Genomic DNA, 114524 nt, shown 5'->3' with positions numbered 1-114524 from the left:
CGGCGTGGCCGAGCTTGTCCGCCCAGCCCGCGTAGTAGAAGAAGTGCGCCGCGACCAGCGGGAGGTCGGCGTCGCGGGTCTCCCTGATCGGCTTGCCGTTGTCCAGCGTCTCCAGGACGGCGAACTCGCGCGAGCGCTCCTGGATGATCCGGGCGATGCGGAAGAGGTACTTGGCGCGCTCGGAACCCGGCAGCGCGGACCACGTCGCGAACGCCCTGCGCGCCGCGCCCACCGCGCGGTCGATGTCCTCGGCGCCCGCCCGGGCGACCTCGGACAGGACCTCCTCGGTGGAGGGGGAGACGGTCTTGAAGACCCTGCCGTCGGCGGCGTCGGTGAACTCGCCGTCGATGAAGAGGCCGTACGACGGGGCGATGTCGACGACCGACCGCGACTCGGGCGCGGGTGCGTACTCGAACGCCGAAAGCTTGTCCATGGTCATGGGTCTCAGTCCACCGTCACGTAGTCGGGGCCGGAGTAGCGGCCGGTCGCCAGCTTCTGGCGCTGCATCAGCAGGTCGTTGAGCAGGCTGGAGGCGCCGAACCGGAACCAGTGGTTGTCCAGCCAGTCCCGGCCCGCGGTCTCGTTGACGAGCACCAGGAACTTGACGGCGTCCTTGCTGGTGCGGATGCCGCCGGCGGGCTTCACGCCGACCTGGACGCCGGTCTGCGCCCGGAAGTCGCGGACGGCCTCCAGCATGAGCAGGGTGCTGGCCGGGGTCGCGTTGACGGCGACCTTTCCGGTCGACGTCTTGATGAAGTCGGCTCCGGCCATCATGCCGAGCCAGGAGGCGCGGCGGATGTTGTCGTACGTGGAGAGCTCACCGGTCTCGAAGATGACCTTCAGCCGGGCCGGCCCTGAGGCCTCCTTCACGGCGCGGATCTCCTCGAAGACCTTCAGGTAGCCGCCCGCGAGGAAGGCGCCGCGGTCGATCACCATGTCGATCTCGTCGGCCCCGGCCTCGACGGCGTCGCGGGTGTCCGCGAGCTTGACGTCCAGTGCGGCGCGGCCGGCGGGGAAGGCGGTGGCGACGGAGGCGACCTTCACATCCGTCCCGGCCAGCGCGGCCCTGGCGGTGGCTGCCATGTCGGGGTAGACGCAGACGGCGGCGGTCGCCGGCGTGGTGCGGTCGGTCGGATCGGGATGGACGGCCTTGGCGGCGAGCGCCCGGACCTTGCCCGGGGTGTCCGCGCCTTCCAGCGTCGTCAGGTCGATCATCGAAATGGCCAGGTCGATGGCGTACGCCTTGGCCGTCGCCTTGATCGAGCGGGTGCCGAGGGACGCGGCGCGCGCTTCCAGGCCGACAGGATCGACCCCGGGCAGCCCGTGCAGGAAGCGGCGCAGTGCACTGTCGGACGAGGTCGCGTCAGCGAATGCGGGTGCAGTGGTGGGCATGGTCACCAGACCAGCATATCTACGCGCGTAGCAACCTGTACAGGGGGCGCCGGGGACTCATCACCGGGCACCCCCGGCCCATGCGGCAGAATCGTGGGCATGGACAGCCCCCAGCAGCCGACCGCCGAGCCGGCGCACGCCGACCGCGTCTACCGTTCGCCCTCCGGCATCGCCGCCGGTGTGCTGCTGCTCGCACTCACCGGCTGGATCGGCGGTGACGCGCTCGTCCGCGGCGAGGGGCTGACGCCATGGGTCGCGCTCGCGGGGCTGCTGGTGCTGGTGCCCCTCATCGTCGCCTTCACCCTGCGGCCCGCGGTCTTCGCCGACGACGACCGGCTCCGCGTCAGGAACCCCTTCCGTACCATCGTCCTGCCCTGGCAGACGGTCGCGGACGTGCGCGCCGGGTACTCGAGCGAGGTCTTCACCGAGGACGGCGCCACGTACCAGCTGTGGGCCGTGCCGGTGTCCCTGCGGCAGCGCAAGGCGGCCGCCCGCAGGCGGTCGAGGGCCATCGCCGCGGGCGACCCCGCCGCCACCCGGCCGGGCGGCGGCGGGATCGCCCGCGGCACACCGCACCTGGCGTCGGGCGACCGGACGATCGCCGAACTCAGGGGACTTTCCGAGCAGTCCGGGCACCGGCCGACCGCCGCAGGCGAACCGCGGGTGCGCTGGGCGTACGAGATCGCCGGGCCGGTCCTGGTGGGAGCGGTCGCCCTGGTGGTCCTGCTCGCCGTCGGCTGAGTCTCCGACCGCCGGTGCCCCGCCGGTACGGCCGGGGGCCGGATCCCGGACACGGGGGCTGCTCCGGTGTCCGGCGGGCGCCACCGCCACCCTCGCCCCGGGGGTGCGGCGGGGCAGCCGGTAGGTCGGTTGCCGTAGGGAAATCACCCCCGGGAAGCCCCCGGTCCCGCCACCGCGCTCCCGGTCCCGCCTACCGCTCCCGGCATCGCCCACCGCTCCCGGTCTTGCTGCCCCGGTCCCGGGCTCGCCGTCGCCCCGCCCGGCCCCGCCCCCGGCACGCGGGCGCCGGACAGGCCCGATGAGCCGTCAGATCCCGGCGGCCTCCGCCAGATCCCGCTTGACGGCGGCCAGGACCTCGGCGGCACGGGCCCGGGCGGCGGGCAGCCCGCTCGCCCCGGAGACCGGCACCACGACCTCCAGATAGCACTTGAGCTTGGGCTCGGTGCCGCTGGGACGGACGACGACGCGGGCGTCGTACTCGCCCTCCAGGCAGTACCTGAGGCCGTCCGTGGGCGGGAGCGCCCCGGAGCCCTCCGAGAGGTCCTCCGCCGATGCCACACGCAGGCCCGCCAGTGCCGCGGGCGGCTTGTCCCGCAGGCGTCGCATGGCGTCCGCGATGACGCCCAGGTCCTCCACCCGGACCGACAGCTGGTCCGTGGCGTGCAGGCCGTGGGCGACGGCGAGGTCGTCCAGCAGGTCGGTGAGGGTGCGGCCGTCGGCCTTGAGTTCCGAGGCCAGTTCGGCGACCAGCAGCGCGGCGGTGATGCCGTCCTTGTCGCGTACGCCGTCCGGGTCGACGCAGTAGCCGAGGGCCTCCTCGTAGCCGTACCGCAGGCCCTCCGCCCGGGAGATCCACTTGAAGCCGGTCAGGGTCTCCTCGTAGCCGAGCCCCGCCGCCTCGGCGATCCGGCCGAGCAGCGACGAGGACACGATCGACGTGGCGAACGTGCCGCTCGCCCCCCTCGCCGGCGCGTCCGTCGGCACACTCCCGGAGGCGCTGCCCGACGCGTCCGCCGACACGCCCTTGCGGACGAGGTGGGCGCCGAGCAGTGCGCCGACCTCGTCACCGCGGAGCATGCGCCAGCCGCCGTCCGCGCTCTCGTCGGGGACCGCCACCGCGCAGCGGTCGGCGTCGGGGTCGTTGGCGATGACCAGGTCCGGACCTGTCTCGCGCGCCTTCGCGAACGCGAGGTCCATCGCGCCCGGCTCCTCCGGGTTGGGGAAGGCGACCGTGGGGAAGTCGGGGTCGGGCTCGGCCTGCTCGCCGACGAGCACGGGGGCGGGGAAGCCGGCCCGCTCCCAGGCCGCAAGCACCACGTCCGTGCCGACGCCGTGCAGGGCCGTGTGGACCACGCGGGCCGTCCGCGGCGAGTGCGGGCTGAGGACCGCGTCGGTGCGCTCCAGGTAGGACCGCAGCACCTCGTCTCCGAGCGTGTCCCAGCCGCTCTCGGGACGCGGCAGGTCGTGGATGCTGCCGACCGCCTCGATCTCCGCGGCGATCCCGGTGTCGGCCGGGGGCACGATCTGCGCGCCGTCGCCGAGGTAGACCTTGTAGCCGTTGTCACGCGGCGGGTTGTGGCTCGCGGTGACCTCGACACCGGCGACGGCACCCAGGTGCCGGATCGCGAACGCGAGCACGGGCGTGGGCAGCGGGCGCGGCAGCAGTGCGGCCCGCAGCCCGGCACCGGTCATCACGGCGGCGGTGTCACGGGCGAAGTCCGCCGACTTGCGGCGGGCGTCGTAGCCGATCACGACCAGACCGCCGGCGTGGCCCCGGGCCTTCAGATACGCGGCCAGACCGGCCGCCGCGCGGATCACGACGACGCGGTTCATCCGCATCGGCCCGGCCCCGAGTTCGCCGCGCAGTCCGGCCGTGCCGAACTGCAGCGTCCCGGCGAACCGGGCGCCCAGCTCCGCCGTGTCCCCCGCGTCGATGATCCGGGCCAGCTCGTCCCGGGTCCCGGCGTCGGGGTCCTCGGCCAGCCAGGCCCGGGCCTGCGCGATCAGGTCCTTCGCCACGGTGATGTCCCTCTCTCCAGTCGTGGTGGGCGGGGGCGGCGCCGGCGGTGTGTCCCGTGGCGCCCGCGCCCGCGTCTGCCCGTCCAGGGCGGCGGTGGCTTCTTCCGCTCCCTGCCCGCCACCTGGCCGGGGGCGCGGGGCCCGTGCCCCGCGCAGCTCCGGCGCCGGGGGCGACCCGTCAGATCCTGGCCAGTACCCGGGTCAGCAGCTCGCCCATCCGGGCCGCGGAGTCGCGTCCGGCCTGCAGGACCTCTTCGTGGTTGAGCGGCTCTCCCGAGAGTCCGGCCGCGAGGTTGGTGACCAGGGAGATCCCGAGCACCTCGGCACCGGCCTCGCGGGCCGCGATGGCCTCCAGCACGGTGGACATGCCCACGAGGTCGCCGCCCATGACACGGACCATGTTGATCTCGGCGGGAGTCTCGTAGTGCGGGCCGGGGAACTGGACGTAGACGCCCTCCTCCAGCGTCGGGTCCACCTCCTTGCACAGCGCCCGCAGCCTCGGCGAGTACAGGTCGGTCAGGTCCACGAAGTTGGCGCCGGCGATCGGCGAGGCGGCGGTGAGGTTGATGTGGTCGCCGATGAGGACCGGCTGACCCGGCCGCATGCCCTCGCGCAGACCGCCGCATCCGTTGGTCAGGACGACGGTCTTGCAGCCGGAGGCGACGGCGGTGCGCACACCGTGCGCCACGGCGGCGACGCCGCGGCCCTCGTAGTAGTGCGTACGGCCGAGGAAGACGAGCGTGCGCTTGTCGCCGATCCGGTACGAGCGGACCTTGCCGCCGTGGCCCTCGACCGCCGGGGGAGGGAAGCCGGGCAGCTCCGTGACCGGGAACTCCGCGTCTGGGGCACCGAGGGCGTCGACCGCGGGCGCCCAGCCCGAGCCCATCACCAGGGCGACGTCATGGGTCTCGGCGCCGGTCAGCTCTCGCAGGCGCGCGGCCGCGGCGTCGGCGGCGGCATGGGGGTCCGGGGTAAGGGAAACGTTCACGGGAAAAGCCTAGCCTGAGAACCCCTACGCGCGTAGATGAAGATGCTCACGACTCCGCAACCCTTTCCTCGTGGGAACACACAAGGGCTGCGCAGGGGCGCGCCGGGACGGCGGGACCGCCCGGAGTGGTCGGGAGTGCCCAGGGGGCGGGCGGTGGTCCGCGGGGAGTGCCCAGGGGGCGGGCGGTGGTCCGCGCCGCGCCGTCCGCCCGGCACGGGAGGCCTGCTCCGCGCCCGGAGCAGGCGACCCGGGCCCCGCGACCCGGCGGCCCGGCGGCCCGCTCGGGCGCGGGTCAGCACGGACGCTTGCGCAGCTCCATCACATAGTCGTGGGGGGCGCCCGCCGATTCGGCCGCGTCGGCGATCTCGCCGAGGTAGCGAGCGGAGGGCAGGCCGCCCTCGTACCCGTTCAGCACGTACACCCAGGCCGGCTCCTCGCCGTCCAGCGTGTGCACCCGCACGCGCATGCGCCGGTAGATGTCGAGTCCGACGCCCTCCCAGCGGTCCATCGAGTCCTCGTCGAGGGGGGCGATGTCGTACAGCGCGACGAAGACCTGCGAGCGCGGGGCCTCCACGATCGTGGGCAGCGCTCCCTCCCATCCCAGCTGCTCGCCACCGAAGGTCAGCCGCCAGCCGTTGAGCCAGCCGGTGCCGCGCAGCGGGGAATGCGGTGCGCGGCGGGTCATCAGCCGCGCGTCGAGGTTGCCGGCGTACGCGGCGTAGAGCGACATGGGATCGAGGGTACGGGAGGGGCAGCGGTGGCCGCCCGCCCTGATCGCCACCCTGATCCCCGTGGTGGTCCCCACCGTGCTTCCCGGGGACCGGGCAGCCGGCGGGTTGGGTCCGCGGGTGCGCAGGGGCCGGGGCGCGGGCGGGTCCGGGGCCGCGGCGGGTTCGCGGCGGGTTCGCGCCCGGGCCGGCCGCCGGGAGGGCGACCGGGGCGGCGCGCCGGGGGCGGGGCGTGATGGCCGGCGGGGGCGCAGGCGGGGGCGCAGGCCGCGGGGACGTCCCGGCCGGTGTGCGCGGGGCCCTCCGGCCGTTCCGGGTCCCGCCGCCGGGCCGCCCGGTGCGATCCCCGCCCCGGAGAGCCCCCGGTGTGCTCCGCCCCGGAGAGCCCCCGGGGCGAGGCGGGTTCCGGCGTGCGGGAGAATGGGTGGGACCGACACCCGGCAGAGCGAGAGCGCGAGGCGTAACCCCAGTGACCCGGATCGTGATCATCGGTGGCGGACCCGGCGGATACGAGGCGGCTCTGGTGGCCGCCCAGCTCGGTGCGGAGGTGATCGTCGTCGACTGCGACGGCCTCGGCGGAGCGTCCGTCCTCACCGACTGCGTGCCCTCCAAGACCCTGATCGCCACCGCCGAGGTGATGACCAACTTCGACTCCTCCCACGAGGAACTCGGCATCATCGTCGCGGACGACACCCCGCACATGGACCAGCCCGCCCGGATCGTGGGCGTCGACCTCGGCAAGGTCAACCGCCGGGTGAAGCGGCTGGCGCTCGCCCAGTCCCACGACATCACCGCCGCCGTGACCCGCGCGGGCGCGCGGGTCATGCGCGGCCGCGGCCGGCTGGAGGGCGGGCAGTCCCTCGACGGCTCCCGCAAGGTGGTCGTCACCGCGGCCGACGGCAGCGAGGAGACGCTCACCGCCGACGCCGTGCTGATCGCGACCGGCGGCCACCCGCGCGAGATCCCCGACGCCAGGCCCGACGGCGAGCGGATCCTCAACTGGACCCAGGTGTACGACCTGGACGAGCTGCCCGAAGAGCTGATCGTGGTCGGCTCGGGCGTGACGGGTGCCGAGTTCGCCGGCGCCTACCAGGCGCTCGGTTCCCGTGTCACGCTGGTCTCCTCACGCGACCGCGTGCTGCCGGGCGAGGACCCGGACGCCGCCGCGGTGCTCGAGGACGTCTTCCGGCGCCGCGGTATGAACGTCATGGCCCGCTCCCGCGCCCAGTCCGCCAAGCGGGTCGGCGACCGGGTCGAGGTGACGCTGGCCGACGGCCGGGTGATCACCGGCACCCACTGCCTGATGGCCGTCGGCGCCGTCCCCAACTCCGCGGGCATGGGCCTGGAGGAGGCCGGGGTCAGGCTCACCGAGTCCGGGCACATCTGGACCGACAAGGTCTCGCGGACGACCGCGCCCGGCGTGTACGCGGCGGGCGACGTCACCGGTGTCTTCGCGCTGGCGTCGGTGGCGGCGATGCAGGGCCGCATCGCCGTCTACCACTTCCTCGGCGACGCGGTGACCCCGCTCAACCTGAAGACGGTGTCGTCGAACGTGTTCACCGACCCGGAGATCGCCACCGTCGGCTACACCCAGGCGGACGTGGACGGCGGCGTCATCGACGCCAGGGCCGTCAAGCTGCCGCTGCTGCGTAACCCCCGCGCCAAGATGCAGGGCATCAGGGACGGCTTTGTGAAGATCTTCTGCCGGCCGGGCACCGGCATCGTGGTCGGCGGAGTGATCGTGGCCCCGAGAGCCTCGGAACTGATCCATCCCGTCTCGATCGCGGTCGACAACAACCTGACGGTGGAACAGATCGCAAACGCCTTCACCGTGTACCCGTCGCTGTCGGGCTCGATCGCGGAAGTCGCCCGGCAACTGCACACCCGGAAGGCGGCGGGCGAGGCGTAGGGCGCGGAACCCCGGGATCAACCCTGGGATCAACCCCGGCAAGCCGGGACGTTAGGGCGTGACGTCCATACCACTTCCGGTGCCCCGGTGACGGCAAATTCTCGTATTCGGAGCAAAGTGCTGAAAAGCATCGACGACTGGGGTTACTGTCAGTTTCGTGTTCGCTGCAGAACGTCGTCAATTGATCCTCGAAATGGTGCGCGCCAACGGAGCCGTTTCGCTCCGTGAGCTCGCCCGCGTCGTCCAGACCTCCGAAGTGACCGTACGGCGGGACGTGCGGGCCCTGGAGGCAGAAGGACTGCTCGACCGCCGGCACGGCGGTGCGGTGTTGCCGGGCGGATTCACGCGAGAATCCGGCTTCCCGCAGAAATCCCATCTCGCGACCGCGGAGAAGACGGCCATCGCCGATCTCGCCGCGGGCCTGGTCGAAGAAGGCGAGGCCATCGTGGTCGGCGCCGGCACGACCACACAGGAGCTGGCCCGCCGGCTCGCCCGGATTCCCGGGCTCACCGTGGTGACCAACTCCCTGCTGGTCGCGCAGGCGCTGGCGCATGCCAACCGGGTCGAGGTCGTGATGACCGGCGGCACGTTGCGCGGGTCGAACTACGCGCTGGTCGGCAGCGGAGCGGAGCAGTCCCTGCAGGGGCTGCGGGTCTCCCGTGCCTTCCTGTCGGGCAGCGGCCTGACAGCCGAGCGCGGGCTGTCGACCTCCAACATGCTCTCGGCGAGCGTGGACCGGGCACTGGTACAGGCGGCGTCGGAGGTCGTGGTGCTGGCCGATCACACCAAACTGGGCGCCGACACGATGTTCCAGACGGTGCCGACCGACGTGATCACCCGTCTGGTGACGGACGAGCCGCCCCCGCACGACGACCGGGCGGCCACGGAACTGCAGGCGCTCGCGGACCAGGGTGTCGAGGTCACCGTGGCGGGCGCGGCCGCCGAAGCAGCACCTCCGCGCCGTGAGGTGCCGCTGCCGGGCCAGCGCCGTACCACCCACCCGACGACCTCCCTCCGTTCGGCCGGGGCCCTCGCGGCGGAGCCCCCGGACCGGCGGGTGGCCGACCTGCGCCGCCGCTAGGCCGTGTGGCGAAGGCGGCTCCGTCCGCCCGCAGGGCGGGGCCCCGGCGTCCGGCGCCTCGCGATCCGCCGCACCGGACGCCGCTTCGCGCCGCTGCCGGCGGGCGGACCCTGCCCGACGCAACACGCCCCGGCCGCCGCCGGGCGCCGCCGGGCGCGGCGGGTCGGGCGGTCCCGGCGGTTCGGGGCCGGGTCACGGCTCCTCCGGTCCTTCCGGCCCCTCCCGCACGTCCGGCCCGCTGTGCCCGGCGGCACGCACCGGGCCCGTGACCCGGCCCGTGCGCGGTGAGCCCACCTGCACTTCTGCGGGGTGCGCGGTGCCGGGGATACCGTGGTTTCCGGGGGCTCACGGGGCGCGGAGTGGTTTCCTCCACCGGGGGAGCACACACGGCGGTCGCCGCCACCCGCTCTACGAGGCCCGCGCCTTCAGACCGCGCAGCGTCAGTGCCAGCAGACGGTCCGCGAGTTCCGGGTCGCAGGGGGCCTGTTCGGCTGCCAGGGCGATCGCGTTGGTGAGCTGGAGAAGGTCGCTGATGGACACGTCCTCCCGGACCGCACCGGCCGCCTGGGCGCGGGAGAGCAGCCGGGAGCCCGCCTCCCGGAGGGGCACGCTGCACTGGGAGAGCGCGGAACCGGTGTCGTGTGAGGCCGCCATGAGCGCCCTGGCCACCCCGCGATATTCACCCGCATGAGTGATGAGGGCGCGTAGCCACTCCACCAGGGCCCGGCACGGCCGATCCGCCGAGGCGAGTTCCGCGGACCGGGTGAGCAGTGACGCAAGCGCGTCCTGGAAGACCGCGTTCATCAGCGCGTGCCGGTTGGGGAAGTGGCGGTACAGCGTGCCGATGCCCACGCCGGCCCGCCTGGCGACGTCCTCCAGCGACGCGTCCGTGCCGTGCTCGGCGAACGCCCTGCGCGCCTCGGCAAGCAACCGCTCGTGGTTGCGGCGTGCGTCGGCCCGCATCGGGCGTACCGCGTCCGCCGCGTCGCCGGCCGCCGTACTTGTCGTCATGGCACCCAGCATGCCATCGGTGCGCGGGGGTGAAGCGCGCTCCGTCCGGTCTCTCCGGTCTCTCTGATCCCTCTGATCCCTCTGATCCCTCCGGTCATGGGACGCGGACAGGATGCCGACAAGACGCCGACAAGACGCCGACAAGACGCCGACAAGACGCCGACGGGACGCCGACGGGACGAGGACGGGACGAGGACGGGACGCCGATGGGACAAGGACGGGGCCCACCGGGTGGAATCCGGTGGGCCCCGTCCTCGGGCGGCTGGGCGGCCTGGTTCAGTCCTTGATCTCGCAGATCACCGCGCCGGACGTGATCGACGCGCCGACCTCGGCGCTGAGACCCTTCACGGTGCCGGAGCGGTGCGCGTTCAGCGGCTGCTCCATCTTCATCGCCTCGAGGACGACGACGAGGTCGCCCTCGTCGACCTGCTGGCCCTCCTCAACGGCGATCTTGACGATGGTGCCCTGCATCGGCGAGGCGAGGGTGTCGCCGGAGGCGGCCGGGCCTGACTTCCTGGCCGTGCGGCGCTTGGGGCGGGCACCGCCGGCCGCGGCGGTCCTGGCCAGCGTCATGCCGAGCGAGGACGGCAGCGAGACCTCGAGGCGCTTGCCGCCGACCTCGACGACGACGGTGTCGCGGCCCGGCTCCTCCTCGGCCTCCGTGTCGGCGGGGGCGGCGAAGGGCTTGATCTCATTGACGAACTCGGTCTCGATCCAGCGGGTGTGGACCGTGAACGGGGTGCCGTCCGCCGGGGCGAACGCCGGGTCGGTGACGACGGCGCGGTGGAACGGGATCGCGGTGGCCATGCCCTCGACCTGGAACTCGGCCAGGGCCCGTGCGGCGCGCTGCAGCGCCTGCTCACGGGTGGCGCCGGTGACGACGAGCTTTGCCAGCAGCGAGTCCCACGCGGGGCCGATCACGCTGCCGGACTCCACCCCGGCGTCCAGCCGGACACCCGGACCGGAGGGCGGGACGAAGGAGGTGACCGTGCCGGGCGCGGGAAGGAAGTTGCGGCCCGGGTCCTCTCCGTTGATGCGGAACTCGAAGGAGTGGCCCCGCCGCGGCGGGTCGTCGTAGCCCAGCTTCTCCCCGTCGGCGATGCGGAACATCTCCCGCACCAGGTCGATGCCGGTGACCTCCTCGGTGACCGGGTGCTCGACCTGGAGCCGGGTGTTGACCTCGAGGAAGGAGATCGTGCCGTCGTTGCCGACGAGGAACTCCACGGTGCCGGCGCCGACGTAGCCGGCCTCCTTGAGGATGGCCTTGGACGCGCGGTACAGCTGGGCGTTCTGCTCGTCGTCGAGGAACGGCGCGGGGGCCTCCTCCACCAGCTTCTGGTGCCGGCGCTGCAGCGAGCAGTCACGGGTCGAGACGACCACCACGTTGCCGTGCTGGTCGGCCAGGCACTGGGTCTCGACATGGCGCGGCTTGTCCAGATAGCGCTCGACGAAGCACTCGCCGCGCCCGAACGCGGCGACGGCCTCGCGGACCGCCGAGTCGTACAGCTCTGGGACCTCCTCCAGCGTGCGGGCGACCTTGAGGCCGCGCCCGCCGCCGCCGAAGGCGGCCTTGATCGCGATCGGGAGGCCGTGCTCCTCGGCGAAGGCGACGACCTCCTCCGCGCCGGACACCGGGTCCGAGGTGCCGGCCACCAGCGGGGCGCCGGCGCGCTGGGCGATATGACGGGCCGCCACCTTGTCGCCGAGGTCGCGGATCGCGGCGGGCGGGGGGCCGATCCAGGTCAGCCCGGCGTCGATGACCGCCTGGGCGAAGTCGGCGTTCTCGGAAAGGAAGCCGTATCCCGGGTGGACGGCATCCGCGCCCGAGTCCGCTGCGGCCCGGAGGACCTTGCCCATGTCCAGGTAGCTGGCGGCCGGGGTGTCACCGCCCAGGGCGAACGCTTCGTCGGCCGCGCGGACGTGCAGAGCGTCACGGTCCGGATCGGCGTAGACGGCTACGCTCGCGATCCCGGCGTCCCGGCATGCACGGGCAACGCGGACAGCGATCTCGCCTCGGTTGGCGATGAGCACCTTGCGCACGATGGCTCCCTCCTTGCTGTTGTCCGGGTGTAGACGTCCCGGTTTGCGGCTACGCCGCGGGCCGGTCCCCGCCCGGGCGTGCCGGTCGGAGCACTCGGCGGGTCACCGCGCCGAAGACCTCGCTGAAACACGCTGAGTTTAGGGACTGCCGACACGGCCTTTCGACCCGTTCCCGGTCGTGAGCTTCCCCACACGGAGGGTCATCCGGGGTGTGGTCGTGCCGTGTCTGCCCTTGTCGCACCACGGTACGTCGGATTTCTCCAGTGCAGAGTAGCCGTCACGTGTGGTCAAGGTCTCTGCCCCGGCGGCCAGCGGCTCTGCGCGTTTCTTTGTGGAGTCCCTACGAATGGCGGAACGGTTCTTTGCCTGGGCCCGGGCCCTTGTCCGCGGGTTTACCCGTTAGTAGCGTTCGCCGTGTCGTTCGTACCTGCAGGTAACCGAGGCTGGGAAGCCCAAGGGGGTGGGGGTGCCGTGGTGCTGCGCAGAACGGTGGCCGTGGTCGCCGCGATCGTGCTCTGCCTGGAAGCCGTCGGCACCGTGGTCCTCAGCGGCATCATGGCCACCTTCGTGAGCAGCCAGAACATGTCCCTGGACGGCCTCGATCCCGGTGCCATGGCCGCCGGTACCTGGGCGATGGGCGGGGTCTCCGGGCTCTTCCTCGCCGTCTGCGGCACCCTCTTCCTCGTCGCCGCGGTGCGTGACCGCGGCCCCGGCCGCTGGGGACGGGTGCTCCTGGTCGCCTGCGCGGTGGTGCACGGGGTGCTGGGCGCGCTGGCCGTGGGGCCGGCCGGCTGGTACGCGTTCGCGTTCCTGATGGCGGTGCTGGGGCTGGTCGTACTCGCCCTGCTGCAGTACGGCGGGACGGAGCCCGAGGTCCGCGGGGAAGGCACCCCGCCCGTCGGTGAGGGCCCTCCGGCCTCCCTGGACGAGGGGCCCGTCGTCGGCGACGGGCCGGCCCGAGCCTGACGGGGGGCTCGGCACGGGTGTACCGGGGCGCGTCCCGTGCCGCGCCCATCGCACGGCGGCCCCCCGCGGGCCGGTTGCTCGGGCAGGGCGGTTGCAGCGTCCCCGCTCGGCGGGTGCACCCGGCTCGGCGGTTGCACCCGGCTCGGCGGTTGCACCTTCCGTGCACGGGGACCGAACCGCGTGCGGAGACCGCGCCCGCATCACGCCCAGAGGTCGGTGATGCCCACTCCGAGATCCGCAAGCAGCCTGCGCAGCAGCGGCAACGACAGTCCGATCACATTGCCGTGGCTGCCCTCGATCGAGTCGACGAACGGGGCGGATCTGCCGTCCAGGGTGAACGCGCCCGCCACGTGCAGCGGTTCGCCGCTTGCGACGTACGCGGCGATCTCCGCGTCCGTGGGGTCGCCGAAGCGCACGGTGGTGGAGTCCGTGGCGGACACCCGGCGGCCGCTGGCGGTGTCGATGACGCAGTGGCCCGTCCGCAGCACGCCCGCACGGCCGCGCATGGACTTCCACCGGGCGGTGGCCTCCTCCTCGTCGGCCGGCTTGCCGAGGGCCTCGCCGTCGAGTTCGAGTACGGAGTCGCAGCCGATGACGAGCGCTCCGGCCGACTCGGGGCGGGCGGCGACCGCGTCCGCCTTGGCCTCGGCGAGGACGAGTGCCAGCGTGCCGGGGTCGGGGGCGGTCAGCGCCTCCTCGTCGACACCGCTGACGACGACCTCGGGAACGAGGCCGGCATCGCGCAGCAGCCCCAGGCGGGCGGGCGAAGCGGAGGCGAGGACGACGCGGCGGCGCTGATCGGTCATGCGGGCCATCGTAGGCGGCCGGGCGGCGCCCCCGGAGTCCGCTGCGGCAGCCGCCGGTCAGACAGACCGGACCGAGTCTCCGGCTCGGCGGCCATACAGCCGCCTGCACGGGGACGGCCGCCGGTGCGGCTGCGTCCGCCCGGACCCCGGCCTGCCCCGGCCGTCCCGCCAACCGCCCCCGTCGTTTGCCCGGTCCGCCGCCGCGTCCGTGGCCCGGGCCCCGGTGTCTGTGCCTGCCTGGGCCCCGTCGTCACGGTGTCTGTGCCTGCCCGGGCCCCGTCACGGTGTCTGTGCCTGCCCGGGCCCCGTCGTCACGGTGTCTGTGCCTGCCCGGGCCCCGTCGTCACGGTGTCTGTGCCTGCCCGGGCCCCGTCGTCACGGTGTCTGTGCCTGCCTGGGCCCCGTCACGGTGTCTGTGCCTGCCTGGGCCCCGTCCCGATGTCCGCGTTCGTCCGGGCCCCGTCACAGTGTCTGCGTCCGACCCGGCCGTCAGCGCAGCCCCACGGCGATCATCGCGACGACCATGGCGAGCGCCAGCAGGACGCCCGCGCGATGCATCATCGCCTGCATCTCGCGCATCTCCTGCGGAGGTTCGTTCTCCGGGTCGGACCACAGCATGGTTCCGATCGTGGTGGCGGGAGGCCCCGGGGCGCCTGAGTACGGATACTCAGGCGCCCCGGAGCCCATGGGCCGGTCACGGGTCGGCGGGGGCCGCCGCGCGCCCCCGTCCGAGTGCTCAGCCCGGCCAGAAGGTGCGCGTCCACGCCCGCGGCCCGGGCCGCAGCGCGCGGGCCCGGGCGATACGGGCGGGGTCCGACCACTCCTCGGGCGGCAGCGGCGCGCCGGACACGGCGGAGGCCGTCGCCGCGGCGCGGGCCTGGACCACCGCCAGGGCCGCGGCCAGCTCCTCCGGGGTGGGGTTTCCCCTCACGACCTTGATCATCTGTACTCCTCGGGGCCCTCGGGGTCTACAGGGGGATGTTGCCGTGCTTCTTCGGGGGCAGGTTCTCCCGCTTCGTCCGCAACTGGCGCAGGCCCTTCACGATCTGGGCGCGGGTGTCGGAGGGCATGATCACGGCGTCGATATAGCCGCGTTCGGCCGCGATGTACGGGTTGAGGAGGGTGTCCTCGTACGCCGTGACCAGCTCGGCCCGCAGCTCCTCCCGGGCCTCGGCGTCCTCGGCGGCGGCGAGGGTGCGGCGGTGCAGGATGTTCACCGCGCCCTGCGCGCCCATCACCGCGATCTGCGCGGTCGGCCAGGCCAGGTTCAGATCGGCGCCCAGGTGCTTGGAGCCCATGACGTCGTACGCGCCGCCGAAGGCCTTGCGCGTGATGACGGTGATGAGCGGGACGGTCGCCTCGGCGTAGGCGTAGATCAGCTTGGCGCCGCGCCGGATGATGCCGCCGTACTCCTGGTCGACGCCCGGCAGGAAGCCGGGCACGTCGACAAAGGTGATCACCGGGATGTTGAACGCGTCGCAGGTCCGGACGAAGCGCGCGGCCTTCTCGCTCGCGTCGATGTCGAGGCAGCCCGCGAACTGCATCGGCTGGTTGGCGACGATGCCGACCGGGAAGCCCTCCACCCGTCCGAAGCCGGTGATGATGTTCGGCGCGAACATCGCCTGGGTCTCCAGGAACTCCCCGTCGTCCAGTGCGTGCTCGATGATCGTGTGCATGTCGTACGGCTGGTTGGCGCTGTCCGGCATCAGCGTGTCCAGCTCCCGGTCCTCGGCGGTGAGGTCCGGGGAGGCGTCCTCGGGGTAGGACGGCGGCTCGGACAGGTTGTTCGACGGCAGGTACGACAGCAGCGACTTGACGTACTCGATCGCGTCCTTCTCGTCGCCGGCCATGTGGTGGGCGACACCGGACGTGGTGTTGTGGGTGCGGGCGCCGCCCAGCTCCTCGAAGCCCACGTCCTCGCCGGTGACCGTCTTGATGACGTCGGGGCCTGTGATGAACATGTGCGAGGTCTGGTCGACCATCACCGTGAAGTCGGTGATCGCGGGCGAGTACACCGCGCCGCCCGCGCAGGGCCCCACCACGAGGGAGATCTGCGGGATCACCCCGGACGCGTGGGTGTTGCGGCGGAAGATCTCGCCGTACATCCCCAGCGCGCTGACGCCCTCCTGGATACGCGCGCCACCGGAGTCGTTGATCCCGACGACCGGGCAGCCGGTCTTCAGCGCGAAGTCCATCACCTTGATGATCTTCTGGCCGAACACCTCGCCCAGTGCCCCGCCGAAGACCGTGAAGTCCTGCGAGAAGACGGCCACCGGCCGGCCGTCCACCGTGCCGTACCCGGTGACCACGCCGTCGCCGTAGGGGCGGGTCCTCTCCAGGCCGAAAGCGGTGGAGCGGTGCCGGGCGAGTTCGTCCAGTTCGACGAACGACCCCTCGTCGAGGAGCATGTCGATCCGCTCGCGGGCGGTCAGCTTGCCCTTGGCGTGCTGCTTCTCCACCGCGCGCTCGGAGCCCGCGTGCGTCGCCTCCTGGACACGACGCCGGTAATCCGCGAGCTTGCCAGCGGTGGTGTGGATGTCGATCTCTTGCTGCTCTGCCGACTCGGACATCGGGATGCGGCTCCCTGCCTGGTCACGGGGGTGTTGGCGGTGTAAAGAGCGGTCTGGCTACTGATTCGTAGCGTATCGGCGCGGATACCGTTCGGCAGTGCGGCGTTGGCCACACCCCGCAGTCCTTGCGCACCCGGCACGACACGGTCTCCCCGCGGTTCGCCCGGTGCGGACGGGACGGGTAAAGCTGTGCGGCATGAGGCCTCACGACACCCCAGACAGTCCCCTCGGCGATCACGGCAGTGCCGGCAGTGCTTCCGGCGATCGGGCCACTCCCGGTACTCCCGGTACTCCCGGTACTCCCGGCACTCCCCGTGGTCCCCGCAGCCCTCGGGGTCCCCTCGGCGATCACGCGAACCCGGGCGGTCCCTCCGGCGGGCGCTGGTCCGATCTCGACCGCCCGCCGCTGAACGCCGCCGCCCTGCGCCGCGCCTTGATCCGCCCCGGCGGGCTGTGGACCTCGCTCGACGTCGTCGACCGAGTCGGCTCCACCAACTCCGAGCTGGTGGAGCGGGCTCCGGGACTCGGCGAGGGGGCCGTGCTCGTCGCCGAGGAGCAGACGTCCGGCCGCGGCCGCCTCGACCGCAGCTGGACCGCCCCCCCGCGCTCCGGGCTCTTCCTCTCCGTCCTGCTGAAGCCCGGCGTACCCGTGGCCCGCTGGGGATGGCTGCCGCTGCTGACCGGTGTCGCAGCGGCGACCGGTCTGGCCAGGGCGGCCGGCGCCGACTTCGCGCTGAAGTGGCCGAACGACCTGATGGTGAAGGTCGGCGGGGAGGAGCGGAAGGCCGGGGGGATCCTCGCCGAGCGGGTGGGCAACGACGGCGTCGTCATCGGCGTCGGGGTCAACGTGACCCTGCGCGAGGACGAGCTCCCCGTCCCGCAGGCGGGCTCCCTGGCCCTCGCGAACGCCGTCTCCACCGACCGCGACCCCCTGCTGCGGGCGCTGCTGCGCTCCCTGGAGGACTGGTACGGCGTCTGGCGGGCGGCGAACGGCGACGCCCACGCCTCGCGGCTGCAGGAGACCTACGCGGCCGGCTGCTCGACCCTGGGCCTCACGGTCCGCGCCGAGCTCCCCGGCGACCGGAGCCTGGTCGGCGAGGCGGTCGCGATCGACGGCGACGGGCGGCTTGTGGTGACCACCCCCGACGGAAAGGACCACCCCATCGGGGCCGGGGACATCGTCCACCTGCGGCCGAACGGCCGGTGACCGGGGGTGCGGCCGCCCTGCGTGATCCACCGGACACCCCGGAGCAGCCGCGCCACCAGGACGTGAGCCAGGGCACACCTGCCGTATCGTTGAGGCCGCGCCGGGGTTCCCGCGGGTGCACGCGGACCGGCAGGCACGACAGATCGGCAGGGCAGTGCGCAGGGATCGGGCAGGAGGCGGCCGGTGACCGTCGACGACAGCGCCTCCGGCGCGGACGCCCCCGGCGGGGACTTCCCGGGCGGGAGCGCACGGGGGACGGAGCCCTCCGGCGGGGGCTCGCCCGACCGGGCTGACTTCCCCGCCCGGGCCGACTCCTCGGGCGGGGGCTCGTCCGCCCGGGCCGATTCCTCGGGCGGCGCCGACCCCTCGGGGGCTGACGCCTCCCCCTCCCCTTCCTCTGCTTCCTCTGCTTCCTCTGCTTCCACGCCCTCCTCTGGCGGCGGACCGGGCCGGAGGCAGACGTCCGACACCTACCCGACGCCGCACCACGAGGTGGACCACACAGCCGAACCGACCAAGGACCCGCTGGCCATCCGGCTGGAACAGCTGATTCTCGGCGCGGAGCGCCGCTACACCCCCTTCCAGGCGGCCCGCACCGCCGGGGTTTCGATGGACCTCGCGTCCCGCTTCTGGCGGGCCATGGGTTTCGCCGACATCGGCCAGACCAAGGCCCTGACCGAGGCCGATGTGCTGGCGCTGCGCCGTCTGGCCGGCCTGGTCGAGGCCGGGCTGCTGAGCGAGCCGATGGCGGTCCAGGTGGCGCGGTCCACCGGTCAGACCACCGCGCGGCTCGCCGAGTGGCAGATCGACTCCTTCCTGGAAGGCCTCACCGAGCCGCCCGAACCGGGCATGACCCGGACGGAGGTCACCTATCCCCTGGTCGAGCTGCTGCTGCCGGAGCTGGAGGAGTTCCTCGTCTATGTATGGCGCCGCCAGCTCGCGGCCGCCACCGGCAGGGTCGTGCAGGCCGCGGACGACGAGGAGATGGTCGACCGGCGGCTCGCGGTCGGCTTCGCCGATCTGGTCGGCTTCACCCGGCTGACCAGGCGCCTGGAGGAGGAGGAGCTGGGTGAGCTGGTGGAGGCGTTCGAGACCACCTGCGCCGACCTGGTCGCCGCGCACGGCGGACGGCTGATCAAGACCCTGGGCGACGAGGTGCTGTTCGCGGCGGACGACGCGGGAACGGCCGCGGAGATCGCGATGCGGCTGATCGAGACACTTGCGAACGACGAGACGATGCCCGCGCTGCGGGTCGGCATCTCCTTCGGGACGGTCACGACCCGGATGGGAGACGTGTTCGGTACGACGGTGAACCTGGCGAGCAGGCTGACCTCGATAGCACCGAAGGACGCCGTCCTGGTGGACGGGGCGTTCGCGAAGGAGCTGGCGCGCACCGGAGACGCGCCCGTGTCGGAGGCCGAGGCCGCGGAGGCGGCGGCCGCCGCCGAGAAGGAGGGCGAGGAGCCTCTGTCGTACCGCTTCGCACTGCAGCCCATGTGGCAGCGGCCGGTACGCGGGCTCGGCGTGGTGGAGCCCTGGCTGCTGACGCGCCGCCCGGCTTAGGATTCCCGCCGGTGAACCATCGTTGCCCGGGAGGTCGTCGGTCATGTCCGAGGTCAGGTCGCAGGTCGGGTCCGAGCACGTACCGGAGGCCGGTTCGCAGGCCGGTTCGCAGGCCGGGTCAGGCACGGCGTCGGAGGCCGGGTCCGGCACGGCGTCGGAGGCCGGCTCCGAGAGGGTGCGGGAAGCCGGGTCCGAGAGGGTGCAGGGGAGCCCGGCCGAGCAGCGCTTCGGGGAGTTCGTCGCGGTACGCCGCCATGAGACCGGGTACGTCGCCGAGCTGGTGCTCGACCGGCCCAAGGCCATGAACGCGGTCTCCACGGAGATGGCCCGCTCCCTCGCCGCCGCCTGCGCCACCCTGGCGGCGGACCGCTCGGTCAGGGTGACCGTGGTGACCTCGTCGAACGACCGGGCCTTCTGCGTCGGCGCCGACCTCAAGGAGCGCAACTCCTTCACGGACGCGGAACTGGTCCGGCAGCGGCCGACCGCCCGCGCCGCGTACACCGGGGTGCTGGAACTGCCGATGCCGACGATCGCCGCGGTGCACGGCTTCGCCCTCGGTGGCGGGTTCGAACTGGCGCTGTCCTGCGATGTGATCGTGGCCGATGCGACGGCCGTGGTCGGGTTGCCCGAGGTGTCCGTCGGCGTGATCCCGGGCGGCGGGGGTACGCAGCTGCTGCCGCGGCGCGTGGGGGCCGCACGGGCGGCCGAGCTGGTCTTCACGGCCCGGCGTGTGGCGGCCTCCGAGGCAAGGGAGTTGGGCCTGGTGGACGAACTCGCCGACGACGCGCGTCCCGCGGCCCTCGCCCTGGCCGCCCGGATGGCCGCGAACTCCCCGGTCGGCCTGCGGGCCGCGAAGCGGGCGCTGCGGCTCGGCCAGGGCCTGGACCTGCGGGCCGGGCTCGAGGTCGAGGACGCCGCCTGGCGCTCGGTGGCGTTCTCCGGGGACCGGGCGGAGGGCGTCGCGGCCTTCAACGAGAAGCGGAAGCCGGAGTGGCCCGGCGAGTGAAACGCCCGCGGAAATCCCTAAGCTGGGGTGATGGGTGAGGATGTCCGGCTGCGGGCCGTTGTGTCGCTCGCGCAGGCCATAGCGGCCGCACGTACACCGCGGGAGCTGTGGCGGGGCGCGGCGGAGGCCGCGTGCGACGCGCTGAGCGGGAGCTTCGGCGCGCTGTCCGTCTGGGAGCGGGACCGGGGCCGGCTGAAGGTGCTCGTGAACGCCGGGGCTCGCGCACCGGACGAAGAGGAGTTCCCCGACGGCGAGACGTATCCGGTGCACCGCTTCCCCGAGATCACCGAGTTCCTGCACGAGCAGTGGGCCGGGGGCGGGGCACCGCGCGCCTGGGTGGAGACGGCCGACGGCCCGGCGGAGGGCGAGCACGGCTACAGCCACCAGCGGGTCGACGCGCTACGGCGGCGCGGACGCGGCTGCTGCGTCGTCGCGCCGATCGTGCTGCACGGCCGGGCCTGGGGCGAGCTGTACGTGGCCCGGCCCGCGGATGAGCCCGTGTTCGACCGGGACGACGCCGACTTCGCGACCGTACTGGCCCAGGTCGTGGCAGCCGGAATCGCCCAGCAGGAGCGGCTCGAGGAGGTCCGCAGGCTCGCGTTCACCGATCCGCTGACCGGGCTCGCCAACCGGCGGGCCGTGGACGTCCGCCTCGACGAGGTGCTGGAGCGGCACCGGGCGGACGGCTCGGTGGTGTCCCTGGTGGTGTGCGACCTCAACGGCCTCAAGCGGGTCAACGACACCCACGGCCATGCGGCGGGGGACCGGCTGCTGGAGCGCTTCGGCTCGGTGCTGTCGCTGTGCGGCGCGATGCTGCCGGGGGCGCTGGCCGCCCGGCTCGGGGGCGACGAGTTCTGCCTGCTCACCGCGGGGCCGTCGGCCGACGACGTCGTCAAGGTCGCCGAGGAGCTCTGCGAGCGGGCGGGCGGGCTGAAGCTGGGGGAGGGGGTGGCCTGCGGTGTCGCTTCGACGGGCGATCCGATCGGCGCGGTGCGCTCCGCCCGCAGGCTGTTCCGGCTCGCGGATGCCGCGCAGTACCGCGCGAAGGCCGCCCGGGCGACGGGGCCGGTGGTCGCGGGACGGGACGACGCGGTCCTCCCGCTCGCGGACACCCCTCCGCCGTCACCGCAGGACCGCCGCCGCTTCCGCGACGCCCGCGGCTGAGCCGGTGCGGCGATCGTGCGGTGTGGCGATCGAGTGGTGCCGCGGCCTCCGCGCAGGTTCGCGGCGCTGTGGGTGCATCCCGGTGCAGGTGCAGGTGCAGGTGCAGGTGCAGGTGCCTGGGCCGGTCCTGGCCGCGTCGGCGTCGTCCCGCCGTCCGCTGTCCGCCGTGTGCCGTCTGCCGTCCGTCGCCTCCGTCCCTCGCGCCGCCCTCCCCTCCGTCCCCCGCCATCGCCTCGGGCATCGCCGTCGCCGTCGTCCGTCCGGCACTCCGCCGATCGCAGCCGTCCACCCCGTGACAGAGAGAGATTCAATCCGTAGGGTGCTGAATATGGATATGCACACTGTCGTGGTGGGGACGTCCGGGACCACCGCCGAAGACGTCATCGCCGTGGCCCGCGGCAACGCCCGGATCGAGCTCTCCGGTGAAGCGGTCTCCGCGCTCGCCGCAGCGCGCGCGATCGTGGACGCCCTCGCAGCGAAGCCCGAGCCGGTGTACGGGGTCTCGACCGGGTTCGGTGCCCTGGCGAGCCGGCACATCGGCCACGACCTGCGCACCCAGCTCCAGCGCAACATCGTCCGCTCGCACGCTGCCGGCATGGGCCCCCGGGTCGAGCGGGAGGTCGTCCGCGCGCTGATGTTCCTCCGGCTGAAGACGGTGGCCTCCGGACACACCGGCGTACGCCCCGAGGTCGCGCAGACCATGGCGGACGTCCTCAACGCCGGAATCACACCCGTCGTGCACGAATACGGCTCCCTCGGCTGCTCCGGAGACCTCGCGCCGCTGTCGCACTGCGCCCTGACGCTGATGGGGGAGGGCGACGCCGAAGGCCCCGACGGCACCCTCCGCCCCGCCGGCGAACTCCTCGCAGCCCACGGCATCAAGCCGGTCGAACTGCACGAGAAGGAGGGCCTCGCCCTCCTCAACGGCACCGACGGCATGCTCGGCATGCTGATCATGGCTCTCGACGACCTGCGCAGGCTCTACACCTCCGCCGACATCACCGCCGCCCTCACCCTGGAAGGGCTGCTCGGCACCGACACCGTGCTCGCACCCGACCTGCACGCCATCCGCCCCCACCCGGGACAGGCCGCCTCCGCCGCCAACATGCGCGCCGTCCTGCACGGCTCCGAGCTGACCGGCCACTACCAGGAGGAGGAGGCTCCCCGAGTCCAGGACGCGTACTCGGTGCGCTGCGCACCGCAGGTCGCCGGTGCCGGCCGGGACACCCTCGCCCACGCCGCACTCGTCGCCGAACGCGAACTCGCCGCCGCCATCGACAATCCGGTGGTGCTGCCCGGAGGCACCTCCGAGGCCGCAGGTTCCGAAGGGGGCAGGGTCGAGTCCAACGGCAACTTCCACGGCGCACCCGTCGCATACGTGCTCGACTTCCTCGCCATCGCCGCCGCCGACCTCGGCTCCATCGCCGAGCGCCGCACCGACCGGCTGCTTGACAAGAACCGCTCCCACGGCCTGCCGCCCTTCCTCGCCGACGACGCGGGCGTGGACTCCGGCCTGATGATCGCCCAGTACACGCAGGCGGCGCTCGTCAGCGAGATGAAGCGGCTCGCCGTACCGGCCTCCGCCGACTCCATCCCTTCCTCCGCCATGCAGGAAGACCATGTCTCCATGGGCTGGTCGGCTGCGCGCAAACTGCGTACCGCCGTCGACAACCTGGCCCGGATCATCGGCGTCGAGCTGTACGCGGCGACCCGCGCGATCGGCCTGCGCCGGGGGCTCACTCCCGCCCCCGCCTCCCGGGCGGCCATAGCGGCCCTGCGCGCGGCGGGCGCGGACGGCCCCGGACCGGACCGTTTCCTCGCTCCGGAACTGGCGGCCGCCGAGGCGTTCGTCCGGGACGGGCGGCTGATCGAGGCCGTACAGCCGGTGACCGGTCCGCTGGCGTAGGGCGAAACGCGCCACGGGATGTCCCCCGACCGGTCGCGCCCGTGTCGCCTCGCCGAGCCATGGTGTTCTGCCGCGTCCATGTCGCGCCGCTCGGCCGCGCCATGCGTGCCGTCCGGCCGTGCCGTCCGGCCCTGGGCCAGACCTCTCCGCCCGTCCATGCCGCCCGGCCGCGTTTCCGCGCTGATGATCCACCGCTGATCCGCTGGTGATCCACCGACGGACGGGGCCCGGCCGGCCGCGCGGGCGGGTGCGGGCGGTCTCACTCGGAGGGGCGCTCAGACCGGATGCGGGTGCCCACTGCCCTCTCGGCCCCCTCGGCCACCCGCCTGAGTGGGCGGGTGCCGCGGGCCTGTCCGTCCCGGGTGCTCAGCGCCGAGGCGAACCGGTGTCCCTGAGCCGTGTCGTGCGTGGGGCGGGCGGCCGCCGTGCGCACCGGAACCGGCCCGGGAGCGCCGGCCGGCGGTCGGCACCGGGCCGGCGAGACGCCGGGCACCGCACCGGAGCGGGGCGCGGCAGGCGCCCCGCCGGGTCCGGCGGTCGGTGGCCCGTGGTGTGCCGGGTCCGTCTCCACCGGCCTGTGCTCCGGCGGGTCCGTCTCCACCGGCCCGTACTCCGGCAGGCTCACTTCCACCGGCCTGTGCTCCGGCGGGTTCGTCTCCACCGGCCCGTACTCCGGCAGGCTCACCTCCACCCGCCCGGTGCCGGTCCTGCGGCGCTGCCCGACCCAGTCCTCCACCTGGCTGCGGCAGGCGAGGTCGAGGTGGGAGGCACCGCTGAGGTCCACATGGACACGGGGCTCGGCGGCCACCGACTCCAGGGCGTCGATCAGGCGGGGCAGCCGCAGGAAGGTCGCGTTGCCGCTCAGCGCCAGGCGGGTGACGCCGTCCGCGGAGGAGATCCGGATCGTCATCCGGGACATCCGTACGGCCGCCAGGACGATGGCGGCGGCCAGGCCCGCGAGCACGCCCTCCAGGAGGTTGGAGACGACGATCGCCACCGTGGTGATCACCATGACGACTCCCTCGCCGCGGTCGGTCCGCCACATCCGGGGGAAGGCCCCGGGGTCGAAGAGCTTCCAGCCGGCGTGGACGAGCACCCCGGCGAGCACCGCCACGGGGATGAGGCCCAGCAACCCGGGGAGCAGCAGCCCGAACGCCAGCAGCCAGCCGCCGTGCACCACCCGCGAGACCTTGGTCCTCGCGCCGGCCTGCACATTGGCCGAACTCCGGGCGATCACCGCGGTGATGGGCAGCGAGCCCAGCAGCCCGCACAGGGAGTTTCCGATGCCCTGCGAGACCAGCTCGGCGTTGTACCGGGTACGGGGACCGCTGTGCATCCGGTCGACGGCCGCCGCGCTGAACAGCGTCTCCGCCGAGGCGATGACGGCGAAGGTGACGGCGGTGGCGAGCACCCCGATGTCGAGGAGCCCGGCGAAGTCCCCCGGACCCGGAACCGTGACCGCGTCGCGCAGATCGCCGAAGGAGACGCGTTGGACGTCGAATCCCGGGAAGGCCGCCACGACCGTGCCGATCACCACCACGGCCAGCGGCGCGGGCACCTTGCCGACCGGGCCGGGGACCTTCCGCCAGGCGAAGCACAGGGCGACCGCGAGGACCCCGAGCAGGAGCGCGGCGCTGCGGTGCGGCTCGGCGAGCGTGCGGCCGAGGAGGTCGGGGAGGCCCGCGAGGTTCCCCAGGGCCGATCCGGTCTGCGCGGAGTCCGCCAGGGCGTATGTCTGACTCAGTATCAGCGGAAGGCCGATTCCGGCGAGCATGCCCTGGACGACGGCGAGCGAGATGGACTGGAAGGCACGTCCCATCCGCAGTGCCCCGAGCAGCACCTGGAGCAGGCCCGCGGCCAGGACGACCGGCCCCAGCAGGGCGATCCCGTGCTCGCCGACGAACTCCAGTACGAGGGCCGCGAGTCCGGCCGCCGGACCGCTGACCTGGATGCTGCTGCCGGGCAGGAGTCCGACGACCAGTCCGCCGACGATCCCGGAGACGATGCCCAGGGCCACGGGCACCCCTGAGGCCACCGCGATGCCGATGCACAGGGGCACGGCGACCAGGAAGACCACGAGCGAGGCGAGGAGGTCGGTACCGAGCGAGGACATGCCGCCGCCGGCCGGTGCGGAGGGCCGCGGGGCCCGGTACGCGTGGCGCGGCGGCTGTTTCCGTGAGAGGGAGAGCGTTGACACGATGGTCCTTTCGCGCGCACCGCTGGCCGGTGCGCGCCGGGAAGGGCGTGGGGGCGCGGTTTCAGCGGCGGCGGGGGTCGCCGAACACCGCGGTGATCTCCTTCACCTCGCCGGTGTCGACGCGGTAGTACCAGGCATGCAGTCCGAGGCGGCCCGCGGCGACCGCGCGCTCGATCTGCGGGTAGCCGCGCAGCGCCTCGACCTGGGCCGCGACATGGCACTGGACGTGGGCCTCCAGCTCGGCGTCGTCGGGTGCGGCGCCGCGCAGGGACGACAGCGCGGGGCGGGAGGATTCGAGCCAGGTGGCGACGCTGGGCAGTGTGCTCAGGTCCTCGCCCCTGGCCAGGGCGGCCACCGCGCCGCAGTGCGAGTGGCCGCAGACGATGACGTCGCGCACCCGCAGCACGTCGACCGCGTACTCGATGGTGGCGGCCTCCGCGCACCTCGCCTCGGCCGTGTAGGAGGGGACGACGTGGCCGGCGGTGCGCAGCTCGAAGAGTTCGCCCGGATGCGCGTCGGTGATGAGGCACGGCACCACGCGGGAGTCGGAGCAGGTGATGAACAGCGCGGCGGGAGCCTGGCCGGCGGCGAGACTGCGGTAGTAGCCCCGGTCGCGGACGATCCGCTGGCGGAAGGACCGGGCGCGTTCGAGCAGGTCGTTCACTGGTGGTTCTCCTGTGCGACGGGCGCCCCGGGCGGGCGCCGTTGGCGAGAAGCCTGCAAGGGAGGTATGAGCCGGGTGTGAGCCGGCGATGAGAGAGGCCTCACGGACGGCGTGGGAGCCGTCCCGGCGGAGTGCCAGCGGAGTGCGGCGGGCGTTGCCGGGCCGGAACCGGGCGCGGGTCGCCGGCGCGCCGGGCGTGGTGACCGGCGTCGTCACAGCCGTTTCCCGGGGGGCATTCCGTTCCGGATCATGGTCGCCGCGCAGCATCACCCGGTCCATCAGCACGGGGCCGCGGGCGGTGTCTCCCGTGGCCTCTCGTGTGCCCGCCGGGCCGGTGCCCGGGGGGTGGGCTCCCGTGCGCTTGGAGACCCCACGGGAGCCCACGGCGCCCTATGCGGGGTGCAGCGGCGTACGAGCAGGATGCCGCTGCCGTGCGGCAGAGGCACGTCGTTGGTCTGTCGGCACGGGCGGTGCAGGTCCTTGTTGAAGTTCCCCCGTGCTGGTGCTCCGGTGGCTCCGGGGCGAAGCACTGCGCATAGCCGACCGACTCGACCCCGACCCGCAGCGTTCGGCATGGGTACAACCGACCATGCGAGCGGCAACCGTGCCCGCCCCGGACTGCCCCACGGAACGCCGCGAGTGGGCTGCCGACCCGGACGAGCAACGGGAGGCGCGCGAGCACCCGCGAGTTCCTCCAGCGTCATCCAGGTGGCGTGGCCGTGGGGGTCGGCTCCGCAGGCGAGCTTGTAGCCGACCTGGTAGTAGCGCTGAGCCGCGCCTTCCTGGCCGAGGTCGTGGTGATTCCATCCTGTTGTCGCCGCAGAGACCGTGTCCCATGCAGGCCCTGTCGCTTTGGGAGGTGGCGGCCGCTCCGGCCCGCGTCTCGTAGAGACGGTCCATCGTGTCGCTTTCCATGGCAACGATCACCGTGTCAAGTGACGAAGGTCACTCTTGGCGGCCTGTCGCTGGGCGGGCTGGGAGGCCGCCCCCGAGCGCGTCGGGGGTCGCAGGCGCAGGGGCGACCGGTCTTGGGGTCAACGCAGTGCCTGGGCGACGCGCTGACGCAACCTCTCGCCGTGGAGGGCGCCGACCGTTCGCCAGGCAGCGTCGGAGACTTCTTCGGCCTGGAGTTCGCCAATGTCGGCGGTGGTGCGGAAGAGGAAGCGGAAGTCGAAGTGCTGGTGGGCGGGCTCACCCTTGGCGGGGTTGGCGTCGATGGGGTGGATGTCGACGTGAAGCGGAGTCTCACCGTGCGGGGTGACGACGTGGGGCGGGATGCCGGTCTCCTCTGCGAGTTCGCGCTCGGCGGCCTGCAGGAGCGTCTCGTCCGAGGGCTCCAGATGACCGCCGGGCAAAAGCCACTTCTGGGTCACGTTGTGGAGAATATGCAGGATGCGGCCGTCGGGGCCGACGAGGATCGCCCCTGCGGTGACGTGGCCGGGCAGGGTCTTGCGGTTGGTGAGGTCGTCGCCGTCGTCCAGGAGGCCGAGGAAGACGCCGAGTTCGCGCTTGTCCTCGGGGTGTTCGTCAAGGTAGGCGGCGATGGTGGTGCGGATGTGGTTGGCCGTGATGGTCATGGTGATCACCTGTTGAAGTAGGAGAGCCAGGTCGCCGCGATGGCTTCGCGGTCGGGTGCGGGGACCTCATGGATGCCGGGGGCGAGGTCGCCGCGGGTGAGCATCCTGATCGCGGCGAGGATCTCGGCCTGGACCAGGAAGATGAACGGCCCAACGCTGGCGCCGTGGATGAAGTTGACGGCGTTGCCGCCGTTCGCCAGATAGAAGTAGTGGCCGGTGGTCTGGTAGCGGGTGACGTGGTCGCCGACCTGGGTGCGGGTGTAGACGTCGGGGAGTCCGGCGATGTCGAGTTCGTCCTCGCTGCTGGTGACGGTGGCGACGTAGGCGCCATTACGAAGGTGGGAGAAGTCCTCGCCGCGCAGGGAGACGGCGCCGGTCGCGCAGAGGACCAGGCCGGCGCCGGTCAGGGCGGCTTCGCGGTCGCGGGCGACGGTGAAGCCCTGGGAGAGTGCCTGGGTGCGGCGGACGGGGTCGATGTCGAAGACGGTGACCTGGACGCCCTTGCCGTGCAGGAGGCGGGCGATCGAGGAGCCGAGTTTGCCGAAGCCGATCACCAGGGCGGGGCGGCCGTGGAGGATGTCGCCGCGATCGCGCATGACGGCCTCGGTGGAGAAGACGACGGATTGGCCGACGAGGAAGTCCTCGGGGTCCTTCAGTGGTGAGCGGGCGACGGAGACAACGGGGCAGGGCAGTTTGTCGAGGTCCTGGTAGCGGCGGTGCCCGTTCTCGGTGTCCTCGATCACCCCGGCGAGCTGGCCGGTGAAGCGGTTGTGGACGTCGGCGAGGCTGGGGGCGAAGTAGCCGCCGACGTCCAGCAGAGTGACCGTCTGGTCGGCGGCACGGGATTCGAGGTAGTCCAGAGCGTCGTCGGCCTGGGCGAACATTTCGCGGGTGAGGGTGTCGACCATGTGCGTCTGCTCGACCTCGCGCTTCGCGGCCGGGTGGACGGACTTCGGCTTGGGCAGCACCGCGGTGAGCCGGGTCATCGCGGCGACCGCGCGGACGAACGCGGGACGCTCGGCCAGCAGATGCGTGATGAGGAACGACACCGTCTGCTCACCCGGCGCGAACTGGGCGGCGATCCGAGCAAAGTAGGCGTCCAGCCGGGCGCGTTCGAAGGTTTCCATGGCATTTCCCTCTCATCGTTCCGTCCGGGGGCCGTGCGAGAAGATGCGGGTTCAGCGGTTGCGGGAGCGTCCGAACAGCAGCTGGTCGGCTGCCAGCGCTGCGTCCAGGTAGGCGTCGACCTTGGCGGCGTCAGCGGACTGCGGCAGGGGGTCCAGCCCGAGTAGGAGGCCCCCAGCCGCCGACGAGCGCGTTCACCGGGGTCAGCCCGCGTCCGGAGGTGTCCGTGCCGGCGGCCTGCCGGGCTTCCGGGTGCTGGCGGCGGCTGTCGTGCACTTCCAGGCGTACGACAGCCTCGTCGGCGTCGAGCTTGACCAGGAAGCCGTGTCCGGGGGCAGTCCCGTGGACCAGGGCGTTGGTGGCGAGTTCGGAGACGCAGAGCCGGACGTCCTCGGCGCGGTCCGGCAGACCCCAGTCGGCCAGGGCCTCAGAGGTTAAGGACCGTGCCTGGCCAACTGCAGTTCGTGGCTGCGACAGTACTCGGCGAGCGAGGCGACGAGCGCGTCCTTCCGCGCTTGGGAGACCCGCACCAGCCGCAGGAAGCCGTAGACGACCGGGCCGCTGACCGGGCGATGCTCCGTGAGGGGTTCCATGCTCAGGACCGTCCAAAAGACTCGACAAGTGATGACGCTCTGATCGTGGCGTCCGGCCAACTCCCGGACAATCACCGGTTGTTCTACTTCCGTTCTACTTCCGTCCCGCCGGCTGCACGGATCTGCTTCGATGACCGATGGAAGGGAGCGACGCGTGGCGACCGTGCACCACTGGACCGGCCTGGAGGCCAAGGCCCTGCGGCTCGCCCTGCGACTGAGCGTGCGGGCCTTCGCCCAGCAACTCGGCCTGGCCGTCGCGACCGTGTCCAAGTGGGAGAGCAAGCTCGCCGAAACCGAGCCCAGACCTGACACCCAGGCCATCCTCGACACCGCCCTCGGCCGCGCGGACGCCGCTGTCCACCTGCGATTCGAAACGCTCCTGTCCGAGATGACCAGCCCGGTGCAGAACGCCGGCCGACGCCGCGTCACCGCCTGCGGCCCCCGGACCTGGGAGTACGAGTCCTGGGCCGACGACCTGGACCGCGTCGTGGTCGCCCTGTCCCGGCAGAACTTCGCCTTCGCCGACAGCCTCCTCACCCGGTGGCTGAGCCGGTTCAAGGTCCCCGAGCTGGACGAGAAGGGCCTGTATCTCTTCGCCCGCTCCACCGCCCTGCTCGGCGACCTCAAGCGAAACCAGGGCGTTGTCCTGGGCCCAATGTCCGCCCAGCACTCCTATGCCGGCGCCCGCGCGGTCTTCACCCAGCTCGACATCCCCCGCCGCGTCGCCCAGCTCGACCTGTCCCTCGCCGTCATCACCGAGATGTCCGGGAAGCTGGAGATCGCCGCCCGCCACTACGAGACCCTCGCCGTCGATGACCGGCTCTCCCGCCGCGACCGGGCCCGCGCGAGGCTGTGGGTGGGGACCGCGCTGAGCAAGGACGGCCAGCACGACTATGCGACCCGCGTCATGCAGGCGGCGACCCGCGACTTCGAGGACCTCACCGAACCGGATGACTGGTCGGTGGCCCACCAGAAGCTCGCCCTCGCCCGCCGCGGCGCCGGCGACCTACGCAAGGCCCTGCACTTCATCGACATCGCCCGCAGCAGCGTGACGACCGACTCACCGATGCAGCGTGTGCGACGGGACACCGCTCATGGCCACATCCTGCTCTCCGATGCGGCGACTCGGGATGATGGACTCCTCGTCCTCGACCAGGCCGCCCAGGTGGCCGCGCAGTACGGACTTGTGCACCAACTGCGCAGTATCGAGGGCATCAAGGCCATGAGCGAGGGGCCGGTCGGCCCCCGGCAACGGTGACCAGGGAGAAACGCGTGAGCAACGACCAGCAGGGCATCACCGAGGACCAGTGGCGCCAGGCCAAGCTGATCTGGGACTACCACCAGATGCAGCACGAGTTGCGGCCCGTCGACGTGGCGATCGGGCTCGGCAGCCACGACCTCGGCGTCGCGGCCCACTCCGCCGAGCTGTACCGCTCCGGGCTCTTCCCGACCCTGGTGTTCACCGGCGGCAACAGTCCCACCACCGCCAAGGTCTTCCCGCGCGGGGAGGCCGTCCACTTCCGCGAGCACGCCATCGACCTCGGCGTCCCCGCCGAGGCGATCCTGCTGGAACCGAACGCGGGCAACACCGGACAGAACATCAACCTCTCGCGTGAGGTCCTCGTCGCCGCAGGCATCACCCCGGCGTCGGTGCTGCTGGTCTCCAAGCCCTATATGGAAAGGCGGTCGTTCGCGACCGCCCGGAAGCTGTGGCCCGACGTCGAGATCCTGTGTGCGTCGGAGCCGCTGGAGTTTGACGACTATCTGAAGTCCATCGGCGACGAGAAACTCGTCCTGGACATGCTCGTCGGCGACCTCCAGCGGGTCATCGAGTATCCGAAGCTCGGATTCGCCATCGAGCAACAGGTCCCGGAGGACGTGCATGCCGCGTACGGATCCCTCTTCCACGACGGCTTCACCAGCCGCCTCATCAACCCCTGACCTACCCGAGCCGGGCGGGTTGTGTGCCATCCACCAGCCGAATTTCCTGCCCCGGCTGACCACGCTGGCCAAGCTGTTCGCGGCGGACTACTGGATCGTCCTGGACGACGTGCAGTTCACCCGCCGCGACTACCAGCACCGAGCCCGCCTTGCGAACCTCAATGACCCCGCCGGTCAGCAGTGGCTTACCATCCCCACCCGCCTGCCGAGTGGACGGCCCACCCCCATCCGCGACGCCGTGATCGACGACCCGCACCTGGCCCGCCGCAGGACCGCAGGGATGCTGCGGCAGCGCTATGGGGCCAGCCCTCACTGGCCCGCCCTCGCCGAGACCCTGGATCCGGTGCTGGATGCATTCGACACCGGCGAGACCGCGACGGTTGCCGAGACCTCCACCCGCGTCCTGCTGGACCTGCTGGGCTGGAAGGGCCAAGTCCTCACCAGCAGCCGTCTGCCGGCCCGGCGGGGCCGCTCCGTCCGGCTCGCAGACCTTTCCGCGGCGACCGGCGCCCGCGCGTATCTGTGCGGGACCGGTGGCATGACCTATCTCGACCCCGCCCCGTTCAAGGTTCAGAACATCGCCGTGGCCTCGTTCCGGCCGCCGACCACCGGCATCTGGTCCTCCGGCCGCCGCCTCAGTGCCCTTTGGGCCTTGGCCACCCTGGGACCGGACGCCGTGACAGCCCGCCTCCAGGCTCTCGCCGCCCACCGTGGCCGGCTCCAGATCGCAGCCGCCCCCTCCTCGTGGGGGACGTACCACCGAACGTGGCCCTGGCAAGATTCCCGTGAAGCCGGGATGTGCCACCGTGCGCCGGTAACACTCCGCCACGGGTAGCGGCAGTGCCGGCGAGCGCCCTGGTAGCGGTCCCGCTCAGTGATCCTCGACGATGAAGCAGGCCCGCTCGCAGAACCGCCTCCGCCCCGCGTGTCGTTATCAGGCTCTCCTCCTGCTGGAAGTAGTCCGAATCGGTCAGTAGTCGCTCGAACCTCTGGAGCTGTTCCTTCCGGTTGCTGATCAGCCGGATGTCCTCCTCTGTGAGCCCGCCGCCGATGGCTGTCCTGACCGCACCGAGAACCGTCGTCCGGTCCTGGCCGGTCAGGAGCTGGGCCGGTTGGGAATCGTCGCCGGCCACGAGTTGGAAGGAACTGCCGGGTGTGCTCAGGCCGGTGCAGCCCTGGAGGAAGTTGATGACTTTCCAGAAGTTCTCGTGGACATCCCCTGTGTCGACGAGCGACGGGTTTCGTGACGGGGTTTGGTGACGGGGCGAGCCGTCGTCTGACGCGGACTAGACCACTTTGCGGGGCACGACCGCACGCAGCCGGTAGCCGACGCCGCGGACGGTCTCCAGCCGGTCGGCGCCCAGCTTGCGGCGCAGGTAGCGCACATACACATCCACGATGTTCGAGCCCGGGTCGTAGTCGAACCCCCACACCCGGGACAGCAGTTGCTCGCGGGTCAGCACATGGTCGGGGTTGCGCAGGAACACCTCGGCCAGGCCGAACTCCCGGGAGGACAGCTCCACGGCACGGCCGTCCACATGGGCCCGGCGGGTGCGCAGATCGAGGGCGAGGTCCCCGGCCTTCAGCAGGGACGCCTCGGGGGCGCTCTCCCTGCGCAGCCTCAACCGCACCCGCGCCAGGAGCTCCTCGAACACGAAGGGCTTGGACATGTAGTCGTCGGCCCCGCCCTCCAGACCCGCGACCACGTCGGACGCGCTGTCGCGGGCGGTCAGGATGATCACTGGGAGCGCCACCCTGCTCTCCCGGAGCTTGCGCAGCACGGTGAAGCCGTCGCAGGCCGGCAGGCCCAGGTCCAGGATCACCAGGTCGCAGGCGCCCGACCGCGCGTGTTCGTAGGCGTCGAGGCCGTCAGCGACGACCGTGGTCACGAAGCCGTTGCAGCGCAGGCCTTTTTCGACGAAGGCGGCGATCCTCGGCTCGTCCTCCGCGATGAGTATCCGGTTCATGGTCACCTTCCGCATACGGGGTCCGCAGGGGCAGGTCCATGACGAAGCGCGCGCCCCCGGTCCGCACGTCCTCGACCCTCGCCGTGCCTCCGTGCGCCTGGGCGATCTCGAGCACGATCGCCAGTCCGAGGCCGATACCGGTGCGGGTGGCGTCACGGCCACCCGAGCGGACCGCCTGGGCGAAGCGGTCGAAGATCCGTTCCCGGTCGTGGGGCCCCACGCCGGGGCCGGTGTCGCGTACCCACAGCAGGAGCCGGTCACCGCGCACGAGGGAGCCCATCTCGATCACGTCGCCGTCCTCGGTATGGCGTACCGCGTTGGACGCGAGCTGCATCAGCGCCTGGGTCACGCGCTGGCCGTCGAGCAGTACCGTCGCCTCCGACACATGGGCGACTCTCCAGTTCCGGTTCCCGAGGGCGCGGGCCTTCGCCACGGCGTCCACCACGAGGTCGGTGAGATGGGTGCTCCCCACGGTGAGGAAGTCGGGCCTCTCCGACTTGGCCAGAAGCAGCAGGTCCTGCACGATGCGGCCCATGCGGTCGAGTTCGTCCACCACCAGGGCGCGGGTGGCGCCCTGCTCGGCCGTTCCGCCGTCCATCAGTTCCAGGTGGCCGCGGATCACGGTGATCGGTGTGCGGAGTTCGTGTGCGACCTCGTCGAGGAACCGGCGCTGGGCGGTGAAGGCGTTCTCCAGCCGGTCCAGCATGTGGTTGAACGTGTGCGCGAGTGCGGCCACGTCGTCGGAGCCCGGCACTTCCAGACGCTGTCGCAGATCGTCCTCACCGATGCGTTCCGCGGTCCTCCGGACCAGCCGGATCGGGGCCAGGATCCGGCCGGCGACGAGCCAACTGGCCATACCCGCCAGCACCAGGGCCGCGGCCCCCGCGCCGAGCAGCATCCGGGCCACGCGGTGCTCCTGGTGCTGCTGGCGATCCCTGAACTCCACCACCACCAGCCGCACATCGCGGAGGTCGCCCGTCACACGCACGGGAACCACCCCGTACCGCACCCGTCCGGCCGGGGAGTCGAGCCAGCCGATCGCGGTCCCGCGGACCGCGGCGAGCCGGGCCACCACGGCGGGATCCCTGTCGAGCCTGGTCGGCGGCTCGGCCGGACTGCGCCGGTCGGCGCGGCCGTCGACGATGCTGAACAGCGTGGCGTCACGGCGCGGCAGGCTGACGGACATGTACGCGGTGAGCAACGCGGCGCCGTCCGAGAACGGCCGCCCCGTGTCCGGATCCCGGGCGGCCCCGGCGAACCTCCTCAGATTGTCGGCCTCCCGCCGCAGCTGCTCGTCCACCTGGGCGTCCAACTGCCGCTGCCACACGGCGGTGATGCCGACGGCCGGTACGGCCAGGGCGGTGGCCACGAGGAGCATCATCCAGCCGACGATGCGCGACCGTGCGCTGGGCGCGTAGCGCAACCACTCCCGGATCCTCCCCACCGTCACCGCGCTCGCCGTCCCGGCTGCCGCTGCTGCTCCCGGAGTACCCCTTGCCCCTGTCGTACCTTTCGTATCTGTCGCCGCCGTCGCTGCCGTCGTCGCTGCTGTCGCCGTCGTCGCCCTCGTCGCCCTCGTCGCTGTGTCCGTCGCCTGCACCGTCCGCGCCGGCCCTGCCGTTCCCGCTGTCTCCGTCAAGCCTGCCGTTCCCCTCCTCCTCTCCGCTCCCGCCCGTCCCGTCCTCCTCGTCCTCTCCGTCCTCCTCGTCCTCTCTGCCGTTGCTCTCGTTCTCCCCTTCGTCCTCCTGGTCGTCCTCCTGGTCGTCCCGGCCTTCGCCGTCCAGCCCGTCCTGCGGGATGTCCGAGTCGTCGCTGCGCGGAGGAACCGGTGGTGGCACGGCTCGTCCGCCCGGGATCCGGGCGCACGGGCCGGAACGGGGCGGCGAGGGTGAGGGCCGGGGCGCGGAATCCGGCGGGATCTGCGAGGGAGACGGCCGAACCGCGGACGAGCCGCCGACGGCGCTGCCGGCGCCGTGGGCAGGGACGAACACCTCCGGTCCCAGGGTCGGAGACTCCTCCATCTCCGTCCACACCCGACCGACCGTCATACCGGCAACTACGCAGAAGCACATGACGACGTTCAGCGCACCGATTCTTCGTATACCCATCCGGCCAGTCTGGGGGCCCACTCCTGGGGTCCACCTGAAGAGGAGAAGACTCTCATCCGGCCGGCCGGAGAGCGGTCGGAGAGCCGGCCGGGAGACCGCAGCCCGTATGGCCCCGGCCCGGTGACAGGCCCGTGGTCAGGCTCAGACCGTCCGGCTGCCGCTCCTGCGTGCGGCATGGCTCACGAACCCGGCACCGACCACGAGGAACAGCGTGCCGCCGACCAGATACGGCGTCGTGTCCACGCTGCCCGTGTCGGCCAGCCTCAGGCCCTGCGCTTCGCCCCGGGGGCTCACCCCGAAACCGTCACCGGTCCTGATGTCCTCCGGGTCGCCGGAGTGGGACGCGGCCGGGGCGTCACCCGCCGCGCCCGCGTCGCGGACGGCGCCGTCCTCACCGGAGTCCGCCATGGAGGTGGGAGCGGACAGGGGCACGGAGGCGGGGAGGGATGCGGGGGTGGAGGCGGAGCTGATCGTCGAGGAGGCGGAAGCGGAAGCTCCGGAACGGGGTCGGTCCGGCGGTACGGAGTCGCGGTCCGCCGTCGCGTTCGCCGAGGGCACGAACCACAGCGCGCAGAGCAGGGAACCGGCGGCGGCAGCGGTCAGCAGCGGGCGGCGGGCGACAGACACGGGAAATGATCCCCCTTGTGGCGGCGGCGAGTTGGCCGCGTGAGGTGATGCTGCGGCGATGCTAGTGAAGGCAGCGGGTCACAGGAAAGTCGGGAGGTCCCCGGGCTCCGGGCTCCGCCGTACGACCCTCTCTGAAGACATCACGCTCTGTGCGGCTGCGCATCGAATCGGTCCTGGAGGTGGCCGAACCGGAGGCGCTGACCGGGGTGGCCCTGGACCGTGTCGAAGGGGTCCGCACTCCTGCCCGAGGAGGAGCGCGTGCACGCCTCGTCGTCGGTGCGCGATGACTCCGCGGAGGCATTCGCGTACCTCGTCGACCCCTTTCGAGCTGATCGGCGACGTTCCCGGTGGGGAACTCGCCCAGGCCTCGTGGAACTGCGAGCGGATCTACCCCGGCCCCGGCCCCGGCCCCGACTCCGACTCGACCCCGGCCCGGAGCGACTGGGATGTCCACGGGGAGGATGGGGGAGGATGGGGGCCGGACGGCGTGGACGGCGTGGACGGCGTGGACGAGGATGGTCGGGGCTACGGGACGGAGCCCGCACGGCACCCGTGTGAGGCGGCGGGGGGGCGGACGGATCGGACGGGCCGCACCGGTGGAACGAATCGAACGGGCTGGGCGAACCGGACGGCCGGTCGAGCCCGACGGCCGGTCGAGCCCGACGGGCCGAACTGGCCGGTCAGGCCAGCCGGTCCTGTCCCACGAAGCAGAGGGGGGACGGGGGCAGCGGGGGCAGGAGAGGCGGGAGGCCGGAACGCAGGGTGCAACCGCAACCGGCGCACCTCCGGCTGCGTCGATGAAGTGGTGTTGCCCACAAAAACCGCCAGGACTGGAACCGGGTGGGGCGGTTTGGGTCTTCTTGATAGAGATCGCAGGTCAATCGGTGACGATGGAGAAGCGTGTGATGACGGACAGCAAGCGGCGCGGACGTCTGGCCGTGTCCGCCCTGCTCGGTGGGGTACTGGTACTCGCGGGCTGCAGCAGCACCGATACCGACGGCGCTGCCGCCGGGAGCTCCACGAAGTCGCAGGACCAGGTGGACGCGGCGGCCGCCAAGGACACCTCTGACGCCCGAATAGCCATCTCGCCCAAGAACGGTGCGACCAACGCCAGTATCAACAACGACGCCAAGGTCACCGTCAGTGAGGGCAAGCTCACCAAGGTGACCATGACCACCGCCGACGGCGCCGCCGTCGAGGGCACGCTCGCCGGCGACGGCACGAGCTGGAAGCCGAACGGCCAGCTGGAGCGCGCGACCGTCTACAAGATCTCGGCCATCGCCGAGGACGCGAAGGGCCGCCAGGCGCACGAGAACTCCTCGTTCACCACGGTCTCACCCGACAACAGCTTCATCGGCAACTTCACACCCGAGGACGGTTCCACCGTCGGCGTCGGCATGCCCGTCTCGATCAACTTCAACAAGGCGATCACCGACCGCAAGGCCGTGCAGTCCGGGATCACCGTCTCCTCCAGCAGCGGCCAGGAGGTCGTCGGCCACTGGTTCAACTCCCAGCGGCTGGACTTCCGCCCGGACGACTACTGGAAGGAGGGGTCCACCGTCACGCTGAAGCTGGACCTGGACGGTGTCGAGGGCGCCGACGGCGTCTTCGGCGTCCAGCAGAAGTCGGTGGCCTTCACCATAGGCCGCAACCAGGTCTCCACCGTCGACGCCGCCGCCAAGACCATGACGGTCACCCAGGACGGCAAGACGGTCAAGACCATCCCGATCTCGGCCGGCTCGCCCGAGACGCCGACCTACAACGGTCAGATGGTCATATCGGAGAAGTTCAAGGAGACCCGGATGAACGGGGCGACCGTGGGCTTCACGGACGACGACGGCAAGGGCGAGTACGACATCAAGGACGTCCCGCACGCCATGCGGCTGTCCACCTCCGGCACGTTCATCCACGGCAACTACTGGGGCGCCGACTCGATCTTCGGCAGCGCCAACACCAGCCACGGCTGCGTGGGCCTGAACGACGTCAAGGGCGCCGATGACCCGAACCAGCCCGGTGCCTGGTTCTACGACAACTCGATGATCGGCGACGTCGTCATCGTCAAGAACTCCAACGACACGACGATCAAGCCCGACAACGGCCTCAACGGCTGGAACATGAGCTGGGCGGACTGGAAGGCCGGCTCCGCGGTCTGACGGGCCCCGCCGCCCGGCGGCTCACCCGCACCGCGGGCCCCGCCCGTATCGGCGGTGCCGACGTGACCCGGTCGTCCGGGCCGGGTTGCGTCCCTCCCGGGCCGGGTTGCGTCCCTCCCGGGCCGGGTTGCGTCCCTCCCGGGCCGGGTTGCGTCCCTCCCCGTCGGTCTGCGTCCCTTCAGGGCCGCACCCGCACCTCTCCCGGGTCAGGTCACGTCCGCGTCCCGTGCCCGGCGGTCGCCCACCGGGTACGTCTTCTCGTCGACGCCCCACTTCGCCAGCAGCCCCAGTGACTCCTCGGACGCCGAGCCCGGCTCCGCGTGGTAGGTCACCAGCGACAGATCGTGGTCGTCGGGCACCCGCAGCGTCTCGTAGGACAGCGTCATCCCGCCCACCAGCCGGTGGTGCAGCCGCTTCGTCCCGTGCCCCTTCTCCTGCACCGTGTGGGCCGCCCACAGGGTACGGAAATCCTCGCTCTTCACCGACAACTCACCCACCAGCGCAGAGAGTTCGCGATCGTCCGGGTGGCAGCCCGCGCACAGCCGCAGCGAGCTCACCACCTCAACCGCCTTGCACTCCCAGTCGACGTGCAGATCCCGCGTCTCCGGCTCGAGGAACACCATCCGCGCCATGTTCCGCTGCTCGGGAGGCCGGGTCGCGAAGTCCCCGAACAGGGCGGACGCCATCCGGTTCCAGCCCAGGACCTCCATCCGGCGCCCGATGTACAGGGCCGGTATCGCGTCCATCGCGTCGATCAGCACCTGGAGCTGCGGCCGCAGCGCATGGGTCGGTCGCGAGGACCTTTTCTTCTTCTTCTGGTTCGGCTTCGCCAGATGGGTCAGATGGTCGCGCTCGGTGTCCGAGAGCCGCAGGGCGCGGGCGATCGAGTCGAGCACCTCGAAGGACACGTTCTGCCCGTGGCCCTGCTCGAGCCGGGTGTAGTACGCCACGGACACCCCGGCCAGCTGCGCCAGCTCCTCCCGGCGTAGCCCGGGCACCCGGCGGTGCCGGCCGAAGTCGGGCAGGCCGACGTCCTCCGGCTTCAGCCGGGCCCGGCGCGAGCGCAGGAATTCACTGAGTTCGGCACGCTGGTCCATACGTCAAGTATTCCGGTTCCGGATGGCTGCAGGGGTGCGGAGCCTGACCCTGCCAGTGGTAGGCACGGCGGACGTACGCAGAACAGGGGGCTGGGTGATCCCCGGGAAAGAGGTCAGCCTCGATGCATGACCACACAAGCGACCACTGTTCCCGCCTATGCGGCGCCTGCCGCGAAGGCCCCGCTGGAGCGCACCACCATCCCGCGGCGGGCGGTCGGCGAGCACGATGTCCTGATCGAGATCAAGTACGCCGGCGTCTGCCACTCGGACATCCACCAGGCCCGCGACGGCTGGGGCGAGGGCATCTTCCCGATGGTCCCCGGCCACGAGATCGCCGGCATCGTCACCGAGACCGGCCCCGGCGTCACCTCGTTCGCCGTCGGCGACCGCGTCGGCGTCGGCTGCATGGTCGACTCCTGCCGGGTGTGCGACAACTGCCGGGCCGGATTCCAGCAGCACTGCGCCAACGGCAGCGTCATGACGTACAACGCCCTCGACAAGAACGGGGAGCCCACGTACGGCGGCTACGCCACGCATATCGTCGTGGACGAGGCGTTCACCGTGCGGATCCCCGACGGGCTCTCCCTCGACGTGGCCGCGCCGCTGCTCTGCGCCGGGATCACGGTCTACTCCCCGCTGCGGCACTGGAACGCCGGCCCCGGCCGGAAGATCGCCGTCGTCGGACTCGGCGGCCTCGGCCACATGGCCGTCAAGATCGCCAACGCGCTCGGGGCGGAGGTGACCGTACTGTCCCAGTCGCTGCGCAAGAAGGACGACGGGCTGTCGCTCGGCGCCAGGCACTACTACGCCACCAGCGACGACGCCACCTTCGAGACCCTCGCCGGCAGCTTCGACCTGATCATCAGCACCGTCTCGGCGCCGCTGCCCCTCGACAAATTCCTGGGCCTGCTGAAGACGGACGGCACGATGGTGAACGTCGGCGCCCCCGAGGAGCCCGTATCGCTCAATCTCTTCTCCCTGATCGGGGGCCGCAAGGCCCTCGCCGGCTCCACGATCGGCGGCATCCCGGAAACCCAGGAGATGCTCGACTTCTGCGCCGAGCACGGCCTGGGCGCCGAGATCGAGGTGATCCGCGCGGACCAGATCAACGAGGCGTACGAGCGGGTGCTGCGCAGCGATGTGCGCTACCGGTTCGTGATCGACACCACCACGATCTGACCCCGCAGTCCCCGACCGGGGCCGCGGAGCCGGACGACCGGCTGCGCGGCCCCGTGCCATGCGGGTCCCACCGCCGTGCCGCGCCGGGCGGGGATGCCACCGCCGTGCCGGGCCCTCCTGCGGGGCTCGGCATCGGCGCACCCACCCCACGGGCCGGGCCGCATAACCGCCGGCGGCGCACCTCCCTGCCCCTCCCTGCGCCTCCCTGCCTTTCTCTCCCTCCCTCTTTCCCTCCCGAGCACCCCGCCGCTTGACCTCCGAGGTAATCGACCAGGCGGCCAGGCTGCGCCACGATCGGGGTATGAGCGCATACGCGATCGGAAACCTCTTCCCCCCGGCGCGCCTCGATGACGAGGTGCTGACCTACATGGAGCGCATCCAGTCCACACTCGACCCCTACGGCGGCCGTTTCCTGGTGCACGGCGCTGCGGAACGACACGTCGTCGAGGGCGAGTGGCCCGGCTCGCTCGTCGTCATCGCCTTCCCGACGATGCGCGCCGCCCGCGACTGGTACGCCTCGGCCGACTACCAGGCCCTGCTTCCGCTGCGCACCCGGCACATGTCCGGCGACGCCCTCCTCGTCGACGGCGTACCGGAGGGTTACGACGCGGCGGCCACGGCGGCGCAGCTGCGCGGCGCGCAAGCGGCGGGGTGACACGGGCGGCGCCGTGCGCGCCGGAGCGCTGCGCCCCGTCCGCCGTCGTGCTCGCGGCGCCGCACGGCCGTGCGCCGCCGAGCCGCCGTGCGCCGCCGAGCCGCCGTGCGCCGCCGAGCCGGCTGCCGCGCTGTGCCCCGTCCGCTCCTGCGGTCCCTGCCGCTTGTCCTCCCGGCCACCCGTCCTCCCGGCCACCCGTCGTCCCGGCCACCCGGTGGCCCCCTGGCCCCCGGCCCGGTCGGCCCCACGGAGGGCCGTGCCCGCCCCGTCCGCTCACCCGCGCGGCCCACCGTCCGGCATGGTACGAATCGGACAGTGGTCTCACGGGGCACGGCGAGTGGAGCACGCGTGATCCGGGTAATGGTGGTCGACGACGAAGCCCTGATCCGCACGGGCTTCCAGCACATCCTCGACGCGGCCGGCGATATCGAGGTCGTGGCCGCGGTCCCCGGCGCCGAGGCGGTCCAGACCGCCGAGGGGACCCGCCCCGACGTGGTGCTGCTGGACATCCGGATGCCGGACGTCGACGGGCTCACCGTCCTCGACGCCCTGCGCGGCCTGCCGCACCCTCCCGTCGTCGCCATGCTCACGACGTTCGACATGGACGAGTACGTGGCGACGGCGCTGCGTGCGGGGGCCGCCGGCTTCCTGCTCAAGGACACCGACCCCGAGGCCCTGCCGTTCCTGGTGCGGACCCTCGCCGACGGCGGCTCCGTCCTGTCCTCCAAGGTCACCAGGACCGTTGTGGACCGCTACCTCGACGCGGGCCCCGAGGAGACCGCCGTACGCGGCATCGCCCGGCTGACCGACCGGGAGCGCGCCGTGCTGGTGCTGATCGGTGAGGGGCTCTCCAACGCCGACATCGCCGCCCGTATGCACCTGGGCACCGGTACGGTGAAGGACCACGTCAGCGCCATCCTCACCAAGCTCGAAGTGGCGGGCCGCGTCCAGGCCGCCCTGCTCGCCGAGCGGGCGGGCCTGCTCAGGCAGCAGCCCCGCGACCGGGATGCGCCATGACCTCCCGTCGCGTGCCGCCTCCACTGATGGACGCCGTGCTGGTCGTCGTGGCGCTGCTCGACGTCTGGGTCAACGTCACCCCGGCCGAGCCGTTCCGCCTGGGCTTCGCCCTGGCCGGCGCGTCCGCGCTGGCGCTGCGCCGCCGGATGCCGCTGCTCGTCTTCCTGATCACGCTACCCGCCGTCGCCCTGAACGACGCGATCTTCGCCGGGCTGGCCGCGCTCTACACCCTGGCCTCGCTGTCCCGCCGCCGGATCCTGCTTGTGCTCTGCGCGCTGGCGTTCACGCTCTGCGACATGATCTCGCTGCCGTCCCCGGTGTTCGACCTGACGAAGCCCGCCACCCTCATCACCCTCGGCTACACCGCCGCCACGGCGGCGGCCCCCGTCTTCCTCGGCCAGCTGGTGCAGACCCGGCGCGACCTCTCGCTGCGGCTGGCGGAGATCTCCGAGGCCCGGGACCACGAGCGGCTGCTGACCACCCAGACCGTCCTGGCCAAGGAACGGGCCCAGCTCGCCCGCGAGATGCACGACGTGGTCTCCCACCAGGTCAGCCTGATCGCCGTACGGGCCGGAGCGCTCCAGGTCGGCACCCGCGATCCGGAGGTCAGGGACGCCGCGAGCACCATCCGCAGGCTGAGCGTGCAGACCCTGGACGAACTGCGCCACATGGTCAGCGTGCTGCGGGCCTCCGGCGGGCGGCCCGCCGAACTCACCCCCCAGCCGTCCCTGGCGGACCTCCGGCGGCTCGTCGACGGCAGCGGTATCGAGGCCGAACTGCACACGGACCTGCCGTCCGACGAGAACCCGCCGCAGCCCGGCACGGAACCGCCCGGCAACGGCACCTGCCCGGAGCCGACCGGCGGCACCCGAGAACCGGACGGGCTGCCGCCGACCGTCCAGCGCGCCATCTACCGCACCGTCCAGGAGGCCCTGACCAATGTCCGCAAACACGCGCCCGGCGCCACCGCCACGGTGCGGGTGCGACGCGACGGGGGCGCGGTCCGCGTCACGGTCACCAACACCGCCCCCACCCGGCCCGCCCTGCCGCTTCCCAGCGCCCACTACGGTCTGGTCGGCCTGCGTCAGCGTGCCGAACTCCTGGGCGGCACGTTCGACTCCGGCCCGACCGAGGACGGCGGCTACGCACTGCGACTGGAACTCCCGGACCAGGACCTCCGCTGACGCGGGCCCGCTCCGGGGCCCTGGCCCGCTGCCGCGTCCTCCCCCGCCCTGCCCTGCCTCCTCGCCCTGCCCCGCCCCCGCGCCGCCCCGCCCCCGCGCCGCCCCCGCCCCTGCCCCCGCGCCGACGCCGACCGCGACCGCATCGGCGACGTGCGGTACGCGTCCCCCGCCCGCCCTCGACGAACGGTGACGACATGGACCGGGTAGACCGCTTCGGCCACGTGGCCGAGGTGTACGACGCGGCCCGCCCCGGCTACCCCGACAGCCTCTTCGACACGATCGAGGAGACCGTCGGCATCCCCTGGGCGCACTCCCTGGTGATCGACGTGGGTGCCGGTACGGGTATCGCCACCCGTCCCATGCACGCCCGCGGAGCGCGGCTGATCGCCGTGGAACCCGATCCGGGCATGGCCGCCACGTTCTCCGACAAGACCCCCGATGTCCCGCTGGTGCGCGGCGACGGCCACCATCTGCCCTTCGCCGACTCCGGCGCGGATCTGGTGACCTATGCCCAGGCGTTCCACTGGACCGACCCGGCCAGGTCCGTGCCCGAGGCGTTCCGCGTCCTGCGGCCCGGTGGTGCCCTCGCCCTGTGGTGGAACACCACGGACCGGTCGGTGGCCTGGGTCGATCAGCAGGAGAGGCGATTGCACCGGACCTGCCCCGAGTACGCGCTTCGGGACGACGCACTGCGCACCTGCATTTCGCAGAACGCCGGTCGTACGACGCAGACGCTGCACTGGGAGCGGCGGGTGCCGGTGGAGACGGCGCTGCTGGACATCAGCTCCAGGTCCCCGGTGGCTCACCTGCCGGCCGGTGACCGTACGGTGCTCCTGGAGAACGAGCGGTGCGCGTTCCACGCCCACTTCCCCGACGGGGAGGTCACGATTCCGTACACCCTCGTTCTGACCATTGCCCGCCCCGATTGAGTGCGGTTCCCACAGGAAAGCAATGACCAAGAAAGCGCCAGTATCCTTTGACCTCGGTGCTCATGTGACAGGCGGCTGTTAAAATGGTAAGCGAGGGCGCGGGCGGGGATAGTTGGAGAAATATCGAAGGAAGCGTGAAACGCAGTCCTTCTCCTCGCCGGACAGTGCGCCCACAACACCGGGGAATCCGTGCGGGCCGGTCAATCCGGCATCGATTTTCGGGTGGCCCTCGTGTGACCGATCCATAAGAGTTCTCTATGGAGTGGCTATGAAGAAGAACTTCGAGACGACCGAGAGCGCACGGTCCAGGCCCGAGGACACCAGCGGCGAGGCCGAGCGCATGTCCGAGGTCGAGGACCTCACCCAGGGTGAGGCCGAGAAGGTGTCGAAGGACCTGGAAGACGGGCAGCAGACCTACTGACAGGCTCCCTGGAGGCGGCGAGCGGCCGCACTCGGGTATCCCCGCCCGGCCGCTCACCGCCCTCCTTCGTTCCGGAGGGGAGGGCGGCAGTGGAAGCGCTCCTGGTGGGTGCGGGAGCCGGGGCAGCCGTGGCGGCGGGTCTGCTGGCCAAGCGGCAGTGGTTCTTCGCCTGGCCCATGTATCTCGCCTCCTCGCTGATGCTGGTCTGGGCACGGGATGCCGGCACCGGCGCCGTGGTCCCGCTGCGGGTGACCGATGTGGGTCTCGCCCCGGATTCCCATGATCTGCTCCCCGCCGATATCAGAGAACTGACATGGGACCCGCGCCACCAACCGGAAGGCGCCGTCTTCCTCACGTCCGGTGGCTCCTTCACCGCCCGGTTCGCCGGTTCGCGGGTGCGGTTGGAAAAGGCAACCCGCGAGGAAGCGCTGGCGATCGTCGCGGCGGTCCTCGCCGGTATCGGCGATGGGCGCTGACACCCAGCTGCTCGCGGGACTGGTCGCCCTCCCTGTCGCCGGGGCCTGGTGGTTCACGGTCGTTCTGCTCGACTGCCGGAACGCACAGCGCGCGGGCCACCGGATATTCGTTCCCGACAAAGGCGTGCTCACCGGGAGAGCCGCGAGTCGGCGCAGCCGCAACGCACGGGCGGGTGCCGGTTTCGCCGCGGCGTGCGGCGTGCTCGCCCTCTACCGCCTCCTCGCGGCGGCCCCGGGCACGTGGTCGGCCGCTCTTCTCGCACTGTGTGCCGGCTGCCTGGGCGCGGCGCTCATGGCGGAGCAGTACCTGCACCGGAAACGGTCGACGCTGCTCTGCACGGCCGTCCTCGCCGTGGTCGTCACGGCCGGGGAGACGATCGTGGCGCTCGGCGGACAGCCGGGGACGGCCGTCCGCGTCCTGGCCGCGATCGGCGTGGCGCAGATGTATCTCGTCTCGGCGATCCGCAAGGCATGGTCGGTGCCCTTCCGGTCCGGCCAGGTGCTGCTGGACGAAGTCGTCCTGTCCTGTTTCCAGGCGGCGGCGGGCAACACCGACTTCATCCGGCTCATCTCGCCGCGCCGGCTCTCACGGGCCCTCTCCACGGGGCTGGCGCAGAGGTCCTGTGCCTGGCTCGCCAAGCTGACGATCGCCATCGAGATGCTGCTGGGCCTAGGGGTGCTGGGACTGCTGCCGGCGACGGCCGTGTTCGCGCTCGCCGTGCTCACCCACGCTTCGTTCGCGGTGCTGAGCCCCCGGCGCATCACCCCGTTCAGCGTCAGCGCGGTGGCATTGGTGGCACTCGCCATCGGCTGGTGACACGGACGCGCCGCGGTTGCGGAACGGGCTGGGCCGGGGGGATGCCGGGCAGCGGCGGCACCGTGGGCCGGGGGGCCGGGGGGCCGGGGGAACGCCGGCGCGGGCGCCCATGCGCGCCGTTCGGGCGGCCGATCGTCCTCTGCCGCATGTGAGCCGGAGGCGCCGAACGGCACGCGGGTCGGCGGCATGCGGGCCCGCGGCATGCGGGCCGGCTATGTCTCGGTCGGTGCCGGAGCGATCCCCGTCGGGCACGAGGTTCCCCGGTTCGTCTCGAACGGCTCGCCCAGCTCGACCCCCGTCCCGCCGATGCCGCAGTAGCCTCCCGGGTTCTTGTCGAGGTACTGCTGGTGGTATCCCTCGGCCGGATGGAACGTGCGGCCCTGCGCGGGCAGGATCTCGGTCGTGATCGTGCCGTGGCCCGCGCCTGTCAGCACCTTCTGGTAGGCGTTGCGAGAGGCCTCCGCGGCGTCGGCCTGTGCCGGGGTGTGGGTGTAGATCGCCGAGCGGTACTGCGTGCCCACGTCGTTGCCCTGGCGGAAGCCCTGGGTCGGGTCGTGGGCCTCCCAGAAGACCTTCAGCAGCTGTGCGTAGGAGACGGTGGACGGGTCGTACACGACGCGCACGGCCTCGGTGTGACCGGTCAGGCCGGAGCAGACCTCCTCGTACGTCGGGTTGGGGGTGTGGCCGCCCTGGTAGCCCACGAGCGTGGTCCATACCCCCTCGGTCTGCCAGAACGTGCGCTCGGCGCCCCAGAAACAGCCCAGTCCGAAGTCGGCGACCTCAAGGCCGTCGGGGTAGGGGCCCAGGAGGGGGTTGCCGAGGACGGTGTGCCGGGCGGGGACCTCGAACCCGGGGGTTTCGCGACCGCGCAGGGCCTCTGCGGGGGTCGGCAGCTCGGGCTTACGGCGGTTCAGGAACATGCCAATCTCCTCCGGGAGCGGTTGCACACGGCACAACGCACACCGGGCCCGCGGGATTCCCCCGTGGACTTGGTACGGCCGGCCGCAGCGTCGCCGGTGCGGCAGCACCGCGCGGTCATCAACCGGCGGTCGACGTCGTGTGGCCGGTAACCCGCGGTCGATGTCGCATGGTCGGCAACCCGCTGCCGCCGGCCACCGGTTGTGCGGCCACCGGTCGTGCGGTGGCGGGTCGTGCGGTGGCGGGTCGCGCGGTGGCGCCCTGCCCTCAGCGCGGCAGCGTCGCGGGGCTGCCGCCGTTCGCCTCGTAGCCCGCGACCGCCAGTGCCCGGAAGACCGCGTACTCCCCGGCCGGGTCGCCCCCGTGGGTCCAGGGCAGCGCGCCCACATGGCCGTCGACCCGGACGAGCTGCTGCATGGCCTCGGCCCACCGCTCGGACCTGACCAGGAAGAAGATCAGCAGATGGCGCACGTGGGGGAGGACGGGGTGGTCGTCGGGCGCGTGGTGCGCGGCGTGCAGCGCGCCCTCCACCGCCTTGCCGACGACGGCACTCTGATAGAAACCGGACACCAGGTTGACCTCGGGCAGGTGCTCGAAGACGGCGAACAGCGGCAGTGCGGAGAGCAGCGAGCCCCGGGGCGCGCGGGCCGCCGAGGTGGTGGCGAAGTGGTCGGCCTCCTCACGCGAGCCGTGCCACTTCTCGCACCAGTAGTGCAGGGCGGCCAGATGGGCGCCCATGTGCGCGGGGGCGCGGTCGATCACCTTCGCCCAGAGCTGGTCGAACTGCTCCGGCGAGTAGCCCAGCCCACGGGCCACGGCCAGTTCGACGATGTACGGGACGGGGTCCCCCGGTGCCAGCAGGGCGGCTTGCCCGCAGACCGAGCGGGCCTCCTCCAGGATGATCCGGAAGTCGTCGCTCCCGACCCCACCGGACGACCGCCAGGCCTGCTGCACCAGGAACTCCGCCTGGACGGCGGCGCCCCCCGCGTCCTTCGGCGACTCCGTGCGCCAGGCGCGCAGCCACGACCCCCCGGTCCCGGGCTGCTGCTGGAGTTCCAGCGACGCGGCGCCCGCGAACGCCTGCACCCGCTGCCAGCGCCGCTCGCTCTCCTTGCCGGTGCCCGCGAGCAGCTGGGACGCGGCCCGCCAGTCCTGGGTGCGCTGCACCAGGTCGAGTACGTCGAGGAGGTCCTGGTCGGGCCCGGGCAGCCGCAGGTCGAGTTCCTCCTGGCGGACGAATCCGTAGGTCGCGGGGTCGGCGGCGTCCGGCGAGCCGGGCATGACCTGCCGTACGGCGTTGCGGCGGCGCATCACGAACGGGCCGATCGCCGCGGCAAGCAGCCCGAGCGCGATCAGGAACCACAGAATCTCCATGGGGCCATTGTCCCGGACGGCGACGCGGGGGAACCGGCAGGGGAGTGCGCGAGGCAACGGGCCGGTGGGGGACGGCGGATGCCGCGGGGCGCCGGCGGCATCGCGGGCGGAGAGCGGCGGACCCGGTGGGGGGACTACCCTCGGTCGCATGACTGACCAGCACGGTTTCGAGACCCTCGCCATCCATGCCGGCAACACCGCCGACCCGCTGACCGGCGCGGTCGTCCCACCCATCTACCAGGTGTCCACCTACAAGCAGGACGGTGTGGGCGGGCTGCGCGGCGGTTACGAGTACAGCCGCAGCGCCAACCCGACCCGTACGGCGCTGGAGGAGAACCTCGCGGCGCTGGAAGGCGGCCGCCGCGGCCTCGCCTTCGCGTCCGGTCTCGCCGCCGAGGACTGCCTGCTGCGCACGCTTCTGGTGCCCGGGGACCATGTGGTGATCCCGAACGACGCCTACGGCGGGACGTTCCGGTTGTTCGCCAAGGTGGTGCAGCGCTGGGGCGTCGGGTACTCGGTGGCGGACACCTCCGACGCCGCCTCGGTGCGCGCCGCGCTCACCGACCGTACGAAGGTGATCTGGGTCGAGACGCCGTCCAACCCGCTGCTCGGTATCACCGACATCGGCGCCGTCGCGGATATCGCCCGCACGGCCGGGGCGAAGCTCGTCGTGGACAACACCTTCGCCAGCCCCTATCTCCAGCAGCCGCTGGCGCTCGGCGCGGACGTGGTCGTGCACTCGCTCACCAAGTACATGGGCGGGCACTCGGACGTGGTCGGCGGGGCGCTGGTCGCCGCAGACGCCGGCCTCGGCGAGGAACTGGCGTACCACCAGAACGCGATGGGTGCGGTGGCCGGGCCGTTCGACTCGTGGATCGTGCTGCGCGGCATCAAGACGCTCGCGGTCCGCATGGACCGCCACTGCGAGAACGCGGCGCGGGTCGCGGAGATGCTCGCCGGTCACCCGAAGGTGACGCGGGTGCTGTACCCGGGACTGGCGGAGCACCCGGGGCACGAGATCGCGGCCAAGCAGATGAAGGGCTTCGGCGGCATGATCTCGTTCCGGGTCCAGGGTGGCGAGGAGGCGGCCGTGGAGGTCTGCAACCGCGCCGGGCTGTTCACCCTCGGTGAGTCCCTGGGCGGTGTCGAGTCCCTGATCGAGCACCCGGGCAGGATGACGCACGCCAGCGTCGCCGGCTCCGCGCTGGAGGTCCCGGCGGACCTGGTGCGGCTGTCGGTGGGCATCGAGTCGGCGGACGACCTGCTGGCCGACCTGCGGCAGGCGCTCGGCGGTTGACCGGCGGGGCCGGGTGCCCGCACGGCGTGCCGGGGACTCCGGCTCCCCGCGCTCCCCGGCGCCCGGCCCTCCGCGCCCCGAGGGTGGACGGCCCCGGTACGCGCGCCCGGCGCGCGTACCGGCCGGCTGAGCGGTTCCCGCGGTCCTGGCGGTCCCGGCGGTCCTGGCGGTTCTGGCGGTTCTGGCGGTCCTGGCGGTCCCGGGAGCTCCGGGGGCCCCGGCGCGGCCGGCCCTCACCAGCCGTCGATCTCCGGGGTGGTCGGCGAGGGCGGCACGGCCCACGGCTCGACGGCCGCCGCCCACACCGCGAAGCCCACCGCCGCCGCCACCAGCAGCGCGCACCCCAGGTGGCGCAGCGCGCGGCGCCGGCGGCGCAGCCGCGCACCGCGGCGGGCCGCCCGGACGTGCAGGTCGGCCGGTACCTGCGGGTGGGGGAGATCCAGCATGCGCCGGACCTCCTCCTCCCTGCTCCCCGGCCGGTTCATCGGGCGTTCGCCCGGTCACCGGTCCAGCCCGGTGTGCGCCGCCGGGGCGGCCGGGGCGGGCGGGTACCGCGCAGCAGGGAGACGGCGCGGGCGCCGAGCGCACGGACCCGCTCCTTCGTAAGCCCCAGCAGCGCGGCCGTCTGCTCCTCGGGCAGGTCCTCGTGGAGCGCCAGCACCACGACGAGGCGTTCCCGTGGGCCGAGCCCGGCCAGCACCCCGTGCCCGGCGGCACCGGTGGCACCGGCGGTCCGGGTGCGGTGGCGCCGGTGCGGGCGCCAGGCGCCGCGTGCGAAGCGGATGACCAGGTCCTGGCGGGCGCGGTCGTAGGGGTCCTCGTCCCGCAGCCGGTCCCACTGCGCGTAGAGCCGGGCCAGCGCGCCGACCAGCAGCCGCTGCGCCCGGGGGCACCGGCCGGAGGGTTCCGCGGTCAGCAGGGCCGCGATGTGTAGCAGCCGGCCACCGGCCCCCGCGACGAACGCCTCGAACTCGCGGGCGCGGCGACCGGCGAGTCTGGGTTGCCGAGTCTCGCGCACACCCTCATATCAGGGCAGGCAGGGGTCCCGGTCAAGAGGCCGGGGGCGCCTCGGCCGCCTCCGGGGGCGGTCCCGCCTGCCGCGCGGAGAGCGCCGAGTTGAAGCGGGTGAGCAGGGTGCAGAACGACTCCCGCTCCTCGGGCGTCCAGTCGTCCGTCACCCAGGCCATCAGCGCGCGCCTGGAGGAGCGGACCTCCTCCAGGCGGGCCTGGCCGCGCGGGGACAGCTGCAGCACGACGGCGCGGCCGTCCTCCGGGTGGGACGTGCGCTTCACCAGGCCGGTGTCGACGAGCGGCGCGACCTGGCGGGTGACGGTGGAGGAGTCGATGCCCATGCCGCCCGCGAGGGCCTTCACGCCCATCGGGCCTTCCTGGTCGAGCCGGTTGAGCAGCAGATAGGCGGCTCGGTCCATCGAATTGCGGACCTGGCCGACACCGCCCAGTCTCGTCTGCTCGGCTCTGCGCGCGAAGACGGCCACCTGGTGCTGGAGGGCATCGAGGAGGCCGGCGTCAAGATCAGTCGTCATGTCCTGAGATGTGGGCATGGCTGCGGGGGCTCTCTCGTGCGGCGGTCGGTTGGTGGGGGAAAGAGTACGCGGAGGCGGGCTGGTGCGTACCGGCCCTTCGGAAACCTGTGGAGGCCGTTTCCCCGGGGCCGCCCGGGGGCCGCTGAGCTGCGAGACTGCTGTCATGAGCTTCCGTACCACCGGCCCCTTCCACCCCGTCATCCTCGATGACGTGCGAGGGGCGCAGAAGATGCTCTCCGGGGTCGCGCGGCTGACGCCCATGGAGGGCAGCCGCCACCTGTCGGGCCTGGTCGGTTCCCCGGTGCACCTGAAGTGCGAGAACCTCCAGCGGACGGGTTCGTTCAAGCTGCGCGGCGCCTATGTGCGGATTTCCGGACTGCGGCCCGAGGAGCGGGCCGCCGGTGTCGTGGCGGCGTCCGCGGGCAACCACGCGCAGGGCGTCGCGCTCGCCTCCTCGCTGCTCGGTGTGCGCTCCACGGTCTTCATGCCGAGGGGTGCCCCGCTGCCCAAGGTCGCCGCGACCCGCGACTACGGCGCCGATGTGAGGCTGCACGGGCATGTCGTCGACGAGACCCTGGCCGCGGCGCAGGAGTACGCGCACGAAACGGGTGCCGTCTTCATCCACCCCTTCGACCATCCGGACATCATCGCCGGGCAGGGCACGGTGGGGCTGGAGATCCTCGAGCAGTGCCCGGAGGTGCGGACGGTCGTCGTCGGGCTGGGCGGTGGCGGTCTCGCCGCGGGTATCGCGGTCGCGGTCAAGGCGCTGCGGCCCGACGTGAGGCTGATCGGGGTCCAGGCGGAGGGGGCGGCCGCCTATCCTCCGTCGCTCGCGGCGGGGCGGCCGGTGTCGATCGAGTCCCCGGCGACGATGGCGGACGGCATCAGGGTGGGGCGGCCGGGGGACGTCCCGTACACGCTGGTCGAGGAGCTGATCGACGAGGTGCGCACGGTCTCCGAGGACGCGCTCTCCTCGGCGCTGCTGCTGTGTCTTGAGCGGGCCAAGCTGGTGGTCGAACCGGCGGGGGCGAGCCCCGTCGCTGCGCTGCTGGACGCCCCTGAGGCATACCAGGGGCCGGTCGTGGCGGTGCTGTCGGGCGGCAATGTGGACCCGCTGCTGATGCAGCGCGTCCTGCGGCACGGTATGGCCGCCGGGGGCCGCTACCTGTCCCTGCGGCTTCCCCTCCCGGACCGGCCCGGCGCGCTGGCGACCCTGCTGGGGGTGCTGTCGGTGGCGGATGCGAACGTACTGGACGTGGGGCATGTGCGGACCGATCCCCGGCTCGGCCTGACGGAGGTCGAGGTGGAGCTCCACCTCGAGACGAAGGGCCCGGAGCACTGCGCGGAGGTGGCGGCGGCGCTCCGGGAGTCGGGCTACCAGGTCACCGGCTGACAGAGGGGTGCTGCCGGGGCGCCGGCCGGGGCGCGGCTGCCCAGCCCCGGGGGCGGGGAGAGGGAGTGCGGGGGTGGCGGGGTGCGGGGGCGGCCGGCTGGCCCCGCTGGCGGTGGGGACGGGCTTCTCGGGGGATGTGTGCGGATGCACAGCACTCGTACCGGGGTGTCCGGGCGGTCCGCGGGCGCGTCGCGGCGCACGGCTCCTCAGTACGCCCTGCCACATCGCGATGCAGCGCGTCACGGCGTGTCCCGATCGTAAATTCACCTGCGCCGACGTTCGGTGAAACCTAGGCTTGCGCAGCGATCGTCTGAAGTAAGCAGGCGGTAAGCGCTACCGCCACCCATTCCACCACCTGACGGGGGAGTACCCACATGCCAGGCGCCATTTATGCCGAGGGTCTGGTCAAGACCTTCGGCGAGGTACGGGCTCTGGACGGAGTTGATCTCGACGTTCCCGAGGGCACCGTCCTCGGCCTCCTCGGCCCGAACGGCGCGGGCAAGACCACCGCCGTGCGCGTGCTGACCACCCTGCTCCGCCCCGACAGCGGCAGGGCCGTCGTGGCGGGCGTCGACGTCCTCCGGCACCCCAACGAAGTCCGGCGTTCGATCGGGCTCTCCGGCCAGTTCGCCGCGGTCGACGAATACCTCACCGGCCGCGAGAACCTGCAGATGGTCGGCCGACTCTACCAGATGACCGGGAAGGCCGCGAAGGCCAGGGCGGGGGAACTGCTGGAGCGGTTCAACCTCGCCGACGCGGCGGACCGGCCGGCCAAGACCTACTCCGGCGGTATGCGCCGCCGTCTCGACCTGGCCGCAGCGCTGGTCGTCTCCCCGCCCGTGATGTTCATGGACGAGCCCACGACCGGCCTCGACCCGCGCAACCGCCAGGCCCTGTGGGAGGTCATCAAGGAGCTTGTCGGCGGCGGTACGACCCTGCTGCTGACCACCCAGTACCTGGAGGAGGCGGACCACCTCGCCGACGACATCTGCGTCGTCGACCACGGCAAGGTCATCGCCCGGGGCACCGCGGACCAGCTCAAGGCCCGGACCGGCGGGGAGCGCGTCGAGGTCGTCGTCCACCGCCCCGACGAGATCGACCCGGCCCGCCGTATCCTCCGGCGCTTCGGCGCGGAGGGGCCGGCCGAGGGCGCCGGCCAGGGGAGCGGCCGGGGCGGCGGCATCGCGGGAGACACTCCGGGAGACACCCCGGGGGGCATCGCGGTGGAGGAGCACACCCGCAGGCTCACGGTGCCGGTGACCGGCGGGGCCAAGCTGCTCGCCGAGGTGATCCGCGAACTGGACGCCGCCGGCATCGAGATCGACGACATCGGCCTGCGCCGCCCGACCCTCGACGACGTCTTCATCTCCCTGACCGGCCGCCATGTCGAGGGGGCCGAGGAAGGCGCCGAGAAGGGCCCGGACGACGGCGGCGAGGTGCCGGCCGCCCGGCGGGGCAGGGACCGCAAGGCCGGAAAGGAGGCCGTGAAGTGACCACCATCCAGGAATCGGCGGAGCGGGTGGCAGCGCCCCGCCCGCGCGGCGGCATCGTGCAGTCGGTGAACGACTCGCTCGTCGTCGCCAAGCGCAATCTGATCCGGATGACCCGGATCCCGGAGATGATCGTCTTCGGGATGGTCCAGCCGATCATGTTCGTGGTGCTGTTCAGCTACGTGTTCGGCGGATCCATGCAGATCGGCGAGTCGACGGCACCGTCCGTCTACCGGGAGTTCCTGATGGCGGGCATCTTCGCCCAGACCGTCACGTTCGCGACCGCGGGCGCCGGGGCGGGCATCGCCGACGATATGCACAAGGGGCTCGTCGACCGCTTCCGCTCGCTGCCCATGACACGCGGCGCCGTCCTGACCGGCCGGACGCTCGCCGACCTGGTGCAGACCGCGCTCACGGTCGTGGTCCTCGCCGTCGTCGCCCTGCTCGTCGGCTGGCGGACCCACGAGGGTGTGCCGAAGGCGCTCGCGGCCTTCGCCCTGCTGCTGCTGCTCGGTTACGCCTTCTCGTGGATCGGCGCGCTGATCGGCCTGTCGGTCCGCACCCCCGAGGCGGCCACCTCCGGCGGGCTGGTCTGGCTCTTCCCGGTGACGTTCCTCTCGAACGCGTTCGTGGACTCCGGCAAGATGACGCCGTGGCTGCGGACCATCGCGGAGTGGAACCCCTTCAGCGCCACCGTCCAGGCCTGCCGCGAACTCTTCGGCAACCCGGGCGTCTCGGCGTCCGACGCCTGGCCCATGCAGCACCCGGTGCTCGCGTCGATCATCTACTCCATTGTGATCATCGCGGTGTTCCGGACCCTCGCGGTGCGCAAGTACCGCTCGGCGGTCTGACCGCCGAGCGGTCCCGTACCCGTAGCGGAAGGCCCCGGCAGCGTCGATCGCTGCCGGGGCCCTCCGGTGTCCGCGGGGCCGGCGGGACGCGGTGCGTCAGCTCTGGTACGGCTTGGCCTCGAGGATCCTCACCATGGCCGTCCTGCCGTTGGGAAGCTCGTACTCGGCGTCCTCGCCGATCTTCTTGCCGTTCACGCCGGCGCCGAGCGGGGACTGCGGCGAGTACGTCGAGATATCGCCCGAGGCGTACTCGCGGGAAGCGAGCAGGAAGGTCTCGGTGTCGCTTTCGTCACCGTCGAAGGCGACCGTCACCACCATGCCGGGGGCCACCGTGCCGTTGTCCGCCGGGGCCTCGCCGACCTTCGCCTTCTCCAGCAGCTGGGTCAGCTGGCGCACCCGGAGTTCCTGCTTGCCCTGCTCCTCCTTGGCCGCGTGGTACCCGCCGTTCTCCCGCAGGTCGCCCTCCTCGCGGGCCGCCTCGATCTTCTTCGCGATCTCGACGCGCGCGGGACCAGACAGGTGCTCCAGCTCGGCCTTGAGCTGGTTGTACGCCTCCTGGGTGAGCCAGGTGACGTTCTCGCTGGTCTGGGTCACAGGTGCTCCTCGTAGGTACTGGGATACAAAGCATCGCCCTACCCAGAAGGATGTACCTCCACGAGTGGGCGAAACCACGAGCCTAACAATTGGCGGCGGCGAGGGGGAGGACCGAAAGCCCCCGAATCGCGTCGTCGCGGTCCTCGGCGCGGGGCGCGGTGGACCGGGGCGGTTCAGGGCGGTTCGGGTGGTCCGGGCGGTGGCGGTTCCTGGTGGTCCTGGTGGTCCGGATGGTCTGGGTGGTCCTGGTGGGGCCGGTCGGCGCGGGGTGCCGGCCGGGGCGGCACGGCGCAGGCGGGGCCGGGGGGGCGAGGCCGGGGGCCGGGAGGAGGCGTCAGCCCTTGGGCCCGTCGTCCGCCGTGCACCCCACAAGCTCGGCACTCGTCGCCTTCGCCGTCGTCCGCACGGTGACGACCTGGTCCACCCGCGCCTCGGGCATGTCGAAGCGGACGTCGCGCCGGCCGACCTCGGAGCCGTCCTCGGCCCGCGAGCGCAGGGTGCAGTAGCCCTGGGCTTCGGCGTCCTTCCGGACCTCGAGGTGCACCTGGACGCGGTCCTCCCTCGTGACGTCGAACTTGATGATCTCGGCACTGATCCGCTGGCCGCTGACGTAGTCGTAGCCGAACCAGGCGATCATGGCGACGAAACCGGCGCCGAGCACCGTGCCGATGATCTTGAGCCTGCGGTCGGCACGCTCGTCCGCCGAGCGGCCGTAACGGCCCTCGGGAAGCCCCTCGCGTGCCGCGCCCATGATCGTCCTCACCTTTCCGAAGAACGCCGGAATTTTCGCCCCCCGGTTTTCGTCACTATAGAAGCCGTCCGATGCGACACATCACCGAGGATCGAGTCTTGACTGAGCAGCTGCGACTGATGGCCGTCCACGCCCACCCCGACGACGAGTCGAGCAAGGGCGCGGCCACGATGGCCAAGTACGTGTCCGAGGGGGTGGACGTGCTGGTCGTGACCTGCACGGGAGGAGAGCGCGGCTCCGTCCTCAACCCCAAGCTCCAGGGTGACAGGTACATCCAGGAGAACATCCACGAGGTACGCCGCAAGGAGATGGACGAGGCCCGCGCGATCCTGGGCGTGAAGCAGGAGTGGCTCGGCTTCGTCGACTCGGGCCTGCCGGAGGGCGACCCGCTGCCCCCGCTGCCCGAGGGCTGCTTCGCCCTGGAGGACGTCGACAAGGCGGCGGGCGAACTGGTGCGGAGGATCCGGTCCTTCCGCCCGCAGGTCATCACCACGTACGACGAGAACGGCGGTTATCCGCACCCCGACCACATCATGACCCACAAGATCACGATGGAGGCCTTCGAGGGCGCGGCGGACACCGAGAAGTACCCGGAGTCGGCGTACGGAGCGGCCTGGCAGCCCCAGAAGCTCTACTACAACCAGGGCTTCAACCGTCCGCGCACCGTCGCCCTCCACGAAGCGCTGCTGGCGCGCGGTCTGGAGTCGCCGTACGGCGAGTGGCTGGAGCGCTGGAAGGAGTTCCAGCGGGCCGAGCGGACCCTGACCACCTATGTGCCGTGCGGTGACTTCTTCGAGACCCGCGACCGGGCGCTGATCGCCCACGCCACCCAGATCGACCCGGACGGCGGCTGGTTCCACGTTCCGATGGAGATCCAGCGGGAGGTGTGGCCGACCGAGGAGTACGAGCTCGTCACGTCCCTCGTCGACACCTCACTGCCCGAGGACGATCTGTTCGCCGGAGTCCGCGAGAGCGTCTGAACCGGTCCTTCTTCCGGTTCCGCCCCCGCCCCCGCCCCGCCCCGCTCCTTCCCGCCCCCTGCCGCCCGGGGGCGCCCCCTCGCGCTCCTTTCCGCCTCCTCCCGGCGCCCGGGTGGGGTGAGGGAGGGAAGAGGAGGGGAGGGGGAGGGGAGGGGGCGGAAAGGCTCGGACGCCCGGGTATGGTCGGTACCACCACCCAAGGAGCGACCGATGAGCAGCACAGGCCTGGCGATGACCCACCTCGTCCCTCTCGCCAAGGAGCTCGACGAGAACAAGGTGACGCCCGGCGTCCTCGGGTTCATCGTCTTCGCGGTGATGGCGGCCGGCGTCTGGCTGCTGATGAAGTCGATGAACCGCCATATGAACCGGGTGGACTTCGAGGAGGCCCCGGCGCCGGCCCCGACTGCCCGCTCCGCGTCCCGGACCGGCGCCGAGCCGGCGAAGGGCGAGTAGGCCCAGCCTCAGGCCCAGGCCCCCGGCACCGAGCCGGCGGCCGGACTCAGTCCACGGGCACGCCCGTCACCTCCCGGGCCCGCCGGCCGGGAGCGGAGCACGGACGCACCGCTCTGGGCTGTTCGCGCCCTCGGCTTCGATCGGTGCGATTCTTGGCTGCGACGATGTCGGAGAGGTGGGACCCGGCAGGGATTTCCTGGCGCACGGGCAGGACCGCGGTCGTCTTGATGTGCCAGAGCAGGTCCGCGCCGCGGGCCGAGGCGAACCGCCACTGCTCCCGCAATCCTGAGTGCACGGTAGGTCCGGTGCTGTCGCGCCCTGGCCTGCTGTTCCGCGACGTCGTTCCGTCCGACCGAGCGGCCGTCCGGTTCGTGCCGTTCTCCCCGTGGTTCAGCGTACGAGGATCAGCCCGCAGCTGTACGCGCGCGCGTGGCCGATGCCCTGAGCGAGGGCCGCGACGAAGGTCTTGGGGTCGGTGACCGTGAGGGCGCCTTTGATTTCCGCACGGGCGATGCGTAGGCCCTTGTGCGGTGCGGGACTCGAGGTGTTCGGGAGCATGCGTACGGCGATCCGATCGGTGTCGGCGTCCGCTCCGATGCGGGTGACGCCGTCCGGCGCGACGGCGGGTTCGCCGGGCGGTTGGAGGCGGCGCACGAACCATCCCTTCACGTGTTCGGGGCGTGTGTGGGGGACGCGGGTGCCCCGGGTCTTCGGCGGAGCGCCCGGTGGAGGCGGAACGCTGCGGACGGGATTGACGACCGTGCGGAAGGTGACCCTGTCGCCGAAGCGGAAGGTCCGGTCGACGGTGAGGGGCTCTGGCCTCTCGGCCAGAGCTGCACGGGGAACGCCGCTCCAGTCGGCGGGGAGCGACGACTGGACCACCAGGTTGAGCTGCGCCTGCCGGAGGTCGACCGTCCAGGTCGACAGGATGCCCATCTGGGCACGGGGGTCCGGGCTGCCGTCGTTCACCCAGCCAGGGAAGCCGCTCATGACGGTTCGGTGCATGTCCTGTGCGTCGACGAGCGATTTGCCGACGAAAGGATGTCGGGCGTCCAAGGACAACAGAGTCTGCGCGGCGACGAACCTAGCGGCCCGGCCCGCGCTGGACGAAACGTCCGATGCGGTGGTGTTCGTATTCACAGGATGATGTCCCATCCACGGGCGTGTTCGGCGATGGTGATGCGGTGGCGGGTCTCCCAGCGGAGGCTGTGGGTCCCTCCGTCCCCCCCGAATTGCACGGGCTGGTCGGACAGGGGGCCGACGCCGGGGAGTGGCCGTCTGCTTTCGATCCAGGCCCATGGGCGTATGCGCTGCGCGGTTGCCGAGGGCTCCGCTTCGGGACCGACGGCATCGGGAAGTAGGGAATGTGTCTCGAAGACCTCCTTGAGCGAGCCCGAGGCGATGCCGACGGCGAGGTCACCCGACGGCGGACAGGCTTTGCGGCCGAGCCAGAGCAGCCTCTTCGGGTGCTCCAGGGCGTGAGCCACACTCTCCAGGAGGGTCCTGCCCTGGTGCTCCAGCCCGACGAGGAAGGCGGCGTCGGTGAGATACCAGCGCTCTGTGATCAGGCTGTGGCGGCGGACCTCTCCGGAGACGAGCACCCCTGACCCCGGGTCGGCGACAACGTACTTCGGCGAGCCGTACCACGCATGGAACTCGGCACGTCCGAACGGGCCGGGCTCCAGAGCGTCGTCCTGCGGAGGCGTCGGCAACGAGTCCTTGGTCGCCTTGGCGGCTCGCCGGTGGTCGGTGATCAGGTCACGCGGACGCAGCGGATACTTTCCGCCGCCGACCGTGTGGTAATCGCGAAGCGGGGTGCCGGGCCGGTCGGCTCGCACTCCGAAGCGCACCTCGGCGAGTCCCCCGAGGGGTTCTTCCCGGGGCAGCCCGAGGGCCGCGGCGCACAGACCGATCACGCCCGACTTCGTCGGACGGCTGTGTGTGTCGCGACGGGCGAACCTGCCGTCGATGCCCCAGGACTGCAGGGGGCCGGCCAACCGGATGAGGAGGACGTGCGAGTCGTTCGTGCCGTTCACGGTGTGAGGTCCTCGGCCCGCTCCACCACGGACAGCGACTCCGGCAGTTCCAGCTCTCCCAGGAGCAGATCGATCTCGGGGTCGTACGTGAGCAACCGCGTGGTGCGCAGATCTCCGCGACGGCAGCTGACGAAGCTGTGGTGGCGCAGCAGTCTGCGTACGGCGGCGGATCCTGCCGGACCTTCCCCGCCGGTCGACAAGGGCCCCTCGTCGACCGGCCTCTGAAAGGCGGAAGCGTAGTTGTAGGGACGTTCCCCTTCGAAGGCGAGGACGAGCGCAGGCAGTGATCCGGTGGACGCGGTGGAGTTCTTCTTGGCTTCCGGAAATGCCTCCACGAAGGAGTTCACGAACTCCTTCTCAGCCTCGGATGCCACCTGTTCGGCCTCGGCCTCGTCCATTCCGGCAACCCTCAGATTGACACGAAGCTGCGTACGGTCGAGGACTGCGTGTCGGTAGAAGGTGCCGGAGATCAGGGACTGGTACCCGGTCATACCCGCGCCAGCGTCGTCCGCGGCGTCGAGGAAATCGAGAGCATTGCGTTTGCGATCGAGTTTTGCGTCATCGGCGGCTGCATAGAAATCTTCGATTTGTTCTGCTTCGTGCACCGTGAAGGCATGTCCCGTCTGGACGGCACCGTCGACATTGGGTGAGTCGGGGATCTCGGCGAGGAACCGACCGTAGAGAGCGATGTCCACGGCGTCCCGGGGGGCGAGGGCCAACAGAACGGCGTCGCGGGTGGCCTTGGGCAGCGGCGGCAGGGCGACGGCCCTGGCGGCTTCCGCCGGGGTCTCCTCCACCTCCGGTTCTGCCTTGTTCTTGTTCCTCGCTCCGCGACGTGTCTTCTTCGTCGCCTCGATACGAGCTTGGGCTTCGAGATAGGCGTCGCGCCACTCTTCGACCTCTACCGACCGGTCGACGATGTGGCGCGCGATCTTCGCTCCCGCGTCGGACGGCGCGAAGATGAGCACCTTTGTCAGATTGGCCACGGTCTTCTTCTTCGGATCGCCGAATTTGAGACCGCTGGCTTCCATCACCGCGCGGGCCGTGACCAGCGCCCTCTCCCGGTCCCAGCCATGGGCGGACTCGAGTTCACGGCCGGCCACAAGGGCCCATTCCCGGGTACGGACGCCCATGCTTCGTCCCTTGAGCTCCCCTGAACCGGCGTTGGCCCGGTTGCGGGCGTGGACCCGCTCGGCGCGCCTGCGGGCCTGGCTCGTGATCATGTGGCGTTCCACACCGCCGAAGACCAGAGACTTGGGCTGCCCGTTCTCGTCGCGTACCGGAAGGACGGCGGCAAGTGTCTCGATGAGGTGCAGGGAGAGGAACTGGCTCCGGGGTGGCTCGGTCACGAGGTGGTGTCCCTTCGAGTCGTCGGTGGAATCGCTGGTGGAGGAGTCGCTCATGTCACGGGTTCGTTCCGCGCTTCCCGGCTGTTCCCGGAGGGGTGTGGAAATGGACCGACCACTCGTAGGCGATGCGAGCCTTGCGGTCGTTCCACCGGATGAGGTCGTCGGTCAGGATGGTCCAGGACGGTGGGGGCTGTTCGCAGGAACGGAGCCGAGTGATCGCGTGCTGGAGGTGCCGCCAGGGAACGTGTCGGCTCGCGACGACACGGTCCAGAAGCCTCTGGGCGCCGGGATTGTCCGGCCCGCGCCCGGTCCCGTCCCCGATTCTGCGGGCTGCGGCACCGAGACTGCCGTGGCCGTAGGAGGGTGTGGGGCGCCCTTGGTGGTAGATCGCGAAGAGGAAGGCCACCCGCTCGAAGAGGTCGCGGTGGTCGTCGCCTCCATACCAGCCCGCGCGGATGTGCGCGTTGGTGCGAACCCGGGACCGGCGGAGTTCGGCGAGCGTCCCGTACTCGCGGTTGCGGACCAGGGCGGTGAGCCAAGTGGTGATTGCCGCGCTGTCGTGCGGGAAGCCGGGCGCCCCCGTACCGGCCGACGGATCCTGTTCAGTCAAGTGCTGTCTCCCCTCGGAGTTCGGCCGGGGCCCGGTCGCCGGACACAGCCTCCTCGAAAAGCCGTACGGCCCGGGCCCGCGCTCGGTTGTAGCGGTCGCCGGGTGGCAGGGTGTCGAGGAGCTGAAGCAACCGGGTGCGAGCCGTGATGATCAACTGCAGCGCGTAGGCCACCAAGGGAGCGGACACCGGGTCGTCGTCCTCGAACCCCTGGTCGACCACCTCGTCCAGCAGTTCGAGGAAGGGGTCCTCGGCTGCGGGCCAGAAGCCGTACCTGGCATCGAGACGTGTCACTTGACCGACCTCGTCCGCGGCCCTCATGGCGGGGAACGCGGTCTCCGCGGCCACGATCGCCGCGTTCTTGAGGGTCTGGGCCAGGTATTCGGCGATGTCGGAGCCGCATCGGGACGCGCGGTAGAGGTGCGCGGCCATGCCCGGGGCATAGGGGTAGGCGCCGTGGGTCCAGATGACGGGGAGCGTCTTGTTGGCCAGGAGGCCGACAGCCCAGAGATGGTACGGGGCACCCTGCTGCGTTTCCGCGGCCGGCCCCTCCGGCACCGGTCGCCGGTACGGGAGAAGGGACCGCAGCCGCGCGTACATCCCGCCCCGGCCGTCGTTGACGGCGCCGTACAGAGCATGGGCCTGTTGCCAGAGGGCCCGGCTGGGCGAGGGCCACAGGGGCTTGGACACGCCGTTCGTCGTCGTGCTGTACACGGCGTCCTGAAGATGACGCGCCGGGTCGAGATCCAGCACCTCACCGGCGCCGATGAGGACCCGGTCGACCGTGATCTGCCCGTGTGGGCCGCGTGCTGGACGCAGCAGCACGGAACGCCCCAGGGCGCTGTGCAGGTCCGCAGAGCTCCGCGGTGCCCGGGGCTTCCGTTTCTCTTCGAACCTGCGCTGCTCGAGGACGGACGTGGTCCAGGAGGTGTTGAGCGGCTGCCCCGGTCCGTCGGGCGGATAGAGGTTCAGGCGCAGCGTCTCACCGAGCGTCTTCCCCAGGGCGACGACCCGGATCCTGCCCGTCAGACGGCCCGCCGCGAGATTGGTGACCCTGGCGCCGAGCTCGCCCCCGGACATGCGTGCCCGTCCGTAAGGGCCGTAGACGTGCTGTGTAAGGGTGGCGCGGAACGCGTCCGCCGCCGGGAGAGGGTTGTCGCGTTCGAGATGATGGTGGTCGAAGTGCTGATTGTAGTCACCGGAGTGCTCGATGATCAGCTGAGCGGTTCCGGTGCCGCTCTTGCGGAGATCCTTCGACAGGTCGGAATTCTGGACCAGGGGATGCGTGGGATGGAACAGGTCCCAGGAGTCCGCTGGTTGCTTCAGCAGCCACTCGGCGGCCGGTGCGACGGGCCTTTCACCAAGGATCCAGGCATTCCAGTCCTCGTCGGAGGATGGACAGGTACCGGAGGCGAAGCAGATGGCCAACAAATACTCGATGACGGCGACTGTCTCGCCCGGCGAGGCGCAGTCGAGGGCGGTCAGCTCGTCGGCCCGGTTGAAGACCGCGCTCAGGGAGTGGTGCGCGGTCGCCCCGTCGAGGCCGACGGCGGGGATGCACGGCTGCAAGCGAGGGTCCCAGCTGGCGCGCTGTCCAGCGGGAACCGGTGGTCGGGTCTCGGGCAAGTCCGTGCCACCTCCTTCTGTTCAATAGCCGGGAAACCGACAGGTGGCGGCTCGGACGAGGTCTGTGTCCCCGCATCGAGGCGCACTCCGGGCTGGTCAGTGGAGACCGGAAGTGCAGGACGCCCCCGCCCACGCGGGGAAAGCCCATTCCAGGGCTCTGCAGGCTCCCGACGGGCCACCCCCGCGACGAGCGGGAAACGCTTCGCCGGCCTTGACGGTCCTCGCTGGTTCAAACACTTGATTACCTGGCCGGGCGGCGTCTGCGCAGAGGGATCAACTCAGGAACTTCCGATCTCTAAGCGCCCTGACAGTGCCTCATCGGGAGACCGGTGAGATGCGAGTGGTTCCCATCCCGTGCGCGCGGGACGGGACCAGTCACTGCTGGGCCCGGCCGTTCCCGACGCCTACTCTGCGGCGAGAACGGTCATCTGCCTCGGCCGTGACCGCGCTGACCACTCCGGCCACCATGATGAGGTAGAGCCCCTCCTTCCGGCGCCCCAGCCACTTGCGTGCTGCCTCTCCCATGCCGCTCCTTCCGTCTTGGTGCCTGCAGCTCTGCGACCGCCGAGCTGCAGGCTTCGACGTGGCTTGAGCGGGGGCAGCAGACAGGATTCTCTCAGGCAACTTCCGTTCCTGATAGATGATTTCAGGTCATCCATGCTGGTGAAGCAGTGCTCCAATGAAGTGCACTTCAAACACCCGAGTTCCCGCTCAAAGCCACGCGCTCGTTTTCATGTGATCAGGGCGTGTCGCAAGCGCCGGCGCGCGGCATCGGATGCCTTCCCTGCCCTCAACGCGGTCGCCGACGCACCAGGATGCCGAGCGTCGTCCGCGCGTCCTTGCGGCGATCCTGTGCGGAGGCGAGGACGGAGACGAGGGTCACGGCGAGCAGGGCGACCCCATAGAGTAGACCGGCTGTTCCGCTCAAGAGCAGCGTGTAGAAAAGGAGTTCGGGGAAGTGTGACACGGTACGTCCTTCTGTCGGGAGCCGGTTACGGCTGCTGGCGTGAGGCTCCAGACTGACGACGGCGGCCTTGTGCCGAGAAGTTGCGCCGACCATCGCACCACGGTTTCCGCAGGTCGAATGCCTGAAATCGTACGGCGGCAGCCGCCTTTTCCGCGCAGCGAACACCGACGGGAGCGGGCCGGTGGAGGGTTCAGCCAGACGCGCGAGGAACGAGCTGCGCAGAATGCTGCAGGAGGTGTGGTCCTCTGAGCGGCTCACCTATGGTGGCGTGGCCCAGGAGTTGGGTGTCTCTCGCTCGACGCTGCAATGCTGGATCGAGGGGAAGACGGTGCCCTCGCCGGATCGATTGGGTGCCTTCCTGGCCGCAATGGCCAGGTTGCGGAGCGGGCACATCACTCCGACGTACTCGGACGCAGAGTGGGAAGCCGCCGTGCGGGCGGCGAAGGAGGAGGCAAGGAGCGCGCAGCGCGGGCAGATCTCCGTGAACCGGCGGCGGGCAGACCACGGCCTCCGCTTCATCGGGCTGCATGGTTCGGCCCCCGATGTTTCCGCGGCCGAGGTCCGCATGCGCGCGAACGAGCGAACGGAGATGAAGGCGTTTGCCCAGGACTCCCGTCCCGGGGCACCGTCCTACCTGTGCTGGCACGCCGATGGACCCGTGGGCAAGACGACACTGCTCGCCGGTTACGTCCGTCAGAGGCCCTCGATCCGTTGTGACATCCTGACCTTCTTCGTCTCCGCGGCCCATGGCGCCGATACACGAGACGAGTTCGAGAACGAGATCGCCGGCCAGATCGATTGTCTTCTCGGCGGGCCCGGGACCCCGGTGCCCAAGGGCACCCGGGCGTGGAACGCACTTTTTGCCAAAGCCGCCGAGAAGAGCGCGAAGCACGGACGGAACCTCCTGCTCGTGGTCGACGGACTCGACGACGACGTGGCCTGGTCGGGCGACTTAGCCGGGCTGAGCCGGGCAGACAAGAGCGGGGTTCCGAAGCCCAGGGCCCGCTCCGGTGACGAACTCGAAGGCCCGGGCAGAGTCGTACGGAGATCCGCTCACGAGAGCATCGCCGCGCTTCTGCCCTCCCTCCCACCACCCAACATGCGCATCATCGTCTCTCTCCGCCGCTGCGCCCCCCTTCCCCGCGACGTTCCCGAGAAGCGGCATCCACTGCGTCAGAGCCGTCATCTGCGAACGCTCCTGCCCATCGCTGGGGTACCGAGGCTCCGGCAGCCGCAGCCCGACGCCACCGCGCTGGGCGAACCGGTCGCGGGGCTACTGGCCGTGGCGGACGGTGGCCTGCGGATCTCGGACCTGGCGGAGCTCACCGGGCTCTCCGCGGACCACCTCGACCACCTGGTACAGGGCCCGACGGGGCGCGCCCTCGTGACCGAGGATCCGGTGCTCGGCACGTACGCCTTGGCGGACTCACGTCTCGTTCAGGCAGTGCGCGAGGACGTGGGAGGGGCAGCGGTCCTGCAGTACACCGAGGAACTGCTGCTCTGGTCGCGGAGGTGGTGCGCGGCCGGCTGGCCGGACGACACTCCCCCATATCCCCTGGCACATCAGCTCCGCCTGCTGACCGGTACCGCAGAACGCGCCTCGTACGTCCTCGACTTGCTCCGCTTGCATCGGCTCGCCCGCACGGCGGGTCCGGACATCCCGCTCGCCCAACTGGACGACTTCGAGAAGGAGATCGGCGCGGCGGTGGATGCCACGTCCGCCGACCGTCTGGCGACACTCATCTCCCTCTACGGTGCGCGGTCCCTGCTGCGCCAGGCGCACGACACGTATGTGCCCGACGGAGCCCCGGCTCTTTACGCCAGGCTCGGGGACGGGGAGCGCGCACGCGGCCTGGCCCGCTCCGCGCCCACGGCCGTCGACAGGGCCGTACATCTGGCGGATGCGGCGGTGGAACTGGCGTACGCGGGGCAGCCCTCCGCGGGACGGACCCACCCGAATGTCGACGCCCTCGTGCGGGAGGCGGCGGAGTGGCTGGCCCGGGACCGTGCGCATCAGGGCTTTCCCGGTCCCTTTCGAGAACCAGAGCCGTACGTACGACTCCTCTGCGCCGCCGGGACGCTCGCCAGGCTGAGCGGTCCCGGCGCCGCCCGGCCCGTATTCCGCGCGGTGCTTCAGGACCCGGCGGCCGGGACGGCGGCGATCACCGAGGCGGCAGGAAAGCTGGATGCCGTCGTGACGCTGCACTCCCGGGCGGAGAAGCTCAGCGCAGGAGACCTGCGCGCCCGGACTGCGGCAGTGGAACTCTACGGAGCGTTGGCGCAGGTGGCGCCCGACCTTGGCCCGTACGCCGGTGATCGCGTCGAGGCCGTCTGCGAGGAACTCGGCGACACGGAAGGACTGGGAGCGGTCGACGTCCTGGCCACTGCGGCGTCGGTGCTCGTCGCTCTTCCTGCGAAGCGACACCGCCGAGCGGCTGACCAGTTGCGCAGGGCCCTAGCCTGGACGCATCGGGCGATCCAGACACTGAGCGACTCCGAATCCCCGTCCGATGCCTTGACCGAAGCCGACAGCGCCCACCTGCGTCGCGAACTCGCCGGGACACTGGAGCGCCTGGCCGAGGCCACCGTGGCCATGAAGGCGATGGGCGACCAAGACGGCGTCAGACGCCAGATGGAGGCAGTACCGGAAGACCAGCGCGTTGGGATTCTCGGAGACCTCCTGCTGGAGCGGGCGCAATCGATGCTTGACGCAGCTGGGAACGAGAGGGCGCGACGGGCCCGCGAGGCAGCGCAGGAGGCTGCCGAGAAGAGTGTGACGGAGCGCAGGGCGAAGCGCAGGAAAGCCGACGCAGAGCGGGCGGCGCTCAACGAAGCGCGGATGTCCCGCGGCGCACAAGCCACCAGGGCACCACAGCCCACACAAACAGAACACGAGGACACGCGTGCTTCCTCCCCGTCCCGCCTCCCCGACCCGCACCGGCGATCGGCCGGTCTTCTGCGCCCCGGCGATGGCCTGTACCCCGACCGTCCGGAGCAGCCTCTTCTCCCCCTGCTTCTGGAAGTGGACGACGAGGTGGGTCAGGGACGTCTCCTCCGCGGCCGGGAACTTCTGGAGGCGGCCCTGCGGAGCCGACCTGCGGCACAGCCCGCGAGCACCCCGTATCTCCCTGAAGGCTGGACTGCGGAACTCTGCCACGCCATGGGCATGGCAGGCGCATCGGACGAGGCCGAAGCGCTCGTGCGGCACCTGCCCGGAACACATGCCCGTGTGTGGCACCTGGCGGCCCTCTCGCTCGGCTGCTCCCTCGCCGGACACGACGACCCGGGCATCCGTCACGCCCGGGCGGCGGTCCGGCTGCTGCCCACCGCAGCCACCCCCGATCTGACCAACGTCGTGGCCCAAGCCCTCGCCCACGCCGGGGACGAGGCCGCGGCCACGGCGATGGTGACGGGAGACACCGCGCAACGGCTGCAGGCACTGACGGCCGTCGCCGCCGGTCTCGTACGACACTGCTCGGAGGCAGCGGAACGCGTTGCCGAGCCGCTGGTGGAGGTACTCGCCCGGCGGATGGAGACCGGCACCCCACGCGTCCCGCTGCCCGAGCTGGCGGCGCTGCTCCTTGCCTTTCCTGACGTCCGGAACCCGGCCCCCCGGCTGAGAGCCACGCTCGGCCGGGCCGTGCTGCGTGTGGCCGCCCCCTCCATGGCTGCGCCGGAACGATCGATGGCCGTCCTCGCCCTGCTGGAACGACTCCGTTGTCTTCCGGACGAAGCCGTGAACGCCGCCGAAAGTGCGGTCGGCAGATGGCGGCGTGCCCGTCAGCCGGGACCACGGCCCGCTACGGAACTGGCGCTCCTGGCAGCGGTGAACGGCGACACCGCTGCCGTGTGGCGGCACGCCGACGCAGCGCCGACGCCGGACGACCGGGCGACGGCGCTCGGTACCGCCGCCGCGCACCTGGCGGGCGCCCAAGTGGCGCCGGCCGCGGACAGCGGTGCCCACGACCGGGTGATCCGGACCTGCATGGCACTCGCCCGATCCGTCGACCAAGACAGTCCCCCCGCCGAGGAGACGGCCCGAGACATCGCGCTGGGGCTCCTGCAATCCGACGCATGGACTCGCACGATCCCGCTGCTCCCTTCACTCGCCCCTGGGGCGTTGGGGAACCTGACCGCCATGGCGAGAGTCATGACCCTCCTGCGGACGGATTGCGATGGAGGCCCGTCGACTTGAGGGGGAAGCGTTGGGGCCTTGTCGTCTCGGGACGCCCGTTCCGACGGAGCCTGTGCGGGCTTCCCCGGACGGATCGGGCGCTGCGGAGTCCTGGGTGCATGAGTCGGTCAGTGTGACCTCGCCGTGCCCTTCAGCATGCCGGCGACCGGGTCGGCAGATGGCTTCCGCGGAGCCTCGACCGGTCGTCGCGGCCGGAGTTCAGGCCGGCCCCACGGGGCCGGAACGCGGGCCGTCGGGGCCTCCTGGCCGACCGATTGCACCCGTACGGCGGTCCGTGGCGGCCGTGCTTTCGTGCCCGCGTGACCACGCCTGCCCGGTCCTCGTCGTGCAAGGATGGAGCCATGAATCGACTGGCGAGCTCCCAGTCGCCCTATCTCCTCCAGCACGCCTCCAATCCGGTGGACTGGTGGCCCTGGCGGCAGGAGGCGTTCGAAGAGGCCCGGCGGCGCGATGTCCCCGTGTTCCTGAGCGTCGGCTACAGCGCCTGCCACTGGTGTCATGTCATGGCGCACGAGTCCTTCGAGGACGACGGCACCGCCGCCTACCTGAACGAGCACTTCGTGTCCGTCAAGGTGGACCGCGAGGAGCGGCCCGACGTGGACGCCGTCTATATGGAGGCCGTGCAGGCCGCCACCGGGCAGGGCGGCTGGCCGATGTCCGTCTTCATGACGCCGGACGGGGAGCCGTTCTACTTCGGCACCTACTTCCCGCCGGAGCCCCGCCACGGGATGCCGTCCTTCCGGCAGGTGCTCGAAGGCGTCCGCAGCGCGTGGACGAGCCGGCGCGACGAGGTGGGCGAAGTCGCGGGGAGGATCACTCGGGACCTCGCCGGGCGGGAGCTGAGCACCGGGGACGCCGGGAGCGGGACGCCGACCGAGGAGACCCAGGCCCTGGCCCTCCTCCAGCTGACCCGGGACATCGACCCCGCGAGCGGCTGGTTCAAGGGAGACACCAAGTTCCCGCCGTCGATGGTGATCGAGTTCCTGCTGCGCCACCATGCGCGGACCGGTTCCGTGGCGGCGCGGGAGATGGCGGAGGGGCTGTGCGGGGCGATGGCCCGTTCGAGCCTGTACGACCAGGTGGGCGGGGGGTTCCACCGCTACGTACTCACGCCGGCGCCCGGTGCGCCCCTGGTGCCCCACTTCGAGAAGATGCTCTACGACAACGCCCTGCTCTGCCGGGTGTACGCCCATCTGTGGCGGCTCACCGGCAGTGACCTTGCCCGCCGGGTCGCCCTGGAGACCGCCGACTTCATGGTCCGGGAGCTGAGGACCCCGGAGGGCGGTTTCGCCTCCGCACTCGACGCCGACAGCCCGCTGCCCGGCGGTTCAGGGGGGCACGCCGAGGGCGCGTACTACGTCTGGACGCCCGGCGGGCTGAGGGAGGTGCTGGGCGAGGACGACGCGGAGTTCGCCATGCGGTACTTCGGCGTGACCGAGGAGGGCACGTTCGAGCACGGGTCCTCCGTGCTCCGATTGCTGCAGGCCGCCGGGGACGCCGGGGACGCCGGGGGTGCCGGGGGTGCCGGGGGTGCGAGCTCCGCGGACGCCGGGGACGCCGGGGGTGCCGGGGGTGCGAGCTCCGCGGACGCCGGGGACGCCGGGGACGCCGGGGACGCCGGGGACGCCGGGAGGGTCGCGTCCGTGCGCGGGCGTCTGCTGGCCGCGCGGGAGGGGCGCCCGCGTCCGGGCCGCGACGACAAGATCGTCGCAGCGTGGAACGGTCTGGCGATCGCCGCCCTGGCTGAGGTGGGCGGGTACTTCGACCGGCCGGACCTGCTCGAGCGCGCCACGGAGGCCGCCGATCTGCTCGTCCGGCTCCACATGGACGACGGCGCCCGGCTGGCCCGTACCTCCAGGGACGGCCGCGCCGGCGCGCACGCCGGAGTGCTGGAGGACTACGCCGATGTCGCCGAGGGCTTCCTCGCCCTGGCCTCCGTCAGCGGCGAGGGCGCATGGCTGGATTTCGCCGGTCTTCTGCTGGATGGCGTCCTGGAGCGGTTCACCGGTTCCGAGGGGCAGTTGTACGACACGGCCCAGGACGCCGAGCCCCTGATCCGGCGGCCGCAGGACCCTACGGACAACGCCGCTCCCGCCGGTTGGACGGCCGCCGCGGGGGCGCTGCTCTCGTATGCCGCGCAGACCGGCTCCCAGGTGCACCGCGTCGCGGCGGAGCGGGCGTTGGGCGTGGTGCGGGCGCTCGGTCCGCGTGCCCCCCGGTTCATGGGCTGGGGGCTCGCCGTCGCCGAGGCGCTGCTCGACGGGCCGCGGGAGGTGGCGGTCGTCGGTGCGCCCGGGGAGGCCGGGATGCGGAGGCTGCACAGGGCCGCGCTGCTGGGGACCGCGCCGGGCGCGGTGGTCGCCGCCGGAGGTCCGGACGGCGGTGAGTTTCCGCTGCTCGGTGACCGCCCGCTCGTCGACGGGAAGCCGGCGGCCTATGTCTGCCGGCGTTTTGCCTGTGCCGCCCCCGTCACCGAAGTGGACGCGCTGCGTGAGGAGCTGACTCCCCGGGCGTGACTGCCAGGGGAGGGTTTTCGGCGACCTGCCCGAAACGCGCCATTCATCGAAAGAGGCCTACGTCGGTCACATAATCCTCCTATTCTCTTCAGCGCTGACACGGCAGCTGTGCGTGCGGCGGGTCCGTACCGCGGTTCCGCCTGCCCGCACAGGGGGGTTCCAGGGGGGAGCAGCGCGGTGGGCAAGGGGGCCCGCCGCGGCGGTCGCCCCTGTCGTTGGGGGGCACATTGCTCATGTCCTTGCTCATCGGCGCCATCTCCTTGGCGCTCTTCTGGATGGCGGCGTTCACGCTCTGGTGGCAGATGCACGCGTGGCGCACGCCGGAGACGCTCGCGTCGACCCGCTTCGAGAGCCCGGCGGGCGGGGAGCGGCTGTCGTTCTCCCTGCTGCTTCCCGCCCGGCACGAACAGCTGGTGCTCGAGCACACGATCGACAGGCTGCTGGAGTCCGGCCACCGGGACTTCGAGATCATCGTCATCGTCGGGCACGACGACCCGGAGACCGCGGACGTCGCGTCCCGGGCCGCGTCCCGCGCTCCGGGCGGCCGGGTGCGGGTCGTCGTCGACACCCATGAGACCAAGAACAAGCCGAAGGCGCTCAACACGGCCCTCCCGCACTGCCGCGGGGACGTCGTCGGGGTCTTCGACGCCGAGGACCAGGTGCACCCGGAACTCCTGGCCCATGTCGACCACGCCTTCACCGCCACCGGCGCCGACGTCGTCCAGGGCGGCGTCCAGCTGATCAACTTCCACTCCTCCTGGTACGCGCTGCGCAACTGCCTGGAGTACTTCTTCTGGTTCCGCTCGCGCCTCCACCTCCACGCCGCCAAGGGCTTCATCCCCCTCGGCGGCAACACCGTCTTCGTCCGCACCGCCGTGCTGCGCGAGGCGGGCGGCTGGGACCAGGACTGCCTGGCCGAGGACTGCGATCTCGGGGTCCGCCTGTCGAGCCGGGGCCGGAAGGTCGTCGTCGCCTACGACGCCGACATGGTCACCCGCGAGGAGACCCCCGGCACGCTGATGTCGCTGCTGAAGCAGCGCACCCGCTGGAACCAGGGCTTCCTGCAGGTGTACCGGAAGCGGGACTGGCGGGAACTGCCCACGTTCGGGCAGCGGATGCTCGCCCGCTACACGCTGATGACCCCGTTCATGCAGGCGTTCACCGGCGTGGTCATCCCCGTCAACGCCGCAGCCGCGCTGCTGCTCGACGTACCCGTCGGCGTCGCCTTCCTCAGCTTCCTGCCGCTGGTCACGGCCATCATGACCTTCGTCTTCGAGATCGTCGGACTGCACGACTTCGGGACCCAGTACGGGCTGCGGGTCCGCCTCCCGCACTACCTCAAGCTCATCGCCGGCGGCCCCTTCTACCAGGTGCTCCTCGCGGGCGCGGCCGTCCGGGCCGTCTGGCGCGAGCAGCGCGGCCGCAACGAGTGGGAGCTGACCAGCCATGTCGGCGCGCACCTCACCCGAGAGGACGTCCCCGCGTGACCTCGACCCTCACGGCGGCGCCGGTCCCGGCGGCCGCCCGCTCCGCCGACCCCCGAAGGGGGCCGGCCGCCCGGCCCGACGTCCGCTTCCGGTCCTCCCGGCCCGATCTGCTGCTGTGCGGCGCGCTGCTGACCGCCATCCTGGTGGTGCAGGGCTGGAACATCGGGCAGTTCCCCACCCTCAGCGACGACGAGGGCACCTACCTCGCCCAGGCATGGGCCGTCCAGCAGGGCCACGGCCTCGCCCACTACACCTACTGGTACGACCACCCCCCGCTCGGCTGGATCCAGCTCGCCGGCCTGACCTGGATCCCCTCGCTGATCGCGCCCGACGCGATGACGGTGGCCACGATGCGCACGGCGATGCTGCTGGTCAGCGCGGTGAGCGCGGTGCTCCTCTACGTCCTGGCGCGCCGGCTGTGGCTGCCGCGCTGGGCCGCCGGGCTCGCCATGGCCCTCTTCGGACTGTCACCGCTGTCCGTGGTCCTGCAGCGGGAGATCTTCCTCGACAACCTCGCCGTGATGTGGATCCTGCTGGCGTTCTGCCTCGCGGCCTCGCCCAGGCGCCATCTCTGGCACCATTTCGGAGCCGGGATCGCCGCCGCCACCGCGGTGCTCACCAAGGAGACCATGCTGGTCGTCCTGCCCGCACTGCTGGTGACGATGTGGCGCTTCAGCCACCGGGACACCCGCAAGTTCGCGGTCACCGGCGCCGTCGCCGCCTGCGCGCTGATCGGCTTCTCGTACCCGCTGTTCGCGCTCCTCAAGGGCGAACTGCTGCCGGGCGAGGGGCATGTGTCGCTGTGGGAGGGCATCACGTACCAGATGAGCCGGCCCGGCTCCGGGTTCGTCCTCGGGGAGGGCACCGGCTCGAACGGTGTGCTGCGGTCCTGGCTCTACTACGACCGGGTGCTGCCGGTCGGCGGACTCGCCTGCGCCGCGCTGCTGCTGCTGACACCGCGCTGGTCGGTGACCGCGCGGGCGCTCGCCGGGCCCGCCCTCGCCGTGGCCGTCCTCGCGGTCGTGGCCCTGCGCCCGTCCGGCTATCTGCCGGCGATGTACGTCATCCAGGCGCTGCCGTTCCTGGCCCTGGTGCTGGCCGGCGGGGCCGCGAGCGCCGGGCACGCGGTGCTGAACCGGCTGCGCCGCCCCGGCGAGGCGCGTCCGCTCGTCCTCGCCCGGCGGTCGGCTGCCGTCGTGCTCGCGCTCGCCGCGGCCGGGTACGTCCTGCCTCGCTGGTACGAGGGGGACCGCACCGCGATGACGGCCGACGCCAACGCCCCGTACCGGGCCGCCGCCGCATGGCTGAGCACCGAGGTGCCCGAACCCGCCCGCACCCGGGTGCTCGTCGACGACGCCCTCTGGCTCGACCTGGTGCACGCCGGGTACCGGCCTGGGCTCGGGGCCATCTGGTTCTACAAGGCCGACCTCGACCCCGCGGTGGCGAAGACCATGCCGCGCGGCTGGCGGGACCTTCACTATGTGGTCGCCTCGCCGACGGTCCGCCGCGACGCCCGCGACCTGCCCACGGTCCGCGCCGCGCTGGAGAACTCCGCGCCGGTCGCCGTGTTCGGCGCGGGCGAGGACCGTATCGAGATCCGCGAAATCGGGGGAGCTGAGCGCACATGACGAGCCATCACAGGCCCTCGGCCGACGGGCCGGGGCTCAGCCCCGGAGCGCTGGAGGACACGCTCGGCGAGACGGCGGGCGTCGCCGAACCGGCGGCCGTCACCGTCGTGATCCCGACCTTCGACGAGGCCGCGAACATACCCGAACTGCTGCGCCGGCTCACCGACGCGGTGCCGAAGCGGCTGCCCTGCGAGGTGGTGTTCGTCGACGACTCCTTGGACGACACCCCGGCCGTGATCGCCGAGAGCGCGAAGGACTGCCCCTTCCCCGTCACCGTCATCCACCGGGACACCCCCGACGGCGGGCTCGGCGGCGCGGTCGTGGAGGGGATGAAGGCCGCCGGGTCAGGATGGATCGTGGTCATGGACGCCGACCTGCAGCATCCGCCGTCCCTCATCCCCGAACTCGTCGCCACCGGCGAGGAGGAGTCCGCCGACCTCGTCGTCGCCAGCCGCTATCTGCCGGGCGGAAGCCGCGCGGGGCTCGCGGGCGGCTACCGGGTGGCCGTCTCCCGCGGGGCGACCTGGCTCGCCAAGGGGCTCTTCCCCCGCACCCTGCGCGGCATCAGCGACCCCATGAGCGGCTTCTTCGCCATCCGCCGCTCGGCCGTGGCCGCGGAGGCGCTGGAGCCGCTCGGCTACAAGATCCTGCTGGAGCTGGCCGTACGCTGCCGCCCCGAGGAGGCCGCCGAAGTACCGTTCGTCTTCCAGGACCGGTTCGCCGGCGAGTCCAAGTCGACGGCCAGGGAGGGCCTGCGCTTCCTGCAGCACCTGGTCGCGCTGCGGACCGCCTCCCCCTTCGCGCGGATGGCCGCCTTCGGGCTGATCGGGCTCACCGGCTTCGTCCCCAACCTGCTCGCGCTGCACGCGCTGGTGACCGCCGGGCTGCACTACCTGCCGGCCGAGATCATCGCCAACCAGGCCGGTGTGCTGTGGAACTTCGTCCTCATCGAGCTGCTGCTGTTCCGCGACCGCCGCCACCACCGCCACTGGGCGGACCGGGTGGGCCGCTTCGCCCTGCTCGCCAACGCGGACCTGGGCCTGCGGATCCCGCTGATAGCCCTGCTCGTCGGGCATTTCCAGCTGGCCGTGCTGCCCGCCACCACACTCGCGCTGCTGACGACGTTCGTGCTGCGTTTCGCCGGTACGGAGGCGCTCGTCTACCTGCCGCGCCGAGGCCGTGCCGCGGGGAGCGCCGGCAGGACGGGCGGTGACGCGAAGAGCCCTGCCGCGCGGGGTGGTGACAGGAAGAGCCGTACCGAAGGGAGCCGCGGCGCGAAGGGCCGTACCGAAGGGAGCCGTGACACGAAGGGCCGTACCGAAGGGACACGTAACACGACGAGCCGAAGCACGAGGAGCAGTACAGGTACAGCAAGGAGCACCAGATGACACCACCAGGACGTACCAGCAGACCCAGCCGGCTTGCCCGGCGCATCCCTCTCATCCGTCTCATCCCCCTCATCCGACGCCCGCGTTTCCTGCCGCTCATCCGACCCGCCCGACCCGCCCGACTCGCCCGACCCGCCCGACTCGCCCGACCCGCCCGACTCGCCCGACCCGCCCGACTCGCCCGGCCTGCTCGACGCGCCCGATCCACCCGGCAGGCCCGGCAGGCCCGGCAGGCCCGGCAGACCCGCAGGACGACCGCGCTGCTCGCCGTCGCCGCCATGACCGCGGGCCTGCTGCTCGCCGCCCAGCAGCCGGCCGCCGCGGGACCCAACCTCGTCAAGAACCCCGGCTTCGAGACCCCCGGCAGCGGCGACATGCCGCTCTGCTGGGCGAAGTCGGGCTGGGGCGACAACGACTTCACCTTCACCACCACCGCGGACGCGCACACCGGCTCCGCCGCGATGAGGGTGGAACTCACCCGCCGAGTGGACGGCGACCGCAAGGCGCTCATCACGGAGTCCACCGCCTGCGCCCCGTACGTCGCCCCGGAGCGGCAGTACGACCTGTCCTTCTGGTACAAGTCGACGACCCCGGACACCGCCCTCACCCTCTTCCGCCACGACACCACGACGGGCTGGCAGTACTGGACCGACCTGCGGACCCTCCCCATGGAGGACGACTGGACCCGCAGCGAGGTGCGCACCCCGGCCATCCCGCCGGACACGGACCGGATCACCTGGGGCGTCTCCGTCTTCGGCACCGGCAGCGTCACCACCGACGACTACGCGATGGAGGAGGTCGCCCCGCCTCCGCCGGACCCGGTGTGCACGGCCACCGCGGAGGAGTGCGCCAAGGGGCGCTGGGAGGTGCTGCCCACCAAGAACCCGGTGCGCTCGGTCCACTCGGTGGTGCTGCACGGGGGCACCCCCACCCAGGCGGGAGGCTCCGGGGGAGGCAAGGTACTGCTGATCGCCGGTTCCGGGAACGACCCCGGGTTGTTCGAGGCGGGGACGTTCACCACCGCCCTGTACGACCCGGTGGCCGGGACGTACAAGGACATCCCGACGCCCGCGGACATGTTCTGCGCCGGGCACGTCCAGCTCGCCGACGGCCGGGTGCTGGTGATGGGCGGCAACAAGGGCTATCCGTCGGCCGACGGCTCGATCGGCTACCAGGGCCTGCGGGACTCGTACATCTTCGACCCGGAGACCGAGTCGTACACCAGGACCAACGACATGAACGGGGGCCACTGGTACCCGTCGGCGACGCTCCTCGGCGACGGTGACGTCATCTCCTTCGGCGGGCTGAAGGAGGACTCCACGGGCAGTGTGACGGCGGAGAAGTTCTCGGCCGCGGAGAACCGGTGGCTGCCGGTCCACCAGGTCAACCAGACCTGGTCGTTCTGGGGCCTGTACCCGTCGATGATCCTGATGCAGGACGGCCGCCTCTTCTACTCGGGCAGCCATGTCTTCGGCAACGGCACCCCCGGTACCGGCGCCTCGATCTACGACTACGACGCCAACACCATCACGGACGTGCCGGGCCTGCGCAACAAGGACCAGCGCGACGAGAGCGCCAGCGTCCTGCTGCCCCCGGCGCAGGACCAGCGGGTCCTCACCATCGGCGGCGGCAACAACGAGACCAACCCGGCGGCCAACCGGACCACCGACATCATCGACCTGAAGCAGCCCGACCCGCGGTACACGGCGGGTCCGCCACTGCCGCAGGGCCTGGTCGACCAGGGCCACGGCAAGCGCCCGCAGACCGGTGACGAGGGCAAGATGTACGTCTCGGCGGTGCTGCTGCCCGACGGCAAGGTGCTGGAGACCGGAGGCGGGCTGCACGACCGGGCCGATCCGGTCTACGAGGCGTCCTTCTTCGACCCGGTGACCGACACCTACGAGGAGGGCCTCGCGGCCGACCCGATCCCGCGCACCTACCACTCGTCGGCGTTCCTGCTGCCCGACGGCCGGGTCATGGCAGTGGGCGACAACCCCGGCAACGGCACCTACAACCACAACGTGTCCATCTACACCCCGCCGTACCTGCTCAAGGGCCCCCGTCCGCGGATCACCTCGGTGGCCGAGGGCGAGTGGCGGTACGGCGACACCCAGCGGATCACGGTGGACCGGCCGATCGTCAGGGCCGAACTGATCCGGCCTGCCGCGGTCACCCACTCCTCGGACCCCAACCAGCGCTTCGTGGACCTTCCGATGAGCGTGGTGGACGACCAGACGATCGACCTCAACGTCACGAGCAACCCCAACCTCGCCCCGCCCGGCTGGTACATGCTCTTCGCCGTGGACGCGGCCGGAATCCCGTCCGTGGCCGAATGGGTGCACCTGGGGGCCCCGGCCGCCGCGGCGGCGGCCGGGCACGGCACACCGGCCGCGCATGACGCCCCGGCCGCGCATGACGCCCCGTCCGCACATGTCCACGACTTCGCCGGGGACCTCGGCAAGTCCCCCAAGAAGAACCCCGGGAAGCGGTCCTCGGCTCCGGTCAGCCCGAAGGTCGCGGGCTGCGACCGGAACTACGGCACGGCCGGCGTCTGCGTGCCCCTCGCCTTCCCGGCTCCGGTGAAGGCCACGACCAAGTCCCGCTGCGACTGGCTCGCGGCGCACGGATACGGCCGGCTGAAGGTCAACGGCAAGCACGACCCGCTCCGGCTCGACCCGGACCGGGACGGCCGCGCCTGCGGGAAGGGCGACCTGAGGAGGCATCGGGGCCGGTAGCCCGGCGCGGCGGGGTCCACCGGGTCTGGCGGGTACCGGATCTGGCGGGTCGGGGAGATGCCGAGGCCGGGGAGCAGGCGGGGCGGGCGGCAGGCGCCGGTGCCCGCGCTGCCCGGTGCCCGCGCTGCCGGGCGCGGGGGCCCGCCCCCGCGCCCGTGCCTTCCGGAGCGCCTGCGGCCCTGCGTGCACAGGCCGCTACGGCCCGCCGGCGGTACGGCCCGGCGGGCCCAGGGACCGGTGCACGCAGGGACCGGCGCACGCAGGGACGACGGTCCGCGCCCGGTGGTTCTCCCCCGCGGGCCGCCGCCCCTCCGTGCCCTTCAGGAGTGCCGGTAGGCGACCAGGGAGATCCCCACGTAGTGGACGGCGAAGGCGGCCAGGGTGAGGGAGTGGAAGACCTCGTGGAAGCCGAACCAGCGCGGCGACGGGTTCGGCCGCTTCATCCCGTAGATCACGCCCCCCGCGCTGTACAGCAGCCCGCCGACGATCACCAGCACCAGGACGGCGATGCCCCCCGTGCGCAGGAAGTCGGGCAGGAAGAAGACCGCGGCCCAGCCCATCGCGATGTAGCAGGGCGTGTAGAGCCACCGGGGCGCGCCCACCCAGAACACCCGGAAGGCGATTCCGGCAACCGCTGCCGCCCAGACCGCCCACAACAGCACCCGCGCGGTGGAGTCCGGCAGGAGGAGCAGGGTCAGCGGGGTATACGTACCGGCGATGATCAGGAAGATGTTCGCGTGGTCCAGCCGGCGGAGGACGGCCGTCGCACGGGGGCCCCAGGTGCCCCGGTGGTAGAGCGCGCTCACGCCGAAGAGCAGACAGGCGGTGAGTACGTATATGCCGCAGGCGATCCTCCCGCGGGCCGAGTCGGCGAGGGCGGTCAGCACGATCCCCGCGACCAGCACGGCGGGGAACATGCCCGCGTGCAGCCACCCCCGCAACCGCGGCTTCACCGGAGGTGGATCGATCTCGGTCGCATCGGTCACGTCGGGCGGCGCTGCAGTCATGGCGGCATGCTATCGACGGGGCCGCAGGGGGCCGACCCCGAGTGGCCATGCTCACGTGAGGGGTCCTCTGGACAGATGGGCGCCGGACACGGATGATCAGATGAGTGCGGTCGGCACCGGATGAGCGGCTACGAAGCGTCCGGGTCGCAGCCCCCACGGGGCGACAACCTCAAACCCCTCATTTAGGAGCAATCGTGGCGCGCGACATCGCGGCTCCCGGCAACGCCCCCACCCACCACCGGGAACTGATCGCCTGGGTCGACGAGATCGCGGAACTGACGCAGCCGGACCGGGTGGTCTGGTGCGACGGTTCCGAGGCCGAGTACGACCGCCTGGCCGAGGAACTGGTCGCCAAGGGCACGTTCCGCAAGCTGGACCCGATCAAGCGCCCGAACTCCTACTACGCGGCCTCCGACCCCACGGACGTGGCGCGCGTCGAGGACCGCACCTTCATCTGCTCCGAGAAGGAGGAGGACGCCGGCCCGACGAACCACTGGAAGGCCCCCGCGGAGATGCGGGAGATCTTCTGCGGCGGGAACGGGGGCACCTCCGGGGCCGAAGGCTCTGGGGGACTCTTCCGCGGTTCGATGAAGGGCCGGACGATGTACGTCGTCCCCTTCTGCATGGGCCCCCTCGGCTCCCCGCTGTCCGCGCTGGGCGTGGAGATCACCGACTCCGCCTATGTCGCCCTCTCCATGCGCACCATGACCCGGATGGGCCAGGCCGTCCTGGACGAGCTCGGCTCCGACGGCTTCTTCGTGAAGGCCGTGCACACCCTGGGCGCACCGCTGGAGCCGGGCCAGGAGGACGTTCCGTGGCCGTGCAACTCCACCAAGTACATCTCGCACTTCCCCGAGTCCCGTGAGATCTGGTCCTACGGCTCCGGCTACGGCGGCAACGCCCTCCTCGGCAAGAAGTGCTACGCCCTGCGCATCGCCTCCGTGATGGCCCGCGACGAGGGCTGGCTCGCCGAGCACATGCTGATCCTCAAGCTGACCCCGCCGCAGGGCGAGCCGAAGTACGTGGCCGCGGCCTTCCCCTCGGCCTGCGGCAAGACCAATCTGGCCATGCTGGAGCCCACGATCTCCGGCTGGACGGTGGAGACCATCGGCGACGACATCGCCTGGATGCGCTTCGGCGAGGACGGCCGGCTCCACGCGATCAACCCCGAGGCCGGCTTCTTCGGCGTCGCACCCGGTACCGGCGAGCACACCAACGCCAACGCCATGAAGACCCTGTGGGGCAACGCGGTCTTCACCAACGTCGCCCTCACCGACGACGACGACGTCTGGTGGGAGGGGATGACGCAGGACCCCCCGGCCCATCTGACCGACTGGAAGGGCAACGACTGGACGCCGGAGTCCGGCACCCCGGCCGCCCACCCGAACGCCCGCTTCACCGTCCCCGCCGCGCAGTGCCCGATCATCGCGCCGGAGTGGGAGGACCCGAAGGGCGTGCCGATCTCGGCGATCCTCTTCGGCGGCCGCCGCGCCTCCGCCGTCCCGCTGGTGACGGAGTCCTTCGACTGGCAGCACGGTGTCTTCCTGGGCGCGAACGTGGCCTCCGAGAAGACCGCCGCCGCCGAGGGCAGGGTCGGCGAGCTGCGCCGCGACCCGTTCGCGATGCTGCCCTTCTGCGGCTACAACATGGGCGACTACATGGCCCACTGGATCAAGGTCGGCAAGGACGCCGACCAGTCCAGGCTCCCGAAGATCTACTACGTGAACTGGTTCCGCAAGAACGACGCCGGCGAGTTCGTCTGGCCGGGCTTCGGCGAGAACGGCCGCGTGCTGAAGTGGATCGTGGAGCGTCTGGAGGGCAGGGCCGAGGGCGTCGAGACGCCGATCGGGATCCTGCCGACCCGGAAGTCCCTGGACACCGACGGCCTGGAGCTGGCCGACGAGGACCTGGACTTCCTGCTCAAGGTCGACGCGGACGTATGGCGCGAGGAGGCCGCGCTGGTCCCCGAGCACCTCAACACCTTCGGTGACCACACCCCGAAGGAGCTGTGGGACGAGTACCGCGCACTGGTCGCCCGACTGGGCTGAACCCCCACTCGGAGCCGAGGCCGGGGCCCGCACCGTACAACGGCGTACGGTGCGGGCCCCGGCCCTTTCCCGGGTGCGGGGCCGCCGGTATGCCCGGGCGCGGGGTCGTCCGCTCCCGGGCCGCCGATCAGCCCGCTTCCCGCGTCGCCAGGCGGGGACCGGGGGCCGGCGACCCGTCGGGCGGGGGTGGCTCAGCCGCTGCCGGGGGCGTTCTGCACGGCTTCGCCGTCCTGCAAGGCCGACAGCATGGCCGGCTGGTTGACGACCAGTGTCCAGGGCTCGCCCCAGAAGAAGTCGCCGTCGCCGACCTGACCGCGGGTCTCCCACACCTCCCCGTTGGTGGTCAGCACCTTGGCGTAGGCCGTGTCGCCGCGGGCGGTGAGCGACACCGCGCACGGGTTCCTGGGGAAGTCGCCGTTCTCCGTGATGTCCTGCCACTCGTAGTCGCCGACGGGGACACCTCCCTCGAGCGGACGGCGGCCGACCCAGTAGGTGTTGTTGCGCAGCAGCGCCGCGCTGAACTCCTCCGTGTTGTTGGGTGCGTAGGAGTCGATGTCGACGCACCTGCCGCCGACACCGGCAGGTCCTCTGGGCCCGGTGGGTCCGGTGGGTCCGGTGGGTCCGGTGGCTCCGTCGGCTCCGCCGGGTCCGGTGGGTCCGGTGGGTCCGGTCGGTCCGGTCGGTCCGTCGGCTCCGCCGGGTCCGGTGGGTCCGGTGGGTCCGTCGGGTCCAGTCGGTCCGGTCGGTCCGGTCGGTCCGGTCGGTCCGGTGGGTCCGGTGGGTCCGGTCTTGCCGCGGCACTTGTCCCCGCCGCTCTCCGTGACGAAGCCGGTCACGTCATCCGCGAAGGAGAGGTACGGGTCGCATCTGTCCTCGTCGGCCGCCTGGACAGCAGCGCGCTGGGAGGTGAGGGGGGACGCCAGCGCCGGGTCGGCGAATCCCAGCGTCATCAGGGCCAGTGAGGCCGCCGCACTGCCGGCGAGCATCCGGCTCCGTCTCGTGAGGGGCGAGAGGCCGCGTCGGGTCCTGCTCTCAGGACTCATGAACTGCCTACTTTCTTGGCTTCTGGTACGGGTTCTTCGGGGTGCGGCGGGATACCCGGGGCGGACGGCCCGCCGCGCTCCGCGGACATCATTGGGCCGCGGGCGCGACCGCGGGCCCAGGCGCGCTCGGGTGCACCCGGTGATTGACGTATCGGCGGATCGGAGCCGTCCGAAGGGGCTATCCCCGGTGTGCCGCCGGGCCGGCCGGCGGCACGGCGCCTAGGGTCCCGCTCACGTACCCGCGTGGAGTGGTGACCCGTGACGCAGTCCGTCTGCCTCTGCATGATCGTGAAGAACGAGAGCGGCGTCATCGAGCGCTGCCTCAGGTCGGTCCGTCACCTGGTCTCCTACTGGGTGATCTCGGACACCGGGTCCACGGACGGAACGCAGGAACTGGTCCGCAGGGCGCTCGAGGGCATCCCCGGTGAGCTGCACGAGGAGCCCTGGGTGAACTTCGGGCACAACCGCAGCCGGAACATCGCGCACGCGCACCGGAAGGCCGACTACCTGCTCCTGCTCGACGCGGACCTGGTGATCAGGCAGGACGGCCCGCTGCCGCCGCTCACCCATGCCTCCTACATGCTCCGGCACGAAGGGGACACGGAGTACCGCATCAAGCGACTGGTGCGGGGCGACATCCCCTGGCGCTACGAGGGGGTCACGCACGAGTACCTCACCACCGACGAGCCGGCGGACCAGCAGAACCTCGACGCCCTGGTCGTCGTCGATCACGCCGACGGCGGATCACGCCACGACAAGTTCGCACGCGACGCGAGGTTGCTGAGCGCCGAGCTGAAGCGGGACCCCGGCAACAGCCGGACCGTCTTCTACCTGGCGCAGACCATGCGCGACCTGGGCCGGGTGGAAGAGGCGGCCGCCCTCTACGAGCGTCGTGCGGGCATGGGCGGCTGGCCGGAGGAGGTCTACTACGCGCTGCTCCAGGTGGGCGTGCTCAAGGCGGACAACGGGGACTGGCCGGGCGGCATGGACGCCCTGGTGCGGGCCTGGGAGGCGCGTCCGCAGCGTCTCGAGGCCGCGTACGAACTCGCCTCACGGCTGCGCTGCATGGGCTGCCACCATGCGGCGTACGCCTTCGCGCGCGGCGGTGTGGGCCGGACCGCTCCGGACGACCTGCTCTTCGTACAGCCCTGGGTGTACCGGTGGGGACTGCTGTTCGAGTACTCGATCTGCGCCTACTGGGTGGGGGACTGGGCGGCCTCGCTGGAGGCATGCGACCGGCTTCTCGCCGTCTCCGGTCTCCCCGAGGCCCACCGCCTCCGGACCCTGGCCAACCGGGAGTTCGCCGCCGACCGCCTCGCCGCCGCCCTGGGGAGGCCCCGGGCCGCTCCGGGCACACGCCGGCGCGCCGGGTCCGGTGGCGGGAAGGGGCGGGGCCGGCGGCGGTGAGGGAGCGGGGCCGGCGGCGGTGAGCCCAGGGCGGCGCGGCGAGGCAGCGGGCGCGAGGCGCCCGGTCCGCGCGTCTCCTGGCACGCGGACCGGGGCCGTCAGGGGGCGGCGCCGACGAGCCGCGTGTCGCGAAGGGCGGCGGTGTGCGCGTCGATCCGCTCGGCGGACAGGATCGCGACGGCGGTGTCGGCGCGCGAGGCGGCCACCACCAGGGCGCGCCCGGCCAGTGCCAGGGCGCGGTTGTGGAGGGCGGCCGGGTCGGCGCCGCTGAGTCCGGCGTGGCGGGCGGGCGGGGCGCCGCGCAGCCGGGCGACCTGCTCGGCGATGCGCTCCGCCGCTGCGGTGAGTCCGAGCTCGTCGGTCACGGCGAGGAGTGCCGCGAGATGCCCGGCGAGCTGGATGTCCAGCTCCTCCTCACGGCTGCGGTGGGGGAAGTCGCACTCGCCGGCCATCGAGTGCACCGACTTGGAGCGGATCGGTTCGTACATGGGACGGCCTCCTGCAGTAGCTCTGGAGCCATCCTAGCTTAGATCGCGTCTAAAGTTGAGGGATGTCCGGAGGGAGTGGCCGGACCGGCCCGCGCACACTCCGCGTCCCCGCCGCTCCGCCGGGTCAGCGCTGGCTGTAGCCGTCCAGGAAGCTGCCGATCCGGGTGATCGCGTCCGACAGGTCCGTCGCGTTCGGCAGCGTGACGATCCGGAAGTGGTCGGGCTCGTGCCAGTTGAAGCCCGTCCCGTGGACGACCATGATCTTCTCGGTGCGCAGCAGGTCCAGCACCAGCTGACGGTCGTCCTTGATCTTGTAGACCCCCGGGTCGAGCCGCGGGAACAGGTAGAGCGCGCCCTTGGGCTTCACACACGTCACGCCCGGGATCTGCGTCAGCAGCTCGTACGCCGCGTCGCGCTGCTCGAGCAGCCGTCCGCCCGGCAGGACCAGGTCCTCGATCGACTGCCGCCCCTGGAGCGCGGCGGCCACCGCGTGCTGCGCCGGCATGTTGGCGCAGAGCCGCATGTTCGCCAGGATCGTCAGGCCCTCGATGTACGAGGTCGCGTGCGCCTTGGGTCCGCAGACCGCGAGCCAGCCGCTGCGGAAGCCGGCGACCCGGTAGTTCTTCGACATGCCGTTGAAGGTGAGGACCAGCAGGTCCGGCGCGATCGCGGCGGTGGGGGTGTGCGTGGCCCCGTCGTAGAGGATCTTGTCGTAGATCTCGTCCGAGCACACCACCAGCCCGTGCCGGCGGGCGACGTCCGTGAGCTGCCGCAGCATCTCGTCGTCGTAGACAGCGCCGGTCGGGTTGTTCGGATTGATGATCACGATGGCCTTGGTGCGATCGGTGATCTTCCGCTCGATGTCCGCGACATCCGGCATCCAGTCGGACGCCTCGTCGCAGCGGTAGTGCACGGCCGTCCCGCCGGACAGCGACACGGCGGCCGTCCAGAGCGGGTAGTCCGGTGCCGGGACCAGCACCTCGTCGCCGTCGTCGAGCAGCGCCTGCATGGACATCTGGATGAGCTCGGACACCCCGTTGCCGAGATAGACGTCGTCCACCGAGAGCGCGACGCCCTTCGTCTCGTAGTGGCTCATGACCGCCCGGCGCGCGCTCAGCAGGCCCTTCGCGTCGCCGTAGCCGTGGGCGTCCCCCACGTTCCGCAGGACGTCCTCGAGGATCGCCGGGGGGCACTCGAAGCCGAAGGCGGCCGGGTTCCCGGTGTTCAGCTTGAGGATGCGGTGGCCTGCGGCCTCCAGCCGCATCGCCTCCTCGAGCACCGGGCCGCGGATCTCGTAACAGACGTTGGCGAGCTTCGTCGACTGGATCACCTGCATGACGCGAGCTTACGGGCCCCCGGCGGGCCGCGCTCCGTGTTTTGGGCCACCCCGCCCCGGGCGGGGCCGGTGGCGCCGGAGGGCGGGAAGGAGGTTCCGGCCCTGTCACCGAATAGCTCACTTGTTCGGTTTTCTGGTTACCCTGGAGGCATGCAGCCAGTCCACCTCCAGGGTTCGCTCTTCGACCAGACCGACGAGATACGGCTCGGCCCGCTGACCGGCGTCCGCCGCACGGTACTCGGGCAGGGGGCCTGGCTCGATGTGCTGCCGGGCTGGCTCAGCGGAGCCGACGCGCTGTTCCGGGAGCTGGCGGAGGGCGTCCCCTGGCGGGCGGAACGGCGGCGGATGTACGAACGCGAGGTCGACGTGCCCCGGCTGCTCGCGCACTACCGCCAGGGCGAGGCACTGCCGCACCCCGTGCTGGCCGCGGCCCGCGACGCCCTGAGCGCGCACTACGCCGCCGAACTCGGCGAGCCCTTCGTGACGGCCGGGCTCTGCTACTACCGCGACGGCCACGACAGCGTCGCCTGGCACGGCGACCGCACCGGCCGGGGTTCCCGGGAGGACACGATGGTCGCCATCCTCTCCGTCGGCGCCCCGCGCGATCTGGCGCTCCGGCCCAGGAACGGCCACGGCGCTCCACTGCGCAAGGCGCTCGGCCACGGCGACCTCGTCGTCATGGGCGGCTCCTGCCAGCGGACCTGGGAGCACGCCGTGCCCAAGACCGGCCGGGCGGTGGGGGCACGGGTCAGCGTCCAGTTCCGGCCGCGCGGGGTGAGCTGAGGAGCCCGGGGGTGGGCTGAGGGGCGCGGGGGGTGGGTTGAGGGGCGCGGGACCCGCCCGATGGCCGGCCCCCCCACCCCGTATCCGTACGCGGCGTGCCGTGGTGCGTCAGCGCGCCCTCCGGGGGCGGCCGCCGGGCGGGGGAAGCGCCGTGGGGCGGTCGCCGGGCCGGGCAAGCGTCAGGGCCGGTCGCCCGTTCGAGCGACCGGCCCCTGACGTGACCTCTCCCGGTGCGGCCCGTGCCGGAACCGGGATCAGGTCAGTGTCATACGGGCGTGCCCGGAACGTGCGTGAACCCGGGTGCGCACGCGGTCGCGATGTTCGCCTCGGTCAGCGCCACTCCTGTCGGAGCGACGCACCGGGCCTGGTAGACCTTCCCGCTGCCGGCCAGCAGCGTGACGAGGAAGTCGCGAGAGGCCGCGCCGGCAAGGCCGTCGGCGGTGACGTCGACGTCCTCGGTGCACTCCGGGGCTCCCGGGACATGCCGGAGGGGGATCCAGACGCCGGGGTTGGCGCTGTCGTAAAGGTAGGCGTGGCCCTTGCGGTCGGTCGTGGCCTTCACCTCCCTGTCCGGCACACCGGTCGAACGGCCGCCGACGACGGCCGCGCTGACGTCGCGCTCCGCGATCCGGCACCGCTTGTCGTCCCCGAACGCGAGACCGGTCATCTCCTGGGCGGCGGTGACGGCTTCGGGCATGGCGACGGTCATGGCGCCCAGCGCGGCCTCGGACATGGCGGCGGGCATCGAGTCTGCGGCCGCTGACGGGGCGATCACCGCGCCGGCGAGTACGGCCCCCGTGACCGCCGCAAGGCCCTTGGTGGCCCAAGCGAGCTTCTTCATGCGTGCGTTCCCTTTCGACGAGTGCGAGGTCCGCCGAATACGCGGGGGAGTGCAAGCCCGGCCGACTCCGCCGCTGCATTCCGCGTGCGGAGCCTTCCGAAGTACCCGTGCAGGGCGCGCCGGTTCCGGCGTTGCGCCCTTCCCCTCATGGCTGTGTGGCGGACCTTCCCGCACTCGAATATCTCCGCGGGCCGGAGGGCACCCGTGTGCCGCGCCGGGCCGTCACCCGGCCGGACACCCCGTGCGCCGAACGGCCCTGAGCGGTCTCCGCCGCCGCTGTCCCGCACGCTGTCCCCACCCGGGAGCGCACGATCGGGCCCCTGCCGTGCCGGACTGTACGAGGGGGCCGCTGCCGCGCAGCGACCGCACGCGCGGACCCCTGCCGCACAGGCCCCGGGGCGAGCGGGCCCCTGGGCCGGCCGGTGCGGCCGACCGGGGCCCCGCCGTGCCGTGCCGGGACCGTACGCGCGGGCCCCTGCCGTGCCGGGACGTACCCGCGGGGCCCCGCCCTGCCGGGCGGGGACGACCGACCGGGGGCACGTCCGCCCCACCGGGAGCGGTCCCCGGTGAGGCGGACGCCCGGCCGCCGCGGTGCGTCAGCGCCGCTCCGCGGGGCGCAGTCGGCAGCGCGCCGGCCCCTTCGGACGCAGGGTGATGCCCGCGTCGACCGGTACCCGCCGGTCCACCGCCTCCAGTTCGTACGCGCTCAGTACCATGGCGAGTGCGAGTACCGACTCCAGCATCGAGAAGTGCTGGCCGATGCAGGCGCGCGGCCCGCCGCCGAACGGGAACCAGGCGTAGCGCGGGCGGTCCTTCTCCGCGCCGGGGGCGAAACGTTCCGGGTCGAAGCGGTCCGGGTCCGCCCAGTAGCGGGGGTGCCGGTGCGTCACCCACGGCGCCACGACCACGTCCGCCCCCGCCGGGATCGTCTGCCCGTCGACGACCGCGTCGGCGACCGCGCGGCGCCCGATGACCGGAGCGGCCGGATAGAGCCGCATCGCCTCCTTCAGCACCTGGGTGAGGTACGGCAGGGCGTCGAGGTCGTACGCCTCGGGAGTACGGCCGCCCAGGACGCGCACGGCCTCCGCGCGCGCCCGGGACTGCTGCTCCGGGTGCCGGGCGAGCAGATGGAGCGCGAACGCCAGCGAGGTGGCCGTCGTCTCGTGCCCCGCGAGCAGGAAGATCAGCACCTGGTCCCGGATCTCGGACGCGTCCAGGGCCCCGTCCGCGGAGCTCTCCTCGGAGTTCTTCGCGGATCTCTCCGCCCGGGCGAGCAGGGTCAGGAGGTCGTCGCCCCTTGCCGCGTCCCCCTCCGCGCGCCGCTCCTCGATGATCCGGTCGCAGACCCCGTACAGCTCCTCCATCGCGGACGAGGCCCGGCGGTTGCCCGGAGTGGGCCAGTCGCGCGGCGGGTTGGCGGGGGAGTACCCGCGCCGCAGGGTGTATTCGCCGATGACCGGGAAGCAGCGCTCGACGACGGGCACGGCCGCCTCGACGTCCGTGCCGAACAGGATGCGCGCCACCGCCCGCAGCGCCAGCCGGGTCATCTCGTCGACGACGTCCACCGTGCCGTCGGGGGCGGCCGACCACCGGTCGAGGAGACCGGCGGTCTCGCCGGTGACGGCGGCGGCGTAGCCGTCCACCCGCTTGCGGGTGAACAGCGGCTGTAAGAGGCGCCGCTGCCGGAGGTAGTCCCCGTCCTGGCTGGTGAGCAGCCCGTTGCCGAAGGACTCCCGGATCTCCTGGTAGAAGGCGTTGTCCTTGCGGAACTCGGCCGAGTCGGTCGCCAGGATCTGCTGGGCGCCCTCCGCGGAGAACACCGCGTACAGCTCCATCCGCAGTCCGGGAGGACCCGCGGTGAAGCGGACGACGTCGCCGTGCTCCCGGCGGGCGGCGAGATAGGTGCCAAGGGAGTCCCGCTTGAGGTCGAGCATCGACCCCAGCAGGGGCAGACCGGCCGGACCGGGTACGCGCGTGCTCGTCGTCATGCCCCGACACCGCCCAGGAACCGCGTCCACGCGGCACCGGCGACGGCGAAGCGCGGGCCGTCCTCGCCCAGCTTGGAGTCGCGGATGTGGACGGTGTGGGGGCAGGCGGCCATCTCGACGCAGTCGCCGCCCTGGCTGTCGCTGTAGCTGGACTTGCGCCATTCGAGGGCGACTTCGACGCAGGCGCCGCCCTCGCTGTCGCTGTAGCTGGACTTGCGCCATTCGAGGGCGACTTCGACGCAGGCGCCGCCCTGGCTGTCGCTGTAGCTGGATTTGAACCACGTGAGTATGTCGCTCATAGCTCCTCCGCCACTTGCCTGATGAAGTCCGCCGACTCCCCGCTGCCGAGGGCCTGCATGCGGATCATGCCATGGGCCTCCGTCAGCGCACTGACGGTGCCGGGATCCGAGTGGAGCGCGCTGGTCTTCGGTGCCTCGACATAGGCGTAGCGGTCGTGTTCGGCGGTCTCCAGCAGGATCAACGAGCCGTTGAGCGCCAGACCGTTGCACCTGCCGCGGGGCAGGATCTGCACCGACACGTTGCGCAGTTGGCCCGCCTCCAGGATGTGCTCCAGCTGCCCCTTCATCGCCTTGTCACCTCCGACCATCGTCCGCAGGCTCGCCTCGTTGAGCACGAAACCGAAGACCGTGCCGGACCTGCGGGTCAGCGCCTCCTGCCGCAGCAGCCGGGCACGCACCCGCTCCTCGACCGTCTCGTCGTCCAGCGGCGGATGGCTCTCGCCGATCAGCACCCGGGCGTACTCCTCGGTCTGGAGCAGTCCCGGGATCAGGAGGGCGTCGTACGAGTGCTGCGCGATGGCCTCCGCCTCGATGGCCATGAACTCCTTGGCCCGCGCCGGAAACGGCTCCGGCTTCAGGAACTCCAGCGCCGCCAGCAGCTTCCCCTGCGCCCCGCACATCTGGTCCGCCACCTGGAGCAGCCTGGCGCTCGGCTTGCGGCGCCCCTGCTCCATCGACTTCACCGTCTCGTACTCGTAGTTGGCCTCCTTGCCGAGTTCCTCGCGACTGACGCCCGCCTCCGTGCGCCACAGTTTGATCTGGTTGCCGCAGTACCGCCAGGTCTCCGTCATGGTGCGTCGCCCTCCCCGTCCCGGATGTACGCGTCGGGTACAACCACCTTGCGTACTCATGTCGTTACTTCATCAGGCCGGGGCAGCGCCAGCAGCGTATGAGCGATGATTCAGCACATCGAGTGGCGGTTGCCCCGCAGCCCGCGCAGCGCGGGCCGGGCCCGCGCGTTCCTGACCGAGCAGTCGGTGGAGTGGAAGCTCCCCGACCAGCTGACCGAGACGGCCGTGCTGCTGCTCAGCGAACTGGTGGCGAACGCCTGCCGGCACGCCCGCGTACCACCGGGCCGCGAGGTGCGGGCGCGGTGCGCGCTCGGGAGCGACGGTGTGCTGAGGGTCGAGGTGTCGGACGCGAGCGAGGTGCTGCCGTGCCCGCGTACCGCAGGGCCGGACGACGAGTCGGGGCGCGGACTCGCTCTGGTCGCGGCCCTCGCGGACGCGTGGGGCGCCCACCCGAGGGCGTGCGGCATCGGGAAGACGGTCTGGTTCGAGATCGGCGGCGGCGTGCGGGGGCGTCCCGGGCGTGCTGATCCGGAGGGACTGGAGGGAGCGGACGACGCGCGTCACGACCCGGGTCCGCCGGAAGGACGGGCCCCGGCTTCCCGGCCCGGTCCCGAGCACGGCGCCTGAGCGGCCGGTGGGCGGTCCCTGAGCCGCGGGCCCCTGAGTGGCCGGTGGGCGACGCCTGAGCGGTCGGCGGGCCTGTGCGAACGGTCCCGTGTGCGGCGCGCCGGCCCCGCGGTCAAGGGCGCTGTAGGCTCGGCAGTCCTGGTGACCGGGCCGGGTGCCCGGCCTGCGATCCGGCGCCGGCCGGCCGATCTGGTGGGGACGGACCTGCTGCTCATGTGGATGCGGAGTGCGGCCGGCGTGCGCCGGCTGGGTACGGCCGGGGCGCTGGCCGTCGCGGCCGGGGGCACCGTCGCCGGGGCCCTGCCGGTGCGCGAGCCCTGGGGACTGTGGGGCGCCCAGGGGCCCGCGGCGACCACGGCGGGCGCCTTCCTCGCGTACGCGGGGCTGACGCTGCTGGTGCTCGCCTGGTGGACGTACGGCCGGCTGCTCGCCGGCGGCCGGGGCCCGGGCGTCCGGTACACCCTCGGCACCCTCGGCTGGTGGGCCGCGCCGCTCCTCCTCGCACCACCGCTGCACAGCGCCGACGTCTACAGCTACATCGCCCAGGGCGCGATGGTCCTCGAAGGCCACGACGTGTACGCGCAGGGGCCGTCGGTGCTCGGCCCGGACTCGTCCGGCGCCGACGCGGCGGCGAGCGTCGGCGGGCACTGGACGGACACCCCGGCGCCGTACGGACCGGTGTTCCTGCTGCTGGCGAAGGCCGTGGTGTGGGGCACGGGAGGCACTCTCGTGCCCGCCGTGCTCGGGATGCGGCTGCTCGCCGTCGCCGCGCTCGTCCTCGTCGCCTGGGCGGTACGCGGGCTCGCCGCCGAGTGCGGGGCGGATCCGTCCCGGGCGCTGTGGCTGGCCGCCCTCAACCCGCTCCTGCTGCTGCACGTCGTCGGCGGCATGCACAACGACGGCCTGATGATCGGTCTCATGCTGACCGGGGTGCTGCTGGCGCTGCGCGGACGGCCGCTGACGGGCAGCGCGGTCGTCGCCCTCGCCGTGATGGTCAAGTCCCCGGCGGTGCTCGCCCTGCTCTTCATCGGGCTGATCGCGGTACGCCGGGGTGAAGGACCCCTGGCACGGCGCCTGGTGAAGGGCCTGACCGGACCCGCGCTGGTGGCCGCCGCGGTCGTGGCCGCGGCATCGCTGCTCGGCGGCACGGGCTTCGGCTGGCTGCGGACGCAGGGCGTCGCCGGGACCATACACACGCCCCTGTCGATCACCAGTGACCTGGGGCAGGGCGTGGGACTCGCGGCGCGGGCCCTCGCGGGTGCCGAACTCGACGCTGTGAAGGGCGCGGTGCAGACGACCGGCCTCGCCGCCGCGCTCGCGGTGATCGCCTTCCTCGTCTTCCGGACGCTGTACCCGTGGCGCGGCCGCCGGGCCCTCGACCCCGTGTACGGGCTGGGGCTGGCGCTCCTCGCGCTGGTCGCGCTGTCGCCGATGGTGCAGCCGTGGTACCTGCTGTGGGGGACGGCAGCCGTCGCGGCGACGGTACCCGTTCGGGAGTCCCCGGTCGTCCGGGTGCTGATGGTGCTCTCCGCCGGGCTGGTCTACGAGACGGCCCCCTCGGGCCACACCCCGCCGTACGGCTTCGTGCTGGGGGCGCTCGCCTGCGCGGTGGCGGTGGCCGCCCTGCGGCGAGACGCCGCGAGTCCGGTGCTCACCGGCCCCGGCGGACCCGGGGGACGGGGAGGTGTCCAGCCGGGTGGCTTCGGCCTGGGCGTCACCGCGGACGGAAGCCCTGCCTCACCGGCGTCGGCAGCCCCGCCTGCCCCGGGGCGTCCGCGGGCTTCCCGACTCCGCTGACGGACGTGCCTGGGGTAGCCTCCGGCTCTCGGGTCAGGAGGCGCCGCCGCTCTGCCGGTGCTTCCTGCCGACGTACCCGACGGCTCCCCATAGGCCCAACAGGACGGCGGATCCGATGAGGCTCACGGGAGGGTGGGCGAGTGTAACGGCGAGAATCAGGACGATCATCGCCATGGTTCCCCAGTGTGAATGGAGCGGCCTGTCCACCCTCAGCAGGAGACGAGTGATGGCATGCTGCCGTACGGGTTCTTCCAACACGTTCACCCCTCTTGGATGTAAAACCCCAGTAGCCCATGGCACCTACAGCGGCTCCGGCCGTCAGTCCGCAGACGATGGACACGCCGCATCCCAGAGCCGCAGGCTTTGCAGACCCCCGACGGGCGGGCGCGAGACGTGCGGAGGCCCCGGGCAGTCGGGCTGCCCTGGGCCTCCGGTCTCGCTACTGCTCTCGCAACTGCTCTCGGCCTTCGCCGTCCTCCGGGTTCTCCTCAGGGTCCCAGTCGGTCTCCTCGATCTCCGTGAGGAGTGCGGAGCGCTCCTCGTTGATCAGGGAGTCCCCGTTGACGCTGTGCATGCCCCAGATGGTCTGCTCGGCCCTGGTGTCACCGTGCACGGTGGGGTCGCACCTGGATGCCGGTGGTGGTCAGGGTGATCTGGTCCTCGACGTCGGCACTGCCGTCGGTGGGACGGCCCTCGTCATACTCTTTGACCATCCAGGCACGGCCCGTCACGGACGGTGCCCGCTGCCACCAGAACGGTGGTTCCGGACGTGAGTCGGAGGTCGGTCCAGCGGACGGAGCGGACCGAACTCCTGGAGTCCCCGGGTTCCCGTGGCGTCGTAGACCCGGGTGGTGGACAGCAACCGGGCCCGCTCCGCGCTGCCAAGCTGCCCGATTCCGAACCATCACCTGAGCGTCGCTCGGCGCTCCTCGATGTGCCGGGTGTACGCCGGATACCAGTCCTGCTCGGCGGCCAGCGCGATGACCTGCCGGGCGTGCACGCGCTCGCTGCGTGCGCGGTAGAGGTCGAGGACGAACCACAGGCACAGCAGTGGCAGCGCCGTGCGCAGCCACGCCAGCGGCACCAGCAGTGTGATGGCGGCAAGGACGATCGACGCCACGACGATGGTGATCGCGATCATGCGTTCCACCCAACGCTGGGCGGTGGCTTCCACCTTCCTGGAGTCGGCGTCGTCGGCGTCGTCCTCGGTGCCGTAGAGGGTGAGGGCTTCGGTCAGTGCCCTGATACGCAGCACTATGTGGAGGCCCGGGACGCACGCGCACGCCACGGCGACGGCCCTGGCCGTGCCTTCGTGCGGTAGCCAGACACCTGCGGCGCAGACGATGCTGAGGAGGAAGTAGATCCAGGGAGGCATGATGCCCCGCAGGGCACGGGTCCTCTCGGCGTCCAGGAGTTCTGACAAGGAGTCCGGGTCCGGGAGCCGGTCGGCCGCGTCGCTCATGGTGGTCCTTCGTGGAAATCGTGCGGGAGGGGGCCGGCGTTGCTGGGATCAGGAGCGCTCGTCGTAGTCCAGCGCTGTCGGAGCCGTTGCGGCGTCCAGGTGGAGCTGGAGGGCTTCACGCTGCACCGGCTACGGCATTCCGCGCTGACGCACGCGGAACGTTTCCGACGTATTCCGGCTGCCCTCCCCCTACTGACGCCGGCGAACTTCACCCTTGGCGAGCCGAAGTCAGGACGTGTCGGGCCGGCTGTCCCTCGACAGCCAGCCCGACCGCTCTCACCGGTCCTGCGACGGCTGCTCGCCTGGCTGCCGCCTTCTGCGACCGTCTCTGATCTCCTTGGCTGCACCGATGGAGATGGCCAGTCCCAGAAGTATCTCAAGCGCACCCCAGACCGGCGGCCAGCCTGCCTCCTGGAGCCTATCGATCCCACTCGTCATCATGAACGGGACGAAGAAGAGAAGTGACGTCAGCTTGTACCTGTACATAGTGCCTTCCGTGCTTGGCCCACATGGGGAAGGAGCCACCGGCGGGGAGCCCGTGTGGGTGGACCCACCGAGCCCCCCGTCAGCTGAACGATGGTCACCAGCAGCTGTACTTGCCCGTGTACTTTCTGCAGACCGAGCGTCGGCCGCTGTTGGTCAGCGAGTTGTTCCAGGCGTTGCGGAACCGGCGATTGTTGTTCCAGTTCCTGAAATCAGAGACCGCCGTCTGGGCACCCCATCCAGCTCCGGCACAGTGAACGAACCTGCCTGCTGACCTGCCGCATCGCTTGATCGTCTTGCGAGGGCTCTTGGCGGCCCTCCAGACGTTCCTGGCCGTCCTCGCACGACCGAACGGCGAGACCAGTGCGGCACTGCTGATGGCGAATTTCCCGGACCAGTAGATCGAGCGCCAGTTGGGATTGCGTCCGACTCGGTGCCTCTTGTTGTTGAAGCGATTCCACTGCTTCTTCGCCCAGCTCCACTTGCCGTTGAGGTCGAAGCGATTGATCGGGTCCGCGTGTGCGTACTCGTAGGCGTTCAGGTTACCGCCGTAGACCGGGTCCATGGAGAGGAAGCGCCCGGTTGCGGGGTTGTAGAGGCGGACGCCCATGAGGGTGAGGCCGGTGAGGGTCTCGCTGGAGCGTTGCTTGGCGCCGAGCCAGTTGTAGCGGGTGGCCGCCTGTCCGGTGCGTGGGTTGCCGTACTCATCACTGTCCAGGGCGACGGGGGCCTTGCTGGTGTCCAGTGGGAGCTGGAGAGCGACATCGCCGTGGATGGTGGTGAGTTGGAGGACGGTGTCACCGGTCTTGCTGGTGATGGCGCCGAGGTCGCCGGAGGCGGAGTCGACGTTGCGGGTCAGCGCGCCGGTGGCGGTGTCCTCGATGATCCAGCGCGGATTGTCGCCGTCGCTGTCGTAGTGGTTGAGCTTGGACTGCTCCTGTGTCCAGTTGCTGCCGCTGCCGGCTTCGACCTTCCAGGAGCGGAAGCGCAGGGCGGCGTCGAGCTGCCAGGTCTGGCGTTTGCCGTTCGCGGTCTGCTGATGGGCGAGGTCGTTGGCGTAGTAGCCGATGGTGCCGTTGCCGGGGACTGCTGTGGTGCGGCCGAACGCGTCGTAGGTGTAGCCGCTGTCAACGATGCGGTCGGCGCTGTCGTAGGTGTGGCCGGTGGTGGTGCCTCCCGTGGTGGGGCAGTCGGCGCCGGGCGTTCCGGTCGCGGAGGTGGAGGACTTGCGGTTGGTGCGCGCGTCGAAGGCGTAGCTCCGGCGGGTGCAGAGGGTTTCGGTGGTGTCTTCGACGGTGGTGAGCCGGCCCGTGGCGTCGTAGCGGTAGGTCTGGTCGGACCAGCCGGCGTGGCTGGTGACCTGGCCGTGGACGGACTCGGTCACGGTGTCGGAGTAGACGATCGTGCCGTCGCTGTCACGCGTGTACGTGCGCTCGACGGCGCTGCCAGTGCTGTCCTCGGTCTGCTGGAGGGTGTAGCCGCCGGGCAGCTTCTCGCTGGTGACGGAGCCGTCTGCGTCGTAGATGGCCTGGAAGACGCCTGCGATGGAGTCGGTGGTCTTGGTGGCCAGGCCGCGAGGCTCGACAGTGTGGTCGTAGGTGTGAGTGACCGTCGAGGGGACGGTGTCGCTGACCTTGACCGGGCGGTTGAGCAGGTCGTATTCGGTGGTCGTTACTCCGCCGTCGGCGTCCGTGTAGGAGACCTGGCGGCCGAGCTTGTCGTACGCCTTGGTGATGGTGCCGCCGGTCGGCGAAGTCGTCTTCACCGAGTGGCCGGTGGCCTGGTCGTACTCTGTCGTCACCTCCGGCACTGCCTGGCCCAGACCGCCGGTGATGGTGGTCTTGGTCTGTCGGCCGGCGTTGTCGTAGGTGGTCGTGGTGGTCTGGGTGGCACCCTGGGCGGTCTCGGTGACCTTGGCCGGGTTGCCCCACCAGTTGTACTCGGTGGTGCTGCTCGGCAGTTGCGTCGGGTGGGAGCCGCCACCGGTGATGGCGCCGGCCGGGCCGGTGGAGCAGATGAGGTCGGCCCACTCCGGGCGGCCCTGGCAGTCGCCGGTGCCGGCAGCGGACCAGTAGGTGGTCACCCGGGTGCCTGCGTCGGTGCCAGTGGCTCCGGGCAACAACTGCTTGGTGACGCGGCCCTCGGCGTCGTACTCGGTCTTCTCCGTGATCGCGAGACCACCCGGGTCCTTGATCGTCTGGGTGGGAAAGCCCTTGGCCCAGTCATAGACGGTCTGCACCACTCGGGTCTCGCCCTGGACACTCGGGTGCTCACGCACCTGGGCACCCGTGGTGACCTTCGTGACCTGGTCCTTCACCTTCGCCGTACCGTCAGTCGGACGGCCCGCGTCGTACTCGTTGACCGTCCAGGACCGACTGACCACCGACGTAGCAGAGGACACAAGCGTGGTGGAGCCGGACTTCAGGTCGGCGGTCAGGTCGATCCGCCGCAGCGGGCCGAACTCCTCCAACTCCCTGGTGCCAGTCTCGTTGTAGACCGAGATGGTGCCCAGCAGGCCTGCGCGCTCGGCGCTGGACAGCTCGGTGATTCCGAGGTCAGCCTGCGCGGCCCGGTCGGCGGCGCTGATACCGAGGGCGACAGCCCGATTGGCGGCGGACAGCTCTCGCACCGTGTTGCCGAAGCGGTCGTACTCGGTGGTGGAGATGTGGCCGCCGGGACTTGCGGAGTTGACCTCGCGGCCGGACGCACCGAGGTAGTGCACGTCGGCACGCTTGTAGTCTGCCGCGCCCAGGGCGTCGCCGGAGTGAGAGGCTGGAAGGGCGTCGGCGGGGAAGACGCCAGTGGCGTCGGTGGGCGCGTCCGTCTGGCTCCACGTGTTCACATCGGCGGCGCCCAGCTTATAGGGCGCGCTGGTGCCGGTCAGCGGCACGTCGTAGACGACCGAGGTGGACGCGGTGCCTTCTTCGACGTCCGAGGTGCCCTGCTTCAGCCCGGGACGGGATGCCTTGAGCAGCATGCCGTCGCCAGCGGTAGCAGCGTTGCCCGCCTTGCCGTAGGTGAACGTCCAGGGAAGCTCGCCGGGCGGGGCGAGCTTGGTGACACGGCCCGCCGTGTCGTACCAGTAGTCGGTGAACAGAGACGGGGTGATCTGCGGGTTCCAGGTGCGACGCAGTCGACCGTTGTCGTCGTACTGGTACATCTGCGCCGACTTTGAGGTCGCCGAGGCGGCACCCGGTTCGGTGGACCACAGGCGGATCTCCTTCACCTGGCCGGTGACGTCACCGAAGGTGGAGCCGGTGGCGGTGGTGGAGGTTGCGTAGACGAACTCCAGCGCCCGACAGCCCTTCGTCGCCGGCGTCGCGGTGCAGGTGGCGGCGCTGACGGCGGAGGTCGGGGCGATGATGCGCTTGGGGCGGGCCAGCTTCTTGCCGTCCACCGTGACGGTCTCGGAGACCACGGTGGTGGTGGAGTTGGCCAGGCCGTCCAGCAGGGTGCTGGAGACCTGCCAGGTCGCCACAGCCGGGTCGGGCCTGGTGAACTCGGTGACCGTTCCCTCGGTGTCTGACAGGGTGAAGGAGCCTGTGACGCTTCCGGTGAGGGTCAGGTCCTCCGAGCCGGGCTCGGGGATCCAGCCGTTCTTGCCCGCGTTGGCGGTGAAGTGGATGGCATCGCCCTCGATCATCACGACATCGACTGCAGTGTCGGACACCTTCTGGATGTAGCTGTAGTCCGACTCGGTCGCCTCGGCAACAGTGCCGGACACCCACTCCTTGCCGAAGATCGCAGCCTGGCCCTCCTGGCCGGCGCCCTTGTCCGGAGTGCGCGAGGATGCTGTCCGGGAGACCGCCAGAGCGAACGCTGCAGCATCGGTCGCCGACAGAGTGTAGTCACCGGTGAGCAGGTTCACCGAGCCGGGGCCAATCTCGTCGGCTGCCGCGCCACTGGCGTTGCGGTCGACGACCACGGTCAGCGGCTGGGTGGCTCCGGTAGCAGAGTTCGGGCCGCTGAAGTCGGCCTTGATCTGGACGGTGCCGTCCGGGTCGACGGTGTCGGTGGTATTCCAGACCAGGGGGGCGTTCTTGCCGCCGGTCATCGGCACCGGCCAGGCGGTCAGCGGGGTGCCGCCGGAGGTGACGTCACCGGCTGGGATCTGCACCCAGGGGTCGGCTTCGGAGCGGCGCCAGGAGAACGACACGTTGTCGTACTTGGTGCCGTCGGCTTCGGCGACCAGCGGCAGGCGGCGCGCGGTCCGCTCGCCCTCAGCGGGCTGGATGAAGCCGCCGGGTCCGGCGTGGAAGGTGTAGTCGACGGCCTCGGACTTGTTGTCGGCCTTGTCGACCTGCCGCAGCTGGAGGGTGTGCGTGCCGTCCTTCGGCGGGGTGATGCCGATGTTCTTGGCGGCGGTGGAGCCGCCCGTGGCGACCTTGGTCCAGGTGACGCCGTCCAGCGACCATTCGAGCCAGTTGTGGTCCGTGCCGTTGGGCGTGGCGGTGAATGTGCCGGTCTGCCCTGCGCCCTTGACCCATGCGGTGGACGGGTAGTCCGTCGACGTGATCGAGGCGGGGGCGGAGGGCGCGGTGGTGTCGACGCGGAAGGTCTTCCACGCCGACCAGCCGAGGTTGTAGTGCGCACCGTCGTACGGGCTGGTGCGGAACTTGTAGGTCTTGCCGTTGGTCAGCACCCCGGCCGGGACGGTCACCGAGGCGACCTGGCCGGAGGGGACGTACGGGGAGACGATGACGTTGCCGACCTGGGTGTCGGTGGCGCTGTCGTGGATCTGGAAGGTGCCGTTGACCTGGTCGCCGTCGGCGTCGACGAAGGTGTCGCGCAGCGTCGGCGTCAGCGTGTTGACCACGTAGTCGCCGCCGTAGGAGAAGTACGGCGGGCCGGCCTCCTGCTTGGTGCCGGTGCGGGGCCGGTAGTTGTAGGTCACCGTCAGCTTCGGCGGGTTGGACGCGGCGTTGGCGGAGTTGACCCGCTTCCACTGCGCCGTCACGGTCTCGCTGGAGGCGCGCAGGCCCATGTGACCGCGGGTGGCCTTCGCGGAGGCCCATTCCTGGGTCAGCGCGGTGACATCGGCATTGATCCAGCCGTCCGGCGCCGAGGTGCAGGCGGGGTTGCCCTTGGTCTCGGTTGAGGTGGCCTTCTTCGCCGTCCACGCGGGCTGCGCGGTCCACCGCGAGGAGGTGGAGGCCGCTCCCGCGGACCAGACCTCCCACGGGTACGCCTTGCAGTCGGTGTTGCCCGAGTGGAAGTTCCACAGGGACAGCTTGGCGTCCGTGACCAGTGCGTCCCGGATCGGCTCGGTGTTCCAGGAGATGAAGGACCGCGCGGTGCGCGGGGTGCCGTTGCCGTTGGTGGTGCCGGGGTTGCCGAGGTCCAGCTCGGTGTCGGTGGACCAGTCGACGGTCTCGCCCTGCTGGACGTAGGTGTCGAAGACGCTGCCCAGTGAGGAGGCGGAGGGGTCCACGGTCACCGGGTACTTCGTGGCCGGGTCGGCGAGGAACGCCGCGTCCGGGGTGATGACCAGGTCCACGCCGCCCTTGGTCTCGACGACCTCCATGGCGACCCTGGCCCGGTGGGTGTGCTCACCGGAGACCTTGTCGACGGTGGCGTCCCACATCACCGGCGCCGGCATCACGGCGCTCTTCCTGGACTTCTTGTCCGTGAAGAGCACGCTGCCGTCGGCCTGCTGCTTGACCTTCAGGCCCTTGGCCTTCAGCGGCAGGGTGTAGGTGTAGCCCTCGGCGGCGGGCTTCTGCTTGATCTCGACGAACTGCTCGAAACCGGTACGGGTCGCCTCGACGACGACATCCGCGCCGGGCACGGCGTTCACGTACTCGGCGCGTGTGCCGTCCAGCTTCGGGGCGGGCAGCCCGCCCTTCCACTGCAGCGTGATCTGCTCCTCGCCCTCGCCGAGGGTCACCAGATCGACGGCCTTGGACGCCTGGGCCGCCTTCAGGGACGCCGCCGGGGCGCCCGTCCTGCCCGCCAGCTTCAGCCCCCGGGGGTGCGCCTTGGGCTCCACGCCGTCGGAGTGGCTGACCAGGTCCAGGTCCACATCACGCCAGCCCCCGGCCGTCGTGCCGTCCTGGAACCGGACCGGGCCGGCGGTCAGCTCGGTCGTCAGCGAACCGTCCTTGTTCGCCCAGGTCGTGGAGGTCTCGGTGCGCTCCGAGAGCGCCTCGACCCGCTTGCCCGACAGGCGGGCCGCGACACGGGCCGACGGGATGTCCGCTGCCTGGGTGGCGGCCGGTTTCTTCGGTGCGGCCGGCGCCTGGGGTCGCGGCGCGGCTGCGGCACCGGCGCCGTCGAGCAGGGTGACGGTCAGGGCCAGGGTGAGGCTGCCCGCTATGAAGCGCAGATTTCCCCCGGACCAGAGCCGTCCCCGCTCCTCCGGCGTGGGTCGGTGAATCGTCATGATTCCTCGGTCTCTTGGTCATATAAGCACTGCCTGTGCAGTGCGTGTGTGACCGTACAGAGATCAAAAAGAGGGACTGATCGTGCCAACTGGCCATGAATCACGGGGTTTTGGCCGATGAAACCATGAGATCGACATCGATTTGTGACCGGAGTCCGCAGACTGCTGCCCGGATTTGCCTCGTTGATGCCTCATCGAGGCCATCCGGAGGACGGCGCAGATGTTCGACGGTGTACGTTCTCGCTCTGCGGGGGAGGGTGGGGCGGTCGCGGTCGCTCCCACATCGCCCATGACCGGGTGTTTGCGGATGATGGGGTGGGCTGAATGAAGCGGCGTCGACTCTGGGGCACGGCGGCCACGGCGGCCACGGCGGTCGTGGGGCTGACCGGAGTGCTGGTGTTCCAGCAGGCGAGCGGCGGTTCGGGAGGCGAGGCCGGGCCGGACGCCGGTCCCGGTCCCGGTCCCGTCAGGGCGGAGTCCCGGACCGAGCGGCTGACGGCGAGCGACGACGGCCGCTCCGCTGCCCTTGCGCAGCGCGGCACCGAGCGGTTCAGCATGCTGGGTGTGACATGGACCGATCCCGCGGCGCGCTTCGCCGGGACGGCCGAGGTCCGCACCCGGTCGGTGGAATCCGGCCGGTGGTCGCACTGGCTCCGGCTCGACGGCGACAGCGGGCAGGGCGAGCGCGGCGCCGTGCGCGGTGGCACCGAGCCCGCCTGGGTCGGCGCGTCGAACGGTGTGGAAGTGCGCGTACGCGCCGGGGCGTCGACGACGTCCGGCCTTCCCGCTGGGCTGCGGCTGGACATGGTCGACCCCGGCAGCGGCAAGGTCACGGCGATGGAGCCGGCGGCGTTCGCCGCCGAGGAGACCGAGCAGCCCGCGCCCGGTGGCACGCCGCCGGACGGGCCCGAGACCTCGGGGGCGCCCCTGCCGGAGGCTACGCCCGGCGGCGAGGCACCGACCACTCCTCCCGCGGGCGAGCCCCCGGTGAGTGAGCCGCCGGCCCCGTCAGACCCCTTCGACCCTTCCGACCCCTCCGGCTCCCCCGACCCGTCCGAGACGCCGAGCAGCTCCCCGCCGCCGTCGTCGCCGTCCGCGTCCGGGACGCCGAGTCCCACCGCCACGGTGAGCATGCCGCCGGCACCCCCGTCGAACGCGCCGCGGCCGCCGATCACCTCGCGCGCCGGCTGGGGCGCGGACGAGTCCATCAGCCCGGAGGAGCCCGGCTATCTGCCCGGGGAGAAGATCAAGGCCGTGGTGGTGCACCACACCGCCGAGTCGAACTCCTACACCTGCGACCAGGCCCCGGCCGTCGTGCGCGGCATCTACGCCTACCACGTCAGGCAGCTCGGCTGGAAGGACCTCGGCTACAACTTCCTCGTCGACAAGTGCGGCACCGTCTACGAGGGCCGCAAGGGCGGCGTGGACCGGCCCGTGATGGGCGCGCACGCCTACGGCTTCAACTCCGAGACCACCGGCATCTCCGTCCTCGGCACCCACACCGACACCGCACCCTCGCAGGCCGCGATGGTCTCCGTCGCACGGATCGCCGCGTGGAAGCTGGGCCAGTACGGCGTGGACCCGGCCGGTACCACCACGCTCACCGCGGGTGCGGCCGGCAGCAACTACACGCGCAAGGCCTGGGCGAACGGCGCGAAGCTGTCCTTCCCGGTCATCCACGGCCACCGCGACGGCTACAACACCCAGTGCCCCGGCAACGCCCTCTACGCCCAGCTCGCCACGCTCCGCTCCTGGGCCGGGGGCCCCGTCACCGGCCTGGCGGTCAAGTCGGTCACCGGCGCCGGGGTGTCGGGGACGACGTACTACACCAAGGCGTCCGTCACCGTGAACTGGTCTGCCACCACACCGTCCTCGCTGATCTCGAAGTACGAGCTGCTCGTCGACGGCAAGGTCGCCGCGACCACCGCGGGCACCGCGACCTCCGCCAAGGCGACCCTCGCCGCCGGCACCCGCAAGGTCAGCGTCCGGGCGGTCCACCAGTCCGGCAGGACCACCACCTCCGCCGCGGCGACCGTCGTCGCGGAAACCACGGCACCCGCCTTCCCCACCAAGCCCTCCCTCGCCCTGCGCACCGGCACCGTCAACACCACAGCCGTCCCCCTCACCCTCAGCTGGAAGGCGACCGACAGCGCATCGCTGAAGGAGGTACGCCTGACCGCGCCGGTGGCCAAGACGTACGGCCCCACCACCTACAGCGCCGCCCACACCGCGAAGTCCGCCGTGGCCACGGCCTGGAAGATGACGGCCTACGACCGGGCCGGGAACACGGCCGCCGCCTCGGTCACCGGCACCCCGGTGATCCTGCAGGAGACCTCCGCCGCCAAGTCCGGCACCTGGACCACCAAGTCCTCCACCAGCTATCTGGGCGGCAAGTCCTCCTCAAGCTCTTCCAAGAACGCGAGCCTGACCTGGACCTTCACCGGCAAGTCCGCGGCCTGGGTGGTCTCCCGCGCCACCGGCTCCGGACAGGCGTACGTCTACGTCGACGGCGTCAAGGCCGCCACGGTCGACCTGAAATCGTCCACCACCAAGTACCGTGACGCGATCTGGACGAAGACCTGGTCCAGCAGCGCCAAGCACACCGTCAAGATCGTTGTCGTCGGCACCAGCGGCCGCCCCACCGTCACCACCGACGGCCTGGTCTACCTCAAGTAGCCGCAACGACCGGCAAGGCCGCCCCGGCGCCGGCCCCGGCACCGCCCCGCGCCCGCCCCGGTGGGCGGGGGGCGGGGCGGGTGCGGCCACCGTGCCCTCGTGCTGTTCGTGCTGTTCTTGCTGTTCGTACGGCTTCGTGCTGTTCGTACGGCTCGTACTGGTCGTATGGCTTCGTGCTGCTCGTACTGGTCGTGCTGCTCGCACCGCTGGTGCCGTTCACTCGTACCGCCGGCTCGTGCCGTTCGCCGGGGCGCTGGTGCCCTGCGCCGCCGGCTGCGGCCGGCCGGGGACTCCTCGCGGGTCAGAAGAAGGTGCGGATGTAGTCCGTGACGCTCCCGTCGTGCTCCACCACCGGGATCAGCTGCCACTTGTCGAAGGACGTGCAGGGATGGGACAGGCCCATCCCGACCCAGTCCCCGACCTCCAGGTCCGCGTTCGCGTCCGTGCTCAGCCAGGCGTGCTGGTCCGACAGCCGGGTGACGGCGATGCCGGCGGCCGGGCGCACCGAGCCGTCCCGGGCGTCCCGGACGACCTGGGCCTCGGGCAGGTGGAGGTCGTGCGCCGCGTCGCGCTTGCCCGCGTTGACGAACGCCTGCCGCCCGTTCGGCCGCGACACGACCTGGGCCCAGAGCCGGAACGCGGGCTCCAGCGCACCCTCGTCGGGCACCCGGTTGAACGGCGTCAGACGCCGGTACTGGCCGTCGTCGTGGGAGACGTACGCGCCGGAGCGCAGCAGCTTCAGCGCCGGGCGCGACAGCGGGGGCAGCTTCGCGAACACCTCGGCGACGGTGTCGAACCACGCGCTGCCCCCGGCGCTGACCACGATCTCGTCCGTGTCCGCGAAGCGGCCGTCCCGGTCGAAGGAGACGGCGATCGAGACGAGCCGGTGCAGCCAGTCGCGTACCCGCTCCGGGGTCGCGTCGGGTACCTCCCCCTCGTAACCCGCGACACCGACCAGCCGCAGCGCCGTCGTCGCGGCGACGGCGTCGGCGACGGCCGCGCAGTCCGCCGCTCCGCGGGCACCGGTGCGCGCGTCCTCGCCGGCGCCGAGTTCGACCACGACGTCCACGGGCCGGGCCGCACCGCGCAGTGCCTCGTCCATCAGCTCGACGCCGCGTACGGAGTCGACGTAGCAGATGAACCGGAAGTCCGGGTCCCGATCCAGCTCGGCGGCGAGCCAACGCAGCGCCACCGGGTCGACGAGTTCGTTGGCGAGGAAGACGCGCCGGACCCCGTGGGCGCGGTACACGCGGAGCTGGTGCGGGACGGCGGCGGTGATGCCCCAGGCCCCCCGCTCCAGCTGCCTGGCGAACAGCTGCGGCGACATGGAGGTCTTGCCGTGCGGGGCGAACGCCAGGCCGTGGCGCTCGGCGTAGCTCTCCAGCAGGGCGAGGTTGTGCTCAAGGGACGCCGCGGAGAGGGCGAGCACGGGAGTGGTGAAGCCACCGGTGAAGAGGTTGCGCCGCTGCGCGGCGAGCTCGCCGACGGTGAGGCCGTCGGCGTCCGGGGGGAGTGCCTTGAAGCGGTGGTCGACGGTCTCGCGGCTGAGGAGGTCGGGCTGGTGGATCCGGCCGGGACGGTTGACTCGGTCGGGTTGCTCGGGTTGCTCGGGTTGCTCGGGTTGCTCGGGTTGGTCGAGCCTGTCGGGTTGGCTGATCCGGTCGGGCCGGTCGAGCTGGTCGAGCTGGTCGGGCCGGTCGAGCTGGTCGGGGCCTTCGACGGTGCTTTCGGCGGTCATGGTGTGCCTCCTCCACGGACGGTCGCGTACTGCTGGTCGCTGGTAGCCAGGCGGGCGTCGCTGGTCGCTCGTCGCTCCTGGGCCGTGGACCGTCGCGTGGCACGCTCGTACTGGCCGGGCCGGCGTCCCGGACGGGTGCCGGGGCAGTGGACCTATCAGACCAGGCCGCACCCGCCGGAGGCACATCAGGGGGACGCAGGCCGCCGCAGGGGCGGTGGTCCCGTGCGCGGGGGTCCCGCCGGTAGACCCCGGCAGGTCCTTCCGCTCTCGCGCTCCCGCCCTCGCGGATGGGGCGCGCGCCCGGTCCGCCGCTGGTCCGCCGCCGGTCACCAGCCGGTCTGCCCTGGCGCTGGTCCTGCCCGCCGTTGGTCCGCGTTCGGTCCGCTGGCCGTCAGCCCTCGGCCTGCTTCCGGTCCAGCGCCGATCCGCTTCCGGTCCAGCGCCGATCCGCCCCCCGGTTCGCGTTCTGCCGGCCGTCGGCTGGGGCGCGGTCCCGGACCGGTCCCCACGCGGACCGCCCCGGCGGTGGCGCCGGAGAGCGGGAACGGGCCCGGGCCCGGCGGAACACCCACCGGACCCGGGCCGTCACCACCCGCTCGGGTGGCTCGTACGCTTCAGGAGCAGTACTGCTGTTCCTTGCCGATCGAGCGGTACATGCAGTCCGCGTTCTCCAGCAGCTGCAGCACCGCGTCGCGGTTGCGGCTGGTCTCCCGCTCGATCACCTCGTCGGGCGGGTAGAAGCCGCCGCCGATGAAGCTCCTCGGGTACAGCTCGAAGGTGTAGCCGAAGATCCGCTGTTCGCCCCACAGCCAGTCGTCGATCGACCCGTCCGTGATGTACAGGTCGCTGGACTGCTCGGGGGTGTACCCGTTGCTCGCGGCCATCTTCCGGCCCACGGTGGCGAAGGCGTCGCGGTCGTCCTGGGACATGCCCGGGGCGGTGTCGGCCGTGGTGTAGCCGTACGGCCACAGGATCAGCTCGCTGTAGGTGTGGAAGTCGATGCCCGCCGTGATCTGCTGTTCGCCCCCGACGATGCGGGAGCGCACGAAGTCGGCGACGACCTTCACCTCGGGGGCGGACTCGGCGGACGTGCCGCGGTAGGTGTTCGAGCCGGGGGAGCCGGAGGAGCCGCCGCAGCAGCCGAACTTGTAGTCCCAGTTGCGGTTCAGGTCCGTCCCGACGGCCGACGAACCGGAGTTGGGCTGGCGGTTCTTGCGCCAGCTCCGGTAGGAACCGGTGGCGATGTCGTACTCGCCGCCGTCCGGGTTGAGGTCCGGCACGATCCAGATCTCCCGGCTGTCGACCGCGTTGGTGATCCGCGGGTCGGAGCCGTAGTCGTCGCCGAGCTCGCGCAGCAGGTAGAGGGCCATCTCCACGGTGAGGTGCTCACGCGCGTGCTGGTGGTGGGTGAAGAGGACCTCGGGCTCGTCCTCGTCCGTGCCGACGTTGTCGCTGATCTTGATGGCGACGATGTCGCGGCCCTGGTACGACGTGCCGATCACCCGCTTGCTCATGATGTCCGGGTGGGCGGCGACGCGCTGGTCGATCTCCGCGCTCATCTCGGCGTAGTTGTGGTAACCGGAGTCCGCGGGCGGGAAGTCGAACGGCTGCACCGCGACGCCCGCCGTCTTGCGGGACGGCGGTGCGGGCAGTGGTTCGAGGTCGTGGCCGAGGGCGCGGAGCCGCTCGGCCTGGGCGGCGTCCGCGCTGACCACGACCGTGTGGTCGTGGACCTCGTCGAGGGAGGCGCCGGTGGCCGCGAGGGCGGTGCGCTCGGCGACGGTCGACGGCCCGTGGATCTCGTACTGGCGGATCCGCTCGTCGGCGGCGGTCGTGGAGGCCGACGGTTCGGGGGCCGGTGAGGCGGCCGCGGTGAAGGGCGCGGCGACGGCGAGTGCCAGCAGACCGGCGAGGGCGGCGGACCGGGTGGCGGACCGGGCGGTGGATCTCCGGCCGCGGCGGCCGCCGGTGCGGCCGGGGGTGCCGGGGGTGCCGGAGCCGCGTGTGCGAAGTCGCATGCTGTCTCCTGGGTGGGGAGTGTGGGGGTGTCTGGATGCGACGTACGGATGTGCTGACGGTTGTTCGGGTGTGTCGGGCACATGGTCGGGGTATGGCATGCCCCGGTCAATAGCACAGGCCGGCCACTGTCTGGTCGACCGGCGGGACGCACGGCACGAACGGGAAGGCAGGACCACACGCATGGCAGACACGGTGGAGGAGCCGGCGGGCCGGACGGCGGGCCCGGTGACGCGCAAGGCCGGCTGGCGGCACATCGGCCCCGGCATCGTCGTCGCCGCGACCGGCGTCGGCGCGGGTGACCTGGTCGCGACTCTGATCGCGGGCGGCAGATACGGCTACACGCTGCTGTGGGCGGCGGTCATCGGCTGCCTGGTGAAGATCTCACTGGCCGAAGCGGCGGGACGCTGGCACCTCGCCACCGGCCGCACCCTCTTCGACGGCTGGCGCAGCCTCGGCCGGTGGACCACGTTCTACTTCATCGGGTACGTGACCGTCTGGGGCTTCGTCTACGGGGCGGCGGCGATGTCCTCCAGCGCGCTGCCGCTCGACGCGCTGTTCCCGGGCGTGATGGACCTCAAGTGGTGGGGCGTCCTCTGCGGGCTGGCCGGGCTCGCCTTCGTCTGGCTCAACCGGTACGCCGTGTTCGAGAAGGTCATGACGGTCATGGTCGGCGTGATGTTCGCGATCACCGTCTATCTGGCCGTGCGCGTCGCACCGAACCTCGGCGACGCGCTCGCCGGCCTCGTGCCGGTCCTCCCGGAAGGCTCCCTCCTCTACACGCTCGGCCTGATCGGCGGCGTGGGCGGCACCATCACGCTCGCCGCGTACGGGTACTGGGTCAACGCCAAGGGCTGGAAGGACGTCGGCTGGATGAAGGTCATGCGGCTCGACAACCGCGTCGCCTACCTCACCACCGGCGTCTTCGTGGTCGCGATGCTCTTCGTCGGCGCAGAGCTGCTGCACGCCTCCGGGGTCGCGATCGCCAAGGGCGACAAGGGCCTGCTCGACCTCGGCGCGATCCTGGCGGACCGCTACGGCGCCGTCACGGCGAAACTCTTCCTCGTCGGCTTCCTCGCCACCTCCTTCACCTCGCTGATCGGCGTCTGGCACGGCGTCAGCCTGCTGTTCGCCGACTTCGTCGCCCGCTACCGCCCGTCACTGGCGCCGGCGGGGACCCCGCGGGAAAGGTCCCGGGCGTTCCGCGGCTACCTGCTGTGGCTCACCTTCCCGCCGATCTCGCTGCTCTTCCTCGACCGGCCCTTCGGCCTGATCATCGCCTACGGAGTGATCGGCGCCTTCTTCATGCCGTTCCTGGCGCTGACCCTGGTCTGGTTGCTCAACTCGGAGCGCGTCCCCAGGGAGTGGCGCAACGGGCCGCTGAGCAACGGCATGCTGGGCGTGGCGGGGCTGCTGTTCATCGTGCTGTGCGCGCAGCAGGTACGTGAACTCCCCTGGTGAGCGCCTGTCACGACGGCCGGAGCGGGGCGCCGGCATGCCGCGTTCAGTCTGGACGGAATCAGTCTGGACGCAATCAGTCTGGACGGAATCGGCCCCGCTCGAGCGGGGCCGAGGGAATCCGCCGGGCGGCATCGGCGGAACCGGGCCGACGGGGCAGGCGGAGCAGCGGAACCGGGCCGGCGGGGTAGGCGGAGCAGCGGAACCGGGCCGGTGGGACCGGCGGGCCGGCGGGGTAGACCCGATCGCACCGGCCGGCGGGATTGCCCGATGGAACCGTCCCCCCGGCCCGACTGATCAAATAAATTCTCTGATACGGGAGTTAACCTCTGGCGGCTTCGTCCGCTTTGGCCGGTGCATATTCCGCGACGGCCGGGTTACCGGCTTCCGAAAGCTGTTCCCCCAACCTGCCGGACGGATAAAGTGCTGACGCAGGGGGAGCACGAAGAGCAGGGGATCTGCGGCCGCCGCCGCTGCGGCGGCCGGAGCCGAACGGGGAATCAGCGTGCCGACCGCGATTGCTGTGACCAGCGCCGACCTGGTGCTGCCGCCGACGGACAGCCACACGCCCACCGCGGCGCTGCTGCACGCGCCGGACGCCCAGCCCCTGGAGGCCGCGCTCGCCGACATGCAGTTACTCGTCGAGCGGAACGGCTATGTGGTCGCCCTCTACCCCGCCTCCATCCCCCTCGCCCACGAACGCAGACTGCACACGGTCCGCTCCGTCCTGGAGAGCGACCGGATCGCTCTGCTGAAGCTCGACCTGCCGCCCCTCGGGGTGTCCGTGCTGGCCAGGCAGTTGCGCCAGCTGTCCGTCTGCGACTTCAGCGCCGGAGTGGTCGCCTCCGCGGCTCGGCTGCTGGCCCACTACGTCTGGGCCGGTGCCCTGCTCAACTCGGTCACCCGACTCGACCGGGTCCCGGTCGGCCTCAGGTCCCACGCCAAGTCCTGGGTCCCCGGGTCGCAGTTCGGTGTCGTGGCCCACCCCGGCCCCCAACTGGTCAGAATCGGCCAAGGCGAACTCGCCGGCCCCCGGTTCGCCACCCGGCTCATGGTGGCCCGAGGGCAGTTGCAGTCGGATTGGGTGCATACGGACCTCGCCCCCGGCTGGCGGGTCCACGGAGTCGAGGAGACCGCGCTGCCGGCCGACTCCCCGCGGTGGTGGGGCACGTCGCGGCTGGTCGAGTTCGCCGCCTTTCTCGCCGACATCTCCGTGGTCTACCAGCTGGTCTCCTCGGTGCGGCGGGAGGTGTGCACCTGGTGCGGCATCGAACTCATCGGTGACCGCTGCGGTTTCTGCTCGGCGCCCCTCGCCCCGCTCACACCGGTCCCTCCCGTCTCCCCGGGCTCCCCGGGCTCCCCCGTCTCCCCGGGCTCTTCCGCCTCCTGGACGTCCCCGGGTTCCTGGACGTCCCCGGCCTCCCACGCCGGAAACCGGCCGCACTCCCCGGGTGCCCACGGCGGGGGAGCGCCGATGCACCAGGGGCCCTGATGCACGCCGCCGGGGCGGTGGGCACGGACCGACGGCGGCCCGGCCGCGCCGGCGGTACCGGCCGTATGCGCACCCCACCGCAGGAACCAGTCCGCCCGTCAGCCCACGTCTTCCATCGAGGTCGCCCCGCTCATGAATGCACGCCAACGCCGTGGCGTCGTCCTGCTGCTCCTCTCGGTCCTGTGTGCCCTCGGCGCGTTCGCCGGCGTGCTCTCGGTGATCAGTGACGTGAATGCGAAGGTCGGACCGGAGGTCACCGCATACCGGGTGAAGTCCGATGTCGCTCCCTACCAGGCGCTGCGGCCGGACCAGTTCGAGAAGATCACCATGCCCGAGCGCTGGCTCTCCGACAACGCGGTCACCGATGCCTCGGTCGTCGACGGGAAGGTGGCCGTCACCCGGCTCAAGAGGGGTTCACTGCTCCAGGACGACATGTTCGTCGAGCGCCCGGCGCTCGACCCCGGCGAGCAGGAGATAGCCATCATGATCGACGCCGCCACGGGCGTGGCGGGCAAGATCAGGGCCGGCGACTCCGTCAACATCTACGCCACCTTCGCCGCGGACGACCAAGGCCGGACGAAGGCGCAGTCCCGCGTCATCGTCCCCAACGCCCGGGTGATCGACGTCGGCCGGCTCACCGCCCTCGAGCCAGGGGACAACGACCGACGGCGCGCCCCGCACGAGGCCGTCCCGATCACCTTCGCACTCACCACCGAGGACGCCCAGCGCGTCGCCTACGCAGAGTCGTTCGCGGTGAACGTACGGCTCGCGCTGATCGCCGACGGCGGTTCGACCACGCTGCGCCCCGGGGAGGGTACCTACACCCTCGAAGGCGACAAGTGAGAGACGGATGACGACGAGAATCCTCCCGGCCGTCGGCGACGCCGACGCCGCCCGGTCCGTCACCACCCTGCTCAGCCAGCTCCCGGAAGCGGAGACGGCAGGGCCGGTCGGTGACTCGACAGCGCTCATCGACACCCTGGCACGGCTGGCCGCGGAATCCGTCGACGAACTCCCCGAGGTCGTCGTGGTCCACGAGCGGATCGGCCCGGTGCCCGCCCTCGAACTGATCCGGGAGGTGGCGCTGCGCTTCCCCGCGGTGGGGGTCGTCCTGGTCACCGCGGACGCGAGCCCCGTCCTGTACTCGGCAGCGATGGGCTCCGGGGCCCGGGGGCTGGTCGGTCTGCCCCTGTCCTACGAGGAGCTGGCCCAGCGGGTACAGGCCGCGGCAGCGTGGTCCGCCGGTGTACGGCGCCATCTGGGCTCCGGCGGAGAGGTGTTCACCGGACCCGGTGGCACCGTCGTCACGGTCAGCGGGGCCAAGGGCGGCGTCGGTACCACGCTCACCGCCGTCCAGCTCGCCCTCGCCGCCCGAGCGGGCGGGACGACCGTCGCCCTCTGCGACCTCGATCTGCAGTCGGGCGACGTGGCCTCCTACCTGGACGTCCAGTTCCGGCGCTCGATCGTCGACCTGGCCGGCATCCAGGACATCTCCCCGCGGGTCCTGCAGGACGCGGTCTACGCCCACGAGACCGGGATCGGTTTGCTGCTCGCCCCCGGGGAGGGTGAACGGGGCGAGGAGGTCACCGAGCGCTCGGTGCGCCAGATCGTCAGCGCCCTGCGCAACCGGTACGAGGTCGTGGTCCTCGACTGCGGCAGCTGCATGAACGGCGCGAACGCGGCGGCGATCGAGATGGCCGACACGACGCTGCTCGTCACCACACCGGACGTGGTCGCCGTACGCGCGGCCAAGCGGATGGTGAGGCTCTGGGACCGGCTCCAGATCCGCAAGGCGGAGGAGACCGTCACCGTCCTCAACCGGTACACGCGCAACACGGAGATACAGCCCCCGCTCGTCGAGCGGATCACCGCGACCAGGGTTTCCCGGACGGTGGTTCCCGCCAACTTCAGGGAACTGCAGGCGCTCGTGGACGCCGGCCGGATGCAGGACCTGGAGGCCAAGTCCACCATCAAGCAGGCGCTGTGGGGACTGGCGGGAGAGCTGGGCCTGGTGAAGCAGGGCGAAGCGCCGCGGAAGCAGGGCAGGTTGAGGAGCGACCGGGGTGCCCTGGGCATCCGGAGAAGGCCGTGAGGGCCCGGAGACCGAGGGGGCGAGTTGCGGCGATGCGAGTGGCGGCGATGCGAGTGGCGAGGGACGGCGGCCGGAGGGCCGGCGCCCGGCCTCACGTCGGCCTGGGGGCCGCCGGGAGCCGGGTGACCGTCGGAAGGCGGACGGCCGGCGGGTGGAGCGCGGGGGGCGGGCCGGCTGTCCGGCGCCGGGCTGTGCCGAGCCGTGGTGGGCCGAGCCGTGGTGGGCCGAGCAGGGCTGTGCCGAGCCGTGGTGGGTCGAGCAGGGGCCTCAGGCGCCGTGCTGTCCAGGTTGTCGCCGGGCTCGGGCGCGCCGTCCGGACCCGGACCCCGGTGCGGGACGATCGCGGGCAGACCGCGGTGGAGTTCACCGGAATGCTGCCGATCATCCTGGCGACGCTGGTGCTGCTCTGGCAGGCGGCCCTCGTCGGGTACGCGTTCGCGCTCGCGGGGAACTCGGCGGACGAGGGCGCGCGGGCGGGCGCGGCGGCCGGGCAGGGCGGCGGGGCCCAGGCGTGCGAGGCGGCGGCGCGGAGGAACCTGCCGGACTCCTGGGAGGCCGAGGTCGACTGCTCCGTCGGCGGAGACCTGTACGACGCGGAGGTGCGCGTGGTCGTCCCGGTCCTGTATCCGGGGCTCGTCGACTTCTCGTTCACCGCACCCGGGCGGGCCTCCGCCGTGTGGGAGGACTGAACCATGCGGAAGATCACGTTCCGGAGGAGGGGTGCCGACCGGGCCCGGTGCGGCGGACCGGGCGTCCCCGAACGTCGTGACCGGGGGCAGACCGCGATCGAGTACCTCGGCTGGATCCCGGTCCTGCTGCTCGTCGCGCTCGCCGCGATCCAGCTGGGCATCGCCGTGTACGCGGTGCAGCAGGCCGGGACCGCGGCGCGGGCGGCGGCCCGTACGTATTCGATGCAGAACGGCGACGCTGTGGGAGCGGGAAAGGCGGCGATAAGCGACTGGCTGGCCAAGGGCACCGAGATCTCGCCGGGTGGCGGGGGATTCGAGGAGATCACCATGACCGCTCGTGTCTCGATCCCGTCCGTCGTGCCGGGCATCCAGGACTTCGGCAGGGCCACCCGATCCGCGACCATGCCCGTCACCGACCGCTGAGGGCCCCGACCGTGGAGCTTGGACCGATGGATTTCCCCGCTGCCCCCCGCCGCCCCCCGCTGGCCCCCGCGCGCCCGCTGCCCCCCCCCGCCGCCCCCCGCGCGCCCGCTGCCGCCCCCGCCGCCGCCCGCCGAACCGCGACGGCTGCCGCCGCCCGCCGCACCCCGTTCGCCGAACACACCTGCCGCACCCCGTCCGCTGTTCCCGTCCGCTGTTGCCGTCCGCTGATCACCGGCTGCTGAACCCGGCCGCCGCCTTCCGGACCCGCCGGGTCCGGTCGACCTCGTGAAGGAGTCGAGCACATGAGCCTCCGGGCGCGTATGAGCAGTCCCGACCCGAGCCCCGGCCACGGTTCGGACGCCCGGCTCGTCGGGACGTACCGCGCCAAGCTCCTGGAGGAGATCGACCTCGCGGAGATGTCCACGCTGCAGGCCGCCGAGCGGCGGGCGCGGCTGGAGCGGGTGCTCGGCCACATCATCAGCCGCGAGGGACCGGTGCTCTCCTCGGTCGAGCGTTCGCAGCTCATCCGCCGGGTCGTGGACGAGGCCCTGGGCCTCGGGATCCTGGAGCCGTTGCTCGAAGACGCCTCCATCAGCGAGATCATGGTGAACGGGCCCGAGCAGGTCTTCGTCGAGCGCCGCGGCCGGCTGGAACTGCTGCCCATGCGGTTCAGCTCGACCGAGCAGCTGATGCAGACCATCGAGCGGATCGTCTCGACCGTCAACCGCCGCGTCGACGAGGCGAACCCGATGGTGGACGCCCGGCTGCCCAGTGGCGAACGCGTCAACGTGATCATCCCGCCGCTCTCGCTCAGCGGCCCCGTCCTGACCATCCGGCGCTTTCCGCGCGCCTTCTCGCTCCGCGAGATGATCGAACTCGGCTCCCTCGACGAGCAGATGACGATGCTGCTCTCCGGCCTCGTCCGGGCGAAGTTCAACGTGATCGTCTCCGGCGCCACGGGCACGGGCAAGACCACCCTGCTCAACGCCCTGTCGGGGCTCGTCCCCGACGGGGAGCGGATCGTCACCATCGAGGACTCCGCCGAACTGCAGCTCCAGCAGAACCATGTGATCACCCTGGAGAGCCGACCACCGAACGTCGAGGGCAAGGGCCGCATCACCATTCGCGATCTGGTCCGCAACTCGCTGCGCATG

Annotated in this window: 97 protein-coding genes (2 of these 97 cut by a window edge); 47 read left to right on the top strand and 50 right to left on the bottom strand. The window is 71.7% G+C overall.

The window, feature by feature from the left end; genetic code table 11:
* Positions 1–439 carry the 5' end (the start) of an aldehyde dehydrogenase family protein gene (locus SCWH03_RS10525; protein WP_173263913.1) on the bottom strand. The gene continues 1010 nt to the left of window position 1, outside the view, so 439 of the gene's 1449 nt are visible here — the first part of the coding sequence; its start codon is at positions 437–439; its stop codon lies off the left edge, out of view.
* Positions 440–444: 5 nt separating this feature from the next.
* Positions 445–1392, bottom strand: coding sequence for a deoxyribose-phosphate aldolase (deoC, locus tag SCWH03_RS10520; protein WP_173264168.1), 948 nt, complete (start codon positions 1390–1392; stop codon positions 445–447).
* A 99-nt stretch (positions 1393–1491) separates the two neighbouring features.
* On the opposite strand from deoC, the gene SCWH03_RS10515 reads away from it, so the two are divergent.
* Entirely contained in the window at positions 1492–2133 is a 642-nt protein-coding gene (locus SCWH03_RS10515; protein ID WP_173263912.1) for a PH domain-containing protein, read from the top strand.
* A gap of 306 nt (positions 2134–2439) precedes the next feature.
* On the opposite strand, the gene SCWH03_RS10510 is transcribed toward SCWH03_RS10515, so the two are convergent.
* The 3 genes from SCWH03_RS10510 to SCWH03_RS10500 form a co-directional block, all read right to left on the bottom strand.
* Complete coding sequence (locus tag SCWH03_RS10510; protein WP_173263911.1) at positions 2440–4152, bottom strand: phospho-sugar mutase; 1713 nt, start codon at positions 4150–4152, stop codon at positions 2440–2442.
* 178 nt (positions 4153–4330) lie between these two features.
* Positions 4331–5140, bottom strand: coding sequence for a purine-nucleoside phosphorylase (locus SCWH03_RS10505; RefSeq protein ID WP_173263910.1), 810 nt, complete (start codon positions 5138–5140; stop codon positions 4331–4333).
* A gap of 292 nt (positions 5141–5432) precedes the next feature.
* Positions 5433–5870 carry a gamma-glutamylcyclotransferase family protein gene (locus tag SCWH03_RS10500; protein WP_173263909.1) on the bottom strand — a complete coding sequence of 146 codons (438 nt, stop codon included), beginning with the start codon at positions 5868–5870 and terminating at the stop codon, positions 5433–5435.
* A gap of 467 nt (positions 5871–6337) precedes the next feature.
* On the opposite strand from SCWH03_RS10500, the gene SCWH03_RS10495 reads away from it, so the two are divergent.
* Positions 6338–7777: an NAD(P)H-quinone dehydrogenase gene (locus tag SCWH03_RS10495; protein WP_173263908.1), complete on the top strand. Its 1440-nt coding sequence runs from the start codon at positions 6338–6340 to the stop codon at positions 7775–7777.
* Between the two features lie 157 nt (positions 7778–7934).
* Positions 7935–8858: a DeoR/GlpR family DNA-binding transcription regulator gene (locus SCWH03_RS10490; protein WP_173263907.1), complete on the top strand. Its 924-nt coding sequence runs from the start codon at positions 7935–7937 to the stop codon at positions 8856–8858.
* 408 nt (positions 8859–9266) lie between these two features.
* Here the strand turns inward: SCWH03_RS10490 and SCWH03_RS10485 are convergent, their stop codons facing one another.
* Positions 9267–9869 carry a TetR/AcrR family transcriptional regulator gene (locus tag SCWH03_RS10485; protein WP_254076672.1) on the bottom strand — a complete coding sequence of 201 codons (603 nt, stop codon included), beginning with the start codon at positions 9867–9869 and terminating at the stop codon, positions 9267–9269.
* A gap of 276 nt (positions 9870–10145) precedes the next feature.
* The gene (locus tag SCWH03_RS10480; protein WP_173263905.1) at positions 10146–11909 is read right to left on the bottom strand and encodes an acetyl/propionyl/methylcrotonyl-CoA carboxylase subunit alpha; all 1764 of its coding nucleotides are present in this window, start codon (positions 11907–11909) and stop codon (positions 10146–10148) included.
* 477 nt (positions 11910–12386) lie between these two features.
* On the opposite strand from SCWH03_RS10480, the gene SCWH03_RS10475 reads away from it, so the two are divergent.
* Positions 12387–12875 carry a hypothetical protein gene (locus SCWH03_RS10475; RefSeq protein ID WP_173264167.1) on the top strand — a complete coding sequence of 163 codons (489 nt, stop codon included), beginning with the start codon at positions 12387–12389 and terminating at the stop codon, positions 12873–12875.
* Between the two features lie 200 nt (positions 12876–13075).
* Here the strand turns inward: SCWH03_RS10475 and SCWH03_RS10470 are convergent, their stop codons facing one another.
* The 4 genes from SCWH03_RS10470 to SCWH03_RS10460 form a co-directional block, all read right to left on the bottom strand.
* Positions 13076–13681, bottom strand: coding sequence for a nucleoside triphosphate pyrophosphatase (locus tag SCWH03_RS10470; RefSeq protein WP_173263904.1), 606 nt, complete (start codon positions 13679–13681; stop codon positions 13076–13078).
* A gap of 489 nt (positions 13682–14170) precedes the next feature.
* The gene (gene mmpB / locus SCWH03_RS29600; RefSeq protein WP_272491051.1) at positions 14171–14299 is read right to left on the bottom strand and encodes a morphogenic membrane protein MmpB; all 129 of its coding nucleotides are present in this window, start codon (positions 14297–14299) and stop codon (positions 14171–14173) included.
* Positions 14300–14417: 118 nt separating this feature from the next.
* A complete protein-coding gene (locus tag SCWH03_RS10465) occupies positions 14418–14624 on the bottom strand; it encodes an acyl-CoA carboxylase epsilon subunit (protein ID WP_173263903.1) in 207 nt (68 codons plus the stop codon).
* 25 nt (positions 14625–14649) lie between these two features.
* Complete coding sequence (locus SCWH03_RS10460; protein WP_173263902.1) at positions 14650–16251, bottom strand: acyl-CoA carboxylase subunit beta; 1602 nt, start codon at positions 16249–16251, stop codon at positions 14650–14652.
* Between the two features lie 196 nt (positions 16252–16447).
* Between SCWH03_RS10460 and SCWH03_RS10455 the strand changes: the two genes are divergently transcribed.
* The 5 genes from SCWH03_RS10455 to hutH all read left to right on the top strand — a co-directional run bounded on the left by SCWH03_RS10455 (position 16448) and on the right by hutH (position 23097).
* On the top strand, positions 16448–17458 hold the full coding sequence (locus SCWH03_RS10455) for a biotin--[acetyl-CoA-carboxylase] ligase (RefSeq protein WP_371872648.1): 1011 nt from the start codon (positions 16448–16450) through the stop codon (positions 17456–17458).
* A 183-nt stretch (positions 17459–17641) separates the two neighbouring features.
* Entirely contained in the window at positions 17642–19021 is a 1380-nt protein-coding gene (locus tag SCWH03_RS10450) for an adenylate/guanylate cyclase domain-containing protein (RefSeq protein WP_173263901.1), read from the top strand.
* A gap of 43 nt (positions 19022–19064) precedes the next feature.
* Positions 19065–20027 carry an enoyl-CoA hydratase/isomerase family protein gene (locus SCWH03_RS10445; RefSeq protein WP_173263900.1) on the top strand — a complete coding sequence of 321 codons (963 nt, stop codon included), beginning with the start codon at positions 19065–19067 and terminating at the stop codon, positions 20025–20027.
* Positions 20028–20057: 30 nt separating this feature from the next.
* The gene (locus SCWH03_RS10440; protein ID WP_173263899.1) at positions 20058–21191 is read left to right on the top strand and encodes a GGDEF domain-containing protein; all 1134 of its coding nucleotides are present in this window, start codon (positions 20058–20060) and stop codon (positions 21189–21191) included.
* A 334-nt stretch (positions 21192–21525) separates the two neighbouring features.
* Positions 21526–23097 (top strand): histidine ammonia-lyase, encoded by a 1572-nt coding sequence (gene hutH, locus SCWH03_RS10435; protein ID WP_173264165.1) that lies wholly within the window; start codon positions 21526–21528, stop codon positions 23095–23097.
* Between the two features lie 259 nt (positions 23098–23356).
* Here hutH and SCWH03_RS10430 read toward each other — a convergent pair whose 3' ends face one another.
* The 6 genes from SCWH03_RS10430 to SCWH03_RS10400 form a co-directional block, all read right to left on the bottom strand.
* On the bottom strand, positions 23357–25210 hold the full coding sequence (locus tag SCWH03_RS10430) for a SulP family inorganic anion transporter (protein WP_254076697.1): 1854 nt from the start codon (positions 25208–25210) through the stop codon (positions 23357–23359).
* A 145-nt stretch (positions 25211–25355) separates the two neighbouring features.
* Positions 25356–25958, bottom strand: a complete 603-nt coding sequence (locus SCWH03_RS10425; RefSeq protein WP_173263897.1) for a carbonic anhydrase — start codon at positions 25956–25958, stop codon at positions 25356–25358.
* Between the two features lie 1034 nt (positions 25959–26992).
* Positions 26993–27535, bottom strand: a complete 543-nt coding sequence (locus tag SCWH03_RS10415; RefSeq protein WP_173263896.1) for an NUDIX hydrolase — start codon at positions 27533–27535, stop codon at positions 26993–26995.
* Between the two features lie 5 nt (positions 27536–27540).
* The gene (locus tag SCWH03_RS10410; protein ID WP_173263895.1) at positions 27541–28662 is read right to left on the bottom strand and encodes an adenosylhomocysteinase; all 1122 of its coding nucleotides are present in this window, start codon (positions 28660–28662) and stop codon (positions 27541–27543) included.
* Between the two features lie 130 nt (positions 28663–28792).
* Complete coding sequence (locus SCWH03_RS10405) at positions 28793–29068, bottom strand: ATP-binding protein (RefSeq protein ID WP_371872659.1); 276 nt, start codon at positions 29066–29068, stop codon at positions 28793–28795.
* Between the two features lie 26 nt (positions 29069–29094).
* Positions 29095–29253, bottom strand: a complete 159-nt coding sequence (locus SCWH03_RS10400; protein WP_173263794.1) for a hypothetical protein — start codon at positions 29251–29253, stop codon at positions 29095–29097.
* A 154-nt stretch (positions 29254–29407) separates the two neighbouring features.
* Here SCWH03_RS10400 and SCWH03_RS10395 point away from each other — a divergent pair, with 154 nt between their 5' ends.
* Genes SCWH03_RS10395 through SCWH03_RS10385 form a run of 3 tightly spaced genes read left to right on the top strand, consistent with a single transcriptional unit; the run spans position 29408 to position 32029 of the window.
* On the top strand, positions 29408–30511 hold the full coding sequence (locus tag SCWH03_RS10395) for a helix-turn-helix domain-containing protein (protein WP_173264163.1): 1104 nt from the start codon (positions 29408–29410) through the stop codon (positions 30509–30511).
* 14 nt (positions 30512–30525) lie between these two features.
* A complete protein-coding gene (locus tag SCWH03_RS10390; RefSeq protein WP_173263894.1) occupies positions 30526–31194 on the top strand; it encodes a YdcF family protein in 669 nt (222 codons plus the stop codon).
* 19 nt (positions 31195–31213) lie between these two features.
* Positions 31214–32029 (top strand): WbqC family protein, encoded by an 816-nt coding sequence (locus tag SCWH03_RS10385; protein ID WP_308788862.1) that lies wholly within the window; start codon positions 31214–31216, stop codon positions 32027–32029.
* A gap of 451 nt (positions 32030–32480) precedes the next feature.
* On the opposite strand, the gene SCWH03_RS10380 is transcribed toward SCWH03_RS10385, so the two are convergent.
* Both SCWH03_RS10380 and SCWH03_RS10375 read right to left on the bottom strand, forming a co-directional pair.
* Positions 32481–33161: a response regulator transcription factor gene (locus SCWH03_RS10380; protein WP_173263892.1), complete on the bottom strand. Its 681-nt coding sequence runs from the start codon at positions 33159–33161 to the stop codon at positions 32481–32483.
* Positions 33064–34542, bottom strand: coding sequence for a sensor histidine kinase (locus SCWH03_RS10375; RefSeq protein ID WP_173264162.1), 1479 nt, complete (start codon positions 34540–34542; stop codon positions 33064–33066). The genes SCWH03_RS10380 and SCWH03_RS10375 overlap by 98 nt, the downstream gene beginning before the upstream one ends.
* Before the next feature lie 202 nt (positions 34543–34744).
* Here SCWH03_RS10375 and SCWH03_RS10370 point away from each other — a divergent pair, with 202 nt between their 5' ends.
* Positions 34745–35053 carry a hypothetical protein gene (locus tag SCWH03_RS10370; RefSeq protein ID WP_173263891.1) on the top strand — a complete coding sequence of 103 codons (309 nt, stop codon included), beginning with the start codon at positions 34745–34747 and terminating at the stop codon, positions 35051–35053.
* 357 nt (positions 35054–35410) lie between these two features.
* On the opposite strand, the gene SCWH03_RS10365 is transcribed toward SCWH03_RS10370, so the two are convergent.
* Positions 35411–35896: a hypothetical protein gene (locus SCWH03_RS10365; protein WP_173263793.1), complete on the bottom strand. Its 486-nt coding sequence runs from the start codon at positions 35894–35896 to the stop codon at positions 35411–35413.
* 890 nt (positions 35897–36786) lie between these two features.
* Here SCWH03_RS10365 and SCWH03_RS10360 point away from each other — a divergent pair.
* The gene (locus SCWH03_RS10360) at positions 36787–38049 is read left to right on the top strand and encodes a L,D-transpeptidase (protein ID WP_173264161.1); all 1263 of its coding nucleotides are present in this window, start codon (positions 36787–36789) and stop codon (positions 38047–38049) included.
* A 206-nt stretch (positions 38050–38255) separates the two neighbouring features.
* On the opposite strand, the gene SCWH03_RS10355 is transcribed toward SCWH03_RS10360, so the two are convergent.
* Positions 38256–39146, bottom strand: coding sequence for a helix-turn-helix transcriptional regulator (locus SCWH03_RS10355; RefSeq protein WP_173263890.1), 891 nt, complete (start codon positions 39144–39146; stop codon positions 38256–38258).
* Positions 39147–39272: 126 nt separating this feature from the next.
* Here SCWH03_RS10355 and SCWH03_RS10350 point away from each other — a divergent pair, with 126 nt between their 5' ends.
* The 8 genes from SCWH03_RS10350 to SCWH03_RS10315 all read left to right on the top strand — a co-directional run bounded on the left by SCWH03_RS10350 (position 39273) and on the right by SCWH03_RS10315 (position 45824).
* On the top strand, positions 39273–40325 hold the full coding sequence (locus tag SCWH03_RS10350; RefSeq protein ID WP_173263889.1) for an NAD(P)-dependent alcohol dehydrogenase: 1053 nt from the start codon (positions 39273–39275) through the stop codon (positions 40323–40325).
* 301 nt (positions 40326–40626) lie between these two features.
* Positions 40627–40980: a DUF1330 domain-containing protein gene (locus SCWH03_RS10345; RefSeq protein ID WP_173263888.1), complete on the top strand. Its 354-nt coding sequence runs from the start codon at positions 40627–40629 to the stop codon at positions 40978–40980.
* A gap of 348 nt (positions 40981–41328) precedes the next feature.
* Positions 41329–41997 (top strand): response regulator, encoded by a 669-nt coding sequence (locus SCWH03_RS10340; protein ID WP_173263887.1) that lies wholly within the window; start codon positions 41329–41331, stop codon positions 41995–41997.
* Positions 41994–43181, top strand: a complete 1188-nt coding sequence (locus SCWH03_RS10335; RefSeq protein WP_173263886.1) for a sensor histidine kinase — start codon at positions 41994–41996, stop codon at positions 43179–43181. The genes SCWH03_RS10340 and SCWH03_RS10335 overlap by 4 nt, the downstream gene beginning before the upstream one ends.
* A gap of 194 nt (positions 43182–43375) precedes the next feature.
* The gene (locus SCWH03_RS10330) at positions 43376–44110 is read left to right on the top strand and encodes a class I SAM-dependent methyltransferase (protein WP_173263885.1); all 735 of its coding nucleotides are present in this window, start codon (positions 43376–43378) and stop codon (positions 44108–44110) included.
* Positions 44111–44378: 268 nt separating this feature from the next.
* On the top strand, positions 44379–44531 hold the full coding sequence (locus SCWH03_RS10325) for a hypothetical protein (RefSeq protein ID WP_173263884.1): 153 nt from the start codon (positions 44379–44381) through the stop codon (positions 44529–44531).
* A gap of 89 nt (positions 44532–44620) precedes the next feature.
* A complete protein-coding gene (locus tag SCWH03_RS10320; RefSeq protein ID WP_173263883.1) occupies positions 44621–45007 on the top strand; it encodes a hypothetical protein in 387 nt (128 codons plus the stop codon).
* Entirely contained in the window at positions 44997–45824 is an 828-nt protein-coding gene (locus SCWH03_RS10315) for a hypothetical protein (protein WP_173263882.1), read from the top strand. Before SCWH03_RS10320 ends, SCWH03_RS10315 begins: the two co-directional genes overlap by 11 nt.
* Positions 45825–46036: 212 nt before the next feature.
* Here SCWH03_RS10315 and msrA read toward each other — a convergent pair whose 3' ends face one another.
* Both msrA and SCWH03_RS10305 read right to left on the bottom strand, forming a co-directional pair.
* Positions 46037–46744, bottom strand: coding sequence for a peptide-methionine (S)-S-oxide reductase MsrA (gene msrA / locus SCWH03_RS10310; RefSeq protein ID WP_173263881.1), 708 nt, complete (start codon positions 46742–46744; stop codon positions 46037–46039).
* Between the two features lie 265 nt (positions 46745–47009).
* Positions 47010–48116: a hypothetical protein gene (locus SCWH03_RS10305; RefSeq protein ID WP_173263880.1), complete on the bottom strand. Its 1107-nt coding sequence runs from the start codon at positions 48114–48116 to the stop codon at positions 47010–47012.
* Between the two features lie 148 nt (positions 48117–48264).
* Between SCWH03_RS10305 and SCWH03_RS10300 the strand changes: the two genes are divergently transcribed.
* Positions 48265–49413, top strand: coding sequence for a cystathionine gamma-synthase (locus SCWH03_RS10300; RefSeq protein ID WP_173263879.1), 1149 nt, complete (start codon positions 48265–48267; stop codon positions 49411–49413).
* A 233-nt stretch (positions 49414–49646) separates the two neighbouring features.
* Here SCWH03_RS10300 and SCWH03_RS10295 read toward each other — a convergent pair whose 3' ends face one another.
* Genes SCWH03_RS10295 through SCWH03_RS10285 form a run of 3 tightly spaced genes read right to left on the bottom strand, consistent with a single transcriptional unit; the run spans position 49647 to position 50975 of the window.
* A complete protein-coding gene (locus SCWH03_RS10295) occupies positions 49647–49859 on the bottom strand; it encodes a hypothetical protein (protein WP_371872646.1) in 213 nt (70 codons plus the stop codon).
* A gap of 35 nt (positions 49860–49894) precedes the next feature.
* A complete protein-coding gene (locus SCWH03_RS10290) occupies positions 49895–50431 on the bottom strand; it encodes a sigma factor-like helix-turn-helix DNA-binding protein (protein ID WP_173263877.1) in 537 nt (178 codons plus the stop codon).
* Positions 50432–50462: 31 nt separating this feature from the next.
* Positions 50463–50975 (bottom strand): MarR family winged helix-turn-helix transcriptional regulator, encoded by a 513-nt coding sequence (locus SCWH03_RS10285; protein WP_173263876.1) that lies wholly within the window; start codon positions 50973–50975, stop codon positions 50463–50465.
* 145 nt (positions 50976–51120) lie between these two features.
* Between SCWH03_RS10285 and ilvA the strand changes: the two genes are divergently transcribed.
* The 3 genes from ilvA to SCWH03_RS10270 all read left to right on the top strand — a co-directional run bounded on the left by ilvA (position 51121) and on the right by SCWH03_RS10270 (position 54691).
* Positions 51121–52350, top strand: a complete 1230-nt coding sequence (ilvA, locus tag SCWH03_RS10280; RefSeq protein WP_173263875.1) for a threonine ammonia-lyase — start codon at positions 51121–51123, stop codon at positions 52348–52350.
* A gap of 374 nt (positions 52351–52724) precedes the next feature.
* Positions 52725–53843 (top strand): ATP-binding cassette domain-containing protein, encoded by a 1119-nt coding sequence (locus SCWH03_RS10275; protein ID WP_173263874.1) that lies wholly within the window; start codon positions 52725–52727, stop codon positions 53841–53843.
* A complete protein-coding gene (locus tag SCWH03_RS10270) occupies positions 53840–54691 on the top strand; it encodes an ABC transporter permease (RefSeq protein ID WP_173263873.1) in 852 nt (283 codons plus the stop codon). The genes SCWH03_RS10275 and SCWH03_RS10270 overlap by 4 nt, the downstream gene beginning before the upstream one ends.
* A 96-nt stretch (positions 54692–54787) precedes the next feature.
* On the opposite strand, the gene greA is transcribed toward SCWH03_RS10270, so the two are convergent.
* Together greA and SCWH03_RS10260 are read right to left on the bottom strand one after the other, a co-directional pair.
* Positions 54788–55285 carry a transcription elongation factor GreA gene (greA, locus tag SCWH03_RS10265; RefSeq protein ID WP_173263872.1) on the bottom strand — a complete coding sequence of 166 codons (498 nt, stop codon included), beginning with the start codon at positions 55283–55285 and terminating at the stop codon, positions 54788–54790.
* Positions 55286–55619: 334 nt separating this feature from the next.
* Positions 55620–56036, bottom strand: a complete 417-nt coding sequence (locus tag SCWH03_RS10260; RefSeq protein WP_173263871.1) for a DUF4307 domain-containing protein — start codon at positions 56034–56036, stop codon at positions 55620–55622.
* A 98-nt stretch (positions 56037–56134) separates the two neighbouring features.
* Here SCWH03_RS10260 and mca point away from each other — a divergent pair, with 98 nt between their 5' ends.
* Together mca and SCWH03_RS10250 are read left to right on the top strand one after the other, a co-directional pair.
* Positions 56135–57016 (top strand): mycothiol conjugate amidase Mca, encoded by an 882-nt coding sequence (gene mca / locus SCWH03_RS10255; protein WP_173263870.1) that lies wholly within the window; start codon positions 56135–56137, stop codon positions 57014–57016.
* A 210-nt stretch (positions 57017–57226) separates the two neighbouring features.
* The gene (locus SCWH03_RS10250) at positions 57227–57469 is read left to right on the top strand and encodes a hypothetical protein (protein ID WP_173263869.1); all 243 of its coding nucleotides are present in this window, start codon (positions 57227–57229) and stop codon (positions 57467–57469) included.
* 390 nt (positions 57470–57859) lie between these two features.
* On the opposite strand, the gene SCWH03_RS10245 is transcribed toward SCWH03_RS10250, so the two are convergent.
* From SCWH03_RS10245 to SCWH03_RS10215, 7 genes are all read right to left on the bottom strand, one after another.
* Positions 57860–58624, bottom strand: a complete 765-nt coding sequence (locus tag SCWH03_RS10245; RefSeq protein WP_173263868.1) for a type I-E CRISPR-associated protein Cas6/Cse3/CasE — start codon at positions 58622–58624, stop codon at positions 57860–57862.
* Complete coding sequence (gene cas5e, locus SCWH03_RS10240; protein WP_173263867.1) at positions 58606–59505, bottom strand: type I-E CRISPR-associated protein Cas5/CasD; 900 nt, start codon at positions 59503–59505, stop codon at positions 58606–58608. Before cas5e ends, SCWH03_RS10245 begins: the two co-directional genes overlap by 19 nt.
* Positions 59502–60908, bottom strand: a complete 1407-nt coding sequence (locus SCWH03_RS10235) for a type I-E CRISPR-associated protein Cas7/Cse4/CasC (protein ID WP_173263866.1) — start codon at positions 60906–60908, stop codon at positions 59502–59504. Before SCWH03_RS10235 ends, cas5e begins: the two co-directional genes overlap by 4 nt.
* A 1-nt stretch (position 60909) precedes the next feature.
* Entirely contained in the window at positions 60910–61464 is a 555-nt protein-coding gene (casB, locus tag SCWH03_RS10230) for a type I-E CRISPR-associated protein Cse2/CasB (protein WP_173263865.1), read from the bottom strand.
* Positions 61457–63031 (bottom strand): type I-E CRISPR-associated protein Cse1/CasA, encoded by a 1575-nt coding sequence (locus SCWH03_RS10225; protein ID WP_254076671.1) that lies wholly within the window; start codon positions 63029–63031, stop codon positions 61457–61459. Before SCWH03_RS10225 ends, casB begins: the two co-directional genes overlap by 8 nt.
* A 432-nt stretch (positions 63032–63463) precedes the next feature.
* Positions 63464–63613 carry a hypothetical protein gene (locus tag SCWH03_RS10220; RefSeq protein ID WP_173263864.1) on the bottom strand — a complete coding sequence of 50 codons (150 nt, stop codon included), beginning with the start codon at positions 63611–63613 and terminating at the stop codon, positions 63464–63466.
* Between the two features lie 265 nt (positions 63614–63878).
* The gene (locus SCWH03_RS10215) at positions 63879–64055 is read right to left on the bottom strand and encodes a hypothetical protein (RefSeq protein WP_173263863.1); all 177 of its coding nucleotides are present in this window, start codon (positions 64053–64055) and stop codon (positions 63879–63881) included.
* Between the two features lie 223 nt (positions 64056–64278).
* Between SCWH03_RS10215 and SCWH03_RS10210 the strand changes: the two genes are divergently transcribed.
* From SCWH03_RS10210 to SCWH03_RS10175, 6 genes are all read left to right on the top strand, one after another.
* Positions 64279–68250, top strand: coding sequence for a helix-turn-helix domain-containing protein (locus SCWH03_RS10210; RefSeq protein ID WP_173263862.1), 3972 nt, complete (start codon positions 64279–64281; stop codon positions 68248–68250).
* Positions 68251–68591: 341 nt separating this feature from the next.
* Positions 68592–70766: a thioredoxin domain-containing protein gene (locus SCWH03_RS28920; protein ID WP_254076670.1), complete on the top strand. Its 2175-nt coding sequence runs from the start codon at positions 68592–68594 to the stop codon at positions 70764–70766.
* Between the two features lie 233 nt (positions 70767–70999).
* A complete protein-coding gene (locus SCWH03_RS10195; protein WP_371872644.1) occupies positions 71000–72253 on the top strand; it encodes a glycosyltransferase in 1254 nt (417 codons plus the stop codon).
* Positions 72250–73881, top strand: a complete 1632-nt coding sequence (locus SCWH03_RS10190; protein WP_173263860.1) for an ArnT family glycosyltransferase — start codon at positions 72250–72252, stop codon at positions 73879–73881. The genes SCWH03_RS10195 and SCWH03_RS10190 overlap by 4 nt, the downstream gene beginning before the upstream one ends.
* Positions 73878–75269 (top strand): glycosyltransferase, encoded by a 1392-nt coding sequence (locus SCWH03_RS10185; RefSeq protein WP_254076669.1) that lies wholly within the window; start codon positions 73878–73880, stop codon positions 75267–75269. The genes SCWH03_RS10190 and SCWH03_RS10185 overlap by 4 nt, the downstream gene beginning before the upstream one ends.
* A 278-nt stretch (positions 75270–75547) precedes the next feature.
* On the top strand, positions 75548–78004 hold the full coding sequence (locus SCWH03_RS10175) for a galactose oxidase early set domain-containing protein (RefSeq protein WP_173263859.1): 2457 nt from the start codon (positions 75548–75550) through the stop codon (positions 78002–78004).
* A 320-nt stretch (positions 78005–78324) separates the two neighbouring features.
* Here the strand turns inward: SCWH03_RS10175 and trhA are convergent, their stop codons facing one another.
* Positions 78325–79011 (bottom strand): PAQR family membrane homeostasis protein TrhA, encoded by a 687-nt coding sequence (gene trhA, locus SCWH03_RS10170; protein WP_173263858.1) that lies wholly within the window; start codon positions 79009–79011, stop codon positions 78325–78327.
* A gap of 194 nt (positions 79012–79205) precedes the next feature.
* Here trhA and SCWH03_RS10165 point away from each other — a divergent pair, with 194 nt between their 5' ends.
* Entirely contained in the window at positions 79206–81059 is a 1854-nt protein-coding gene (locus SCWH03_RS10165; RefSeq protein WP_173263857.1) for a phosphoenolpyruvate carboxykinase (GTP), read from the top strand.
* Between the two features lie 191 nt (positions 81060–81250).
* Here the strand turns inward: SCWH03_RS10165 and SCWH03_RS28575 are convergent, their stop codons facing one another.
* Positions 81251–82045 carry a hypothetical protein gene (locus SCWH03_RS28575; protein ID WP_216854737.1) on the bottom strand — a complete coding sequence of 265 codons (795 nt, stop codon included), beginning with the start codon at positions 82043–82045 and terminating at the stop codon, positions 81251–81253.
* Positions 82046–82360: 315 nt separating this feature from the next.
* Between SCWH03_RS28575 and SCWH03_RS10155 the strand changes: the two genes are divergently transcribed.
* Positions 82361–83509 carry a glycosyltransferase gene (locus SCWH03_RS10155; RefSeq protein ID WP_308788861.1) on the top strand — a complete coding sequence of 383 codons (1149 nt, stop codon included), beginning with the start codon at positions 82361–82363 and terminating at the stop codon, positions 83507–83509.
* Between the two features lie 98 nt (positions 83510–83607).
* Here the strand turns inward: SCWH03_RS10155 and SCWH03_RS10150 are convergent, their stop codons facing one another.
* Both SCWH03_RS10150 and SCWH03_RS10145 read right to left on the bottom strand, forming a co-directional pair.
* On the bottom strand, positions 83608–83997 hold the full coding sequence (locus tag SCWH03_RS10150) for an SCO4983 family protein (RefSeq protein ID WP_173263856.1): 390 nt from the start codon (positions 83995–83997) through the stop codon (positions 83608–83610).
* A gap of 124 nt (positions 83998–84121) precedes the next feature.
* On the bottom strand, positions 84122–85333 hold the full coding sequence (locus SCWH03_RS10145) for a pyridoxal phosphate-dependent aminotransferase (RefSeq protein ID WP_173263855.1): 1212 nt from the start codon (positions 85331–85333) through the stop codon (positions 84122–84124).
* 150 nt (positions 85334–85483) lie between these two features.
* Here SCWH03_RS10145 and SCWH03_RS10140 point away from each other — a divergent pair, with 150 nt between their 5' ends.
* Complete coding sequence (locus tag SCWH03_RS10140) at positions 85484–86116, top strand: alpha-ketoglutarate-dependent dioxygenase AlkB (RefSeq protein ID WP_173263854.1); 633 nt, start codon at positions 85484–85486, stop codon at positions 86114–86116.
* A 265-nt stretch (positions 86117–86381) separates the two neighbouring features.
* Here the strand turns inward: SCWH03_RS10140 and SCWH03_RS10135 are convergent, their stop codons facing one another.
* The 4 genes from SCWH03_RS10135 to SCWH03_RS10120 form a co-directional block, all read right to left on the bottom strand.
* The gene (locus SCWH03_RS10135) at positions 86382–86957 is read right to left on the bottom strand and encodes a hypothetical protein (RefSeq protein ID WP_173263853.1); all 576 of its coding nucleotides are present in this window, start codon (positions 86955–86957) and stop codon (positions 86382–86384) included.
* Between the two features lie 596 nt (positions 86958–87553).
* Positions 87554–88945 (bottom strand): cytochrome P450, encoded by a 1392-nt coding sequence (locus tag SCWH03_RS10130; RefSeq protein WP_173263852.1) that lies wholly within the window; start codon positions 88943–88945, stop codon positions 87554–87556.
* Positions 88942–89244, bottom strand: coding sequence for a DUF397 domain-containing protein (locus SCWH03_RS10125; protein ID WP_173263851.1), 303 nt, complete (start codon positions 89242–89244; stop codon positions 88942–88944). Before SCWH03_RS10125 ends, SCWH03_RS10130 begins: the two co-directional genes overlap by 4 nt.
* Positions 89241–90035, bottom strand: coding sequence for a helix-turn-helix domain-containing protein (locus tag SCWH03_RS10120; RefSeq protein ID WP_173263850.1), 795 nt, complete (start codon positions 90033–90035; stop codon positions 89241–89243). Before SCWH03_RS10120 ends, SCWH03_RS10125 begins: the two co-directional genes overlap by 4 nt.
* A gap of 105 nt (positions 90036–90140) precedes the next feature.
* Here SCWH03_RS10120 and SCWH03_RS10115 point away from each other — a divergent pair, with 105 nt between their 5' ends.
* A complete protein-coding gene (locus SCWH03_RS10115) occupies positions 90141–90662 on the top strand; it encodes an ATP-binding protein (RefSeq protein WP_173263849.1) in 522 nt (173 codons plus the stop codon).
* A gap of 213 nt (positions 90663–90875) precedes the next feature.
* Positions 90876–92459, top strand: a complete 1584-nt coding sequence (gene mptB, locus SCWH03_RS10110) for a polyprenol phosphomannose-dependent alpha 1,6 mannosyltransferase MptB (RefSeq protein WP_173263848.1) — start codon at positions 90876–90878, stop codon at positions 92457–92459.
* 33 nt (positions 92460–92492) lie between these two features.
* Here mptB and SCWH03_RS10105 read toward each other — a convergent pair whose 3' ends face one another.
* The 5 genes from SCWH03_RS10105 to SCWH03_RS10085 all read right to left on the bottom strand — a co-directional run bounded on the left by SCWH03_RS10105 (position 92493) and on the right by SCWH03_RS10085 (position 100696).
* Positions 92493–92633, bottom strand: coding sequence for a hypothetical protein (locus tag SCWH03_RS10105; protein WP_173263847.1), 141 nt, complete (start codon positions 92631–92633; stop codon positions 92493–92495).
* Positions 92634–92898: 265 nt separating this feature from the next.
* Positions 92899–93072 (bottom strand): hypothetical protein, encoded by a 174-nt coding sequence (locus SCWH03_RS10100; protein ID WP_173263846.1) that lies wholly within the window; start codon positions 93070–93072, stop codon positions 92899–92901.
* Between the two features lie 291 nt (positions 93073–93363).
* Positions 93364–93921 carry a hypothetical protein gene (locus tag SCWH03_RS10095; protein ID WP_173263845.1) on the bottom strand — a complete coding sequence of 186 codons (558 nt, stop codon included), beginning with the start codon at positions 93919–93921 and terminating at the stop codon, positions 93364–93366.
* Positions 93922–94197: 276 nt separating this feature from the next.
* Positions 94198–94407, bottom strand: a complete 210-nt coding sequence (locus SCWH03_RS10090) for a hypothetical protein (RefSeq protein WP_173263844.1) — start codon at positions 94405–94407, stop codon at positions 94198–94200.
* Positions 94408–94501: 94 nt separating this feature from the next.
* Positions 94502–100696, bottom strand: a complete 6195-nt coding sequence (locus SCWH03_RS10085) for an RHS repeat-associated core domain-containing protein (protein WP_371872658.1) — start codon at positions 100694–100696, stop codon at positions 94502–94504.
* A 414-nt stretch (positions 100697–101110) separates the two neighbouring features.
* On the opposite strand from SCWH03_RS10085, the gene SCWH03_RS10080 reads away from it, so the two are divergent.
* Positions 101111–103462: an N-acetylmuramoyl-L-alanine amidase gene (locus SCWH03_RS10080; protein WP_173263842.1), complete on the top strand. Its 2352-nt coding sequence runs from the start codon at positions 101111–101113 to the stop codon at positions 103460–103462.
* 301 nt (positions 103463–103763) lie between these two features.
* On the opposite strand, the gene SCWH03_RS10075 is transcribed toward SCWH03_RS10080, so the two are convergent.
* Together SCWH03_RS10075 and SCWH03_RS10070 are read right to left on the bottom strand one after the other, a co-directional pair.
* Positions 103764–105200, bottom strand: coding sequence for an alanine racemase (locus SCWH03_RS10075; protein WP_254076668.1), 1437 nt, complete (start codon positions 105198–105200; stop codon positions 103764–103766).
* A 614-nt stretch (positions 105201–105814) separates the two neighbouring features.
* The gene (locus SCWH03_RS10070) at positions 105815–107218 is read right to left on the bottom strand and encodes a M14 family metallopeptidase (protein WP_173263841.1); all 1404 of its coding nucleotides are present in this window, start codon (positions 107216–107218) and stop codon (positions 105815–105817) included.
* A 181-nt stretch (positions 107219–107399) separates the two neighbouring features.
* On the opposite strand from SCWH03_RS10070, the gene SCWH03_RS10065 reads away from it, so the two are divergent.
* The 7 genes from SCWH03_RS10065 to SCWH03_RS10035 all read left to right on the top strand — a co-directional run.
* Positions 107400–108677: an Nramp family divalent metal transporter gene (locus SCWH03_RS10065; RefSeq protein ID WP_173263840.1), complete on the top strand. Its 1278-nt coding sequence runs from the start codon at positions 107400–107402 to the stop codon at positions 108675–108677.
* Positions 108678–109197: 520 nt separating this feature from the next.
* Positions 109198–110166 carry a hypothetical protein gene (locus tag SCWH03_RS10060; RefSeq protein WP_254076696.1) on the top strand — a complete coding sequence of 323 codons (969 nt, stop codon included), beginning with the start codon at positions 109198–109200 and terminating at the stop codon, positions 110164–110166.
* Between the two features lie 132 nt (positions 110167–110298).
* Positions 110299–111009 carry a Flp pilus assembly protein CpaB gene (gene cpaB / locus SCWH03_RS10055; protein WP_173263839.1) on the top strand — a complete coding sequence of 237 codons (711 nt, stop codon included), beginning with the start codon at positions 110299–110301 and terminating at the stop codon, positions 111007–111009.
* 7 nt (positions 111010–111016) lie between these two features.
* On the top strand, positions 111017–112258 hold the full coding sequence (locus SCWH03_RS10050; RefSeq protein ID WP_173263838.1) for a CpaE/TadZ family protein: 1242 nt from the start codon (positions 111017–111019) through the stop codon (positions 112256–112258).
* A gap of 329 nt (positions 112259–112587) precedes the next feature.
* Positions 112588–112947 carry a TadE/TadG family type IV pilus assembly protein gene (locus SCWH03_RS10045; protein WP_254076667.1) on the top strand — a complete coding sequence of 120 codons (360 nt, stop codon included), beginning with the start codon at positions 112588–112590 and terminating at the stop codon, positions 112945–112947.
* Between the two features lie 3 nt (positions 112948–112950).
* Positions 112951–113370, top strand: coding sequence for a TadE family protein (locus tag SCWH03_RS10040; protein WP_173263837.1), 420 nt, complete (start codon positions 112951–112953; stop codon positions 113368–113370).
* A gap of 302 nt (positions 113371–113672) precedes the next feature.
* Positions 113673–114524 carry the 5' portion of a TadA family conjugal transfer-associated ATPase gene (locus tag SCWH03_RS10035; protein WP_173263836.1) on the top strand. Its footprint extends 489 nt past the window's final position, so only the first 852 of its 1341 coding nucleotides appear in the window; the start codon lies at positions 113673–113675; its stop codon lies beyond the right edge, outside the window.

The sequence above is a fragment of the Streptomyces pacificus genome, from assembly GCF_011766325.1.
GTDB lineage: Bacteria > Actinomycetota > Actinomycetes > Streptomycetales > Streptomycetaceae > Streptomyces > Streptomyces pacificus.
This window is presented reverse-complemented; position numbering and strand designations above follow the sequence as displayed.

Bases quoted from the DNA above. Each gene is read 5' to 3' on its own strand.
- SCWH03_RS10075 (WP_254076668.1), bottom strand. From the start codon at position 105,200: ATGACCGCCGAAAGCACCGTCGAAGGCCCCGACCAGCTCGACCGGCCC.
- SCWH03_RS10335 (WP_173263886.1), top strand. From the start codon at position 41,994: ATGACCTCCCGTCGCGTGCCGCCTCCACTGATGGACGCCGTGCTGGTC.
- SCWH03_RS10470 (WP_173263904.1), bottom strand. From the start codon at position 13,681: ATGACCGATCAGCGCCGCCGCGTCGTCCTCGCCTCCGCTTCGCCCGCC.
- SCWH03_RS10315 (WP_173263882.1), top strand. From the start codon at position 44,997: ATGGGCGCTGACACCCAGCTGCTCGCGGGACTGGTCGCCCTCCCTGTC.
- SCWH03_RS10430 (WP_254076697.1), bottom strand. From the start codon at position 25,210: ATGTCCTCGCTCGGTACCGACCTCCTCGCCTCGCTCGTGGTCTTCCTG.
- SCWH03_RS10115 (WP_173263849.1), top strand. From the start codon at position 90,141: ATGATTCAGCACATCGAGTGGCGGTTGCCCCGCAGCCCGCGCAGCGCG.
- SCWH03_RS10500 (WP_173263909.1), bottom strand. From the start codon at position 5,870: ATGTCGCTCTACGCCGCGTACGCCGGCAACCTCGACGCGCGGCTGATG.
- SCWH03_RS10175 (WP_173263859.1), top strand. From the start codon at position 75,548: ATGACCGCGGGCCTGCTGCTCGCCGCCCAGCAGCCGGCCGCCGCGGGA.
- SCWH03_RS10070 (WP_173263841.1), bottom strand. From the start codon at position 107,218: ATGCGACTTCGCACACGCGGCTCCGGCACCCCCGGCACCCCCGGCCGC.
- SCWH03_RS10275 (WP_173263874.1), top strand. From the start codon at position 52,725: ATGCCAGGCGCCATTTATGCCGAGGGTCTGGTCAAGACCTTCGGCGAG.
- SCWH03_RS10400 (WP_173263794.1), bottom strand. From the start codon at position 29,253: ATGGAACCCCTCACGGAGCATCGCCCGGTCAGCGGCCCGGTCGTCTAC.
- SCWH03_RS10195 (WP_371872644.1), top strand. From the start codon at position 71,000: ATGTCCTTGCTCATCGGCGCCATCTCCTTGGCGCTCTTCTGGATGGCG.
- SCWH03_RS10515 (WP_173263912.1), top strand. From the start codon at position 1,492: ATGGACAGCCCCCAGCAGCCGACCGCCGAGCCGGCGCACGCCGACCGC.
- trhA (WP_173263858.1), bottom strand. From the start codon at position 79,011: ATGACTGCAGCGCCGCCCGACGTGACCGATGCGACCGAGATCGATCCA.
- SCWH03_RS10040 (WP_173263837.1), top strand. From the start codon at position 112,951: ATGCGGAAGATCACGTTCCGGAGGAGGGGTGCCGACCGGGCCCGGTGC.
- SCWH03_RS10210 (WP_173263862.1), top strand. From the start codon at position 64,279: ATGCTGCAGGAGGTGTGGTCCTCTGAGCGGCTCACCTATGGTGGCGTG.
- SCWH03_RS28920 (WP_254076670.1), top strand. From the start codon at position 68,592: ATGAATCGACTGGCGAGCTCCCAGTCGCCCTATCTCCTCCAGCACGCC.
- SCWH03_RS10360 (WP_173264161.1), top strand. From the start codon at position 36,787: ATGGAGAAGCGTGTGATGACGGACAGCAAGCGGCGCGGACGTCTGGCC.
- SCWH03_RS10295 (WP_371872646.1), bottom strand. From the start codon at position 49,859: ATGCTGGATCTCCCCCACCCGCAGGTACCGGCCGACCTGCACGTCCGG.
- SCWH03_RS10095 (WP_173263845.1), bottom strand. From the start codon at position 93,921: ATGAGCGACGCGGCCGACCGGCTCCCGGACCCGGACTCCTTGTCAGAA.
- SCWH03_RS28575 (WP_216854737.1), bottom strand. From the start codon at position 82,045: ATGCTCGCCGGCAGTGCGGCGGCCTCACTGGCCCTGATGACGCTGGGA.
- SCWH03_RS10220 (WP_173263864.1), bottom strand. From the start codon at position 63,613: ATGGGAGAGGCAGCACGCAAGTGGCTGGGGCGCCGGAAGGAGGGGCTC.
- SCWH03_RS10050 (WP_173263838.1), top strand. From the start codon at position 111,017: ATGACGACGAGAATCCTCCCGGCCGTCGGCGACGCCGACGCCGCCCGG.
- SCWH03_RS10065 (WP_173263840.1), top strand. From the start codon at position 107,400: ATGGCAGACACGGTGGAGGAGCCGGCGGGCCGGACGGCGGGCCCGGTG.
- SCWH03_RS10375 (WP_173264162.1), bottom strand. From the start codon at position 34,542: ATGATGCTCCTCGTGGCCACCGCCCTGGCCGTACCGGCCGTCGGCATC.
- deoC (WP_173264168.1), bottom strand. From the start codon at position 1,392: ATGCCCACCACTGCACCCGCATTCGCTGACGCGACCTCGTCCGACAGT.
- hutH (WP_173264165.1), top strand. From the start codon at position 21,526: ATGCACACTGTCGTGGTGGGGACGTCCGGGACCACCGCCGAAGACGTC.
- SCWH03_RS10090 (WP_173263844.1), bottom strand. From the start codon at position 94,407: ATGTACAGGTACAAGCTGACGTCACTTCTCTTCTTCGTCCCGTTCATG.
- SCWH03_RS10455 (WP_371872648.1), top strand. From the start codon at position 16,448: ATGAGGCCTCACGACACCCCAGACAGTCCCCTCGGCGATCACGGCAGT.
- SCWH03_RS10235 (WP_173263866.1), bottom strand. From the start codon at position 60,908: ATGAGCGACTCCTCCACCAGCGATTCCACCGACGACTCGAAGGGACAC.
- SCWH03_RS10485 (WP_254076672.1), bottom strand. From the start codon at position 9,869: ATGACGACAAGTACGGCGGCCGGCGACGCGGCGGACGCGGTACGCCCG.
- SCWH03_RS10445 (WP_173263900.1), top strand. From the start codon at position 19,065: ATGTCCGAGGTCAGGTCGCAGGTCGGGTCCGAGCACGTACCGGAGGCC.
- SCWH03_RS10285 (WP_173263876.1), bottom strand. From the start codon at position 50,975: ATGCCCACATCTCAGGACATGACGACTGATCTTGACGCCGGCCTCCTC.
- SCWH03_RS10080 (WP_173263842.1), top strand. From the start codon at position 101,111: ATGAAGCGGCGTCGACTCTGGGGCACGGCGGCCACGGCGGCCACGGCG.
- SCWH03_RS10305 (WP_173263880.1), bottom strand. From the start codon at position 48,116: ATGGAGATTCTGTGGTTCCTGATCGCGCTCGGGCTGCTTGCCGCGGCG.
- SCWH03_RS10140 (WP_173263854.1), top strand. From the start codon at position 85,484: ATGCAGCCAGTCCACCTCCAGGGTTCGCTCTTCGACCAGACCGACGAG.
- SCWH03_RS10355 (WP_173263890.1), bottom strand. From the start codon at position 39,146: ATGGACCAGCGTGCCGAACTCAGTGAATTCCTGCGCTCGCGCCGGGCC.
- SCWH03_RS10410 (WP_173263895.1), bottom strand. From the start codon at position 28,662: ATGGAAACCTTCGAACGCGCCCGGCTGGACGCCTACTTTGCTCGGATC.
- SCWH03_RS10380 (WP_173263892.1), bottom strand. From the start codon at position 33,161: ATGAACCGGATACTCATCGCGGAGGACGAGCCGAGGATCGCCGCCTTC.
- SCWH03_RS10150 (WP_173263856.1), bottom strand. From the start codon at position 83,997: ATGTACGAACCGATCCGCTCCAAGTCGGTGCACTCGATGGCCGGCGAG.
- SCWH03_RS10135 (WP_173263853.1), bottom strand. From the start codon at position 86,957: ATGAAGAAGCTCGCTTGGGCCACCAAGGGCCTTGCGGCGGTCACGGGG.
- SCWH03_RS10440 (WP_173263899.1), top strand. From the start codon at position 20,058: ATGGGTGAGGATGTCCGGCTGCGGGCCGTTGTGTCGCTCGCGCAGGCC.
- SCWH03_RS10245 (WP_173263868.1), bottom strand. From the start codon at position 58,624: ATGGGACATCATCCTGTGAATACGAACACCACCGCATCGGACGTTTCG.
- ilvA (WP_173263875.1), top strand. From the start codon at position 51,121: ATGAGCTTCCGTACCACCGGCCCCTTCCACCCCGTCATCCTCGATGAC.
- cpaB (WP_173263839.1), top strand. From the start codon at position 110,299: ATGAATGCACGCCAACGCCGTGGCGTCGTCCTGCTGCTCCTCTCGGTC.
- SCWH03_RS10415 (WP_173263896.1), bottom strand. From the start codon at position 27,535: ATGACCATCACGGCCAACCACATCCGCACCACCATCGCCGCCTACCTT.
- SCWH03_RS10350 (WP_173263889.1), top strand. From the start codon at position 39,273: ATGACCACACAAGCGACCACTGTTCCCGCCTATGCGGCGCCTGCCGCG.
- SCWH03_RS10125 (WP_173263851.1), bottom strand. From the start codon at position 89,244: ATGAGCGACATACTCACGTGGTTCAAATCCAGCTACAGCGACAGCCAG.
- mptB (WP_173263848.1), top strand. From the start codon at position 90,876: ATGTGGATGCGGAGTGCGGCCGGCGTGCGCCGGCTGGGTACGGCCGGG.
- SCWH03_RS10105 (WP_173263847.1), bottom strand. From the start codon at position 92,633: ATGGCGATGATCGTCCTGATTCTCGCCGTTACACTCGCCCACCCTCCC.
- mmpB (WP_272491051.1), bottom strand. From the start codon at position 14,299: ATGCTGTGGTCCGACCCGGAGAACGAACCTCCGCAGGAGATGCGCGAG.
- SCWH03_RS10325 (WP_173263884.1), top strand. From the start codon at position 44,379: ATGAAGAAGAACTTCGAGACGACCGAGAGCGCACGGTCCAGGCCCGAG.
- msrA (WP_173263881.1), bottom strand. From the start codon at position 46,744: ATGTTCCTGAACCGCCGTAAGCCCGAGCTGCCGACCCCCGCAGAGGCC.
- SCWH03_RS10465 (WP_173263903.1), bottom strand. From the start codon at position 14,624: ATGATCAAGGTCGTGAGGGGAAACCCCACCCCGGAGGAGCTGGCCGCG.
- SCWH03_RS10300 (WP_173263879.1), top strand. From the start codon at position 48,265: ATGACTGACCAGCACGGTTTCGAGACCCTCGCCATCCATGCCGGCAAC.
- SCWH03_RS10260 (WP_173263871.1), bottom strand. From the start codon at position 56,036: ATGGGCGCGGCACGCGAGGGGCTTCCCGAGGGCCGTTACGGCCGCTCG.
- SCWH03_RS10145 (WP_173263855.1), bottom strand. From the start codon at position 85,333: ATGCAGGTGATCCAGTCGACGAAGCTCGCCAACGTCTGTTACGAGATC.
- SCWH03_RS10120 (WP_173263850.1), bottom strand. From the start codon at position 90,035: ATGACGGAGACCTGGCGGTACTGCGGCAACCAGATCAAACTGTGGCGC.
- SCWH03_RS10330 (WP_173263885.1), top strand. From the start codon at position 43,376: ATGGACCGGGTAGACCGCTTCGGCCACGTGGCCGAGGTGTACGACGCG.
- SCWH03_RS10130 (WP_173263852.1), bottom strand. From the start codon at position 88,945: ATGACGACGAGCACGCGCGTACCCGGTCCGGCCGGTCTGCCCCTGCTG.
- SCWH03_RS10460 (WP_173263902.1), bottom strand. From the start codon at position 16,251: ATGTCCGAGTCGGCAGAGCAGCAAGAGATCGACATCCACACCACCGCT.
- SCWH03_RS10185 (WP_254076669.1), top strand. From the start codon at position 73,878: ATGACGAGCCATCACAGGCCCTCGGCCGACGGGCCGGGGCTCAGCCCC.
- SCWH03_RS10345 (WP_173263888.1), top strand. From the start codon at position 40,627: ATGAGCGCATACGCGATCGGAAACCTCTTCCCCCCGGCGCGCCTCGAT.
- SCWH03_RS10250 (WP_173263869.1), top strand. From the start codon at position 57,227: ATGAGCAGCACAGGCCTGGCGATGACCCACCTCGTCCCTCTCGCCAAG.